Genomic DNA, 115,343 nt, shown 5'->3' on the forward strand with positions numbered 1-115,343 from the left:
CGGAGACGGATGGGCAACTGTCAGAATTAAATATCCGATTAGGAAGATGGCACCGATAATCCACTCTTTCAAGAGGAAGTTTGGCCAGAAAGCTTCTGTTTTACCCGGATATTCCGAGTAATCTTTAGGGACATTCGGCATCTTGCCTTCTGCTTTGATGCGCGAGTCACCGACAAATTTCATACCTTTTCCGCGTTGCATTTTGTCCCCTCCTTATTCTAATTTCAGACAATCCACATCATTTCGGATGTGGATCTTATAGCGGACCGGAGATTCCTTGTCTTCTGATCATGATAAAGTGTGCCGCAAGCAACCCAAGCAAAGCAGCAGGTAGGAAAAATACATGAATTGCAAAGAATCGTGTCAATGTTTGAGCTCCAAGGATCGTAGAGTCACCAGCTAGAAGGATTTTGATCTGCTCACCGATGAATGGCACCGATGCCGCAATTTCAATACCTACTTTAGTAGCGAACAACGCTTTCATATCCCAAGGCAATAAGTAACCTGTGAATCCTAGACCTAACATCGTGACGAAGATTAATACTCCGACGATCCAGTTCAATTCACGAGGCTTTTTATAAGAACCTGTAAAGAAAACACGCAATGTATGCAGGAACATCATAACGATAACAAGCGATGCTCCCCAGTGGTGCATCCCACGCACAATCTCACCGAATGCAACTTCATTTTGAAGATAGTAAACGGATTTCCATGCATTTTCAATATCCGGGGTGTAATACATTGTAAGGAACATACCTGAAAGAATCTGGATGACCGTTACGAAAAACGTTAAACCTCCGAAACAATAAATGAATGCAGAAAAATGATGTGCAGGGTTTACGTGCTCAGGTACTTCGTGGTCAGCGATATCACGCCAAATCGGGGTGATATCCAACCGTTCGTCAACCCAGTCATAAATTTTATTCAGCACTTCGGTCGTACCCCCTTACATTTTAAACTAATGTGTTTGGAACCGTCTTTCCTAGATGGACATAGCCATCCACGACTTCGACCACATACTCATCAAGCGGTCCAAGTGGTGGAGATCCCGGTATGTTTTTACCATTTTTCTCATAACGTCCATTATGGCAAGGGCAGAAGAATTCATTCTTATACTTCGCGTCGCCTTCCCAGTTCACCGTGCATCCAAGGTGCTTACAGACAGGAGAAAGTGCGATGACTGTATCGCCTTCTTTATAGACCCAAGCAGTGTTCGATACATCGGATTTGTACCATCCGTCTTTACGATCTTTAATAGTAAAGTCAACACGGACAGGCGTTTCAGTCAACTCGTCCACTTTTTGTGGTGTCGGAACGAACTCCCCTTCACCTTTTGGTTGCAATACTGGATCGACCGCAAAGCGAACCATCGGCATCAACGTAGCTGAAACCATGAATCCACCGACACCCATCAATGTGTAGCTCAGGAATTGGCGTCTAGACACTTTGCTGCTCATCAGTTTCCCTCCTCTTACTCCAAAATCAGTCCAACGGACATACTTTTGCTAATTGTAATACTAGGACATATCTATGATATATCAATATTAATGTAAATTCAATCAAGTGTTCAGCTGTATGTATAGATTGTGAACAATTCATGAATTTTACACATGTCCCAATCATATCCACTCAACCTTTTAAGTAGTAGAGTGCGAGATTCGGCCTTCTATGTAGCGCTTATTGCTTCGACCATTGCTCCGTGAATATAGGCAGCGCTTGTCGAAGCTGATCCTCGAGAATGGATTGACGCAACGATGCATCCATGTTTTCCAATGGGATGGATGGCATCCAAATGACTTGTCCAGGCAACGCCATCGATGTCCAAGCATGATCGGTCGTCAAGAAGAAGATGTGCTTGAAAGTCGTGTCAGAAAACGCCCGCAATGTCGTTTGCGCCATTTGCTGTTGGTCGGTTGTCGAAGTGTAGGCAAATGGCGGCGCAAACATCATCCTCCCCTTGAATTGTGTTTCAATGAGAGAAGCAAGATGCATGACGAATTCTGTCGAAGAAGCGCTTGTCTTCATATTATCCATCTTCGTTTCAACTTTTACAAGCGGAACCACCAATGTATCAATATATTCTTTCTGTTGCAAATATGTATCCATATCCTTGCCTGTCCAATTCATCTAAAACCAGCCCCCTAAAAATAATCATACAAATGACTCCATCAAGAAGACGGAGTCATTAGTCTTTTGTAATCTTCATATCGTTCAACATTGCCGACAGGATGAGAAAACGCTCCCGATCATTGGCATCGAGCGCCTCATCGACCCTTCTCATAAGCAATTCCAAGGACATAGAGGCAGTGCTTTCCTCAAGAAGCTGCTCAGCAATCTTCCGATCCCGTGCACTCACTTGCAGTTCTGCAGGCAGGAACGGATTTTCCTCCCGTACGCTCGCATATTGCGGGCATGCATGGCTGTTCGGGAAATTCAATTGGATATACATTTTTTCCTCAGGATGTAGGCGTAAATCATGAAATGATTTTTCCGCATCCGCAGTCATTAGGTTACCTTTGTAAAAACGGAAAGGGATGCTCTCCGAATTTATTGTTGAAATAACCATCGCCCGCGGACAATAATGTGCTTCATCCGTAAAGTGGACGTTTTGAAGAAGTTGCTCATGGCTTAGAAGATAATTCAGAATCCACACACATTCCCGGCGCTTCAATTTATAGCGCTTTAAAAACCACCGTACGAAGTCTTTTTTGGCAGCGACAGGAATCATGGCTGTCATATCACACCTCCTCGTCATTCAACGTTTCAAGAAAACCGGTCCATTCCTCTTGTTGTGAAACCGAAACCAATGTCTTAACTACTTCGATAGCTTCATCCCGTTTTCCTTCATCCAGAAGGAATCTTGCGTACTTATCCAGAAATAATGGATCATCTTTCATTCCAGCATATGCCTTACTGTAAGATACGTATGCATGTGCAAATTGTTCCTCTCTTTCCAGAGCATAAGCTTTAAATGCAGACAACAGCGGAATATCCATTTGCGCATCATTTAATTCTGTAAGCAATCTAATTAGTTCTTCGTCGTCTTCTCTTTCATTGTAAAGAGAGGCGAGTGTAACTATGGCATCTATATATTCTGGATCCAACGCAATCGCATGCTCTAAATGTTCTTCTGCTTCAAGGGGCAATCCGAGTTTCAATGCCGATTTGCCTGCCGACAGCCGAAGTTCCTTGTCAAATTCATCTCGCTTGATACCTTGCTCGAATAATTCATATGCCTTCTCGTCATCCCCCAATTGGGAATGCGCTTGACCAGCGAGCATATAAGCAGAGAAATAATCAGGATCCATCCCAATCAAATCTTCGAGCAATTGGATGGACCTGTCCGGCTGATTGCTCTGGTAATAGGCATACGCCGCCCCGAATAGAGTGTCGGGAAGCTGCTCGTCTTTGAGAATCTCCTCATAATATGGCAATGCTTCCTCATAGGCTGCACCAGCGCTATACGTTTCAGCGAGTCGGAGCGGAATCACCGTTCCTGCGATTTCATGATGGCCTTCTTTATAAAGATCTGCGTATAGCTTAGCAGCTTCGAGATATCTTCCTGCATCGAGCAGCAGTTCAGCATATGCAAATCGGATGACAGGTTCATGCGGTGATCGCGAAAGAGCCTCATTCACCTTTCCAAGCGCTGCCTCCGCCATTCCGATCATCTGATAATGATCAGCAAGTGCTAACAGTGCCTGGGTATATTCCTCCTGATCGGGCGTCACTTCCGAAAGCAATAGTAATGCATCATCCTCATCACCGAGCTCCATCAATGTATTTGCCCGGTCAATTTTTAATTGGGGCTCATCAGGCATATAGGAGATCAATATTTCATAAATATAGTCCGCTTGACCGACATATCCGTAATCAACCAATAAACCTGCAGCTTCATATAGCAGGTCGAGGTCCCCGGACTTTTCCGCACGGTCAATCAGTTCATTAACTAGCTCGATATCCCCATCGAGTACCGCTTTTTCAAAATCATGTAACTGCATCATATTTTCACCTGATCCTTCATGTTGTATACATTAGGAAAATTATTCTTCACTACGTACTTTTACGAGTTGTGACAGATGATCAAAGAAGTTCGGATAGGAAATGGCGATGCAAGACGGGTCTTCAATATGGATTGGACCAGCTGACACTAATGCGGCAATGGCAGCCATCATACCTATTCTGTGATCGCCGTAAGATTTCAGTTCTCCGCCTGACAAGGCTGTCGGTCCTTCTATGATCATCCCGTCCTCCGTCGCTTCCACTTTAGCACCGAGCTTCGTCAGCTCATCCGTGACCGCGGCAATGCGGTCCGTTTCCTTGACGCGCAGTTCCGCAGCGTCCTTGATAATTGTCGTACCCGTCGCCTGGGTTGCGAGCAGGGCAATGATCGGCAGTTCATCGATAAGTGTCGGAATGATATCTCCACTTATCTCAATCCCTTCCAACCTGGCATGCGCCACTTTGACTACTCCATAATGTTCGCCTTTTTCACTGTTATGTTCAAGTACTTCCACTTCGGCTCCCATTTGACGTAATACTTCAATAATTCCCGTTCTCGTCGGATTCAGACCGACATCTTTAAATTCCACTTCACTGTCTTCGATCATAGCCGCTGCCGCCATGAAAAATGCAGCGGATGAAATATCGCCGGGTACTATTACGTTCGTACCCGTCAACACTTGTCCTCCTTGGATGCTTACAATATTTCCATCCTGAACCAGCTCAGCTCCGAACTGTTTAAGCATCCTCTCCGTATGATCCCTTGAAACGGCGGTTTCTCTGACGACTGTCTCTCCTTTTGCATTCAACCCTGCAAAAAGAATCGCAGATTTCACTTGAGCACTTGCCACAGGCATTTGATAGTCAATTCCATCAAGCGTCGAGCCAACGATTGTAAGTGGAAGGAAATCACCTTCCCCTTCGCCTGAAATTGAGGCACCCATTGATTGCAAAGGTGTTGTCACTCTTTTCATCGGCCGCTTAGATAATGAGGCATCACCAGTCAATGTGGAAGTGACCGTCGAGCCAGACAATATTCCGAGCATCAGTCTCGCCGTTGTGCCGGAATTACCCGCATACAACTCTTCAGCAGGGGCTGTCCAGTTATTTATTCCAGGACTATTAATCAAGACATCTGTTCCATTCCGTTCGATGGAAACGCCTAATCGCTTGAAAATCTCGATTGTCCGTAAGCAATCCTCTCCATCGAGGAATCCTTTTATCTTCGTACGGCCTTCCGCTATCGACCCTAACATGATAGCACGATGGGAAATGGATTTGTCCCCTGGCACTTTTAATGAACCTTTTACTATCGGCTTGTCGAATTTCACTGTTTTCGTTTCAACCATGAAGAGTCCCCCCTATTTAGAGAATATGCATGCTATAATCCGTTTTCTTTGCAAGAAGTGTCCTAGCAGCCTTCCGATCGTCCGCCGTCTGAAAACTGACGACAAGGATTCCGTATACATCTGTGCGTGTTTCCACAATTCGTATATTCGTTATGCTGATTTGTTCATCGGCAAGTATTTTCGTAATTTCGGATATGACACCTGGATGATCCGGAATATCGATATGTAAATCGAAAGTCATATACAAAGCCCCTTGCACCGCACCTTTGAAAGTAGAAGGCAAACGGTCTCGGAATTCCTTTGCTTCGGAAAAGAAATCGTATATCCGATCGGGATCATTTTCAAGGATCATTGACCGGATCGACTTCATTTCTTTCAGCCAACCATCCAATTGTCCAAGTAATTCATCCCGGTTTTGAATCGTAATATCCCGCCACATCGTCGGATCCGCCGAAGCTATGCGAGTCAAGTCACGGAATCCGCCCGCAGCCAGATCTTTCACGAAAGGCTGCCCTTTTTCCTGATCAGCCAGTCTTCCGACGAGTGAAGAGGCGATAATATGAGGGAAGTGGCTGACGATTGCTGTCATTCGATCATGCTCGGCCGCATCCAAAATGACGATTTTCCCTTTTGAAGGTGTTAATAGATTGGACAGCCTATCGATTTGTTCAGCACTCGCACTTTGGGAAGGCGTCAACACGTAATAAGCATTTTCAAACAGATGCCCTTTCGCTGCTGCGATTCCGCTTTTATGGGAACCTGCCATCGGATGTCCGCCGATGAATGTCAATCCTCTATCTTGAAGTCTTTCAGCGGCTTGCATGATCGGATTTTTTGTACTCCCCGTGTCCGATAGGATGACATTTTCCTTGAACGTCCATTCCAGAGCTTCTTCCATCAATGCAATTGTCGTATTTACAGGAGTCGCAAAAATGATGTAATCAGCTTTTTCGCATGCCGCTTTTGCAGAAGGAGCAATCGTGTCAACAATACCGCGGCGGTAAGCTTCGTCCGCAGTTGCATAAGAACGGTCAAACCCCGTTACATGTATATTGCGTCCCCCACGCTTCAATGCAAGAGCTAAGGAGCCACCTATGAGACCCAAACCAATAATCGCTACATTTTCATTCATTGTTATCGACCTTTTTCTTGTAATAAAAGAGTAAACGCCTGAAGCACCCCTGTATTCTGCTCTTCCGTCCCCATTGTAATCCTTACATACCCAGGCGTTCCGAGCGCATTGCCGCTTCTGACGATATAACCGTGCTTCAAGAGGAATTCGGCAGCTTCATCAGCATCTCCTGGCACTTCAATCAGAACAAAGTTCGTTTCGGAATCAAACATATGGATTCCTTTCTCAGCAGCAAAAGCCTCATAACGTTTTCTTTGTTTTTCATTTAACTTCCGGCAATGTTCGATAAATGCATCATCTTCCAAAGCCTTGCTTGCAACCGCTATAGCAAGTGTATTGTTATTGAATGGGTTTCGCACTTTATTCAACTCCGTAATAATAACCGATGAGCCAACCGCAAAACCTATTCTGAAGGATGCAAGGCCATACGCTTTCGAGAATGTACGCATTACGAGAATGTTTGGAAAGCGATTCAATAACGTTATTGAATCCACATTTTGAGGGTCCGTCACGTATTCAAAATAGGCCTCATCCAAAACGACGAGGATATTTTCTGGTACCTGTTCTAAAAAGTGTTCCAGTTCATTACTTGGGATAAGAGTGCCGGTCGGGTTATTCGGATTGCACACCCAAATGACTGCGGTTTGTCCATTTATCGCACCGATGTAATCATTTAAGTCGAGGCGTCCATCCTTTAGAGGTATTTCCGTTACATCGGCCCCTTCAATTCTTGCATTGTGGGCGTATTGCGGAAACGATGGAGTTAGCATGATTGTATGGACTTGTTCGTCAAGCAATGCACGAGATATGATCGAGATGATTTCGTCTGATCCATTTCCGAAGAGGATCGATTCTTCATCGACACCGTGCTTTTCAGCCAGTTTCGCGCGAAGGTTTGTCGCATGTCCATCCGGGTAAATTTCAAACGGCATTGTAGTGCTGCCTAAAAACTCGGTTACGGTAGAAGCGCAGCCATATGGATTTTCATTTGAAGCCAATTTTACGACTTCATCCAAGCGATACGCCTTTTTCACATCTTCGGTCGATCTGCCAGGTTTATAAGGATTCATAGTACTTAGAGCTTTTTTCCATCGCATATGTATTCCTCCGGTCCAATGTCTTTTAGTTTTGCAAATCAGGTCGTAGCTTTACTGCTTCATTTTGATAAATATGCTTTATATCCATTTGTTTCGTTTCAGAATTGACATGCATGAGAATACGTATGCATAGCGGCATTGACCCTGGAACGTCCATTTCATGTGTACACATGACCGGTACGTATTTCCATCCGTCCAGTGTCCTGACTGCTTTTGCAGGAAATGCCGATTCAATATCCCGCGTCGTTGAAACGATGACTGAAACGATGTCATCAGGAGCTATACCATTTTCTTCTGCCATTTCCATCACCAATGTTCGTGTAGCTTCTAGAACTATATCTGATTGATCTGAGACAACGGTAGTTGCCCCCCTTACCCCTCTTACTGTCATGACCGCTCCCCCATTCCAATTCTTTTCTGCAATTCAAGAAAAACCTCTTCACATTCTTCTGCTAAAACTTTTTTCACAAAGGGTTTGCCCAGCTTTTCCAACATGACGAAATTCATTTCGCCGAATGCAGCTTTTTTATCTTTTTCCATGTATACAAGGAAACTGCTAAATGAATGCTCCATTACCGGAGCAAACGAATAGCCATTGTTCATAGCGAATTGAATGAAACGATTGGTGAATGATGCCTCAACCTTTCCATGGCGCTCACTTAGGATGAAGCTATAAGCCATGCCAATCATGACGCATTCTCCATGACTCAGCCCACCGAAGCCGCAAACCGCTTCGACAGCGTGACCGAATGTATGGCCGAAGTTCAAGTACTTTCTTGTGGAATGTTCAAATTCATCTTCCGCAACAATATCCGCTTTCACTTGGATCCCTTTTAAAAGCTCTACAGATAACCAAGTCTCTGACGGATTGGAGAATGTTTCTTCTGTCAACAGCAATTCAGCCCATTCCTCATTTGAAATGAAAGCATGCTTTATTAACTCTGCCATGCCGGAGCGGATTTCACGAGGAGGCAATGTCGTTAACAGCTTCGTATTATAAAGAACCGCGGACGGCTGATGGAAAGAGCCGACCATGTTTTTCCCTTCTGGCAGATTGATGGCTGTCTTTCCGCCTACTGCGCTGTCATGGGCAAGAATGGTTGTTGGGCATTGAATGAATCTGATCCCCCTCATATAAGTAGCAGCGACAAATCCCGCCAAATCTCCGCATGCCCCCCCTCCGAACGCGATGAGGATGGAATCTCGGGTGAAATTCTCCCTTACAAGGTAGGATTGGCATTCAAAATAGACTTCCTGTGTTTTGCACTTCTCCCCGGGAGGAACGATTTTCACCTTTGGAGTAACACCAGCTTGTTGTAAAGCCTCTAACAAAACAGGCAAGTGCAGGTCTCCGGCTCGTTTATCAGCGATGACACCGACCTGATCGGCACTTTGCAACAAACCGTTATACTTGGATGTAAACAGATCATATACATTGTCACCGATATGCACATCATATTGCGCATCAGGCAATTGAACGGTCAGTTTCCCCATGTCAGAACCCCTTTACATATTGTCTGTATCTCTCAATTTCTTCCTTCAAACCGTCCATCGTATCCGATCGGAATTCCTCCATGATCGCCTTTGCCATTTCGGTTGCAATGACATGCTCAGCTACGACAGAAGCTGCCGGCACAGCACAAGGATCCGATCTCTCGATTGTCGCTACAAAAGGCTCTTTCGTGTCAATATCCACACTTTCAAGCGGTTTGTACAGAGTCGGGATCGGCTTCATGACCCCACGGATAACGATTGGCATGCCGGTAGTCATTCCGCCTTCAAGACCACCGAGCCGGTTTGACTTGCGATAGTAGCCCAACTCTTCCGACCATGCAATTTCATCATGGACTTCACTGCCAGGTTTTTGCGCCATTTTAAAGCCCAAACCGAACTCGACGCCTTTGAATGCATTAATGCTCATCATGCCTCCGGCGAGCTTCCCATCCATCTTCCGATCAAACTGGACGTAGCTTCCGATTCCCGGCGGGCAGCCTTCTATGATGACCTCTACGACTCCACCGAGCGTATCTCCGCGCCCTTTAATGTCGTCAATGGCGGCAACCATTTGGACAGACGCCTCTTTATCAGCACAATAGACTGGATCATTCTCGATGATTTCTCGTAGTTCATCCATAGACAATCCGGAATACGAATCCGGATCGGTTGTAATGCCTCCGATTTCCGTCACATGTGCAATCGTGTGGATGTCCAATTGACGAAGAAACTGCTTAGCTACAGCACCTACTGCTACACGCATCGTCGTTTCCCTTGCAGAAGATCTTTCCAGGACATTACGCAGATCTCGATGTCCATACTTCATGCCACCTACAAGATCCGCATGCCCGGGTCGTGGTCTTGTGATTTGTCTTTTGATATCTTCGGGATTCACATAATCCGCTAACGGTTCGACTCCCATAATGCTCGTCCAATGCTTCCAGTCATCATTGACGACTGTCAATGTCACAGGTGATCCGAGCGTCTTCCCATGCCTTACTCCGGACGTGATGAGCACCTGATCTTTTTCTATTTGCATCCGACGACCTCGTCCGTGGCCGCCTTGACGCCTTTTTAATTCATCGTTGATCATTTCTGCCGTCAACGGCATTTGAGCGGGCAACCCTTCAATAATGGCTGTCAATTGTGGTCCATGTGACTCGCCAGCTGTAAAAAACCTCATTCCATTTCCTCCTTTATCTCTCTAGTTAAGGATGGATTAAACATCCGTTTCATAGCACTTTATCAAACTAAAACAATTTTGACTATAGATATTAATAAAAAAATCCGGAAAGTCTCCGGATTGATGCTACAAATGGCAGATTGTTCATAGCTTCTTGTAAAAGAATGTCTCTACCGATTCAAAGCCGTATTTGGCTGGATTGAAAATCTGCTCGGTGCTCCCGACGAAAAGAATTCCGCCAGGTTTTAACGCTTTTGCAAAATCGGAGTAGATCTGATCCTTCGCCTCTTCCGTGAAGTAGATCATCACATTCCTGCACACGATGAGATCGAAACCTGAACCGTACGGATCGCCTAAAAGGTTTTGCTGCTTGAACTGAACAGTCTTTTTAATTTCGTCTTTCACTTGATAATGCTGTCCTTCATTGACAAAGTACTGTTCCAAAATACTTTTAGGAACTTCTTTCAACGACCGTTCTTGATAAAGGCCGACTTTCGCACGCTCCAAAACTCCTGCATCGAGATCGGTCGCTAAAATGGATATATCTCTTAAAGGCACGTGAGATGATAAAACCATGGCAAGCGAATAGGGCTCTTCCCCGGTGGAACAGGCAGCGCTCCATATTTTCAGTTTTTTGTTATCGGCAAGCAGCAACGGGAAAATTTTCTTATCAAGGACGTCCCACCGTTGTGCGTTCCGATAAAATTCCGAGACATTTATCGTCATCCGGTCAAGGAATTCATCCAGGAGCTGGTTATCGTTATGTATGGCGGAATAATAATCCAAAAAGTTGCGGTATCCCCTTTTTTCATAGAGGGATGTGAGCCTTCTTTTCATTTGGGCTTCTTTGTATAGTGATAAGTCGATTCCAGTCTTTTTCTTTATTTTTGAAATGAAATCGATGTAGTCAGACATGAAAAATCCCCCTGGCAATCTTTTTCACCTATTATACCGGAAAGAAAGCGTTAAATGTGACACTTTCCAAATGTGTCTTCAATTGGACAAAGATACTTTGGAATGAAGCATGCTTTATCCTATAGAACAGGATTTCCGCTACAGGCGGACGCTTTCCGCGGGCACGACTCAATCTCCTCGTCACTGCGTTCCTGCGGGGCTTTCAGCTCGTGCTGTTCCCGCAGGAGTCGCCACCTTTCGCTTCAATCCTTAGTAGTCGATTTGAAATAAAATTAATAATATAAAATGTACGAGAGAATTTAACGCCTTTATTGCTTATGATTTTCCGGGTATCTTATTGTGTTTTACTTTCTATATGAATAGCTGCAGTTGTTTGGAGTGTAAGCGCGAGACTCCCGCGGGAAAAGCGTCAGGTGAAGACCCCGCAACGAGCGAAGCAGAGTGAGAAGGCTGAGGCGACGCCCGCGGTAAGCGAGTGCTGGAACGGAAAACAACTTCCCAAGTTGCAGGCTATTTATTATATTTCACTTAACAAAAAAACAGCCTGCGTTTGACACCGCAAGGCTGTTTGTGAGTATTTATTAGTTGATCCAGCTAACCATTGATTTGTCATAGCTGACAAGCTCTTCTTCTTTGAAGAAAAGATTGATTTCACGAACTGCAGATTCAGGTGAATCTGAACCGTGAATGATGTTTTTGCCGACAGTTACAGCGAAATCGCCACGGATTGTTCCAGGAGCTGATTCCTTTGGATTCGTCGCACCCATCATCAAACGTGCAGTCGAAATAACGTTTTCACCTTCCCAAACCATAGCGAAAACTGGTCCAGAAGTGATGAATTCTACAAGCTCCCCAAAGAAAGGGCGCTCCTTATGTTCGCCGTAGTGCTGCTCAGCAAGCTCTTGGCTGATTTGCATCAATTTACCGCCGACCAACGTGAAACCTTTGCTTTCAAAACGGCTTACGATTTCACCGATTAGGTTACGTTGAACGCCATCAGGTTTAACCATTAAAAATGTTCTTTCCATTTATAAACAACTCCTTCATGTATGTATGGAATTTTATCCTTACTGATCTTACCATTCGGATCACAATCTTTCAACTGGTATCCTTGCTTAGAACTTTCTTTTTCCGAGGAAGTCCGCAATTTGCAGAAGTGCCTTCTTCGCATCATTATCCGGCAAAGATTCCACTTCCGCAATCGCTTTCCTCAAGTACATATCGCTAACCTGCTGCGATTTTTCGATAGCGCCTGATTGCCGGATATAGGCAAGCATACGTCCGCGTTCATCTTCCGTCAATGAACCATCAAAAGAACGGTTCAAAAATGGTCGGAATTCAGGGTCATCTTTTATGTATAACGTTGGCAATGTCAAATGTCCGTTCAACAGATCGCTTCCTGCAGGCTTTCCAAGCTTTTCATCCGTCGACGTAATGTCGAGGATATCATCGACGATTTGGAATGCCATCCCTGCAAAATAGCCGAACCTCTTCAACTTCCCGACAACTTCCGGGCTAGCATTGGAGACAAGCGCTCCCAATTCACAACTGGAAGAGAGCAATAATGCTGTTTTCCTCTTGATGCGACGTAAATAGTCTCGGAAAGACTGATCTGTTTTTTGTTGGTATTCGAATTGAATAATCTCGCCCTTACAAATCTCCAACATCGTTTCCGCAAGCAATTGGTGAACAGCCGGCATTTCAATTTCACCGATGGAGACGAGTGCACGCGAAAAAATATAGTCGCCGGTATACATCGCAATCCGGTTATTCCATCTTGCTTTCACCGTCTCAAACCCTCTGCGGACATCGGAATCATCAATGACGTCATCATGCACTAAGGACGCCATGTGAATCAATTCCAGCGATACTGCCACTTTCGCCACATTTTCCATCGAATATTCACCGAACTTGGATGAAAGGATGACAAATATAGGACGTATCCTTTTTCCGCCTGCCCGCAGGAGCAGGAGGGATGCTTGTCGAATGACCGGGGAAGAGGAGTCGACGGATCGTTCAAGTTCCTTTTCGATGAATGTTAGATCCTTTCGGAAATCTGCATAAAGCGACATTAACTTCAATTTCTCCAAGACGATTACCTTCCCCTACTTGCAATTATTTGAATGCGATGTGCCCTGCTGCAGCCCCACCGCTATACTTCTTAAAAGACACTTCCTGAAAACCGGCATCTACGAACATTTGGGCAAGCTGCTCCGCTCCAGGGAAGTCGTCCGCCGATTCTTGGAGCCAAGAATACTCTTCGTAGCTTTTGGCAAAAAGCTTTCCAAATAAAGGCATGATGTATTTAAAATAAAAACGGAATAATTGGCGGTATACCGGAATTTCGGATTGGGACGTCTCCAAGCATGCAGCCATCCCACCCGGCTTCAGCACACGGTTCATTTCTTTAAGAACTTGTCCATAATCCGGAACGTTACGTAGCCCGAATCCAATTGTCACGTAATCGAAACTATTGTCCGGGAAAGGCAATTCCATTGCATTTCCTTGTATCAGATCAACCATTTCGTATTTAGCGACTTTCGGTCTTCCGGATGCAAGCATACTCTCACTGAAGTCAAGCCCGGTCACATAGCCGTCGGGGCCGACAGCCTCGGCCAAGGAAATTGTCCAATCTGCCGTACCGCAGCAAACATCCAATGCCCGGGATCCTTTTTTGACATCCATCCGCTTCATAATATCATTACGCCAATTTTTATGTTGGTTAAAGCTGATGACGGAATTCATCTTATCATAATCAACAGCGATCTTCTCAAAGACGTGATGGACTTTCTCTTCTTTGGACGTCCCCATGAGTCTTTCCCTTCTTTCTCTAAATAGGTTTACCTAATAGCGGCGTCGCAAACCTATGGATTTCCTGCCTTAAAAAAGGAGTCAAAAACCCTGCTTCTGCAAGCTCTTTTTGCAACCTTGAAGATAATACAGAAATGGCATCTTCAATATCTGCCTTTTTGATTCTGTTCCCTGACCATACACGCTCGATGGCCGGGTCATTCTTCAACTTCTTGAAGAACCAAATGAGCCCCAATGCCGATTCGGCAATTTTCGTGTATCTTGAAAAACCATATCTTCTATAAAATTCGCCGATACATCCCGATTCAATGCTAGTCATCGAATTGATGAGCATCTCGGTCCCATCATATTCTTCCATTAACAGGTCCGTTTTCGTCTCGTTAATGTGCCCGATCATTTCCGACATGGATGTGATGAGCTTGAAATCCGGAAGCGAAGATAACAATCGATAGTGGATGCCGCTGAAATGATCCCCTGATAGGACCATTAGCTGTTGCTCCTTGGAAGTAGCATCTAAGATGTCCACTCTATCATGCATGTCGAAGGCCGCATGTACAGCGCCTACTGCAATCGCAGATATATTCAGCTCAGAGGTCCATTCCTCGTCATTCAATAACGGTAAAAGGAGGAAAAACGCCTTCGCTTCGTCAAGTGGCATCTGCCCAAGCTCCCTATCCAATATGGGCTCTTGTATGGATTGTTCGACTTCGCTTATATAATTTTGTATATATCGATTGATAGTTTGTCTGTCCATCTTCGGTTCTCCATTCCAAGACCATGTGTGAGTAGGGTCCAGTATGTCTATTCTTTCCCATCACTGTAGACAATACCATGCGCCGAATGAATTTCGGCTTTGCCTCGAATTTTCATGGCCGACGTATGCTCAGTGAATTGGGCAATCATCACTTCCCCACGATCTAACTTTTCGGTGTGATGAAACTTTGTATCATTGCCTCTTGTCAGTCCGATGACATTCACGCCGTCTTCTTGCGCTTTGATCATAATAAATTCAGGGTGTGACATTTTTTCATCTCCTGTCATCCATATACATCACATCATATCATAGAAATGAATTGATCCGCAAAGGCATCAGATCACTTCAGAAGAGACAGAATTTCTGCTCTTTTAACATCGTCATGCTCGTAAATTCCACGTGCGACTGTTGTTACTGTTTTGGCACCGGGTTTTTTAATCCCTCTCATCGTCATGCACATATGTTCCGCCTCGACAATGACATAGACGCCGATCGGATTGAGCATGTCCATCATGGCGTTAGCTACAGTTGACGTAATCCTTTCTTGCAATTGTGGCCGTTTGGCAGTCGTTTCGACAGCCCTAGCCAATTTACTCAGTCCGGCAACGACTCCATTGCGCGGTATGTATGCAATATGGGCATGTCCGTAGAACGGCACGAGATGGTGTTCACACATTGAGTGGAACGGAATGTCTTTCACTAGTACCACTTCATCGTGATTCTCATGGAATACCGTTTCAAAATATTGTTTTGGATCTTTATGTAGTCCTTCAAAAACTTCCGCGTACATTTTCGCTACCCGTTTCGGGGTGTCGAGCAATCCTTCCCGTTCGGTGTCCTCACCTATCGCTTCTAGGATCATCGAAACTGCTTTCTCTATCTTACCGAGATCCACTTCTGTCATACAGACTTCCTCCTCATTGCAATCTAATGCTATTCCTTCAAAGATAGTAGCATACTCGCACGGATACGTACAGCAAGCGGATTACAGTTTCAGCACACATACATAAAAGGAGCCCGTCCACATGTATGTCAAGAGACATTGTGGAAGGGCTCCTATGTAAACTTAAAGATTACTTAACAGCATCTTTAAGCGCTTTACCTGCTTTGAACGCAGGAACTTTGCTTGCTGCGATTTCGATTTCTTCTCCGGATTGTGGGTTACGCCCTTTACGAGCAGCACGCTCACGTACTTCGAAGTTACCGAATCCGATCAATTGTACTTTATCACCTTTTGCAAGTGTCGATTGGATTGTATCGAATACAGCTTCAACCGCTTTAGTAGCGTCTTTTTTCGTCAGACCTGCCGCTTCGGCAACTGAGTTGATCAATTCTGTTTTGTTCACACCATTCACCTCCTCTCAAAGGATTATTGCATAAGTGCTTTGAACACTGTAAGTAGAGTAACATACTCAAAACCGCGGTGCAACAATATTATCAGCGTTTCCCTTCAAATTTGGCTTATTTGACCAAAAACAGAAAAAGACCCGTAATATACGGATCTTCCTAGTGTGTATACCTATACAATAAACGTTATCATGCCCTTATTGCCGTCATTGACCATTTGCTCAATTGTTTCTCTAAGCCTTTTCCTAGCGTTTGGCGGGACGGAAGATGTTTTGAATCGGATGCTTTCCTTCATCACTTCGTGCAACGGTGTGCCAAAGAGCTGTGTCTGCCAAAGAGCATCTCTGTCATGCAAGTAGGCGTTCTTCAATTCCTTCAGTAAGTGGTGGCTATGGAATTCGGAGCCGATCAATGGCGAGAATTCTGCGTCCATATCTATACGGATGATATGAAGGGATGGGGCTGCCGCTTTCATGCGGACGCCATAGAAGTTATTCTCCTTGATCAGTTCCGGTGGCGACGGCTGAAAATCGTCGATTGTAGGCAAAGCAACTCCGTAACCGCTCTTTTTAGCGGTTTCGATTGCTTCTGAGTACATATCATATGATTTTTTCGCTTTGACAGCGTCTTTAACAAAAAGAAGCCAATCTTTCTTTGTTTTCATCTCTTGCTGCATGATACTCTCGCAAACTTCACGAAATGCCTGCTCATCCATTTCAATATTTACAGTAGCTTTTCCTTTCCCCGCATCCACTTCGACGACTTCCGCGTGCCTGACGTACTTTTCATCCTTCAAACGTTCTGCCAGCTCTTGTACTTTCCGGATTTTTGATGCAACGAGGAATCCTTCATTGATGACATTGTCGATTGCTGCGTTCAATTCATGGTCGGATCCCAGCACATCCATCCAGTCCGGCTTTTGCACTTCAATGTCCGTGATTGGAAACTCGTATAAAGCTTCCTTCAGAATCAGTTGGATTTCCTGGGCGTTTAATTGGTCTGCACTAATGGCGATGACCGGAACCCCATGCCGTTCATGCAGTTGGTCCTTCAAGGCAACTGTCTTATCATGGGCCGGCATTTTGGAATTTAAGACAATGACAAACGGCTTGCCGATTTCCTTTAGTTTGCCTACGATTTCCTCTTCGGCCACCTCCGCAGCCGCTCTTGGAATATTGTTCACTGTCCCGTCCGTCGTCACTAGTATACCTATTGTGGAGTGGTCTCGTATTACTTTGTCCGTGCCGATGCGTGCTGCTTCTTCGAATGGGATTGGTTCGTTATGCCATGGAGTATGGACGTATTTTGGACCGTCCTCATCCTCATATCCTTTTACCCCATCAATCACATAACCGACACAGTCCGCAAGCCTAACTTGGAAGGATAGTTCCCCCTCCCCGATCGATACTTGGGTGCCTTGTGCTGGAACGAATTTCGGTTCAGACGTCATAATGACCGGACCTGGCGAGCTTTGAGGCAATTCATCTTGTGCCCTTGCCCTATCGCCTGCATCCGTCATATTCGGTATGACGACCTCCTCCATCACCCTTTTAACGAAAGTCGATTTTCCGACACGAACAGGGCCGACCACACCTATATAAATATCCCCGTCCGTTCTCCTAGCCAGATTTTCATATAATTCCTCTTTCATACTTAGCCCTCCTTTTTTCGCGCATATTAGTTTATGTAAACGAAAAACGTTTCATGCTAAAAATGCATGAAACGTTTTGATTTCCCTATGATGTTTGTTACTTCTTGTTCATAAAGACAGGTTCGTTTTTTTCATTCACCGTATAAGGCAAGGAATAGGCAGGCAAGATCGGGTTGGATTCGGACAGAAGGTGACGGATGTCTTCCCCTTCTTTCACATTCGGTTTTTCCTCTTGCAAGATTCTGTTTAAGTCTATGGAATAGTCCACATAAAAATGACCGTCCCCTCCAACGACAATCGGCAGCAATGCGTCTGAATATGGACTTTCAACTTTCAAAGGCTCTTTGAACCCCATCGCTTCGAAATCGATCTCATACACATTTTCTCCGACTGGCTCTTTGAACGGAAGTTTCCCATTAATATGCCTTCTAAGGTTCAAATCACGAATACGTTCCGCGGTTCTTAAATCAACAAGTTTCACTGTCGGTTTTTCCTCGACATCCATAAGTACATATTGGTAAATACCACCGTTCTCATAGGCGTTAGACGGGATTTTCTCCGTATAAGCCGGCACTATCTTGGAAAATTCAATCGGATACTTTATGTACAAATCCGTTTCTTCTTCTCTTGTCTTGATAGGAAGAAGGCCTCCGGTATTTTCCTTATACGCATTGACCGCTTTTTGAATTGCTTCAATCTGGTCTTCGTAAGGGTTTTCCCGCACAGCTTTATCATCAGCCGGATACATGCATCCCGACAGAAGAAGCAAAACGGCAGCGATCGATAAAAACAATATGGATCTTTTTCTAATCATATTCATCTCGCTCCCCCCGTTGGCCCGCTGAATACAAGGTAAACCATCGCGAAAAATGAAAATATCAACAAGGAATACGCGATAAGGGCAAATAAGAATTTTATTAATCTATTCGATAGTTTATGTCTGCTCAAATAGATGAGTCCCATGGAAATTGCCATGAAACCCATTGCGTAAAACGACAGCCACATTTTATCCAAAGAGGACAAATGAATCATCCTTTCGTATCTCAGAACAACTTATTTGAAATAAATATCTTCAATTTCTTGTTTTTTCATCCTGTTCATAAGCTGATCGACAGCTTCCTTCGGCGGGACATTATCAAAGAGGACTGAATACAACGCCTCAGTTAACGGCATTGACACATCATGGCGTTTGGAAAGTTGATAGGTGGCCTTTGTCGTACGGACGCCTTCAATGACCATCCCCATACCGGAGATGACATCCTCCAACGACTTCCCTTGGCCCAACATATTGCCTGCCTTCCAATTCCTTGAGTGGACGCTCGTACAAGTTACGATCAGATCTCCTAGACCCGTCAAGCCCGAAAATGTAAGAGGATTCGCCCCCATTTTCACCCCAAGTCTCGTGATTTCCGCTAAACCTCGAGTAATAAGCGCCGCCTTGGCATTATCTCCATAGCCGATGCCGTCGGTGATTCCTGCAGCAAGGGCGATGACATTTTTTAATGCAGCTCCTATTTCAACCCCAATGAGATCATCATTCGTATAAACACGGAAATATTGGTTCATGAATAGATCCTGTACATGCTCCGCCGCCTCCGGATCAAATGAAGCAGCAGTGATTGTCGTCGGATGACGAAGGACGACCTCCTCGGCATGGCTCGGACCTGAAAGTGCAACAATCGCCTTTCGTTTGTCCAGTGATACTTCCTCCTCAATCACTTCGGAAATCCGCTTCAATGTATCCGGTTCGATCCCTTTAGACACATGAACGATCAGCTTGGAATTGCCCGCAATCTTATCGATGTCTGCGGACAGGTTCCGAATAGCTTTCGTCGGAACCGCAATGACGATAATATCGGCATGTTGTACAGCGGCTTCCAAATCGGATGTTGCGTTTAAATTCGCAGGCAATGTAATGCCCGGCAAATACGAAGCATTTGTATGTTGTTCATTTATTTCGGCAGCTTGTTCCGCCCTTCTCGTCCATAGCAGGCAATCATGGCCATTTTCTGCAAGGACGAATGCGATTGCAGTCCCCCAGCTTCCTGCACCGAGCACTGACACTCTTTCCATTACATTCACCTCATTATCAATTATGCATTTCTGCATATTACGCTTCGCTATCAGAAAACCATTTGCTAAATAAGTTAATTAACTTCTTGCGCGCGTAATAAGTCGGATTGGCGTTCCTTCGAACCCGAACGATTCCCTTAGACGATTTTGCAAGAATCGTTCATATGAAAAGTGCATCAATTCCGGTTCGTTGACAAAAACAACGAAGACCGGGGGCTTGACCGCTACTTGGGTTGCATAATAGATGCGCAGTCTTCGTCCTTTGTCAGAAGGAGCAGGATTGCGCGCGACCGCATCTTCGATGACTTCATTTAGAATGCTTGACTGGATTCGCATTGCATGGTTCTCACTGATCATTTTTATTTGGTCGAACAACGTTGTGACACGTTGCTTCGTTTTTGCTGAAACATAGGCAATCGGCGCGTAATCAAGGAACAGGAAGTTCTTTCGGATATCTTCATTGAATTTGTTCATTGTTTTGTCATCTTTCTCGACAGCATCCCATTTGTTTACAACAAACATGACACCTTTCCCAGCTTCCTCTGCATATCCAGCAATCCGTTTATCCTGTTCGCGGATCCCTTCCTCACCGTTGAGGACAATCAGCACGACATCCGATCGGTCGATTGCTTTCAGCGCACGTAGAACACTGTATTTCTCCATGTTTTCGTACACTTTGCCTTTTTTACGCATGCCGGCTGTATCGATAATTTTATACTTTTGACCTTCAAACTCATAGGTAGTATCGATGGCATCCGTTGTTGTTCCGGCTACGTCACTAACAATGACCCGATCTTCTCCGAGCAAGGCGTTCACGAGCGAAGATTTCCCTACGTTCGGTCTTCCGATCAATGAAAAACGGATGACGTCATCCTCTTCGACTTCTTCACCGGCTTCCGGGAAACTTGCAGCAACAGCATCCAGCAAATCACCGAGTCCAATTCCATGAGAACCCGAGATTGGGTATGGGTCGCCAAAACCGAGTGAATAGAAATCATAGATCATATCGCGCATATCCGGATTATCGATTTTATTCACTGCTAACACTACAGGCTTCTTCGTTTTGTATAGAATCTTGGCAACATGCTCATCCGCATCTGTCACGCCTTCTCGCCCGTTTGTCAAAAAGATGATGACATCTGCTTCTTCGATGGCTATTTCGGCCTGTGCCCTGATCTGCTCAAGGAACGGCTCGTCTCCAATATCGATGCCGCCTGTATCAATCAAATTAAAATCATGCGCGAGCCAGTCTGCCGAACTATATATCCGGTCTCTCGTTACGCCAGCAACGTCCTCTACTATCGAAATTCGTTCTCCAACGATTCGGTTGAAGATGGTCGACTTTCCTACATTCGGCCTTCCAACGATCGCTACGGTTGGTTTACTCATTATAAAACACCCTTCCAATATATCTCTTGTGTATTATACAGAACAAAAGCGCAGGGCGCCAGCCTAGTCCCGACAAGCGCTGAAAGACCTGCCGGAAAGGCGCACTTTGCCTTTTCGACAGGTCTGAAGCGACTCGAGGGACTGGCGCCCGGAGTCTAGACGTACAAAAAAGATGATGATGCCTATGTAAGCACCATCACCCATACAGTTGCAATTCATTCGTCTGTTCGATAATTTGACAAAAATTACTCAGTGAACTTTTTCAGTTGATCTCCGATGACATCGCTCAAGGAGAAGCCCGTTTCTTCTTTCATTTCATAATCACCGTATGATTCGGTTTCTTCCTTCTCAAGAAGGTCTTTGATGCTGAGAGATAGTCTTTTTTCCTCCGCATTTACGTCGACAACTTTCACATCGACTTTTTGACCTTCCTCCAACACTTCATGAGGCGTTCCAATGTGCTGGTGGGAAATCCGTGAAATGTGGACTAGCCCTTCTACACCCGGGAATACTTCAACGAATGCACCATAGGATACAAGGCGCTTTACAGTGCCTTCGAAGACAGATCCTTTCGGCGCTCTTTCTTCTATGTTTTCCCACGGTCCTGGCAATGTCTCTTTGATTGATAATGAAATACGTTCCGAATCGCGGTCTACTGAAAGGACTTTCACTTTCACTTTCTCTCCTTCTTTCAACACGTCGGACACTTTTTCAACATGCTCATGGGAAAGCTGTGAAATATGCACTAGCCCATCCACGCCGCCAATATCGATGAAAGCTCCGAAAGAAGCAATGCGTTGGACAGTTCCTTCGAGCACTTGCCCTTCTTTCAATTCTTCAAGGACCTCATCTTTTTTGTGTGCTTTTTCCTCTTGAAGGACGGCACGATGAGAAAGGATAAGACGATTTTTCTCCTTGTCCATTTCAACGATTTTAAATTCCATCGTACGCCCTTTATAGTCTTCGAATGATTCAACGAAATGATCTTCAACAAGTGACGCCGGGATGAAGCCGCGAACGCCGAGATCGACAACGAGTCCGCCTTTCACGACATCCTTTACTTCCGTTTCGATCGTTTCCTTGTTATTAAATTTCTCTTCTAGGGAATCCCATGCATTTTCCGCATCGACTTTCCTTTTGGAAAGGACATAATTTTCATCTTCCACTTTTGTGATGATCAACTCTAGTTCATCTCCGACTTGTACTGCATCGGATGCTTTTTCAATGTGGAGACTTGATAGTTCACTGATGGGGATGACACCATCAAACGGCGCTCCAGTAATTTCGACCAATACGGATTTGTCTTCGATCTTTGTCACTTTACCAGTGACACGGTCGCCTTCCTTATATCCGTTCATTTCATCCAAATTCATTTCTTCAGTCATATGTAGTCCTCCTCCATAATGAATCCTATCTCTATATTATTCGAATCGATGCATAAAAACAAAAAATTACCCTTATTAATTTATTTATGCTCTTCCAAAAGGATACGAATTTCATTCATGATCACTTCTGTCACTTCTTCAGCAGACGCCTTGCTTTCCCGGTAGGGAGCCATCTTGATCGGTTTGCCGTAGACCACCCTCAACGTGCGAAACGGCTTATACGGCCCGATGATAGCGCACGGCATCACATCCGCATCCCCTTTTAACGCAAAGAAGCCCGCTCCCGCAAGCCCTTTTCCGAGTTCACCGGTCTTGCTTCTTGTCCCTTCCGGAAACATGCCGACTACTTCGCCGCCTCTTAATAGTTTCAAAGCCTTCCTGAAAGCTTCACGATCGCTCATACCTCGTTTAACAGGAAAGGCGTTCACTTTTGGGAGAATGGTTTTCAGGATCGGAACATTGAATAGTTCCTCCTTCGCCATGAAGTGAACGGTTCGTGGGCAAGTCATTCCAACTACAGGTGGATCGAGATTATCAATGTGGTTCGTGCATAGAAGCACTCCACCTTCAGAAGGGAAATTTGCCGCGCCAATCACTTTAACTCGATAAAGCGGATAGAATATCGTACTGACGAGAAATTTGCCGAAAGGATATAAATTCATCTTTCCATCCTCATTTCCGCGAGTTCAATCACTTTGTCGACCACTTCGTCGATGGATTTGGAAGTCGTATCGAGGAGTATAGCATCCTCCGCTTGCTTCAGAGGGGATACTTCCCTTTCACTATCTGCGCGGTCGCGCTTTTCAATTTCCTCTTTCAATTGACTGAGTGATGAATGGATTCCGCGCTTTTCATTTTCCTGATAACGCCTTTCAGCCCTCTCATCAACGGAAGCGGTCATGAATATTTTCAAATCGGCATTCGGAAGAACTTCCGTGCCGATGTCACGCCCATCCATGACGACGCCTGAGTCGTTCGCAAGCTTCCTCTGCTTATCCACCATCATTTCCCGGACGGTTGAATGTGCGGCCACTTTGGAGACGGCTGCAGTCACTTCCTGGGATCTGATTTCGTCTGAACAATCGACTCCATCTATCCATACCGCTTGGCCTCCATTTTCGGGGATCAATAGAATTTCCGTCTCCTCCAGCAACTTCGCCAAATCGTGATCGCTATCCATATTTATGCCCGACTGAATCGCTTTATGCGTCAAAGCGCGATACATAGCTCCTGTATCGATATAGGTGTAACCTAATTTCTGTGCAATCCTTTTTGCAATCGTGCTTTTGCCTGCAGCTGCTGGCCCGTCAATTGCAATAATAATTCCTTTTAACATATCATCTACCCCCGAATTCAATTCGAAAACATTGTATCACAATCTAGCTTCAGGTGGCAGGTGCTCGGGTCATAAGTCAAAGTTGCTGTGTGGCAAAGAACGCCACTTCGCATCTTCGTCTTATGCCTGTCACACCTGAACGCCACCTTCCGCTTTTTAATAAAAAAGGGAAAAGTCCTGAACAAACAGGTCTTTCCCCTAAGTAATACCTTACTTTGCATTCCTTGCCTGCAATTGTCTTTCAAAGCAGAAACGAATGATGTTCTGTCTATCCGTCATATCCATATTGGCAAATTGCATAGAAGCGATCCGTCGGTCATCTTTTTCCCAAATCCGTACCGCTTTTGCTTTCGTCCGGATGTACTTGATATCATCATTAACAAAGGGAAGTGCAATTGTCAGCTCAACATTTTCCGACCCTTCGAACGAATCTTCCTGTCCGATGTTGACCGCTATTCCACCTGCACTAATATCTTCTGCGACGTATTGATGAAAGAGACCGCCGGAATTTACAGCGACATCGATGGCAGTCTCCACCCTGACAAACTCGCGCCGTTGAATTTTGATCAATTGATCGTCGCCGGGATAAGTCAATTTCAACATTGGAATCCCATTATTCATTCTGCCTATCACTTCTGATCGGAATGCATAGGACACTTTATTCTCAACGAAAGAAATTAGCAACTGCGTCCCATCCATGAAGAAGGCAGTTTTTCCCAATTCAATATGTGTCGGATAATCAATCATTACAAAGCCGTCCCCGTAGTCGACAACTTTACTTTTATACTTATCGCCGGTTTCGGTGAAGTCTTTATCGATCGTTATTGTCGTTCCAATTGAAAGACGCATTGCAATACACCTACCTTTACTATATATGTCCATTATGTCATGGGTAGGCATAAATTCCAATATCGAATTTCATTACGTTTGGACTACATCCCGAATCAGTCGAGTTTTTCCGTTTTGATCACTTCAGATGTTTCAGTATCTACGATCACATTGTATGTTCCGATATGTCCATTCTCATCGCGCGTTACCTTCAAGTAGTGCGCAAGCCTTTGTTCCAACCTATCGTTTTCCACATAAGCAAGTTCATTTTCTACTACTTGGACATCTTTATGGAAGAATTCCTTCCAATCCATTTTTTTGATCGATTGTCTATGGAGTTTTTCTTTGCGAATGTATTCCGCAGCGTTCAATCCGATGATATCCCCTGTATCCTTGGCGAGCTTCAAGTGGATGACGTCTGAGAATACTTTTGCACCGTAAAACGGCTCTTCCCTTACAAATACAAAATGCCAAGAAGTGTTATTCTCTCTCGACTCTTCATAAACGACGTCTTTATAACCGGCAGCCTTCAAGAATTCTTCTGCATTCCTTTTAATATCTTCAAAAGGAAGGGCTGTCTTCCCAAATGGCCGTTCAGATAGATAGGAAAGCACATGTCCTCCTTTTTCGGTAATGTCAATGTACCCAATGGACTCCCCATCAGAGAATCGTATGTGATAAAACGGGTAAGGGGATCCTGGCTTGCTCGTTTCAACACCGATCACGTCATTGGAAACTTGCGGAAACAATGTCTTGAAACGGTCTACCGCTTCCGCCTGTGTCACTTTTGCATCATCGATGTTTTTCAGTTCTTTCTTTTTCATCGCGTCAGACTCACTTGCAGTGAGCGGGAAATCCGCTTCTGTGTATTGCTTTACGGAGGTGCCCATATTGGACCAAGCGATATTGGGATTTGAGGCATCCAATCGATGCGTCCATTCGTCCAACGAATATCGCCTATCGAAAATACCTGCCGTTGCCACCATCCATTCATCTTGCATGGCGCCGAGATTTTTCGATGCTTGTGTCATCACTTTGTGATACTCGTCAGGATTTGATAACCGATCTGCCTCTTTTGCGTAATTGCCTATTCTCCCAAGATAATTTATCCAAGAAGTTGAAACGCTTGTATCGAGAGGCAATGACGCGACGGAACTCTTTATATCCGAGGATAGTCTCCAAATATCTTCCCTCGCCTTTTTCGATTCCTCGGAATTATTGAACAGAAGCGTTTGTTTCACGGCAGAATTAAGTTCATCAAGTTTTTCCGAAGCTTCGGCCATTTGATTTGCATATTGGTTGCTCAATGCTATGGCCAGTTTTTCATTTTCTGTCGTTTTCGTATAAGCGAAAACAGAAACGACGACAAGTGCATAGGCAAGTATGAATATCATTTTTTTCATAGTCAACGTAAACAGCCCTTCCTTATAGAGCTATTTTCAATCCACCTTTCACATAGCCATCAATGGCAAAAGATATGCAAGCCGATTTTCTTGATTTGTGGTCTTGACCAAATCCATTTACTCGTTGCGGTGATCGGATTGAAATAATAAATGGCGTTTTCTGAAGGGTCCCAGCCATTCAACGCATCAAGTACCGCTTCTTTCGCCCGTTCATTCGGCTCAAGCCAAATTTGTCCGTCGGCTACCGCGGTGAAAGCTAACGGTTGGAAGATAACACCACTGACCGTATCAGGGAAATCGGGGTGTTCCACCCGGTTTAATATTACGGCTGCAACCGCCACCTGGCCTTCATACGGCTCCCCCCTCGCTTCCCCATAGACGGCATTGGCCATAAGCTTCAAATCTTGCTCGGAGTATTTGGAAGGTAAATGCGTGTTCTCCTTTGTGCCTCCCCCTTTCTTTACTTGTGCTGAAAGTGGAGTACTTCCATAGTGGGTGAACTGATTCCCTCTCCTCAAATTATCCATGACAAATTTTTCATCGTAAGAGGAAGCTGCAGTCAGTTTCTTTTTCGTTTTCGACCCGGCGATGCCATCTATCGGCAGACCATACTTCTCTTGAAATGAACGTAACGCCCAGTAGGTTCCATAGCCGAATTTCCCGTCAATTTTGCCGTTATAGAACCCGATGTATTGAAGTCTCGCCTGTAGTTCGATTACATCGTCCCCTGTTGCCCCTCTAGCAAGATCGCGGCCACTGAAAGCATCAATTGTTACTGGGGAAGTTGCATATGCCGATCCAAGCAATAATGCAATTACCACTATTCTTATTAAAAATTTCTTCAATTTCATACCCTCCTTTCTTTCAGTTTGTCCAAACAAAATCTTTTTAATATCCTAAAGACATAAAAAAAGATCCGGCTAGTCGCCAGATCAATGCTTACATTTTTGAATACTAGTATTCTTGTCGTTTGTTAATTCAATTCGTGCCCTTTTTGGGCTTTGCTCCTAAATTGTTGCATAGCAAAAGTATGGGCATGTTTGACACGTGTCAATCCGAACCACCATAAATAGAGCATGAAAGGGATAATTAAATATAATGACAGGTCACTCACACCTAAAATTCCATTGTAGATGAGATGGAGGATAAATGGCGCGAAGAATGCGAAGAAAAGCATGCCTTTACGATTGGATACAGTAGTAAACTTCGCCCTTCCTAAATAATAACCCATGACGACACCGAAAAGCGCGTGGCTAGATACGGGCAAGAGAGCCCTCAGGAAAGCTGTGTCCAACCCGAAAATAAGAAGATAAAGTAAATTTTCCACAGTTGCAAAGCCGAGTGATACGCTTGCACCATAGAGAATACCGTCATAAGCATCTTCGAATTCGACATGCTTAAATATTGCAATTAACAAGATGAGCCATTTGAAAAACTCTTCAATCCAACTTGTAAAAATCGCATTGCGGAAAAAATCATTTGGGATAATGTTTTCCTCTTCAAAGACGTGTTGTACGAACATAATCGGAAAGGTCATCATCGCTCCATAAATAAATGTATGAAATAGTGTGCGTGATGGCTCTTTTGCAATCTGTTTTCTCAAATAGAAATAGCTGAACAGCGCCAAGCCTGGCGCAATCGCTACTGTAAGCAATATGATCAAACCCGCGCCGCCCCCTCACTCACTGCCATTATTTCCGAACTTTAGAAGTCATTTGAATATGCTTGGCAATCAATTCCCCATGCCAACGTCCATTCTCTATGAATATTTCATTTGAATTATTCCCTGCTGCGATGACACCCGCTATATACAGCCCTTCTATATTGGATTCCATCGTCGTTTCATCGAAGAATGGCCGGCCGCTCTCGTCATCGATAGTAATACCCATACTAGTCAGAAATTCATGGTCTGGGTGATAACCAATCATAGCGAACACAGTATCATTATTAATTGTCTGTCTCACTCCGTCTTTTTCAAAGGTAACGGAATGAGACGTAATTTCGACGACATGTGAGTTGAAATGCATGTCAATTTCTCCATTCCGGACCATACTGTCAAAGCCAGGAAGAATCCACGGCTTTACGCTCGGAGAGTAATCAGCACCCCTATAAATGACAGTTACAGTTGCGCCGGCACGTGCCAATTCAATGGCAGCATCTACCGCTGAGTTTTTACCTCCAATAACGACAACTTTCCGACCGAAATAAGGATGAGCTTCCTTGAAGTAGTGGAGCACATTCGGCAATGAAGAGCCGGGTACGTTCAATGAATTCGGATTATCGTAATACCCAGTCGCGGCGACGACATATTTCGCTTTGTAGCTTGCAAGGTCGCTTTGCACTGTAAAACCCCCATCCACTTTCTCCACTTTTTCGACCGTTTCAAAGCTGTTTATGGAAAGCTCCTTGAGCTCAGCGACTTTTCGGTAATAGACGAGCGCATCATTCCTTTTCGGCTTTTCCTTCGCCGTAATAAAGGGAATATCCCCGATGGACAGCTTAATGCTTGAACTGAAGAAAGTTTGGTGTGTCGGATAGCGGTATATTGAGTTGACGATATTCCCTTTCTCAATAATCAACACATCCAACCCTATATTCTTCAATTCAATGGCGGCGGACAGACCACACGGGCCCCCACCAATCACAATTGCATCTTTGTAAATCAATTTCATCATTCTCCTTACAATGTACGCAACTATCTTTGTCGTTCAATACTTTATCGTAATGACATGGCTTTCTGGAGCTGCTCCAAATCGAAGCGGGACAACCGAAGTTCCATATCCATTGCTGATCAATCTCGCTTTTCCGTCGACCTCGGTGAACCGTCCTAACGGATGCAATGAAAACTTTCCGAATCTGATCTGCCCCCCATGCATATGTCCGGCAACCATCAATTCCGGCGTGCAAATCATTTCCACTTTCCGGAATAACGATGGAGTATGGGTTGCAACGATCAAATAAGAGTATTTTCCCGCATTTTTTAAGGCGGTCGGGACATCGACATTTCCACTGGAAGGATCGTCAGTGCCGCAAATCCCCCACATCGGGTGGTTTTCAATAGTTGCATCCGTATTATCTAAAATGATACCGCGATGTTTTGCAATAATATTCCGGATAGCAACTTCACCGACTTCCCTGTCGTTATTACCCCATATGAAAAATAAGGGAGCGAGCTTCGATAGACGCTTTACATTCCTGTCTATACGTGAAAGCGGAACACCGCCTTCAGCAAGATCACCGCCAATAATAACGACGTCAATCGGTCCGAAAGATTGTACCTTTCGTAACAAATGTTCATCTATCCTTCTCCGATGAATATCTGAAATAAAAAAAATGGACAACTCATTGCTATCTTTACACTCTTTTTGAACAGAAAAGGAATGATGGACAACATTTTTCCTATTTGCATAAAAGAACATATATGCAAATAGGCTTCCAAACATCCCTGAAATGAATGCTAAACCAGTAAAAACAATTTTCATATTACAACTCCCATAAAGTGAAACTTCAACCAGCGAAACATTATGACCTCACTGATTATGTGTAGAATCTATTACTTTTTTGATTGCTTGCTCGTTATTTGAAGTGGATATGTGACGGTCAGTGAATGCGGGATGAGAAAAAGGCAAAGAACGACTTTGCCTTTTCTACCAATTTCTTAGATTCATTCAGGGAATGATTAACTTTTGTCCTGTCATTATATCATTGGATGAAAGACCGTTTGCTTTTTTAATCTTTTCGATTCCCGCGTCTGACCCGTAATAATTAACGGAAATTCGGTAAAGCGTTTCATTGGCCGCAACAATATGCGTTCTAGCTTTCGTGTTTTGTTCAGTCTTGTTTTCGGCTTTTGGTTTTTCTTCCACTTTCGGAGTTTCAGTCTGCTTCGGCGCTTCCGTTACTTTCGGCGTTTCCTTTTTTTCAACGGCAGGAGGGGTGACATTCACTGGTGGTTTTTTAGATTCGTCTTTCGACTTATCGGCAGTTCCCTTATCAGCATCCCCATTCGCCTTCTCTTCATCCTCTTTTTCTTTATCCGAATCGATGACGATTGAGTCAGGATTATTAATTTTACCAGGTGAAGTATTCGTTCCATACTCTACAGGAGTTTCTAAATTATCGACCTTTGCGGATCCGCTATCTGATCCAAAGTAGAAATTATAAATGACATAGACAAAAATCAAGATCGGAATGAATGTAAAAATGCCTAGGATTACATTGATCGTCGTATAGCTGGATGTTTTCTTCTGTTTGCGACGTCTGCCATGGCGTTCTGCACGCGAAGGCAAAATCGCATCCTCATTGCTATCAAGCATGATCTCTCTGCGATGCTCTTCAAATTCAACTTTGTAATCATTATTTTTCATCGACATATTCTCCTATTCAGTGGTGCTCTTCTTTATATTATGACGAATATTGTCGTAAAAGTAAACGGACATCAGACCTGTTATCCAAGTAGAATGGTAATTCTATCATCCCAACTGACTCTTTCTTTAGTACTCTCCTTCATTACTTTTTCCTTAAGCCACTTAATTGGCCCAAGACCACAATTCGAGCAACATTCGTTCGGTTTGTTCCTACACGTTTCGCCAAAATATTTCAACGCACTTTGGCGGATGCACGCCCCGCTTGTGACAAGATGGATCATTTGTTGGAGCTGTTCCCGCTTTTCGTTCGATAACCCCTGTAGTTGTAGTAAGAGTTCATCCAGCGAATAACGTTCTATATTATAATCAATTACCCGTTTGCCTGTCTCTGTCAAACTAGCAAGCTCCCCTGCTCTTTCGGGAGAATGACCATCTGAGATCATCTTATAGTAATGACGGATCTCGTCTTCACCGGGCATATCCGATTGGATGATAAAATTCGTCGTCTGCTCATCAGTCGGCATATAGAGCAGCGTGGCGGCAGCCGGACCTCCGTCTCTACCCGCCCTCCCGACTTCTTGTATATACGCGGCAACTGTCGGGGGCATATGGTCATGGATGACTTGCCGGATGTCATCTTTATGAACACCCATTCCGAAGGCATTTGTTGCACATATCCATTCAAGATCGCCATTCAGGAACTGTTCCTGGATGATGGAACGATCATCCTGCTCCTTACCTGCATGGTATGATTGAACAGCGATGCCATCCAATTGAAGCTCCATAGCCAATTCGTCAGCTCGTTTTCTCGAAGATGCATAAATGATCCCTGGACCGGTCGTTTGTGTGACCCTTTCTTTAATCCATGCCGTTTTTTCAAAAGCGGAATTCACATCTATGATCGAATAGGAAATATTCGGACGATCCAATGAATGGCGTTGCACAATCGGCCTTTCCATTCGAAGATAATGCTGAATATCGTTCAACACTTTTTCATTCGCTGTGGCCGTCAATGCGAGTACGGGAGGACGTCCCATCTCATTCAAGAACTCACCGATCCGTAAATAGTCCGGGCGGAAATCAAATCCCCATTGTGAAATACAATGTGCTTCATCCACTACAACTAATGAAATCTGCAACCTGTCCAGTTGACGGCTAAATGAGTCTTGGGAGAGCATTTCTGGGGAAACGAAAATGAATTTATATTTTGGAAGCTGCCCTATGCTCCTTTGTCGCTCGGTATACGGCAAAAAAGAATTTAATGCGATTACCCGCTTTTCGCCGTTCTGTCTCATTCGCATCGCCTGGTCTTCCATCAACGAGACGAGGGGTGAAATGATGATGACGGAGCCTTGCATAATCGTTCCAGGCAGCTGATAGCAAAGGGATTTCCCCATCCCGGTTGGCAAGATGGCAATTGTATCTTGTCCGTTCAAAACGTGACGAACTACTTCCTCCTGTCCGGGCCTAAAGTTTTCATATCCGAATTGGTCTTGCAAAATCTTTTTCAAGTCCATTAGTTATTCACTTCCTTACAAGCAGTCATGATGAGTCGAAGCTCGAAATAGGAAAGTGCATCAAATTCATTTTTCAATAATTTTAGCCTCTTCGTTCCCATTTCTTCCGATTTCGAAATGACCGCCTGGATCTGTTCCTCTGACACGAAATGAGTGACCGGGAAGCGGTTATCATTCATCGCCATCTCAATGACATGGTCTTCAATCGTGCTCATCTTCAATTTACGTATCGCTGCTATGTTCTCCAATGAGTGGCCTTGGTCAAAAAGTCTTTTCGTATGCATCGCCGAATCAGTCAAATAGGAATGGACCTTTATGTCGTAAGCAATTTTATTCAGAAAATGAAAATCATCATTTCCTTCTATTACAGGTAATAGCCTATGTAAGCTTTCAATGAATAATAGACGAAGGGCTTCAGTGGATGCGCTCAAATCCGTAGCTAACTGATCCCATGTCTTTGCCGTTTCTGTCCTTCCGGTCAACCGGCATGCAAAAATGGTTTTCTGAATATCGCTCATTCCACTTTGCAATAGTGCCAATTTCAACTCGTCGCCTATCTGTTTTGCAAATACAGGGTTCGTGATCGGTTGCCCTTCTAGAAGTCGTCTCACGAAAAGTTGAATTTCCCGCTCCCTTTGGATTGGGGTGAACGAAGATTCGCCTGCGCGCATATAGGAGAGTGTTTGGACGAGCAACGATAGTCTTTTGAAAAATATTACTTCACGCCCTCTATAATCCCAACCTTTAAAATGGAATTCAGGCAACCCCTCCATTTTGTCTTTCCCTTCATCTGTCAGTCGCACAAACTTATCATCCTGGACTATCAGCCCTGTGCTCATCAGCTTATCGGCAGCTTCAACGTAAGTCCCTTCTTCCAGTTTCGGTAAGATTCCGAAAAATGGTTTGACATTGAAGTATTCTACGTCTTGTAATGTCTGTCCAGATTTTTTTCCGCGCAATAGATGAAGACCAGCATTCAAGGTCCGCTGTCCGTCCATTTTACCAATAAGAAATAGTAGAATTGATGACAAATTCATGGCTAGCCCCCCTTAAAATAAATGTTTTATTGTTGAAAACAAATGAAAACAGCTTTAGAATGAGAAGGGAACTAAATAGATAGTGCGGAGAGAAGAGGAGAGAACGTCAATGTCTACTAAAAAATACACCATCGTTGACCAAGACACATGTATTGCATGCGGAGCTTGCGGCGCTGCTGCACCTGACATCTACGATTATGACGATGAGGGGATTGCCTACGTTATCCTTGATGATAACACGGGCGTTACAGAAGTTCCAGAAGAACTATTGGAAGACATGGAAGACGCTTTTGACGGTTGCCCGACAGATTCAATCAAAGTCGCAGACGCACCGTTCGATGGCGATCCGTTAAAATATGAGGACTAAAGCGTAAGGCGCCTGCCTAGAGGCGACAGGCATAAGGCAAAGATACGGAGTGGCGGTCTTTGCCACACAGTAGCTTTGACTTATGACCCCGAGCCTCTGGCGCCTGGAGCTGGAAGATTGAGTCACAACAACCAAGAGGCTGCCCGGAATAAATCAATCCGGACAGCCTCTTGGTTTTTTTATAAAAATTTCCGGCAGAGCTGGTGCTCGCAAAAGCCGTTCTACGTGACGGCAAGGGCAAAGATGTGCTCCCAACGCTTCGCTTTTGGTCGCAAAAGCCGTTCTACGTGACGGCTTTCGCTCGAGTTGAAACGGTTAAGATGAAATTCCTAAAATATATTCCCGAGTAAGCTGCAACATCTTCTCTTGCATGTCTTCATCATTTTTTTGTCTGTCAATTAGATAGCCGACGTGATAAACGTATCCATTGTAAAAAGCGTAAAATTCATTTGCAGCAGTACCAACGGATATTATCTTGTTATCTGCTTCATTATAATCGTAATATCTATACAGCAATGCACTATTTGTTGTGAGGACTTGCTGGAAGATTGGCAAGTTATCCGTCAGGCGTTCCTTCTTAAACTTATTCCCTACAGAATCTACTTCGTGTGAAATGTCATGACCTTCCAGCGGATTTCGATCATTTTCTGTTACTGAAATGATAAAAAAGTTATCTGTGTTGCCATACTCGTTTTTACCAAGATAATTGACTTGGACTTGGCTAATCTCTTTTCCTTCTTTGCTATTAGAAGTGACAAAATAGACTTTCTCTTCATTAACCTCAAAGGGCAACCTATTTAGATCGACAGGATGTATGACTTTTTTCATTTCATCTGGCAACGAAGACGACGGCACTTCTTCCATTGAAATTGGTTTGTAGAATTTAATGTTTTTCCTATCCTTCAGCCCATCATAAGCATGAAAATATTCGCTATACGTTGGGTTATCGCCTTTTACTTTTTTTAGATTCGTTTGATTAATTGTACACCCGACCAGGAGAGAAATTATAACTATAATCGGGGATAATTTAATAAATATCTTTTTCGTTAGCATGACTGCCTCCCTCTCCTAAAAAAATTCGAAATTCATAGCAGCCCAGCCCTGTACCGGCCCAACGTTGTCCTGTACTGACCTTACTTTTGTTTGTATTCATTTCAATCCCCCTTCTTCTTAGTCCTCAAGCCATTTCAGTTTTACATCATCCTCTAAACAGCCGAGTTGATCGAAATGATTTGCTATAATGCAGAAATACATATTGTCATCTGTGCTTACATCAACTTTACGTAGCGCAACATTAACAATATTCGCTACATCCTCTCTTAGTGCAAAAATGGTGTTGAAGGCTATAAAACGCGTAATGCAAATCCTTTCTCATTTTCTATTAGCTCGTCATACACGTAATAGCCTTCAAGCTTACCTTCTGTTTGTGCATCATGAAAAACTAACTGCACAATTGACTTGACTGTAAACCCGCCACTCATATCTAATAGAAGCATGAATTCAGTTCCTTGTTGCTCAGCATTCACAATTTTACCATCATGAAATGACTGCGAAAAAACGGTATGCGCGGACGGATTAAAACGTTCAACAATTGTTTTACGCTTTTCATAAATCGTATAACTTTTAATTGTGAACTGCTCAATGGTCACATTGCACCATTCTTCAAATTCATCCATTAAAGTGTCATGTCGAAATAAAGTTCGTTCAATAGTTTCCGCCTGAAACTTTTGCGGTAAGACATCTATATATGAATTAAATGTTTATTAATAAGTCTGCAGTGGTGATAGGTTTTACTGTATCCATCTGCCGTATCTGCAATGAACATATCATTCATTCCTTATTCTCTTCTAGAATCGAGAACAATGCTTATTCGACAATTGCGCCCGATTCTGGAGTATTCATTAGCAGCCTGTAATTTCTTTTTAAAAGCCCCATAAGAATAACATCATGCCAAGATCCATTCCGATAAAGTTGCTCTGTTAATCTTCCATCTTCACTAAATCCTAGTTTTTGATATAACTTTATTGCTCGTTCATTATAAGAAAAAACCCTTAAATACACCTTATGTAAATTTAACTCATCAAAGGCAAAATCCAATAAAAGCTGAAAGGCTTCCCGTCCAAAACCTTTATTCCAATAATCTTTCTCTCCGATGTCAATTATACATTCGGCGTTACGGTTTCCATAATCAATGTTAATGAGTGATGTAACACCAATTGGCTTATCAGTACTAATTTCCTCAATCATATAGCCCTTTGAATTATGGGATCCGGTTATAATTTTGACGAAGTTTTCTGTATCGGCATATGTAAAAACATCTAATGATAGACTGGTAAATTGCATGACCTCTATATCATTTCTCCACTTATGGTAAGAAGAAACGTCTTCAATTGCCATTTTTCTTAATCGAACTCTCTCCCCACTAAAAAGCATTGAAACACCCCCCCTTATTTTTCTAACAATTAATGATACGTTTCATTTCGAAAAAAGTTACAAAGTATTATTTAAGCAATCTGTCAATAATACATAAATAGATAAATCAAGCGCAGCGTTGCGAGCAGAAATCCACGGATTTACATAAAAAAAGCGAGTATGAGAACAATAAACAGTTCCCATACTCGCACAATCTATATCTATTACATTGTCAATTGACGGCTTTGTTGGTCAATCCATTTGCTCATGCTCTTATACAGCAATAAAGAAATGACCATTAGCATGATACCTTTTATCAGATTGAAAGGAAGAATCCCTAAAACAATCACGTTGAATAAAGCTTCGCCTGTGTAAGCTGGCATATTCATAAAGTATACATACATCGGCAAGAACACGAGATAGTTCAATAAGCTCATTCCGACAGCCATAGATACCGTACCGGCAATCAGACCGGCTGTCAGGCCTTTCGTGTTCTGTACTTTCTTAAAGATCAAATAGATTGGCATGATGAAAAGGACGCCTGTTGCAAAATTTGCAATCTCTCCTACCGGTACGCCTGTAGGACTTCCTGATAAGAACCAATGCAACACATTTTTAAGCAGTTCTACAGCGATTCCTGCGACTGGCCCCATCGTCATGATCGCTAACACAGCCGGAATTTCACTGAAGTCGATTTTCAGGAATGCCGGCAAAGCTGGCAACGGGAAATTCAACTGCATCAATACCGTTGAAATGCTTCCCAGTATCGCGATGAGAATCATCCTACGCAATTTCTTGTTGTTCATGTTAACCCTCTCTCCTTTTGCGATTCACTTCAAAAGAGGAAAGGTCTGACCGTTTTTTGTTGTCCAATAAAAAATCCCTAAAGCAAATAAGCTTTAGGGAGAGTTTAAAAGGCATCATCAAATAAGGGTCTGCAATAAAGGAAGATTTCCTTTACATTTACCCATACTTAAATAAGCACCCTTTTTTGTGGACATCACAAAAAGACGGCTGCACCTTCACCTTCTCCCATCCAGACTGTACTGTCGGCTCCGGAATCACACCGGAATCAGCCGTTAAGCTCGCGGGCTAGGAAGTAAACTTCCATTACCGCCGGTCGGGAATTGCACCCTGCCCCGAAGATGAATCAATATTATATTACAACTCTATTGTAACGAGAAAAAAGCATTTTGTAAACTCTCCTGTTTACAAAATGCTTTCTTGTGTGATTATTGAGTGAACAATGTAGGATTGCTTCCGATCGGCATCGGCAAAGCAGTTGAAAGATCATACTTGTCAAAGCTCTCTTGAACTACGTTTTCTAAACGTACTTGTTTGCCGTAGCTTCTCGCGGTTAGCATGAACCCTTCTATCATCTGGTTGATTACATTATGCTCAAATGCATTGACATCCAATTGTTCTTTAAATGTAATTACAGCAATTTCATCTTCCAGCCGAACATCGTAGTCCACACTTTCTGGAATTAATGACTCTACAATATTTCCATTGACATTTTTCATCTCCATGAGCCCCGCATCTACTGTTTCTACAGCCGCTCCAGGTGCATAAGGAGCTAAATAAACCTTTCCTGAAGGCATCTTATATTTATAATAAGGGAACGTTTTTTTCCATCCCTCGGTGTCGGATTTCCCGATACTTTCAAATGAGGCCGGATTCCCCTCTTCATCGACGAGCTGCAGTTTTTCAAATTCGGAAAAAGTGTCACGCATTGAATTAAAATAAACTTCATTCGTTGCTGATGACAAATCATACGTATGCCCAGCAGGGATCTGATGGCGAAGAATGCCCTTTTCCTCGTATAGAGTCCCTTTATACGGGTGGTAATCATCGAAACCGAGCTCCTCTTCTGGAATTTCCCCTGCGTATTTATTATATAGCTCAATACTCGTCGGATTTCCTTCAGGAAAATCGGATTGGACCCTTGATTCAGGAATAAGGAAAGTGATAGGAATGACATTTGCCGATTCCACTAAGCCGACTTGTAGAGGGATGTAATCAACTACCTCATCAGCAAGCAGCACATGGCTGTCATCTGCCGCGAATATCATTGCAGCTGACTCCTTTGTGGCAGATGCATCAAATGTCTCTGCTTCCTCCGTCGATTCTGTCTTTGCTTCAAAAGCCCGATCTTCTTTAAGTGAGCGAGGAGCACCTGACTTTTCCATTGCTCCATCATGACTGTTGAGCATTGAGGGGACAATGAGGCCGAGTAGAAGCAGCGCGGCCGCCGCAACAATGACAGGCATCCATTTCCTCGGGTTCATCCGACGTCGTTTTTTCAGTCGTTGATCTCGTTTAAGTCGATCCAAAATTTGTTCCTTCGTACGATTGTCTTCAATTTTCGGCATGGAATGAAGAAGGTTCTCAAGCTTGTTGTCATCCCATTGATTGTTTGTCATTCATCTTCCCCCCTCTGCCGAAAGAGCATTCAATTTCTTTTGTAATGCTTTTATTGCCCTGTGTTGGGTCGTCTTTACCTTTCCTTCGGTCCAGCCGAGGGTATCGGCGGTTTCCGCTATGGATAGCTCCTGGAAGTATCGTAAAACGATAACCATCTTTTGGTCACCTGTGCACGTATCCAAAACCCGCAGCAATTGTCTCATCTCTTCATTCAACGATGCAATTTGTTCAGGAGTGCTGCCTGTCGAGGGCAATTCGCTCTGCTCCCAGTCGATTTTATCGAAATGATGTTTTTGACGTACATTCTTCTTTCTGAAATGGTCGATGGCGACATTTTTCGCTATGGAAAAAAGCCAAGTCTTTTCAGAGCTCTTCCCTTCAAAACCAGCATAGGCTTTCAATACCCTGACATACACTTCATGCATAAAATCCTCGGAAGAATATCGATCTCCTGTCAAATAGATAAGAAAATTGAAGACATCCTGATGATATTGCTCGTATAGCTTGTGGAAAACGGAGTCATCCACGAAATCCCCCCGTTCATTACATTAGTCGTAATTCAAGATGAAAAGTTTCATCTTGCCGTGCTTTTCGTCCATTACTTTTCAGAGCGATTCGATGTTCTCATCTTCCGGACCGATCGGCAAGACGCATTTGAAGATCGTGCCCGATGTGTCACCAAGTTCCGCGGTAATTCTACCACCATGTGAGTCGATAATGTTCTTAGCGATTGCAAGGCCCAATCCGGTTCCGCCTTTCCCTCGCGTCCGAGCTTTGTCCGCTTTATAGAATCGTTCGAAAATGAAAGGCAGATCTTCTTTCGGTATGCCGCTTCCTGTATCGGCAACGGAAATTTCAACCATATCCCCTTTTCTTTCGACACCGACTGTCACTTTTCCTCCATCCGGTGTATGCCGGATTGCATTATCAATCAAGTTTGTGAATACTTGCTCCAAACGATCATCATCAGCAAAAACGACAATCCCTTGTTCTTTATCGTCGACATTCATTGAGAGCATAACGTTTGAATCACGGGCGATTTGCATGAATTTATTTTGCACTCTATCCAAAAAAGGAATAAGAGGGAAATTTAGTCTGTATAACCGCATATGGCCAGATTCCATTCGAGCGAGGTCGAGCAGATCAGTTACGAGACGGCTCATCCGTTTCGACTCATCGTGAATGATCTGGACCATTTCATTGCGTTCCTCTTCACTCGTCACCACATCGTCGATAATCGCTTCACTATACCCTTGCAATAAGGAAATTGGCGTTCTCAGCTCATGGGATACATTTGCTATAAAATCAGATCTCAACTTATCCAGCTTATGCTGATCTGTCATATCACGCAACACGGCCACCGCTCCGCGAATGCTGTTTTCACTGTATAACGGACTAATTGAGATACCGTAAAACTGACCGCCGATGTCGAGCTCGTCCTCAACTTCCTCTGCAAATGTAATGGCGTGTTCAAGCATATGGAATATTTCCTTCGGCAACACTTTCTCATCCGCTCCGTTTGCAAAGTACCACTTCTGCAATAGCCGTTCAGCTTGAGGGTTCCTCACAAGAATGGAATAATCCCGATTGAATGTAATGACCGCATCCGTCATCGATGTAAGGATGCTTGATAATTGTTCTTTTTCCTGCTTGATCAGTTCCATTTGGTATTTCAACTGCCTGCCCATTTGGTTGAAAGCAGTTGCCAATTGACCTATTTCGTCATTTTGCATGACCGGTAGACGCGTTTCAAAATTCCCCTTCGATAATTCAAAAGCAGCTTGCTTCATCCCTCGTAATGGCGAGGTGATTTTCGTGGAAAGGAAGAAAGCGAATATGGTCGTTAAAATGAAAGCGATGAAAGCGGATAAGAAAACGATATGCGTCGTCCTCTTTGTCGTACGGTGGACGGCATCCAGGCTTTGGTACATGACGATGGAATGGATGGTTCCATTCACCTCACCATATGGATACATGAGAACAAGGTATTGTTCCATAACGTTTTCATCCGTAAGGGATGGGAGAATCATCTCCTTCACGACTTTTTCATTAATTTGTATATTTGAAAAAAACTTCGACTCCGAGAGGATTTTCTGCTCTATCTTTTCCTGATTCAATCCTCTATGAAATGAATAATAGACCCTTTTTTCGGAATCAATGATCATCGCATTCGTTTCATTATCCAATATATCTTGGATGATGAGTCGCATGGCGGCATCGTTTTCATGATCAAGAACTATTTTACCGATCGTTGTCGCTTCCCTGCGAAGAGAATCTTCTGCCTGATTCGTATGAAAATTATCAAGGAACTCTAATAGAAGGACGGTAACCATAAAAAGGACAAAGGAAACGAGAAGCAATATGGTTGCCCATAGCTTCCCGACGATTGAATGCCATATTCTATTCATTCGGAACCTCGAATTTATAACCGACGCCCCAAACTGTCACGATCATTTTCGCTGCGCTTTCAGATACACGGCTCAGCTTTTCCCGCAGCCTTTTCACATGTGTATCGACGGTCCGCAAATCTCCGAAAAATTCGTAGTGCCACACTTCCTTCAATAATTGCTCACGGTCGAACACTTTATCCGGCGACTTTGCGAGGAAATAGAGCAACTCGTATTCCTTCGGCGTCAAGTTCACTTCTTTCCCTTCGGCCGTCACCCGGTGCGCATCATGATCGATCGTCAATTGCGGGAATACGACAAGATCCTTTGAACTGTTCGTTGCCGAGGCATCAGGGAAAGTGACAGATCTCCTCAAAATCGCCTTCACACGAAGTACAACTTCACGTGGACTGAACGGCTTGACGATATAATCATCAGCCCCTGTTTCAAATCCGACCACACGATCCGATTCCTCGCCTTTCGCCGTCAGCAAGATGACAGGTGTCATCTTCTTTTCATCACGAAGCTCCTGCAATACTTCAAGGCCGTCTTTTTCCGGCATCATTAAGTCAAGTAAAATACAGTCATAATGGTTTGCGAGCGCCTTTTCGATCGCTTCTGCTCCATCTACTGCCTCATCTATTTCGAAGCCTTCACGGGATAAATACATATTAAGAAGACGGCGGATCCGATCCTCGTCGTCCACCACTAATAACCTAACAGTCTCTTCCATCATCAACGTCCCCTTTCAACTACACTTCTGTCATTATTGTACAAGTAGTCCATAAAAAAAGAAACTGCACAGCTCCTCAGCGGCTCTGTGCAGTCAAATCGGTTTACGCGTATGAATGCAAACCGGCGATGATCAGGTTTACAGCAATCAGATTGAACATAATGATGACAAACCCGATAACCGCAAGCCATGCAGATTTTTTCCCTTCCCATCCTCTTGAAAGACGGAGATGGAGGAAAGCCGCATAAAACAGCCATGTAATAAGTGCCCAAACCTCTTTCGGGTCCCAACCCCAAAACCTTGACCAAGCTTCATGCGCCCAGATCATTGCAAAGATCAATGCTCCAAGTGTAAACACTGGGAAGCCGATCAGAACAGAACGATAGCCGATTTCATCCATCAGCTGCGAGTTCGCTTTCTTCGCAAATGGCTGTAGCAGGGAGGCGATCGGTCTGCGGAAAATCAGTCGTAAAATAAGGTATAATACAGTCCCTGTCGCGACCGACCAAACGAATGTCGTCAAAGTCTTCGCGTTGACGATAGCCGGCATTTCCGCCCATGGAGTCATTGCCTCAGGAGTTTGTGATTCATATTCGTTCATCCCGAATAGTGGCGGGTAATTGTACTCAATTTTGGCAGGTGCCTCATTTTTATCGATATACGTAAAATGGGCTTCATATCCTGTCAGCTTGAATGTCGTCGATGAAATGACGAACCCGAGGACAAGAATGACTGTGAACATGACAGCCTCCAGCCAAAAACGTTGTTTTGAAGGTTTTGTCATATCGACGTGTTTCACTAAGTATATGAGACCTGCAACCGCACTGATTGCCAGGATAGCTTCACCGAGTGCCGCAGTTATTACATGCACTGTTAACCAATAACTTTGGAGCGCTGGAATGAGCGGTGTGATTTCCCGGGGGAACATGCTCGCATATCCGATAATGACAATCGCAATAGGCAACGCGAACAGCCCTAAAGATGGCGTCCGATACAAGAAGAACAATAGTATGAACGCTCCTACGAGCATCATGCCGAACGCAGTCGTAAATTCGAACATATTACTGACAGGAGCGTGGCCTGAAGCAATCCACCTCGTAAAGAAATAACCGAGATGGGTGATGAAGCCGATAATTGTAATCGTAATGCCGATCTTGCCCCATCTATGATTTCTATAGGATGCTTCCGATTTAGCGCCTTTCACTGCTCCGCCGAAGAAAAGGGTGGCGACCAAATAGGCAATGAAAGAAACTAATAGCAGATTCGCGCTTAACGATGCTAATCCCATAATTATTTTTCTCCTTCCTCTTCCTCAGTTGACGACTCATTGTCCAGCCTATCCTCATAGCCTGGCAAGTGTGCATAATCCTTCACGGCATCCAATTCCTTTTTCAAGGAGAACCAGTTTTTGTTCGTATGGGCGGCAACTAACAACTCATCGCCTTCCCCTTTCTGGATCCAAATCCGTCTATGATTCCAATAAGAACCTTGGATGACACCGATCATAAAGATTAGTCCGCCAAATAGAAGAATGTACAATGTTTTATCCTTCCGTATCGTCAACCCGGAAATATCCCTTGTCTCCGCACTGACAAACTTCACTTGGTAGGCGTTCTCTTGCGTCTCAAGTGTTTGTCTGATTGCGACAAAGCTTTTTTCACCTTCTGGTTTCTCGGGTGTAATCATATTGAAGATAAATGCCGGATTGTTTGGAATCGGCGACTTTGAAACCGGTTCACCGTTCTCAACGCCATCGTAATCCGCATAATAACCGATCAAATCAACACGTGCACCGTCAGTCAGTTCATATACTCCTTCAGGATCGTCGAGATTGATTGTGAACTGCCCGAAGGACTTCCCGGTTTTCTTTTCAATTAGCTGCATTGTCATCGATTTCAGCTCGTCCAGGCGGTAATCCATCTGGAATATGCTATATCCATCGAACTTCAATGGCTTATTGACGATGATCGGATAGTCTTCGATATGCTCAAGATCAGTCGAGCCTGGCAGACTGTCCTCTTTCTTTTTATATAATGAAACGTCTGTCTGATACGATTTTACAATGGTGCCGACACGGTCAAGCGCCTTTCCAAAAACTTCAGCCTCTTCTTTCGAATACGTTTCAATGCTGAAATCCTTGCTCTCCAAGTAATAGTCCGGAGCACCAGGAATCGAACGCAATTCCCCTTCCCGTATCCACATCGTCTGATCGACATAAAAGCCTGGGATACCGCGCAACAGGACGCCAAACAGGAAAATGATCAACCCGGTATGGTTGACATAAGGACCCCAACGTGAAAAACGGTTTTTTTCGGCTAAAATCGCGCCGTCTTCTGTTTTAACGTTGTACTTCATGTCTTTAAGCTTCTCTTCAGCTTTCGCTAGTGACATATCGGCATTTTCAGAATGACCCGCACCGTAAACACGTTGACGCTTCATGAATGAAGTATGACGCTTTGTCCGCTGCTTCTTCAATGATTTGTAGAGGGGGATCACTCTGTCGACACTCGCGATGATTATGGACGTGCCAAGCATGCCGATCAGTATTTTAAACCACCAACTATTATACATATCATAGAAGCCTAATTTGTAATAAAGCGTTCCTATAACTCCATACAGACGTTCATAATATGCCAATATTTCCGCTGGTGAATTTTGATTCACCGGCAAATAAAACTTCTGAGGAAAAAGAGTTCCGATCGCCGATGTAACAAGTACAGCGACAATGATGCTCACTCCAATTTTCACACTGGAGAAGAAATTCCAAATCTTGTCGATAATGGACCGTTTATACGTCTGGGATCTGCGGGCAGATCCTTCATAACGCATATCGACTACTTCACTTTTTTTTGCTTCCTCGGTCATCGGACGCCCGCACTTTTCACAAAGCACTGTTCCAAACGGGTTATCATGACCGCATTGGCATTTTATTTTACTCATGTGTACGAACTCCTTATCAAGGTTGGATGCTTTCCATGTACGAAATGATTTCATCCTCAGTCATTTCTGTCGTGATAACCTTCGTGATCCGTCCATCTTTATCGATTAGAAATGTCGTTGGAAGTGGAACAATATTGTAGAGTTCCTTAACATCCTTCTTTTTATCGATAACGATCGGGAACGTCAGACCATATTGATCGCGGAACGTATCCACTTTCAGGTCAGACTCGGCAATATTCACTGACAATACATGAACTCCCTTTTCCTTGAAGGCATTGTATTGATTTTCAATGTAAGGCATCTCCCGCTTGCACGGAGGGCACCATGTTCCCCAAAAGTTCAGAAATACGCCTTCTCCTCTATAATCGGATAAACGATGCTTATTCCCTTCAAGATCGACGAGTTCAAAATCCGGAGCCTTGTCGCCTTCCGCCAGGACTTTGACTTTGTCTCTCGAAAAAATTGAAAATAGAATAGCCGATGCAAGTATAACTAGAACTACGCCTCGGAAAATGAGGCGTGTCCGCTTTTTATTCGCCTTGGACAATTAATAGCCCCCTAACGTAATAAGATTCCGACTCTAATTATAACAAAACAAATATCGTAATAAGGATGAAGTCGTGATAGGTTTGTGAACATTTCCTTTTCCGCAGGATTTAACCGATTTTGCCTGTTTCTGCAAGTACTCTTAATTGCTTCACTTCATGTGTCGTCAGTTCACGCGCTTCTCCGGCGTTTAAACCGTGTGTCGTCAACATGGCAAACGACTCACGTCTCAATTTTTGGACAGGACAGCCAATGGCATCGAACATTCTTCGTACTTGTCGATTCCGTCCTTCGTGGATTGTAATTTCAACAATCGCAGAGTTTGTCTTTTTATCAAATGACTGCATTTTCACTCTAGCAGGAGCCGTCATGCCATCTTCCAGTTCTATCCCGCGCTCCAGTCTTTTCAATGCATCCCGTTGAGGTATCCCTTTCACCTTCGCGACATACTTTTTCTCGATGCCGAACTTCGGATGTGTCATCAGATACGAAAAATCTCCATCGTTCGTCATAATGATAATCCCAGAAGTGTCATAATCAAGCCGGCCGACCGGGAAGATCCTTTCTTCCACCATCGGTAGGAGATCTAGAACTGTTTTTCTCCCTTTTTCATCACTGACGGTTGATATGTAACCTCTAGGTTTGTATAGCAAATAATAGACGAATTGCTCTTTGACAAGCTCCACGCCTTCGACTTCCACACGGTCTGCGCGTGTTACCTTCGTCCCCAATTCAGTCACTACTTTGCCATTCACTTTCACTTTTCCCTCAACGATGAGCGTTTCCGCTTTCCTACGAGATGCTACGCCCGCTTGAGCCAATACTTTTTGTAATCTTTCCAACTCGTCACCTTCCTTCTACCTCAAAAAATTATGTCATATTTCCTGCAAAATGAAAAGAAGACCGACCTGTACGCAGTCAGTCTTCCCTAATAATTTCTTGTTTGATTCACTTTTAGTTCACTTGCGAATATCAATTTCAGCTGTGATAAGCAATTCATTATCTAGCGATACGGTCCAAGTCCCCTTCACTTTCCTATCCTTATTGCGGGGAATGTAGACGACATGGGATACCCTCTCCACCTCATCTTTATTCAATAGAAGCACAATCGGCCTTTTTAATTCCCCATTGACCCCGGGGAGAATTTTGTATTTGCCTTTCTTCGCGACTGTGACATTCTCGTATTTGTGGAATGTATCATTGGCCATTTGCTGATGGAAGTTCCAGTCGTCTCCATTATTCAACGTGACAATGATCAATTTCTTGCCATCCTTTTCGAAGTAAGTTGCAAGAGTCCTTCCTGCCGCTTTCGTAAATCCCGTCTTTCCAGCTTTGACATGATCGTTTGTATGAATCAGTCGATGTTTATTGCGCCAGCTTCTCACCTCGTCCCCTTTTCGATAAACGAAGTTTTCTGCAGATGCGATTTTTGAAAATTTATCATTTTTCATCGCAAAATAAAGCATTAAAGCTGTCTCATATGCAGTTGAAAGATGCCGATCATCATGAAGTCCTGACGGGTTCATGAACGTTGTCCGTTCCAAGCCATATAATTCTGCTTTCTTATTCATCAAGTCGACAAATCCTTCAACCGATCCACCAGCATGCTCCGCGAGCGCATATGCGGCGTCATTGCCAGACCGCAGCATGAGGCCGTACAACAATGCATCGGAATCCATTTTCGTACCTTGTTCCAAATAAATGGACGAGCCTTCAGCAGATGCCGCCTCAGATGAGATGACGATTTCACTTTCAGCAGTCCCGCTTTCAATGAATGTCAATGCTGTCCAGATTTTTGTCAGACTGGCAATCGGCAGTTGGAGATTTTCATTGGCCCCGTCGAGTAGGCGCCCTGTCTCCGCGTCAATAACTGCCCATGCACTTCCAGATGCGGCTTCTTTCGGGACTGCTGTCAATAATACCGATAGGAACAGAACAACGGCTATCGCCTGCCTCAATCATTGTTTCCTCCTTCATCCGTTATTTCAAAGGCCTCTTGGAATTTTGTCATGAATAGATCTGTATCTCCGAACTGGTCTTCATCTTCACCTTCAGCTAATGGAGGCAGCATATCAATCGATTCCAATCCGAATCTATCCAAAAACAAATCAGTCGTCCCATAGAGTATTGGCCGGCCGCTGCCTTCCATACGCCCTTTTTCCATAACGAAACCTTTCGCAACAAGTGTCTGGATTGGCCCGTCCGACTTCACGCCACGCAAGTCATCAATTTCGACACGTGTGACGGGTTGCTTGTACGCGATGATCGCCAATACTTCCATCGAGGCTTGAGTAATGGAATTCCGCGCCGGATTTTCGAGCATGCGAAGGATGTCATCTGCAAACTCGGCTTTCGTTACTAGCCGGTAATGGCCCCCGTAAAGCCTAAGCGTAATCCCCGAGTCCGGCCTATCTTCATAATTCACACGCAACCCCTCAGCGATAGCTGCCGCTGCATCTGTCTCCACTTGAAGGAGCGAGGCGATTTGACTCAACGTCAAACCGTCATCACCTGCTATGAATAAAAAGCTCTCCAACATACCGGTGAGTCGTTCATCAATTGTTTCCATAATTCTCCTCCCCTCCTACCATGACTGTCATTTTTCCGAAGTTATTATCTTGTTTTACGACAATGTCAAGCCGTTTCATCAATTCTAATAGTGATAAAAATGTCACAACTAAATCTTCGACATCATCTCTTTCAAATAAACTTTCAAAATCACAACTTCCGCCCCGCCTTTCAAGGGAAGTCATGATGTCATCCATCTTTTCACTAACCGAAAGCTCCGACTTTGCAATTTTGGCGGTTAACGGAGCACGCAGCTTCCTTCGTTCGAGCATTTTTTGGAATGCACCGATCAGGTCGAAAACGTTCATTTTTTCTTCCGGCACCGATACTGCCACTTCCCCAAATTCTGATAAGTCGCCTGGCAGCTTCGTAAAATGTACCGCTCGGTCGTCGGCCGACTCTTTCAATGAATTTGCCGCTTCCTTGTATTTTTTGTATTCTATCAAACGGGCAACCAATTCATCCCGTGGATCTTCCTCGATGTGGTAATCGTTTTCTTCATCCAATACTTCGCCTTCATGAACCGGCAAGAGCATTTTGCTTTTGATTTCTATTAAGGTGGCTGCCAGTACCAAATACTCGCTAAGTTCATCCAGCTCTAAAACCCGCATCGTATGTAGATGCTCTATGTACTGATTTGTCAGTTCAGCCATCGGAATATCATAGATATCGATTTCAAGTCGGTTGATTAAATGTAATAATAGATCAAGAGGTCCTTCAAACGCCTCTAACTTTACTTTATAAGTCATATAACTCCTCCATTACGATACAAAATATCCAACTATTGATTTCCGCTACAGGCGGACGCTTTCCGCGGGCGAGGCTGAGCCAATCGAACAGCGAAGGGTTCGATTTGCCGTATTTCTGCGCTCTTTGCAGAAATTAAGGCAGCCTACACGGTGCTCGTAACGCTTCGCTTTTACTAGCAAAAGCCGTTCTTCGTTACGGCTTTCGCTGGAGTCGCCGCCTTTCGCTCCAATCAACAATAATAGTCTTTTTACAGTTTGTGTAAGTAATTTATTTTATGTAAATTTAGAAAGGAATGATTCAAGTGCATCCATATCATCATCCGCTATTCTTAAATTTTATTGTTTATTTCAATAGGAATCAAGACTACTTCGAGTGCCATGAAGTGCTTGAAGAGTATTGGAAATCCATTCCAAACTATACGAAGGATCATCCGCTTACTGCTTTTATCCTCTTATCGACAGGACTTTACCATTGGAGGAGGGGCAATGTGCACGGAGCGCACCGCACAGTCGTAAAGGCTGCGAACAGGATGCAGGACTTTTCTACGTTCGATGCTCGCTACACGGAGGCCTTGGATTATCGGCAGCTTGTACAGGATACGGAAAGAGTCATCAGCAATATGGAAAAAGGAGAAGCCTTTTCTCCGTTCACGATTCTGTTGACATCTGCATCTCTTCAACGCTCTGTCGATGAGATCGCATCCTCCATGGATCTTCTTCCTGCTGATAGCGATGCTGTCATTCATAAACATATGCTTCGGGATCGCTCCGATATTCTCGCGGAACGCGAAAAGAAAAAGCGCAGACCACAATGATCTGCGCCTTTTCTCATTCGGATTGTTGTTGTTCTTCCTTTTGTAGGCATTTTTCCAAGAACGACTCTGTATACTCATTACTCTTACATTCCAAGCCGGGAAAAAGTTCTCCGAGCTTCACGATTATCTTGCTACCGATCCCCTCTCCACGGAATGAAGGATTCACAGAAAGGTGCATTACGGTGTACGAATCTACATCCAATATAATTCCGACGAGGCCGATGAAATCTTCCCCTTGCTTCAGAAGATATAACTGCCAGTCTTCGTCATTTTCATACTGATGAATCGTTTCCTGCAATTTTTTTACAGACTTTTCTCCGGGCATATAAGAAAGCAAGCCCATGGCGATTTTCTCATACGCCTTCTTGTAACGTAAAAGCATCATAGAAATCCCTTCTTTTCAAAAAATCCTCAGGCTACGGCGATATAGTCTTTATTCCGCTTGAAAAAAGGGGGACTGCCGCCGAATTATGTTAATCGTACATGATTGCCAAGGCTTTTTCAATGATAGAGAAAGTTCATTTATTCGGACCGGCGAAAGGGGCAATAAAGTACCAGTACACTGCCCCCCAAACGATTGCTGCAATGACTATGAATAAGAAAAGGGTCATATTGCGTCTTTTCATGATGAAATTTCCTGTTGCGTCCTCTGCAACGGGATATCTAGCCTGATGACATCTTCATACGTTTCTCTGCGTACTACCAATTGATGATTTCCGTTTTCGCAAAATACGATTGCCGGCTTGGGAAGACGGTTATAATTGCTTGCCATGGAATATGTGTAAGCTCCTGTACAGAAAACGGCAATGATATCCCCTTCCTCAGGTTCCGCGATGTACGCATCTTCAATCAATTTGTCTCCGGATTCACAACATTTACCCGCTATTGTCACTTTATCCGAATGAGGATCCAACATTCTGTTTGCCGTCGCCGCTGTATATTTCGCCTCATACAATGCAGGACGGATATTGTCAGACATCCCGCCATCAACAGCTACATAAGTCCTTGTACCCGGCACTTCCTTACTACTTCCTACAGTGTAAATAGTGGTGCCGGCATCTCCGACTAGTGATCTGCCCGGTTCAATCCAAATCTCCGGTAATGGATAATTATGTTTGCGCGTCATCGAGAGCACAACATCCTCCATCTCTTCAACATAAGCAGAAGGATGGAGCGGTTTATCCTCTTCTGTGTACCTGATGCCAAAACCGCCTCCCAAGTTGAGCACTGTACAAACGAATTTGAACTTCTGTCGCCATTCAATCATCTTTTCCATTAGTGCTTCCGCGGCAAAACGGAATGCGTCCGTTTCAAAGATTTGGGAACCAATATGGCAATGCATTCCGAGCATGTTAATGTAAGGGTGGTTATATAGCTTGAGAAATGCATCATCAGCCTGGCCATTTTTTAAATCGAAACCGAATTTCGAATCCTCTTGACCGGTCGTGATATAGTCGTGGGTTGAAGCATGTACCCCTGGAGTTACACGCAACAGAACATTCATCTTCTCTTTGCGCGATTCCGAAATTTCCTTAAGCATTTCGATCTCCAAGAAATTATCAACTACGATACAACCAATTTTTTCATCGAAAGCGAATTGCAATTCCGTATAACTTTTATTATTTCCATGAAAATGAATCTTTTCCCGCGGGAAATCCGCAGCCGCCGCTGTATATAGCTCCCCCCCGGATACAACATCCAATGAGAGACCCATCTGCTTTGCAATTTCATAGATGGCTATGGAAGAGAAAGCTTTGCTTGCATATGCAACTTGGGCTTTGATGCCCGCTTTTGCAAAAGTTTCTTTGAACGCTGCAGCACGTTCTCTGAATAGCGAGATGTCATAGACAAGCAATGGCGTGCCATACATATGTGCAAGGTCTACTGTATCTACTCCGCCTATCGTCAAGTGGCCTAGATTGTTCACCGATTGAGTTCCATATAGATGCATATTCATTCCTCCAAGTCATGTTGTTAAAACTTTATCATAACTGGAAGCCAGGAATCAATCCTCTATGAAAGCCTATTCCGCTCCGGCGCTTTCGTAATGTAAGGCCTCGGTGCATCCATAGTCATTGGATATCGTATCAATACACGCTTCATTGCATCAGGAAAAAACGGAACCGCTGGCCATAAGTATGGTGTTCCCATTGGTTTGAGGGATGCCAAATAATAAAACAGAAAAGCGATGCCCAAGAAGAACCCTGGAGCCCCAAGAATTCCCGTCAAAATAAGTATGAAGATCCTGAACACTTTCGTCGTGATGCTCAATTCGAAAGACGGTATCGCAAAAGTGAAAATCGCGCTAACCGCAACGTACAGTATGACTTCTCCAGTAAAAAGACCGACATCGATCGCCACTTGGCCGATCACAATCGCTGCAACGAGTCCCATGGCAGTCGTCATCGGAGAAGGGGTGTGTATAGCGGCCATCCGTAAGACTTCTATGCCGATATCTGCAATTAATAATTGCACGAGAAGAGGGACGGACCCCGGATCATTCGGACCGATATAACTAAGTGAAATCGGTAAATATTGCTGATAGGTCGCAAGTAAATACCAAAACGGGAGCAATAATAGACTGAGCGACGCACCAATCAGGCGGACCCATCTCACAAATGTTCCGATGAACGGTGCTTGACGATACTCCTCAGCATGCTGCAAATGATGAAATATGGTTGTAGGCACCAAAATGACTGAAGGGGATGTATCGACAATAATTGCGATATGGCCCTCAAGGAGATGCGCAGCGCAAATATCCGGCCGTTCTGTGAAACGGACGAATGGCATCGGGTGAAATCGTTGCTTAAACAGGAATTCTTCCAATGATTTATCTGTCATTGTCAATCCATCATGTTTAATTTCATCCAGCCTTTTCCGGATGTAGGAGAGGTGCTCTTCACTTGCAGCCCCTTTCATGAAGGTGATGGCGACATCCGTCTTGCCGTTCACTGTCGTTTGGTGCATTTCAAAACGAAGATTTTCCGTTTTTAGGCGCCTTCTGACAAGAGCCGTATTTGTAATAATGTTCTCAGTAAAGCCATCTCTAGATCCACGGATAACTTTTTCGGTGTCCGGCTCTTCAGGCGATCTTCCCGGATAGCTACGGATATCCCCGATGAATACAAAACCATCGGGGAGTACGAAGCCGACCTGTCCACTTAATACATTGTTGAGCAGTTTCTCTTTCTCATCGACATCCGATAAGGCATAATAAGGGAAGTACGTAAGAAACCACGCTGGATCATCCCTGTTTTCCTCTTCGGGTTTTAGGCCTTCTTGCATTTCCGTTAGCAACGTCGTCAAAATGTTTCCATCGACAAGTCCGTTAATGTAAAGCAATAATGCAGGCATCCCCCATAAATGGACCGTTTTCGCCGTAGCATCGAATGTTTCATTATCACCGAATTTACTGTGGAACCATTCTTCTCCGTCTTTCAAAGATGTAAATAACTTAGCCATGTATTATTCCGTCCTCACTTTACCTTCACTTTCCTCTGGTTGTGCACTCATCCATGTCTTCAATTGGGCCAATATTTTCTTCTCCAAACGGGAAACCTGAACTTGAGAAATGCCGATACGTTCTGCGATGTCACTTTGTGTATAGTCCAAATAATACCTCATATAAATGATGGTCTGATCACGTTTATTCAGCTTGGAAACAACGTCCCGGAGAGGGATATGATCGAAAAACCTCTCCGAACGGTCATCCCTCAGCTGATCCATTAACGTCAAACTATCCCCCTCATTTTCGTACAATTGTTCATGAAGGGATGCAGGATCACGTAATGCATCCGAAGCGAGAATGACTTCGTCGATCGAGACCTCCAGCACTTCGGCAATCTCCGAAACGGATGGCGACCTCCCATGGTTTTTAATGTAGTCATCAGTCGCGTGGCGGATTTTGAAACTAAGTTCTCGAATTGACCGGCTCACTTTCACCATCCCGTCATCGCGGAGGAAGCGTTGAATTTCCCCTACAATCATCGGTACGGCATATGTGGAGAACTTCACATCATATGACAAATCGAATTTATCAATTGATTTCATGAGGCCGATGCAACCGATCTGGAATAGATCCTCTAAGTCGGCGCCACGGGATGCAAATCGTTGAACGATGGACCAGACAAGCCTTGTATTCCCTTCCACCATCATCCTTCTTGCATCCTTATCCCCATCCTGGGATTGCTGGATGAGCAGTCTCATCTTTTCCTGTGACAATAGGGCATCTTGCCGTTCAACAGAAGTATCCATCGGTCACCTCATTCTGCTTGCTTCCGTGACCGGAGAAAACGTTTTCTCGAATCGCACTACCGTTCCATTTCCGATGGATGATTCCACTGAGAGATTGTCCGAAAAGCTTTCCATGATCGTAAATCCCATTCCTGACCTTTCAGCGAGCGGCTTTGTAGTGAACATTGGCTCCATTGCCTGTTGCACGTCAAAAATTCCTCCGCCCTTGTCTTCCACTGTCATCGTCACCTTGTTTTCATCAATGACAGCATGGATCGTCACCATGCTTTCCCCGTCACAATCATAGCCATGTATAATGGCATTGGTGACCGCTTCCGATACGATCGTCTTGAATTCCGAGATCTCTTCAAGGGTCGGATCCAATGGCGTTATAAAGCATGTCATCGCCATCCTCGCAAGCGCTTCGTTTTCTTCAATTGCAACGAATGATAATGTCATTTCATTTCTCATATAAGACCCCTCCGATTTCGCCAATTACACTGTCGACCGAGCCGTGTCTGATGTTGGACCCTAAGCCGGAAAAATTGAAGATCTTCTCCATTGTCGGGGATGGGTTCAAGATGAGCGTTTCACCATTAAATGGTGCCAAATCACGCATCCTGCCAAGTATGAGCCCGATGCCTGCGCTATCCATAAATCCGAGGCGGCTCAAATCCCAGACGATTCCTTTCACTTTTCCAGTGAAGATGGAAGAAGAGATCGTGGAACGGATCCTGTTCGCTTCAAGATTGTCCAACTCCCCTGCCAATGTTACGACCACAATACCATCAATTTGATTAATATCAGCCATGCTGAATCCCTCCTTCATGCGGAACATTCAACACAGGACAAGGAAAACCCTTTCACCTGACATAACTAGTCATTAAATTTGCAAAGTTCCTATCTTTCGACAAAGCATTCTACCTAAAAAAGTCTATCCATTTTTAGGACAGTTTACACATGTTAGGAATAAATAGAGCATTTTAATAAAGGTGATTTCCGCTCCGAGCGGACGCTTTCCGGGGGCTCCCTGCAACTTCCTGCTCGCAGCGCTGCGCTTGTGCTCGCAAACGCCGTTCTTCGTAACGGCGTTCGCTATCCCCCAGGAGTCGCCGCCTTTCGCTACAATCAACAGTGTTTCTTATTATTAGAGATAAATTTAAGCAAATAAAAAACCATTTCAAGTCCCCTTTTTCAAGGACTCAAAATGGTTTTTTGTTTGCTGTCAGCCTGTAATCATTTCATGGATCAAGGCTGGTTTTTCTTGTTCTTTATCTGAGATATGGATATGTTTTTGGATTAGGTCGATGGATTTTGCAACGTCTTCGCGGTTTGCATGGATGATTGCAACAGGTTCGCCGGCGGTTACTGTATCGCCGATTTTTTTCTTCAAGACGATGCCGACAGCTAAGTCGATTTCGTCGTCTTTTGTTGCTCTTCCTGCTCCTAATAGCATCGCTGCGACACCGATTTCATCCGCTTCCATTTTGGAAATGGTGCCTGTAGTCAAGGCTGGCACTTCGATTTGGAACTTCGCGGATGGAAGTAAAGTTGGATCGTGTACAATCCGAGCATCTCCGCCTTGCGCTTCTATCAATTGCGCAAACAGATTTAATGCTGAACCGTCTTTGATGACGGCTTCGAGCATTGTACGTGCTTCTTCAACCGTTTCCGCCTTTTCGCCGGCAACAATCATTTTGCTTCCGAGGACGAGGCAAAGCTCAGTCAAATCCTCAGGCCCTTCGCCTTTGAGCGTATCGATAGCCTCTTTCACTTCCAACGCATTTCCGATTGCATAGCCTAGCGGCTGGCTCATGTCCGAAATGACTGCCATCGTGTTTCTTCCGACTTGGCGGCCGATCGCAACCATGGAATGTGCAAGAGCTTCGGCATCTTCCAATGTCTTCATGAAAGCACCATCGCCTGTTTTCACGTCCAATACGATTGCGTCTGCACCAGCAGCTATTTTCTTGCTCATGATGGAGCTTGCAATGAGTGGGATGCTGCTAACCGTAGCAGTCACATCACGTAAAGAATACAGATTTTTATCAGCAGGCGTCAAATTGCCGCTTTGGCCTATGACGGCGACTTTCAAATCATTCACTTGTTTGACGAACTGCTCTTCAGTAAGCTCAATATGGAATCCTTCGATTGCTTCAAGCTTATCGAGCGTGCCGCCTGTATGGCCGAGGCCTCGGCCGCTCATTTTCGCAACCGGGACTCCGCAAGCCGCAACTAATGGCGCGAGTATCAACGTTGTCGTATCGCCAACGCCGCCAGTGGAATGCTTGTCGACCTTTAGTCCTTCGATTGCCGACAGGTCGATCTGGTCTCCTGATTCAACCATTGCCATCGTCAAATGGCCTTGTTCCTCAGCCGTCATACCTTCAAAGTAAATCGCCATCAAGAGAGCGCTCGCCTGATAGTCCGGTATGGACCCATCCGTATAGCCGTTTATGAAAAATGTTATTTCCTCTTTAGTAAGGGTTTCCCCGTCTCTTTTTTTCTCAATGATATCAACCATCCTGAACACAAACATCACACCTTTTCAATTAATGAACGTAAAAAGCTTTCCCCAAACTCCGGCAACTTCACGTTGAAGTTATCAGCGATTGTCGCTCCGACATCCGAAAATGTTTCACGTAATGGCAATTCGCCGCCGCCTTTGAAAGCCGGTGAGTAAATGAGTAATGGCACATATTCCCTTGTATGGTCAGTTCCGCTATGCACAGGATCATTTCCGTGATCCGCTGTAATGATGAGCAGATCATCCTGTTTCAATGACTCAATGATTTCTGGTAGGCGTGCATCAAATTCCTGCAACGCGTTTCCATAACCGATCGGATCTCTCCTGTGCCCAAATAACGCATCGAAATCAACAAGATTCGTGAAGCTAAGACCGGTGAAATCCGATTGCATCACATCGATCAATTTGTCGACGCCATCCATATTGCTCACCGTCCGAACAGCTTCCGTCACACCTTCTCCATTGAAGATATCGGATATTTTACCAACTGCGATGACCGCTTTCCCAGTGTCCTGCAGTTCGTTCATAACCGTTCTGTCAAAAGGCTTCAATGCATAATCATGCCGGTTTGTCGTACGGGTGAAGTTCCCAGGTTCTCCGACAAACGGTCTCGCAATGACGCGGCCGACAAGGAATTCTGGCTCCAATGTAAGTTCGCGGGCAATTTCACAAATGCGATATTGCTCTTCAATCGGAATGATCCCCTCATGCGCTGCAATTTGGAGAACAGGATCCGCGGACGTATAGACGATGATTGCGCCTGTTTCCATATGTTCCTGGCCAAGCTCGTCAATGATACCGGTTCCGCTCGCCGGCTTATTGCCGATCACTTTTCTACCCGTTCTTTTCTCCAATTCATCAATTAACTCTTTAGGGAATCCATTCGGGTATACTTTGAATGGCTTATCGATATTCAAGCCCATCAACTCCCAATGGCCCGTCATCGTATCTTTGCCTACGGAAGCTTCCTGCATCAATCCGTATACTCCAGCCGGATCAGCTTCAACGTCGACACCTTTAATTTCCTTAATGTTCGATAAGCCAAGACGCCCCATATTTGGCATCTTCAATCCGCCCATTTGTTCTGCTATATGGCCGAGTGTATCTGCTCCTTGATCTCCGAATAAATGAGCATCAGGTGATTCGCCGATTCCGACCGAGTCAAGTACGATCAAATGTATGCGATTGAATTTCGTTTCTTTCATATCAATACCTCCAATATTCATACTTTCCAAAATGTCCTCCATGTTTTCACGCACGGGGATGGAATTTCACATATACATCTTTCAATCTCGCTTTGCTCACATGCGTATAAATCTGTGTTGTAGAAATATCTGCATGACCGAGCATTTCCTGGACAGCACGAATATCCGCCCCATTCTCAATGAGATGGGTCGCAAAAGAATGACGTAAAATATGCGGCGTCAGTTCTTTTTGTATTCCAGCTTCTAATGCATATCCTTTAATTATTTTCCAACAACCTTGCCGAGTCAAGCGGCTCCCCCTCATATTGACAAAAAGCGCGTCTGTTCCGTTCGTTTTTGCAATGAAAATTGGACGTGCTTCCCGTATGTATGCTGTGCATGCTTTCATTGCACCGCCGCCTAGAGGCACAATCCTTTCCTTGCCCCCTTTTCCGAAAACACGGACAAACCCCATGGAAATATGGATATCGTCAATATTCAAACCAATCAGCTCACTGACACGCATTCCGGTGCCATAAAGCAGCTCCAGCAATGCAATATCCCTTTTCCCTTGTGGCTTGCTGCTTTCCGGCATAGAAATCAATTTGTCCACTTCCTTCACGGAAAGGACTGACGGCAGTTTTTGTTCGAGTTTCGGCATTTCCAAATGGACGGTCGGATCTTGCGTTGTTACTTTTTCCCGTAAAAGGAACTGATGAAATGACCGTATTGAAGAAATATGCCTCGCAACCGTCCTTGAAGATTTCCCAAGCTCTTTCAAGCTATGCAAATATTGCAGGATTGCGGAACGATCGATGTCATCAATCGACCCGATCCCCGCCTTTTCCAATTGTGTTATATAATCAGAAAGATCTCTTCTGTAGGAAGTGACCGTGTTTTGTGACAGCTGCCTTTCAACCTTTAGAAAATGGATGTAATCTTCCAAAGCAAATTTACTATCCTTCATGTATTTCACCCCTCAATGACAAAAAGGGACAGCATCATGCCATCCCCATTTCACTTTTTACTGTCATTTCCCGCGGATTTACAGCTTTCGCAAATCCCATGGAAGGTCAACCAATGGTCTTTAACATTGAATCCATATCGACTTTCGACAATTTTCTCAACATCCCCCAAAAGGTCTTCCTGTATTTCAGCGACTTTTCCACATTCAATGCAAATAAGATGATGGTGAAAACGCGATGCCCCTTCTTGGCGTAAATCATATCGGGAAACACCGTCACCAAAATTAATCTTGTCGACGATTTTCAGCTCCGTCAGCAGTTCCAATGTCCGATAGACAGTAGCAAGGCCGATTTCCGGCGCTTTCTCTTTGACAAGTAAAAAAACATCTTCAGCACTTAAATGATCTTCTTCATTCTCAAGAAGGACCAAGACCGTAGCTTCACGCTGAGGCGTCAACTTATAGCTGGCCCCGTGCAATTGCTTTTTGATCCGTTCAATCCGGCTCTCCATATGACGCCCCCCTCAACACTGATACCATTATATCAAAGAGGCGTTCTTTGTTACAACAGAAAGGGAAAAGTAGACTTTGAATCCAATCACCGAATGAGAAAATGAAATATAGTAATCTCTACTAAAAAAATAAATAAAGATACACCCGCCAGTACGGGAACCGCTTGCAGATTCCGCGCTTTCCTCGATACCCTGTTGAAATAAGGCGGGCTTAACACAGTACAATAAATGAGGAATATGAGGCAGGAAATGAACTGGAAGGGGAACCACCAAATTGCATACTCCCATATTTTCATTCCTGAATATAAGAGAAAAGAAGATGACAATCCGAATAAAACACATTTAACTGCACCGAAAAACAATATCGCATGCCTTGTTTTGTTGTTAACGGCTAGAAAGAATGTCACAACAAAAAACAACAGCATCGTTATAAAGGGCCTCAGTATAGATCCATCGGATAATGAAATGATTCTCGGATCGAAAAAGCCGATCCATTTTTCGGATGCAGCAATCGGAATTTCCCTGAATAACAATGCCCCGCCGATATATCCGACGGCTAGTATGATAAACAGATGGATAAAAGATAAGGAACGGACCACAGGCTTCACCTCCGCATCGTTTCTATAACGTATGCTTGTCCGTTCCGAAATAGCTCAATCTTGCAGAAGTTTTTTAGCGTGGAGAATCGCGAAAGCCGTTTTTGCGTCGTAAATCCGCTGATCCAACACCATTTCTTCCGCTTCTTCAATTGTGCATTCCATAATTTCAAGGAATTCGTCTTCGTCGCCTGCGGCAGGCTTGTCTATTTTATATAGTCCTTGAGCTACGAAAATATGAATGACTTCGTTTGCAAATCCGGGTGATGTCGCAAATGACTGCAAGTAGTCAAATTTATGAGCCCCGTATCCCGTTTCTTCCTCCAATTCTCGAAGCGCTGTCACCTCAATATCTTCGCCGGACTCGATCTTGCCTGCAGGAATTTCAATGATGGAACGATTCAATGCCTTTCTATATTGCTCAACAAGAATCAATTTCCCGTCATCTGTAATTGGTATGATTGCGACAGCGCCGGGATGATCAATGAGCTCCCTCTTCGCACGCTTGCCGTCGGGTAGTTCGACCTCATCGACACGGAGGGAGATGATTTTCCCTTCAAACAACAATTCCGATGCAACAGTCTTTTCCTCAAAACGATTCATTTTAACACGCTCCTTTTCTTTCAATAAGCAACAAACTTTCCCTATTAACTTCTACATTGTACAGTTTATTGTAAGTAGATGAAAACAATTATGGAGGTGCTCCAATGAAAAAGAGGGAGATTGGAAATAGTGGCATTTATGTATCTGAACTAGGACTTGGATGCATGTCATTCCCAGACGACTTGGAAGAAGCGAAAAGCATAGTTGACGCGGCAATCCATGCCGGCATCAATTTCTTCGACACAGCGGACTTATATGCTGCCGGCAAAAATGAATCTCTCGTTGGCGAAGCTTTGAAAGGCAGACGTGACGAAATCATTCTTGCGACGAAGGTCGGCAACCGGGTGATTCCAGGAGAAGATGGCTGGGTATGGGATGCTTCCAAAACATATATAATGGAAGCCGTAAAGGACAGTCTGAGACGTCTTGGAACTGACTACATCGATCTTTATCAATTGCATGGTGGAACGATGGAAGATGACGTGACGGAAACGATTGAAGCGTTCGAGGCTTTAAAAAAGGAAGGGGTCATCCGGCAGTACGGCATTTCGTCAATACGACCGAATGTCATTGAACGTTTCTTAACGAACAGTTCCGCCGTCTCTGTGATGATGCAATACAGTCTATTAGACCGTCGTCCCGAGGAATGGTTCCCGATGATCCGTGAAGCAGGAGCTTCTGTCATCACTCGGGGGACATTGGCAAAAGGATTATTGACAAATGAAGGAACATCGAGGGTCGAGAAAATGGACGGTTTCGGAGCGCATGATGCAGAAAGTCTTAAGCAGACTGTCAAGCAGGTTCATGAAGCTACCGCGGAAGTGCATGCGCTTGCCCTATCATTCAACTTAAAGGAAGACGCAGTCGCTTCAGCTTTAATCGGCGCCAGCTCGAAAAATCAACTACTTGATTCGATTGTCTCGTATGAACAGGTGATGGACCAATCAGAACTCGATTCCATATCGAAATTATCGAAAATGCATCAGTATATTGATCATCGTCCATAACGATGTAATATTTCTGTAATAAAATTGTAATGATTAGTAATCTCTCTGAAGGGTATCTAAAAAGTAGGCAACAATTATAGATTACACCTTTGGAGGAGATTTAAATGAAAATCACAGACAAAAAATGGTTGAAACTTGGAGCAGCAACGTTCCTTTCCGTCGGTCTACTTGCAGCATGTGGAGATGGCGACGACGATACGGACGTAGATGTGAATAATCCACCAGCTGACGTAGATGACGGTGTCAACGATGGTACAGATACAAATGTCGATCTTGATGTAGATGACGGTACAGATACTGATGCTGACTTGGATACTGACACAGATACAGACGATAGTAAATAAGCGAATGAAAAACGAGACTCTGCAATGGAGTCTCGTTTTTTTCTATTTGTTGTATTATACTTCTTGCTCAGTCAAATGTACCTGCGTTGCTTTCTTACGCTTTTTCGAAGGCAGCATATTGAATATGATATTTAATGAAATTGCCGTCAAGCTGCCAGCTACGATGCCGTTGCCCGTTAACATTTGGAAACTTGCAGGAAGGCTTGCGAAGATATCAGGGACGACGGATACTCCTAGGCCAAGTCCTACTGAACAAGCGATGATCATCGCATTTTCTTGTGATTCTCCTACAACCTTGCTTAACATTTTAATCCCTTGTGAAATAACCATGCCGAACATCGCAACCATTGCGCCGCCCAATACTGAAGTCGGGATCACTGTTGCCATCGCAGCAATTTTCGGCATGAAGCCTAATGAGACGAGCATGATAGCCGTAATAAGAATGACTCTACGCGATTTAACGCCAGACATTTGTACCAAACCGACGTTTTGAGAAAATGTCGTGTATGGGAATGCATTGAAAATCCCGCCGATTAATGAAGCCAATCCTTCGGAACGATAGCCTTTCGCCAAATCTTTTTCATTGATGTCCTTCTCACAAATATCGCTTAACGCAAAGTACACGCCTGTAGACTCCACTAATGAAACCATCGCGACCAACGTCATCGTTAAAATTGGAATAAGATGAAACGTCGGTGTTGCTAGGTAGAACGGCGTTACTACATGGAATGCAGAAGCTTCGTTCACTGCACTGAAATCAACGATACCAAACATCATCGCTGCTACTGTACCAGCAGCCATTCCGAGTAGTATTGAAATCGATCTAACGAAACCAGTTGTAAAACGGTATAAAAGAATAATGCATAGCAATGTTCCAAATGAGAGAATGATGTTAGTAGATGAACCGAAATCAGGTACTCCAAAACCTCCGCCCATATTATTCAAAGCTACAGGTATTAACGTAATTCCGATGATTGTAACTACTGATCCTGTTACGACTGGCGGGAAGAATTTGATTAACTTCCCGAAAAACGTACTAATAAGAACGATAATTAGTCCAGAAGCGATGACCGCCCCATAAATTGCAGAAATTCCGTAATTGCCGCCGATGGAAATCATCGGGCCGACCGCTGTAAACGTACATCCTAGTACAACCGGTAATCCAATTCCGAAAAACCGGTTATTCATAATTTGTAATACTGTCGCGATTCCGCACATTAAAATATCGATTGATACGAGGTATGTTAACTGGGTAGAAGACAAACCGATTGCCGACCCTACAATTAGCGGTACGAGAATCGCCCCGGCGTACATAGCGAGTAAATGTTGGATTCCTAATACAGCTGATTTCATAATGATGACCCTTCTTCCTTAAATTCGACTTTTCCATGTGCAAGTGATTCAAGGATCGCCAATGATTCTACACGGATCCCTTTTTCCCGAATCATCGCGCCCCCTGGCTGGAAGCCTTTTTCGATGACGATGCCGACCCCGACGAGCTCCGCTTCCGCCTGCTCTACGATATCAAGAAGTCCGAGCACTGCTTGTCCATTTGCAAGAAAATCATCTATGACTAAAACCTTATCCCCTTTTTTCAAGAAATCCTTTGAAACGGAAATTTCATTCGTTTCATTTTTCGTGAAGGAATGAACGTCAGCCGTAAATAAGTGATCGCTCATCGTCAATGATTTGCGTTTTCGAGCGAAAATCGCAGGTACCCCCAATACCAGACCCGCCATCATGGCTGGAGCGATTCCGGATGATTCAATGGAAAGGATTTTTGTTACACCTTCCTCTTTGAATCTATCCGCAAATTCCTCTCCGATCGCCTTCATAAGTGGAGGATCGATTTGATGATTCAAAAACGAATCCACTTTCAACACTTGATTGGAAAGTACTTTCCCATCCTGCATGATTTTTTCTTGAAGCTGCCTCAACCTGATGTTCCTCCTTTTTAATTCACGATCAGAAGGAATTAAAAAAACCCCAAATGACCGTGCATCCATTCATGTTATGAGTGGAGCAAGGTCATTCGGGGTTTGAATTAACCGAATGAATAAAAAAGCCACATGCATGAACGCATGAACCTTTTCTACTTTGCTTCTCATAGTCGGTCCATTTACGGTGGACCGGTAGAAACTTGCAGGCCATATCCCTGCGATTATATGAGTGGATGTTTTATTTAAGGTTTCATTATATCATGCATATGACAGTATTCAATAAATGATCGTTAGTAAAATATGTTGATTTTATGAATGTAAAACTTGGAAAAAACGACAAGGAGCACTTTGAGCATGAACATTACTTTATTATAACTATTATCTCACAAATGTTAATTATGTTTCACTTAGATTAATTCCCCTGTGAACCAGTTTATCATTCTATATGCAAGGCAATAGATGGACTGTAGGCCACTACAAATATATCAACGAATAGGAGAGATATTTATTATGGCTAAAAACAACAACAATAACAACAATCGCGGGAAAATGTCTTTGGAAGAAGCTGGCCGTAAAGGCGGAGAAGCTACTGCGAGAAATCATGACAGAGACTTCTACGAAGAAATCGGACGCAAAGGCGGAGAAGCCACTGCGAAAAACCATGACAGAGATTTCTATGAAGAAATTGGACGCAAAGGCGGAGAAGCTACTGCGAAAAATCATGACAGGGATTTCTACGAGGAAATCGGTAGAAAAGGCGGAGAAGCCCGCGCTCAACAAAACGATAACAACCATAGTAACCGTTAATTTGAACGATATGATTGAAACAGCTGGAAGCAGTTTTCATTGACTGCCTCCAGCTGTTTTTATTATTAATAAATATCCACTTCCAATACGATCGGGCAATGGTCGCTTCCCATTATATCAGCATGAATATCTGCTGTTTTCAAATACGGCAGCAGACAATCCGATATGAGGAAATAATCGATCCGCCAACCGATATTCCTTGCTCTGACGTCTCGCATATAGGACCACCACGTGTACGCCCCTTCAACATCCGGATTCAAATGACGGAATGTATCAATGTATCCTTCATTTAATAAGGCCGTAAATTCTCCTCTTTCCTCTATCGTGAATCCAGAATTCCCTACGTTAGATTTGTAGTTACGTATATCGATATCTTGATGGGCCACATTTAGATCCCCGCAGAAGATTACAGATTTTGTTCTTTTTAATTGACTCAGGTAATCCCTCATCCTCTTCTCCCAATCCAACCGGACAGGAAGGCGAGCTAGATCTCTTTGCGCATTTGGCGCATATACATTCACCAAATAAAATCGAGGAAATTCCAATGTTAAAATCCGGCCTTCATCTTCTGATTCCGAATCTCCTACTCCATATGTAACGGCTATCGGCTCTTCTTTCGTGAAGACGGCTGTACCCGAATAGCCTTTCTTCAACGCGTAATTCCAATATTGGTAGTATCCCTTAAGCTCAAGCTCGATTTGCCCGCCCTGCAGTTTTGTTTCCTGGATGCAGAAAATATCGGCATCCTGCTCTATGAAATAGTCCAAAAACCCTTTCCGGACACATGCTCTTAACCCATTGACATTCCACGAGATCAATTTCATGATAAAAACTCCTTCTTTACACAATACCTATCATTGTACTAGAAAATGGAGTGTCGTAAAGCAGGGAGTTCTCGTTCTTCCATGAAAAGCTCTCGTTAACTCGCTTAGAGTTCTCGTTTAACCTAGAATAGTTCTCGTTAAGTCGCTTGAAGTTCTCCTTCATTTACCAAGAGTTCTCGTTAAAGTGTCTAAAGTTCTCATTCTTTTACGAAGAGTTCTCGTTAACGCGGCACAGGAAAAAAGGAGCTGTCCAGACACTTCCTGGACAGCTCCTCACAATTTTCTATTCTTATGCGTTAAATGCAACCGCGATTTTCGCGCCAACGACCGCATTATTTTTCACTAAAGCGATATTAGCATCGAGGCTGCGTCCTTCTGTTAGGTCTTTCACTTTGCCAAGCATGAATGGCGTAACGTCTTTTCCGGCGATATGAAGCTCTTCCGCTTCTTTAAGCGCCTCTTCGATAATTCCGTCGATGAATGACTTGTCCATTGCGTCCGCTTCCGGAATTGGGTTAGCGATAACTGCGCCGCCTTTCAAGCCAAGGTCCCATTTCACGCGTAGCATGTCAGCTATCGTCTGAGGCTCATCCGCGCGGATATTAAGTCCGAAATCACTTTCACGTGTAAAGAATGCAGGAAGGACATCCGTGCCGTAACCGACAACAGGTACACCGTTTGTTTCTAGATACTCAAGTGTCAAACCAAGGTCAAGAATCGATTTCGCACCTGCACAAATGACAGCTACATCCGTTTGTGCCAGCTCTTCCAAGTCAGCTGAAATATCCATTGTCGTCTCAGCACCACGGTGGACTCCACCGATTCCTCCAGTAACGAAGATTTTAATATCTGCGAGTGCAGCACAGATCATCGTAGCGGCAACTGTTGTTGCACCAAGTTGTTTTGTTGCGATTAAATACGCAAGATCACGTCTTGACGCTTTTGCAACTCCTTGGCTATTGCCGAACATTTCAAGCTCATCGTCTGAAAGGCCGATTTTAATCATGCCATCAATGATTGCGATTGTTGCAGGAACTGCACCGTTATCGCGGATGATTTGCTCTACTTCTCTCGCAGTTTGCACGTTTTGCGGATATGGCATACCGTGTGAGATGATTGTGGATTCCAACGCGACTACAGGCTTCCCTGCTGCCATTGCTTCTTGCACTTCTTGTGAATACGATAAATATTGTTTCATTGTAATTCCTCCAATTCTTTTTTAAGAAGATCTCTTGTCAATTCCGGTCTAACTGTATAGGAGCATTCCAACGTCTTTGCCGCATTCACTAATCCCATGCGGACATTTTCTTCAAATGGCTCTCCAATTAAATGGCCATGAAGCAATCCCGATACAAATGCATCCCCTGCTCCAGTCACATCTTCGACATGCACGTTGTCAACGGCAGGAAAATGGATTGCTTCCCCGCCAGCAGTCGCTGCCATGATTCCTCTCGAGCCGGCAGTGACGACAACATTTTCCGCACCGAACGCAAGCAAGTCATGGACTGCTTTCTTCCAGTCCGCTTCAGTGTGAATAGAGAGTCCTGTATACGTCTCCGCTTCATCCTGATTACAGATGAACCATGTGACGCCTTTCAAATCACTCGGCATCCTGTTCATTTTCGGAGAAGAGACAGGAATGATGACGAGCGGATTCCCCTTTTGGCTCGCTAGGTTCTTAATATAATCGACTGACTCCTTCGGACAGTTTAAATCGATTATGATCATAGCTGCATTTGAAATGATCCTTGATTTCTCCTCCAAGTAGGCAGGCGTCAAGAAATCGTAAATTTCCATATTCGCCATGGCGATAACAAGTTCACCTTCGGGATCCAACACAGCTGAATACGAACCAGTCGATTTCCCGATCAGTTGGCCAACATCTGAGACATCCATATGAGATGAGGATTCCCTTACGATGACGTCCCAATCGCTATCATTTCCTGCAACAGTAAGTAGTCGGACGTGATGATCAAGCCGACCTAAATTTTCGGCTATATTTCGGGCAACGCCTCCGACGGAAACGGTCATGGAAGCTGGATTTGAAGTTCCAAGCTGCGTCTGTTCATTCAGATGGAATTTCCGGTCAATGTTCGCTCCACCGATACATATAATTTCTTTTTCCTCAGGAAGAATATATGCTCGGCCCGTAATTTTCCCCTGTCTAATTAAACCGGATATAATATTTGCTAAGGAAGGTCTCGAAATTTGGAGCGTATCCGCCATTTCCTGCTGAGATAAATAAGGGTTGGCTCGAATTAAGTCAAGAACAGCCCTTTCCTTTTCATTCAATTCCATCACCCTTTAAACATTTGTTTTAATTGTAAACTTTTGTTTTATCGTTTGCAAGAAATAATTTCGTTCGTTTCAAACAATCCTTCTTAAGCCTTACTTTGCATTTCCAATCGCTTTTTCGACCTCATACATAGACAGTTCAATATCGACTTCGCGTCCGAGCGCCATATTCGCCAATTGTTTACCGAGGAAGGGGCCAACCGTTAATCCAGATGCACCTAGACCGGTTGCAAATAGCAGCTCAGGATGTCCCGGCACCTCCCCGATGACCGGCAGGAAACCGGGTGTGAACGGACGAATGCCGACACGCACCTCTTCAAATGTAGCTTCCTCCAACCCCGGCGCCACTTTCAATGCTTTGTCCAACACCTCATGGATTCCTCCGGCAGTCGGCTGGATCAAGTTGACCGCCTCATCCTCATGAGTCGCTCCGACGATGACCTTCCCTTCCTCTGAAGGCAAAATATATTGATTCGTAGGCGGCATGATGACAGGCCATCCTGACGTGTCTTGCCTATCCAAACGTAAATGGACGATTTGCGCCTTTTGCCCGCTCACCTCTATATTCAGTCCCAATGGCTCCAACAATTCTGCTGCCCACGCCCCGGCAGTAATAATTACTTTTGAAGCTTTCATCACTTCTCCGTCTACCGTGATGCCAGAAACTTCATCATTATCTATAACGAGCGTCGCAGACCCACGCTTAACGATTGCCCCATGCTTTTCGGAAGCATTGATCAGCGCATCTCGTAACGCTCTTCCATCGACGCGAGCAGCGCCTTCAACGTGGACAGATGAAAAACCTTCGGACAATGGCGGGAAAAGATCAGAAGTTAACTGTTCATTTAGCAGTTTCACGCGACCGATTTCAGGAGCTTCTATCCTTCTCTTTAAAGCACGCGCTTCCATCTTTTCAAGCTTGTCCAATTCACGTTGTAAACTAATCGCACCGACTTTCCGATAACCTGTTTCGGTCTCGCCGTCTTCCTCTAACTGACGGATCAACTCCGGATAATAGGATGCTCCCCCTTTTGCCAAAGCATACCACGCTTTATTTCTACGCTGAGATAGCCATGGACAAATGATTCCAGCTGCAGCATCAGTCGCCTGCCCTTTGTCCTTCCGGTCGACGACAATCACTTCTGCACCTAGCTTCGCCACATGATAAGCTGCAGAAGCACCGAGTATTCCTGCCCCAATAATAATGATCCGATCCATAGTAAACACCTTTTCTTCTTTTTACGTATATTGTACAAGCGGAAAATCATACATACAAACATAGATATGTTGCAAGCGTTTTCAAAATCGTAATAATAATACAACAATTAGCTCTTACATTTTTTCTAAAAAAGCAGTATAATTGCTTTATTCAAAATTACATGGTCGTTTGACTATACAATAAGGAGATTTGATCGGAATGACTAGATTACCCATCCAGATTAAACTGAGCGATTCAAAAAAAGAGAAACCGAATCCCGAGAATCTCATGTTTGGCAGATGCTTCACGGATCACATGTTTGTAGCGGATTATGATGAAGGCAAGGGGTGGCATAGCCATCGCATCGTTCCATATGCACCGGTCACATTGGATCCTGCATCGATTGTTCTGCATTATGGGCAAACAGTTTTCGAAGGGATGAAAGCGTATCGTTCATCGCTTGATGGTACAGTGCGTCTGTTCCGTCCTGAGGAAAACATGAAACGTTTGAACCTATCGCTCGACCGGCTTTGCATGCCACAAATTGACGAAGAAATGGCATTGCACGCTTTGACCCAGCTCATCCAAATTGAAAAAGACTGGATTCCAACTTTGGAAGGCACCTCTTTGTACATAAGACCTTTTGTCATTGCAAATGAAGCATTCCTAGGTGTTGCTCCAGCGAAGAAGTATCAATTTTTCATCATCCTATCTCCAGTAGGTTCCTATTACAAAGAAGGTATCCATCCAGTCAAAATTCTTGTCGAAAACGAATTTGTCAGAGCTGTAAAAGGCGGTACGGGTGGTGCTAAGACAGCTGGAAATTATGCGGCAGGTCTGAAAGCCCAGGAGGTCGCCGATCAACGCGGCTATTCGCAAGTACTCTGGTTGGACGGAGTTGAACGGAAATATGTCGAAGAAGTGGGAAGCATGAATATTTTCTTCAAAATTGATGGAGAAGTCATTACACCGGCCATCAGCGGAAGTATTTTGGAAGGAATTACAAGAAAATCGATTCTTCAATTGCTGCGTCATTGGGAAATCCCTGTCTCTGAACGGAAAATTTCAATGGAAGAAATAAGGTCGGCCTATGATGAAGGAAAACTTGAAGAAGTTTTTGGAACCGGTACGGCAGCTGTTATTTCACCAGTTGGTGAATTAAATTGGGACGGCTATAAAATGGTTGTCAATAATTGTGAAACCGGGCCATTGGCAACACAATTATTCGACACACTTAGCAATATCCAAAACGGAAAACAAGAAGATCCTTTCAATTGGGTCGTTGAAATGAAGAGTGAACTAGCAAAATTGGCTTAATTGGAAAAGACATACCGTCGATCGGTATGTCTTTTTTTACGCTATATTTTGATAACGATTCAATAATGAATCCAATTCTTGGCTGCATGCTACTACTGCCGGATGAGTAAATCCGCGGTCTTTCGCTATTTTGACCATCTTTGATCTTTTCATGTGGATTTTAAAAGATAAAAGTTGTTTGCCAATCAATCGCATCGCATTTCCTCCATCAATTTTTTTACCCTTGCCTATCATAATGTAGACAGTCTGAAAATTATGTCGAATTGTGTGTGTAATTCACGAAATAAAATACTTGTCATAAATTCGTCACAAATGAAAGGAAGAGGTATGCATATATACCCCTTCCCCTCATCCAATAAACATAAAACCCCATGTAAAAATTGGATTATCAACTATTTCGCTTCTGGGAACATACGGTTGATACTAGTCGTGAATTCATTATAAAATCCTTCGGCTGGTTCACCAGCACGAATTTGATTTCCATATTCGGTAAAGCGTTTGACGACATCCGGATTGAACGATACATATACGTTGTTAAATTCGGAATGTACACGTCGGACTTCGTCTGCTATTTTCTTTTTCAATGCTTCGTCTTCCTTAGTGCCCTTCTTCAATTGGACACCAACGTAGGCATTTCTATCCGTTACAAGAACGTTTGCGCTTTCGACTTCATTCATTGCTGCAATCTTATCCGCTGCATCATCCGCGACTTCCACTTTGGATTGGCCATTGTTAGTAGCGTTGTTATGGTCGTTGACCAAATTATTGTTTCCATTGTTTCCATGAGCAGATTCTCCAACGCCAGTATTTTCCGTTACTCCGTTGTGGTCATTCGTAGCATTTCCATTCGTGTTGTTTGTCCCCTTATTGTTTGCACACCCAACTAAAGCAAGCACGAGCAGCAACGAAAGCGGAAAAATCGCTAATTTTTTCATCATTCTTTCACTCCTTGTCATTTGATCAACCATAGAATGCGTAACATTTCTTCTTCTATTCAGGGTTTTTCATTTTATTTGCATAGAAAAAACCGAATGGTAAATTCCATCCGGTTCATACTTTCAATATTTCGTTCCGCTTTCGCCATATTCTTCGAGCAATTCGGCAAAGCTTTTGTTCTTCTCCCGTTCTATACGTTCACGCCGTAGCTTTTCTTGGCGCTCAGCTTCTTCAGCTTCAATCTTTGCCGTCATATCCTTTTTGGCTGCTTTCAATTTTAATAAGATATCATTATCAAGCGCCTCGGAAAGTGTAGCTTTTTGACTTTCCTGCTTTACAGGAGTTGCTGTCCTCGATTTTTTCCTTGCCATTCGAACCACCTTCTTTCATTTTACGGAAGCTGAACGATCGTAGCGACACCTTGTCCGCCACCGATGCATAATGTAGCAAGACCCGTTTTAGCATCGCGACGTTTCATCTCATGCAATAGTGTGACAAGGATTCTGGCACCACTTGCTCCGATTGGATGGCCCAACGCAATTGCGCCGCCGTTTACGTTCAATTTAGCTTTATCAAACTGAAGCTCACGGTCGACAGCGAGCGATTGTGCCGCGAACGCTTCGTTCGCTTCAATCAGGTCGATATCCGCAAGTTCCATTCCTGATTTCTCAAGTACGTTTTTCACTGCTTGGACAGGTCCGATGCCCATGAAAGCCGGATCGACACCTGCATTTGCATTTGCAGTCAAAATAGCTAGAGGTGAAATTCCGAGTTCATCTGCTTTTGATCGTGACATGATGACAAATGCTGCTGCTCCGTCATTAATGCCAGAAGCATTCCCCGCAGTTACACTTCCATCCTTTTTGAATGCAGGACGCAATTTCCCCAATTTGTCGGTTGTTGTTCCTGCTTTTACATACTCATCCGTATCAAATACGATTGGATCGCCTTTTCGTTGCGGAATTTCCACTGGGACGATTTCATCTTTGAATTTCCCATTTTCGATTGCTGCTGCAGCCTTTTCTTGGGATGCTGCCGAAAAAGCATCCTGCTCTTCCCTTGTGATCGAATAGCGGTCACAGAGGTTCTCTGCTGTAATCCCCATATGATAATTATTGAAAGCACACCAAAGTCCGTCCGAAATCATGCTGTCGACGAGTTTCTGATCACCCATCTTAAAGCCTTCCCTTGCGTTGTTCAATAAAAATGGCGCCTGGCTCATATTTTCCATGCCGCCTGCAACGACGATGTCCGCATCCCCCGCAAGGATTGCTTGTCTCGCTAAGTGGACCGCTTTTAAACCGGATCCGCATACTTTATTGATTGTCATGGAAGGAACCGTTTCAGGCAGTCCGCCCTTGATTGCCGCTTGCCGGGCCGGATTTTGACCAACCCCCGCCTGTAAAACATTCCCCATGATCACTTCGTCCACATCTTCAGCCTTCACTCCTGAACGTGAAATTGCTTCCTTAATGACGATTCCACCGAGTTCCGCTGCCGATACATCTTTTAATGACCCTAAAAATGATCCAATTGCCGTACGTACAGCACTAACAATCACTACTTCGTTTGACATATCAATTCCCCCTATTCCTGTTTTCATAATTAAATAGAATTAGACATTCCGCATTGCCCTTCAGCGCACCCCTTCAGTACAATAGATACAGGAGGGATGATATGTTCATTTTACCAAAGAACGTCACAATTATCGAGGTAGGACCAAGGGATGGCCTTCAGAACGAAAAAAATCATGTCGAAGAAAAAGTGAAACTGAACTTTATCCATTCATTGCAAGCTGCAGGCATTAAGGAAATGGAACTTACTTCCTTCGTCTCGCCGAAATGGGTGCCGCAGATGGCAGATGCAAAAAACATCGTAGAAAAGACAGAGAAAATTGGACGCCAATTCGTCTTAGCGCCGAATGAAAAAGGGGCTGAGCTTGCTATCGAAGCAGGCGCGGAGAGCATCGCCGTTTTTGTCGGTGTCAGCAATACGTTCAATCAGAAAAATATCAACCGTACGACTACTGAAAGTTTGGATGCACTTGAACCCGTCATTTCAAAATTGAAACGTGATGGCATTTTCGTGAGGGCGTGCATTTCAACTGCGTTTTATTGTCCGTATGAGGGTAAGATAGAGAAAGAAGAAGTTAGTAATCTATGCAGCCGATTCGTTTCCATGGGTGTGGATGAGTTGAGTGTTGCGGATACAATCGGGATGGCAAACCCCGTTGAAAGCTATGAGCTGTTCAAATTATTAAAAGAGCGGTTCCCTGAAGTGTTGCTGACCGCCCATTTCCACGATACACGAAAAATGGCAATCGCCAACATTTTTGCTGCATTGCAGGCAGGCATCGACCGTTTCGATACTTCCGCAGGCGGCCTAGGAGGATGTCCTTTTGCCCCTAGCGCAACGGGGAATGTAGCGACAGAAGATGTCGTTCATATGCTTGATTCGCTAGGGATTGAAACGGGAATCGACGTTGAAAAAATTTGTGATGCCGTTGGAATGATAGCTCCTCATGTTTCGCATCCTATTGAAACAGGAATGTACAAATTGTACAAAAATCGCAGCTGCTGAAGGAGTTGAAGTTGATTGAAACGGCGCTTCCTTTATATTACAGGCATAATTGGAAGCATTTATACTGCCATTCTTACAGTTCTCGGCTTTTATGCTGCAAATCGGTTAATGTTCATGAAGTTGAAAGACCACGATTTGATTGTAAAGCGTGAAATTATTGCCAAACGGTTTGATGAGCATTGGTATGCAACTGTGCGCAAAGAGGATTTTTGGGTCGATTCTCCGAATGGCTATCCATTGCGTGCGGTTTTTTTACAACCGCTCGAAACGACAAGAACGATGATTATTTGCCATGGCGTGACGGAGAATAAAATCAACTCCATCAAATACGCGAGATTATTCGAACGTCTAGGATTTAATTCCGTCATTTATGACCATCGGCGGCACGGCGATTCGGGTGGAAAGACGACGAGTTTCGGTTTTTATGAAAAGATTGACTTGAATGCTTTGGTATCTGCTGTACGCGACCGGATCGGCAGCCGTGCATTGCTAGGAATTCATGGTGAATCGATGGGAGCGGCGACAACAATCCTGTATGCTGGAGAGTTTGAAGACGAAGCCGATTTTTATATCTTGGATTGTCCTTTCTCCGATTTCACTGAGCAGATTCTTCACATTTTACGTACGAATACGCCTCTTCGCTCATCGATGACATTGCGTGTAGCCAATTTGTTCCTGAAAATCAGGGACGGTTATACAACTGGACTCATATCACCGAGGGAAGCCATAGGGACCGTCAAAAAACCGATGCTATTCATCCATAGCATGGAAGATGATTTCATTTTGCCGGAAATGACGAAGGAACTGTATGAATTGAAGGAAGACAAGAAGATGATGAAACTGTTCGATAAAGGTGCCCATGCAAAGTCATTCAATGAAAACCCGGAGGAGTATGAGCAGGAAGTATTGCACTTCCTACATACTTTCGGTTTTACGACTTCTTGAAAAGATAAAAAGACCTTCTACATCTGGATTACAGAAAAGAAGGTCTTTTTGCATTTTCTTTTTTGATATCCTTCTAAATTAGGGTCCCTACTAATGTTGATTTGCGCTGCAGACGGACGCTTTCCGCGGGCGGTCGGTGAGCCAATCGGACAACGAAGAGTCCGATTTGCCGTATTTCTGCGTTCTTTGCAGAAATTAAGGCAGCCTCTAACTACTTCCTGCTCGTAACGCTGCGCTTTTACTCGCAAAAGCCGTGCTTCGTAACGGCTTTCGCCGGAGTCGCCGCCTTCCGCTCCAATCAACGAGAAGCAGGCATACCTGGTCTTTAGTAATGGCTAAAACCAGTCTAAAAAACCAGTAATCAAAATATTGATTGCTAATTGAAACGTTACGTCAGATATTCTTCTCTCCACCTAAATTATACTATTATTATGGATACTCTTTATTATTCCACACTATAATGTTATACAAATCCAAAAAACATAAGAGGTGTATCAGAATGAATGACAAAAAAGATGTCTTAGATCATGGTCCTTTTTTTCATGGCACTAAAGCAGAACTGAAAATTGGAGATTTATTAGAACCACAACACTTATCAAATTACCAAGATAAAAAATCCAACTATATCTATTTCACCGCGACATTAGATGCTGCTAAATGGGGTGCCGAATTAGCAACGTCTAAATTAAAGGAAAGAATTTATATTGTGGAACCACTAGGTGACTTTGAAAATGATCCGAACTTGACTGATAAAAGATTTCCAGGAAACCCGACACGTTCTTATAGGTCTACATCGCCTTTGAAAATTGTAGCTGAATTAGGATCATGGGAAAGACATTCCAATGATGAAATAGATCATATGCTTTCATCTTTAAAAAAGTTACGTGAACAAGGAAAAGCGATAATATACGATTAATCCTTCTGCAGTTTTATAATTTATTATTCAAACCTGTATAGTAGGAATTAAAATGAATGGTATCACATGATTATTTTCAGTCAACTGAATTTTCTTTTAGGTCGGGTGTTTCTTCTAATAGAATGCGAAAAACCAGTCATCTTTTGATGGATGACTGGTTTTTCGTTAGACAACAGGTTAAGGTAATAAATTGTTTTCGCGTTATATTTTCATTTTTTACTGGAGCGTTGTTCAGTTTTGCAGAAATAATGCCTTCTTTCACCACAACAGTAAGTAGGCACACCTACAAAACACTCAACTTCTCATCTTTCAAATCACTAATGAACATGCATCCCGGTGCGTGTGTAATCATGATGGAAGGTTTACTTTCCATGGCGACTGCTTGCGGTGTTACGCCGCATGCCCAGAACACCGGGATCTCACCTTCCTTGATGGTTACCGCATCCCCAAAATCGGGTTTGGATATATCTTCGATTCCAATCTGGCTTGGATCCCCGATATGGATCGGAGCGCCGTGTACCGCCGGGAACCGGCTCGTGATCTGAATCGCACGGATGGCATCTTCATGCGACATCGGACGCATGCTGACAACGGTCGGGCCATCGAAGATTCCGGCTTTATCACACTGGATATTCGTTTTATACATCGGGACATTGCAGTTTTCCTCGATATGCCGGACCGGAATCCCGCTTTCGAGAAGCGGCGTTTCGAATGTGAAGCTGCAGCCCAACAGGAAACCGACCATATCGTCCTCCCAGTAGTCCGTAATATCCGTCACTTCTTCCGTATAGACGCCGTCCTTGTAAATCCGGTATTTCGGGATGTCTTTACGAATGTCGGCACCTTCCGAAATTTTACCCGGGATGAATGAACCCGGTTCTGTCACGTCCAGTAAAGGGCATGGTTTCGGATTGCGTTGACAGAACAGCAGGAAATCAAAGGCATGTTCCTTCTTCAAAATAACGAGATTCGCCTGCGTATACCCTTTCGCCATGCCGGCTGTCGGTCCGGTAATTTCCTGTTGACGAATCAGTTCCCTTAATTCGACCGGAGACATTTTCTCAAAGTTTCGCATTAGCTCTCCTCCTTACTTAAACAGCAATGGTAGTTGTTCAATAAGTGTCATGATTCCAAGTACACCCATAACGATGACGACAAATCCACCTGTGATTGTCAACCAGAGCGGATGTTTATATTCCCCAACAATATTTTTCTTGTACGCGGCAACTAATAGCGTTCCGAGTGCAAGCGGTAAAATGAGTGCATTGAGCGCACCGACGAGCAATAGGATATTCACCGGACGACCGACAAGTGCAAACGTGATTGTCGATACGAGGATGAATAGGATGATGACCCAGTTATGATACTTTTCGATAGCCGGGTGGAATGAGCGGATGAATGAGACGGACGTATAAGCCGCACCGACTACAGACGTGATGGCTGCCGCCCACATGATGACTCCGAACATTTTGTAACCTAGATTTCCGGCTGCCAGCTTGAATACCGAGGCCGGCGGATTTGCAGGATCAATGGCAAGACCTTGGGATACAACCCCAAGCACAGCCAAAAATAATGCAACGCGCATAATACCTGTAACTGCGATACCCGTAACCGAACTTTTGGTTACTTGCGGAAGCGATTCAATACCTTTCACGCCTGCATCCAAAAGTCGATGACCACCTGCGAATGTAATATAGCCTCCAACCGTACCGCCGACAAGCGTTACGATGGCAAAAATGCTGATTTGCTCCGGCTTGAACGTATTGACGATTGCTTCCCCGACAGGCGGCGAAGTTGTGAATGCGACGTAAAGCATCAGGAGAATCATGATTCCCCCTGCGATTTGAGCGACTTTATCCATCGCTTTTCCCGCTTCCTTCACAAGGAAGATGAAGATGGCGAATGCCGCACTGATTATCGCTCCCATTACCGGATCAAGTCCGAGCATCGCATTCAACCCGAGACCTGCTCCTGCAACGTTACCGATATTGAAGGCCAGTCCCCCCATGACGATGAGGATCGCTAACAGGACACCAAGTCCTGGCAATACTTTATTGGCGATTTCTTGACCACGCAAACCTGAAACCGCGATGATCCGCCAGACGTTCATTTGTGCGAACACATCGAGCAGCAATGAAATTAAGATGACGAACGCAAAGCTCGCCGCCAATTGCTGTGTAAACACCGTCGTCTGTGTTAAAAACCCGGGACCGATTGATGATGTCGCCATGAGGAACGCCGCCCCAAGTAGAACGCTCCTCGTCACTTTCTTTTCTGTATGTGTATCCCCCAGCTTTTTCCCGTCCATTCAGTTTCCCCCTAGTTCCCGATTGCAGCAACGGTAATGTTGTTCCGTTCCAATGTCTTTTTGATGTATTTTGCAAAATCAAGCGCATGTTCCCCGTCCCCGTGAATGCAAATCGTATCCGCTTTTAACGGGACCTCCGTATGTTGTTGGGAGATGACTTTGCCTTCCGTCACCATTTTCACTACTTGCGTCACCGATTGCTCCTGATCGGTGATCATCGCGTCCGCTTGTGAACGTGAAGTCAACGATCCGTCCGCTTGGTAAGTCCTGTCCGCAAACACTTCATGCGCAGTGCGTAAGCCGATCTTTTCGCCGGCCTTCGCCAATTCGCTGCCGGCAAGTGCGAACAATACCAAATCAGGCGAAATATCATAGACCGCTTGCGCGATCGCTTCAGCCAACTCCGCATCCTTCGACGCCATATTATACAAAGCGCCGTGTGGTTTCACATGCTGCATCGTTTCATCGAACGTCGCCAAAAATCCTTGCAATGCGCCGATTTGATAAACGACCATATCGTAACCTTCTTGCGGAGTAATTTTCATTTCCCTGCGGCCGAATCCGTTCAAATCCGGCAATCCCGGATGCGCGCCGATTTTCACGCCATTCTCAATTGCCAGCTTGACGGTTTCCCTCATGACTGTCGGGTCGCCCGCATGAAACCCGCATGCCACGTTCGCTGACGTCACATATTTCAAGATCTCCTGCTGTTCGCCGAGCTCATACCGCCCGAAGCTCTCCCCTAAATCACAATTCAAATCGACACGAAACATGTTATCCCCTCCGTAGAAATTAAATAAAGCGCTTACATTTCATATAAGTTCCGATATGCGGAACTGAAGTTTTGAATTACAAATTCATTCTAGCATACAATAATTATTCTGAATACAAGTTATTCTAAATTACTACCAAATAATTAATAATTCGACTCTTCTCTCCTTTTATCTTGTCTTTTGGAATTCCATAACTATAATAATTGATAGTATCCATTTTTAAGAACTTAGGTCCCGTATTTCGAAACTAAAGGAGCTGACACCATGAGCAATTTCACTATAAAACCGATTATCAAGCCGTTGGGGGATTCGGCGGTCATCGTTCAGCTAGGAGAAGGAATGAGCCCTGCCATACACGAAAAAGTGCGAAATTTGTCCGCTCTGTTGAATAATCTGCCGTTCGAAGGATTCGTCGAGTCCGTACCCGCCTACAATAATTTGACAGTCTACTATAATCCTGTCATCGTTCATCAATCCCGAGCGCCTCTTCAGACAAGGTTGTCCCCTTTCCAAAAAGTGAGTGCTTTCATGAACGAGCTCGTTTTAGAAATTCAAGAAAGCATCCCTTTCGAAGCAAGACTTGTTTCAATTCCTGTGTTATACGGAGGGGAATTCGGTCCCGATTTGGAGGATGTGGCAAACTATCATGGCATCTCCACCGAGGAGGTCATCCGGATTCATTCAGAAAGCGAATGTCTTGTCTATATGATCGGCTTCGCCCCCGGGTTCCCGTTCATGGGCGGGATGGATGAACGGATTGCGACACCGCGAAAAGAAACGCCACGGTTGGCCATTGCACCCGGATCGGTCGGGATCGCCGGGAAACAGACGGGCGTCTATCCGATGGAAACGCCAGGGGGCTGGCAAATCATCGGGCGCACACCGCTTGATTTATTCCTTCCCGGAATGTCGCCTCCGACACTGCTGCAAGCCGGTGATAAAATCCGGTTCGTGCCGATTTCCCCGGAAGAATACGCCGATTATAAGGAGTTGAAAAAATGAGCGTAACAGTACTTCATCCCGGTCTTTTGACGTCGATTCAAGACTTGGGCAGATACGGCTCGCAAAAATTCGGGGTCATCGTGAGTGGTGCGATGGACAGCTATTCGCTCAGACTGGCGAACTTGCTTGTCGGAAATGAAGAAGACGAAGGTGCCCTGGAAATTACATTGTTCGGGACAACCCTTCGATTCGAAGAAGATCATCTAATTGCGATAACTGGTGGGGATTTCCTTGCTACAATCGACGGAGAGCCCGCACCGACTTGGCGTCCGATATTTGTCCGTCAAGGCTCCGTATTGCAATTCAAATCCGCGGTGAATGGATGCCGGGCGTATGTCGCATTCGCCGGCGGTTTCGCCGTTCCGGAAATAATGGGAAGTAAAAGCACATATCTCCGTGCGGCATTAGGCGGTTTTCAAGGGAGGGCCATTCAAAAGGGTGATCGATTGAAATGCGGTGAATTGAGTGAGCTTAACCGACTTTTCATTCAACGTCTGGAAAAACGGGAGGCCAATTTCACGTGGTCACTGAACTACAATGCGCTTATCAATCTCCAACAAGCCCAAACGCTTCGAATAATTAGGGGAACGGAATTCGATCGGTTCGACAAAAACAGCCAACGGACACTGTTCAATGAACCGTACACCCTCACAACGCAAGCTGATCGGATGGGCTACCGGTTTGAAGGTCCTCCGCTTTCATTGGCCGAGCAGTTCGAGCTGTTGTCCGAAGGTGTCACATACGGCACCATCCAAGTCCCATCCAGTGGGCAGCCGATCATTTTAATGGCGGACCGCCAAACGACAGGCGGCTACCCGAAAATCGGTCAAGTCATTACCGCCGACCTGCCATGTTTGGCACAATTGCAGCCAACCGCAAAGATCCGCTTCAAGGAAGTTTCCTTGGAAGAAGCAGAAAATGAGTTACTCAAAAATGAACGGATCATCGAGAAAATCAAAATTGGTATTCGTTATAATGGGTATGCGGGTTGAATGTATGTAGTAGAATTTCTATATTAAAAGAAAAAAGACTGTAGTCAAACACTAACGGGTTCGGTTGATGGGGAGAAAAGTGCAACTAACCTGATTCAACAGTGAAATAGCTATATATAAAACAAATAAAAACGCTCAAATTGAGCGTTTTTTTGGCGAAATATTTTACTATCCTTATTGAACTAATGCACCTGTTACTTTAAGTGTAATTATTCACAATCTTATTGTGGTTCTCACTTTACAAATTTCAGGGATACGGCTCCTTTATTACAAAAACAAAAAAGGCTGAAGCTCAATGAATCTTCAGCTCTTCAACCAGTTCTTAAATTGGCTCGATATTATTTATCTGTTTTATTTATGAGAATGATTAGGAATAGCTAATCCAGATTGGAAATAATTTTACTCGATTGTAAGAACAACCTTCCCCTTTGTCCGTCCACTTTCAACGTGTCGATGAGCCTCTACAATTTCATTTAAGTGAAAGCACTTTTCAATTACAGGTCTTACTTTTTCTTTTTCCATAAGGACTCGTAACAGGTCTAAATCACTGTCATTTGGTTTTGCAAGATGAATCTTAGCCTTCTTACTACCTATGATAGAGCTTATCATCAATTGAATTGGATGATACTTGGGGTAGAGTGGGTGTTCTGTTATATAAATACCGTTATCGGTTAGAGAACGCAAACAACTGAAAAAGGTCCTCTTTCCGACAGCATCCAGGATCACATCATATTTTTTTCCGTTGTGAGCAAAATCTTCTTGGGTATAATCAATTACATGATAAGCCCCTAGATTTTTAACCCACTCTATATTCGAGGTACTACAAACTGCGGTTACTTCAGCTCCTAAATACACAGCAAGCTGAACAGCAAAGTGCCCAACTCCACCCGATGCACCATAGATTAAAACCTTATCGCCTGCTTCTATCTGCCCTACATCTCGCAATGCTTGTAGGGCAGTCTGTGCAGCACATGGTACTGCAGCTGCCTCTTCAAAAGTTGAGTTATTTGGCATAATGGATATAACATTTTGTCTTGCGCAGACATATTCAGCATGGGAGCCGACACAACTTCCGAAAACATGATCACCAATTTTAAACTTTTGCACATTTCTTCCAACGGCTTCAACTGTACCCGAAACGTCTATCCCCAAAATTTGCGCTTTAGGCTTTGTAAGACCATTCTCTAATCTGGTAGGAAAATAACCTTTTCGAAATAGATTGTCGTATTGATTTACTGAGGCGGAGGCCACTTTAATTAATACCCTATCTTCATCTTTGATCAACGGCTTCTCAACATCCCTAATCTCCATTACTTCAGGGGAACCATAGGATTTAAAAATTGCTGCTTTCATCTGTTTAACCTCCTATTATTTATCAAGTCATTAGATAGCCTTTACAATAAAATTGAACCCGCCTTATAAGGTGTTTACTTGATATCTTGTTGATAACTTCATCTAGAAATAGGAGGTAAGTGCAGATGAACACGAATTGTCAAGTTCCTATTTTTCTAAGGTGTCTCCGTAAAAAAACACTTCTTCTAGAGGTAAGTCAAAGGAGTGTGAAATGCGAAAAGCTAGCTCTAAAGATGGGGAATAGTTACCCTTCTCAAGAGCAACAATAGTTTGCCTTGTTACGCCTACCTTGTCAGCTAATTGCTGCTGTGTCATTTCATCATGTTTAAATCGTAATTTTCTAATGTGATTGCCGACAAGACTTTTACCCATACTAGACTCCTTTCCTATAATGATAAAGTCTCGTAACCGAGCCAGTCACATCGGACATAAATCCAAAAGTGATTAGAATAATGAACATCAGTTGTGACGGCTGAAAGATGAGGAGAGATCCCATTGCAAGAAGAAACCCTAGGATGAAAACAAAAAACGAATTTCTTGTTGCTCTCAAATTAATAATGTTATCCAGTTCATCCTCAAATGTTGGTTCCTTTTCGCCTGTCGTAATTCTATACACGATGTTAAAAACGATATTGATGATAATGTGGGCTATTATTGAAACTACAAGTAAGTTAAAGACAAAAGAGCCCCAAAAACGAAAGGTTTCAAGCGATTCCAGTCCATTCCCGGGGAATTGTGGATACATGTACAAGCAAAAAGAGCCGAAAATAGCTACTGCACTAACCAAAGACACGATGCTTTTTTTCTCTTGATAAGTCATAGTCTCCCTCCCTCCATGTAAGATAATATATGCATGATGTAATACATTATATACACCATGTCTAGTTTATGTTACATCACTTTTCGCACCGCTTTACTGTTTGAATCTGAACTTCTTATTAAACTAACCTGCCCGTTAGTTCAATAAGAAATGAGCCTTAAGCATCTAAAACGATCTTCAAGTAAAGCAACCGTTAGCCATAATATTTATCGCAGTATCAATGGTGGAATCCCAGCTTCTGTTGTGAAATAAGCATAAAGTGCAAATGCCAAAATTAGAATCGAAATAGCTATAACAATCCTTGATAAAACGGGTTTGAATTGTTGTTTTAACGATTTAATACCAATGAATAAACTTAATAAACTTATGCTAAAACAAACAATTGCAGCAAATATATTATTCATTCTTGGCAAAATAGCTCCGAAGAATAAGATAAAGAATAATATTTGTAGAGCAATACCAACCCGCAATGTATTTTGCATCTAAACCATCCCCTCTACACCTCGATTCAAGTTATGCTTGTTGCATTAACCTGCTCCGTTAGTTCTATATGAATGAGTCCCAGCAGTTCAACGATTTTCAAGTGAAGCACTCGTTAGTAAAGACATCGTTATCTTTGCACCTCAATATTATCAGCATACGCTTGACTAGGGTCAGAGTCCGCTAAAGCACCTATAAGTTCAAGAGCCATTCAATCTTCTGAACATAGACATCTAGGGACAGTTCAACAATCTATTTAGCAGCCATATAGCCTGAGGAAGATCTATTTAATCAATATTCCAGTACATCCAACCCGTATCATCTACTGTTTATTTTCGTTCTTTTCATGTCATGTAGAAGCTGTAATGCCTTTTCGCTCTTGTCGTTTTTTAGTAAAGAATCGATCTCTTGATAAGCCCCCATTATCCAATCCCCCATTTAGCACTAGATACTTGCATCAGTATCTAGTTTTAGTACCATTTCTTATTCGTCTATCAGCTCTTCGATTCGTTCTTTGGAAATTGAAAAAGGAGTTGCAAAAAAAACCATAAAACCACCTATCATGTATATGAAGATACTAATTCCCAAGTTAGGATGTGCCGGTGTGAAGCGGAGTGCCGCCATAATGACAATCCCTACGATAATCATGACGGCGAGGGCTTTCGGCCACTTGACGAGTTGCTTCGTTTTACCGGGATTCACAAAAACTGAAGCGATCCGCTCTTTCCATAAATGGCTCAATAGGAATAAAAACACTGTAACGACCAGGAAAGGCCAAAAAGCTACCGAACCATATACCGCCCTAACAAAAGGGATCATTGCAAAAATAGATAGTCCGGTAAGTATCCAATACAACTGGAGGGAATTGTACCGCCTCGGTTCGCTCTTACTATAACGCCTCCACAATAGGAGGAGACGGAACATAATGAAAGCCTCCAATGTCAGATTGATGGGCAGCCAAAAAAAGAACTGTCCTTCCGGTACAGAGCTGGCCACTAACACAAACAAAAGATGCAGAAAAAATGTAAAGACAATAAGATTATCCGCTTTCACTGGTCTGTTAATTTCCTCTTTTAACGTCATCGGGTCTCCTCCTCTTTAAGACAAATGCCATAACTTCATTCCATACTACCAAATACGCTTGCAACCACTCCATCCTGCTTAAAAAGTTAAATAAGAATGCCACTAGAGAAGCTCAACGATCTTTACGTAAAAGCACCCGTTACTTCAAGGAGTCTTATCGAACTTCAATTACAAAAGCATAACTCGAACTTCCCTTTTTCCAACGTGCATGGACATCGTAAATGTAAACACCTTTTTCTTTTGGTACTATCAAAACATTATTACGTAACGAAACACCTTCTACTTCGATGTCATTAAACCATCTATTTACTCCCAATGTATTTGCGTTAGGTTCTTTTTCAAATTCTATTTTCACATCAGATTCTGGCGATACAATTACAGGTTTTATTTCATGATGTTCAATTAGCATTGGCGGAGAAATCGTACCTGCACAACTAGACTGAAATAAACCATCCCAACAATAAGAACCTCGTGCCACTTCAAGTTTCTTTCCATCAACAGTTATAGTCGGTTCAGGTGGGTTATTATTAAATAACCCGATAACGAAGTAAATTCCAACACCTAAAACACTAAAACTATTAAAGTGATTACGGCCTTTTTCATAATTAACTCCTTATTGTTTTTGAATCATCTTTTCTTTAACTCTACTGCATCGTTAGTTCAATAAGAAAAAAGGCTTTACTCCTTCTTGAAGTAAAGCACCCGTTGAAGAAGAATAACTTATATTACTTCTTATTATTGGGATAAATTAAGTTTTTTTCAACAAATATCCTACAATTATTTTTTAAAAAACCACCCAGAGCTACTTTAATACTTTTTCTATCGTCATTACTTTTTAGTTCACCATTTAATACAGCTCTTATAGCAAGTCCAAGATTTTCATCCTGTAATTGTCCGTTTACATATAGCTTTTCTCCTGTAAACCAGTTGTTCACCACTTGAATATGGTAACCATCGTGGATAACTTCAAATGTTTTTTTCATCTTAATATTGACCTCCTTAACGTATCTTCAAGTAAAAATAATAAATTTCCTTGTTAAACTATCCTGCTGCATTAGTTGAAGGCAACAAGAAAGAGACGTCTAAGCAGCTCCGATCTTCAGTAAAGCACCCGTTCGTAAAAAACTCACTTTAAAAAGGACTTATCAAAATACTCCATTACTAGTATTACTAGCCCCAAAATCGCAAACAACAATCCTACAACAAATGGGAAACCTAGGAATAAACTTTGAACAGCATCATTCCCAAAAATCGCATACCACAACTTTGAACCAGACCAACTAGTCATGCTGGGAATATGCATCGTTGCCACCAATATTATAGTTAGTGTGGTAAATACCCCCCCCATCATTATAAAACCGCCAATTACAGTCCTTTTCATTCTTTCGCCCCCAATTTATATCTCCAAGGGTTTTAGATTTCCCTTGTTCAACTAGACTGCTGTGTTAGCTCAATACGAAAAAAGGGTTTACTCCTTCTTGAAGTAAAGCATCCAGTAGTTGAATAGAATAAACCTATGCTGCTGTTCTTTAGCTTTTAACCTTTCTCTTTCTTCCTCGGACATTCTACCCCCCATTTTTTTACGTTGGAGATTAGTTCAAGAAGAATAAAGAGCTGTGCAAGCAGCTTAACAAGCTTCAAGTAAAGCACCCGTTAGTTGAAGAACATTGTTGCTAAGAAACACTAATATCCAAAAATTTCGCCTTCTTTTAAGTTCAAAATATGATTGTTAATCGAGACTTTATTATTGCTTTTCCATTCAACATTCACGTTTTCAATTCTTTTTTCATTATAAATTCTCTTCTTAAACCAAAGTGGTCCATTCAATTCTCCTCTTACCCCAAATGTTCCCGCTGCCCCTGCATCCCAACGATAGAAATCTATGGTATAGCTATTGTCTGGAGAACTCACCGTCTTCATATGTTCATTTGCTCCAAATGATGAAAATAAGAGTGTTAACGATAGTGCTAAAAAAAGTGCGATAGATAACAACAACGACAAGGTTATCGTTAACCAACTTCTTGTTTTTGTCCGCCAGTTTCTCTTATCTTTAAGACCTTTAATTCCTAAAATGAAGGCTAATACACTAATTATAAAGAGAATGTAATTTGGCGGTGAAATTAACCAGGCGTTGTTCATATTAGAATATAGAGAATATAAAGCTAGCCCTAAACAAAAAGTTATTAAATAAATAGACCACAAGTTATATCGTTTTTCCAGAGAACTCATACTATCCCACCCCTCTAGTACATAACGTTCATTGATTTAGAAAAGTTGCACAACATTGTTATTAAACTAACCAGCGGCGTTAGTTGAAGAACATCATTTGCAATCTTCAATCTATTTTTGCATATATTTCTCATCTTCCTTCTTAAAAATATTCTTCTTTCCAATATCCAATTAGCAAGTGTTTTAACCATAGAAAATGTTGATACAACAACAAGAACAGGGACACCAATTCATATGCGAATTGTGTCCCTGAACACTGTGTTTTTTATTGTTTTCGCCCTTTCAACCGAACCCCTTAGGCAAACACCATAATTTTTTGAGTTTATCTACACTCTGAAACATCCTCTATTCATTAAGATAGAGGATGTTATTTTTTCATTTACGATTATAGCCTAATTGCCGGGATATCTTCCCCGCCGCCTCGATTGCTTTAGCCGCCAAAACCGGGATGTTTTCATCTTGATAATTCGCTTCGATACCGGCGATGCTAATCCCGGCAACGACATCGCCTTTATGGTCAAATATAGGCGCGGCGATAGCGGAAGTGTAATTCTCCAATTCGGAATTGCTTAATGTATAACCGTTCATTCGAGCCATTCTTATCGTTTCATACAAAAGGTCCTTATCCGTAATCGTTCCATTTGCGAATGAATGCAGTTCGATCGTTTCCAAATAGGCATCGATTTCGTGATCCCGTAAAAAAGACAAGATGACCCGCGAACATGCACCTGCATATAAGGGGCTTCTTCTGCCGATTGCGGTGTAAAGTCGCACTTTCTGATGGATGTCGACTTTCTCGATATAGACCGCTTCGTCGCCTTGACGGACGATCAGATTGATCGCTTCCTCCACATCTTTATGTAACTCCTGCATGATCGGATATGCAATTTGCCGTATGTCGATCCTTGATGAAACGAGATGACCAAACTTCAGAAATAAGAGTCCCAGCCGATATTTCGCATCCGCTCCTTTTTCCACTAAGCCCAATTCCTCCAAAGACATGAGCATCCGGTAGACAGACGTCTTCGGAATACCCGAAATTTCAATGATTTCCTGAAATGTCAATTCAGCATGATCTATGAATAAATTTAAAATATCCATTGAACGGACAACCGTTTTATTTTTATTGTTCATAGAATCTCCTTCACGCAAACAAGCTGTCCCTAACGGAGCTTGCACTTTTTTAATCCATAACGCATTGCCGCGGTAGTTCACAAAATAAATGCTAAAGCCGACTAATACAAGACCTGTCAAAAGTGTATACGTAACCGGCTCGCCTAAAAATACCGTCCCGATGAAAACGGCGATGATCGGAACTAGAAAAGTGAACGAACCGACCTTGCTCGCCTCTCCCGCATTGATAAGCTTATAGTAGATCACATAAGAAAGGGGGATTCCAAACGTCGAACCATAGCCGAGACCGAAAAGATAGGTGGAGTTCCAAACGATGGCGGACCAACTTTCAACGATTGTCCCAGCGCTAACCAAAATGGACCCGCCAATCATACATTGCAACGCGACCATCCAGAAAGCATCCACTTCCCGACTCACTTTCTTCACATAGACGACACCGAGCGCCCAGCTCAATGCCGTTAGCAATCCTAATACTACACCAATGAGCGAAATATGGACCGTCATCCCATCCAAACTGACGACTGCAATGCCAACAAAACCGAGGACCAGCCCCATAATTTTAACCGGCGACATATTTTCCCCAAGCCATAACCAAGCAAAAAGGCCAAGCAACACAGGCTGAAAATAAACAAGTACCGAAAACAAACCTCCGGGCAAATAAATGAGCCCTACCGTTTGCAAGCCGAAAAAGAGAATTGTATTGAAAAACGCGGAAATGCAGTACTTCGACCAATTATCACGCCAATTAATTTTCTCCCGCATCTTCAACAAGAATGCCGCCAATATAAGACCACCGAACAATGCCCGCATCCCTGCAAACAAAAGCGGCGGCGTGTAAGGCAATGCCAATTTATAAACCGGCCAGCTGCAACCCCACACGGTGATCAATAAGAGTAGTGCAAGAGTGGATTTTGTGAAGTATTTCCCCAACAAAAATTTTACTTTCAAACGCAAAGTGGGCAATGAATCTACTATCGATCGGCTTATTACCGGAGTTATCGGCTTCACCATCTTTCACGTTAATCGCAATCCGCTCCGGCGTCATTTTATAACGTCCCCCTGCAAAACCGAGCGATAACACTTCACTATGGATTTCGTAACTCCCGATCTGCTGATCATTCAGTTCTTCTACGATTCGCATCGTCGGGTTTACTGTAAAACTCAAAAATGATTCGAACCCTGTTAGGAGTAGTTTTTTCTTCTAGTTGACCTACTTTCTGAAACATTGGGATTATTTATAGTATACTATAATTTTTCGGGGTGGAGAAGGGTTGTTTAGTTTTGTGTGGGTGTTATCTAGTTTCGCGGGAGTATTGTCTGGTTTCAAGGAAACATTGTATCCTTTCATTCAAAATCAAAATAGACCGCACCCCTATTCCAAAGGTGCGGCCTCTCTCTTATTCACTAGGTTTTGTTATACTTTGCTGTTGATTTTAGGTAGCTTCGTTGATTGGAGCGGAAGGCGGCGACTCCTGCGGGAATAGCTTGAGCTGAAGACCCTGCAGGAAAAGCCGTCACGCAGAACGGCTTTTGCGAGCAAAAGCGTTAGCGTTGCGAGCACTACAAATCAACAGTGTTGAATAACAAAGCTAATTATTTTAATAATGCAATCTTTATATGTTCCAAATGATGATTTTCGTGCCAAGCTAATTTTGCAATCTTCGTAGCTACTGCTATTTCACCGTTTTTCTCGTGAGTAAAAACTCTATCAAACTGCTCTTTAGTTAAACTATTTCCCAAGGCGACAATGCGCTCATTAATACCTTCCAGCATTTTTATGGAGCTTTCCACTGGAAGCTGAGTATCCGGTTGAATCGCCCACTTTTCTTCATCAAACGCAGGCACTGTTGGATTTTCGTCCGTTAACGCAAGTTTCAATCGTTGATACATGTTTAACTGGGAATCCGCAATATGATGAACAAGTTGGCGAACTGTCCAGGCTCCTTCACGGTATGTTCTGCTCAATTCCTCATCATTCAATGAGTCAACAACTTCTCTTAATCGAGTCGTGTACGTCCTGATGTCCTTCAACCATTCTAGAACATTTTCTTGTGTTGCTTTTTCTGGAACTTCTAATTCCCCAATTGGATATCTTACGTCCATTTCCAATCCCCTTTTCCAAATATATTTGTTGTTAGAAACAATATGCTCAACAGATGCTTTGAATTAAATTCCTGAACCCGCTTCGTATATATATAGTTCATCACCGTCCAAAAACAGTAACTTGCTCTCCCGGTTGTTCACCAATTGCGGTTTGACAGGTGTACCATCCAGCTTGATCAGCTCGATGTCATGGACCACCTTAAATTCATCGCCTTTACGCTGCAGCTCAAAAAGTGACCGTCTTCCCCATCTATCCTCATATGCAACAATCTTATCTCCGTTAACCGCAAACGACTGGAAACCCATACCTTCAGGCGAATAATACCTTGTCCGCCTCTCTTGACGTACTCCAATCTTTGAATCAATACTGAAGAAAAACCAGATTCTCCCTTCAGTGTCACCATTAAGCGCTAAACACTCAAAAATAAAATATTCTCTGTCCTCTTCAAGAGAATCTATCTTTTGGCCAGACGCATTCCAGCCAACAAGCCCACTGCTACCAATCGGCTCTTTCCAGCCATAATTACCGTGAACCCCTTCATCAAAGTACCCTGTCCAAATCTTCTGATTCCCATCTACATACACATGCTTAATCCCGTCACCTAAGCAGAATGACCGGATCAATTGCCCATTATTATCATACACACGTGCGTTTTCCTCGATATTTTGCGGATCATGATAATATGACCGTGCACCGACAAGCAAAAAATGACCATCATCTATCGGCTGTATGTAATGATAATTCCACTTCTCATTCGGCAAATGCAACACTGTCTTCTGCCCATCCTTTAGATGCACGACATGATAACTGTAGCTTTCCTCCGTAACCGTTGCAGGAAAACTACCATTAATTAACGGCGGACGCTCTTCCGCCAGCAGTATGAACATATCGTTATGATGGCCAATTGCAATAGAAAGCGGACTCGCATATCTCAGCTCTTCATGCAAGTTCGCTATGGGGCTTGTGTGTATTTTGAGTGTTGATTTCATATTATATCTGCCTCCTTTCCTGGAGTGAAGTACCTGCATCTGGCTCGTCTCATCATTGCTTGTTCCGAAATTCAAGCCTGTTTGCAGATTTAGCTAATAACAGGTAAACTTCTATTTTCAGCCCATTGAAGTATAAATTGTTTCTGGCGCGGATTTAAGTTTGTAGGTAATTCTTCTTTCTTGAAAAATCGATGCTCTTTACTTTCAATTCCTTGCTGCCTCAGGTCGCCGCTATATGTAGTTGTCATGAAGATGATTTGGACACTGTACACTTGATCTTTATTTGGATATCGAACAAAACAGCTCTCACCAGAATACATACCGAATAACTTCAACTCACCTACGTCTAATCCTGTTTCCTCGTAGGTTTCTCTCTTAGCTGTTTGTTCAAATGACTCGCCTATCTCCATAACTCCACCGGGAATACACCAATTATCTTCATCGGTCCGATGTTGCAGTAATATACATCCTTCGTTTTCTATAATTACTCCGCAACCAACGGTGAATAAGGTTTCGTGACCGATGAGCTTTCTCATATCTTTAATATAATTCATATTATCCCCCTGAGATATTTCAACTTATTTCAATTAAATGGGCATTGCGGAATGTTCTTTAATGTAATCAGCTATTATTGCTTAACAAAAACGAAGCGATTGCTAGGTTCCCAAACATGGTGATCGTCACACACATATCCCCGCAGCCAAAGTACGTCATTAATCCGTCTGAGATAAAAACCCTTTGGAAAGTTATCATCCTCAGTCAGTATTTTTGTAGCTATTGTAATTGATCCGTATGGGGCTTGGTTTTGTTGTTGACTACTTAAAAATCCTTCAGGTTGATCTAGATATCGAAGCCTCATAAAAGGGCCAAGTTCCAACGGGCATAATTCCAAACCAAGTTGATTGGCTCTCCTGTACACCTCAGTTATCGTACCTCCCTCTAGTAATCCGAGATCCCGTACGGTAAGCTCAACCGTCTTCAATACGTACGTCTCAATAGAAGTTGTGAAATTATCGTCAGCGAATAGCTTTTTCCCAAGTTCATTCACCATGATATTTTGTCGCTGCATTTTATCGATAATCTGTGATTTGGTAAGACCGCCTACCTCAATTACTCTTGTAATGGTCTGGCAATTGGGATATATATTCTTATTTTTGATGTTCATTTATCGTCTCCCTTTAGTAAGAAACATTTTTCTAATGAAACGCTTGTATTTATGTGTAATAAACAAAATCAGCATTCGTGATTGGTTTTACGATATCCATGTAATGTTCTTCGCCTAACCAGTATCTCCTTTGATACTTATCAAGCCTTTCTTCATAATCTCCGATATACAAATCACGATTTAATACTCTCTTGTGCCTTAGTTCACGAGGGCAGTCTAAAAAAAAGACAATATCATAAAAGCTTTTCCATTCGTGTCTTTGTGAAAATATCCCTTCAATGAGAACAATACTGTCGGATGTTACTGTAGTTTGTTTGGTTACAGTTGAATCGGTCAATTTATCATAAAAAGCTAGAAAAATATTGTTGCAACCTCTTTGCAGCGGTTCAAATAAATTGGCCGTCAAGTTATCAACATCCCACTGTAAGTAATAATACTCATACCACTCTTCGTATCCTGTTTCGTATCGTTTTTTCCTTTCAACAATGTGATCATCTAGATGAAAAGTGACAGCTTGGCAGTTTTGATAAAGTAATTCTTGTTCGATTTCTTTTACGAATGTAGTTTTTCCAGAGCCACCTAAACCATCTATTCCAATTAATAATGGACAAGCTTTATTGGGACGTATTGAGAATTGAAAGATGATCTTTTCTACTATCTCTTTAATAGACATTTACGCTCCCCAATTTCATTCTATTTCGGTCTCGAGCAGATGCAATTCAGTCATCAAGCCCATATTAAATGTTTTATACAGTTGTAAAGCGTACAATCCCATTCTCTATTTGTATTATGCAAAAGCGTTAATGAGGTATTGTCTATATATGTTGATTCGAACATTGTAGGGAGTAATTGTTGTAAGGTCAAACCGATCAATGCCCCGTGACTTACTACTAATATTCGCTTGCCGGTATATGTATGAACTATTTCTTCCAGGAATTCTATTCCTCTTTTTCCTGCCGATTCAAAACTCTCCATCCCGAGGTCAATTTCTCGCCAATTGCTACCCCACTTTTCCTGTCGGGTCTCCTCTGTAGTACCTTCAATTTCGCCACAATCTATCTCCCTGATTCGTTTTTCATAATGTCTAATGGATAAGTTTATTTTACCCCCGATGATTTGTGCGGTTTCTATAGCTCTTGATAAGTCACTGGAAATCATCACATCCCATTGGCCTTCATCTAGAAGCCTATCGCCAATCTTTTTCGCCTGCTTTCTACCCAATTTGTTTAACGGAATGTCTGATATGCCTTGTGCTTTTCCAAGATCATTCCACTCCGTAACCCCATGTCTAATTAGCCCTATCGTAGTCAATCTACATATCTCCCTTTATGCTTAATCCCCTACTACCATTCCGCTCAGGATGTCTTTATTATTCTGACTTACACCTTTTGGTTAAAAAGCGCTTTTTACGTAGGTTAAATCGCTCTATATTCTCTCAAGTCTATAGTACCATGAATATCACCGCCACAATCTGACAATTCATTTAAATATAGTTATATGCTTTCATTATAAAATTCTTATAAGGACTGCTCGGTATTGCCGAAAAATCATCTAAGTCACCGTTTTCCTTACTTTAAAACCATTCGTAGTGGCGATACGTGCAATGGAGTATACTCAATGATATTGTGTCACTACAGGTTCCAATAAAACTACGCAAAAATAGAGCAACAGCCATATTCACTGTATGCTCTGTTTTATGGAAACGTGGATTGGGAAGTATATAGTAATAAGAGTGACTATCATTGTTTTTATCCGGCACTTAAAACGGAAAGGATGCTATAGATATCTTCTTGAGGTGCCGCATACCACGAATCTACTGTTGATTGCTCATTACTTATATGAATGTATTTATCATACAAAGTCATATAATACTTATCTCCAAAATAATAAAAAGTAAATTTCTCGACATATTCATCTACAATTGAAGGGGCTTTTATTTCTTTCTTTTCGATCGTAATAAAAGATGCTGCAATCCCTTTTATTCGAAAACTCTCCAATACAGGAAAAGGAAATTGCTTTTCCCCTACAATCATTCCACTGTGATACAACTTACTAAACAAATTTTCTTCAAGTTCTTCAATCAGGTTAGATAAATGAGCCTTTGCTAGCTGGGTAAAACCTTTTTCACTACGGTAGAATGTGTCCATTTCAGTATTCATAAAGAAGTCATTTTCTAAGGAATAAAAGGTGTATTTCTGATCGCCTGAAAAGATGTGAAAGGTAAAACCTATTGGAAATCCCGCTGGGTAAGGATTCTCTGTTTGGGTAATACCGATAAATCGACCTTGAAATGCCTCAATGATTGGCTTAGATTCTATAACCACTTTCTCTTCATTAGCCTCAAGAATCACGTTATCCCACTCCACTTTTAAAAACTCAGGTTGTACATACGAGATTTCCAGAGATGAAGCTCTATTATTGTTCGTTTCGAGTTGTTTACTTAGTTCTTTATTTCTCTTTTGTAGATCGTCTATTTCTGCTGTGAATGATTCTTTTTGGTTTAATAAGCTATCAATTTCATCTTTTTGAGAAGCGTGATTCTTATTTTGATTTAACATAATAACAAGGAAAGCAACTGAAGTGACAAACAAAACAGCAATTAGGATTTTCTGATACACTTTTATTACTATGCACTCCTTCCGAAATATACGTACCCGGTATCATTATATGTTTCGAGAAAGGATTCATCCTAGCTACAATCGTTTTTAAAAATAAAACTCCATATGTGATTTTTCTTGCTTATAATAATCTAGCCTGTCCTTCAGTGTACCAGTATGAAATTCGAATTTATGTCCATCGAGGTCAGTAAAATAAATTGACTTCTTATCTTTTTCATCTCTTGGGCGGGAAGTTAAGATGTTTACCCCCAATTTCTCCAATATGGTATGAACTCTTTCAAATACAGATTCTTCGATTGAAAATGCTATATGTGTATATGACTGACTTATTTCGTTACGAGGTATGTTTTTCTCCTGATTAAGTGCGATCCACATGCCATTTAAATCAAAATAAGCAGTGCTTCTTCCTTTAACCAATAATTTTGCATCAAATACATTTTTATAGAATTCTATAGATCTTTCCAAATCTGAAACGGAAAACAAAAAATGATTGAGTCCTTTTATAGTCAATAGCATCACCTCTTTCATGAACACTCTTAATTTAATACGCCTTAAAGACAATAAAACCCTTCCACCGGCTTATCAAACAGCATGAAAATGTCCTTGAAGTACGTTTCATCGACCAACTTGTCCAGCACTCCCTTGAAATACCCCGGCAAATTACGGACTTACCATAACGGTAATCATCAATGCTCGATACGCAAGATCCTCGAATACATGGCCCGATAACTTACTACTGTATCCATTAGAATTACTCACATGAAAGAGCAGCAGCCTAATTGTCTGTATGCTCTGTTTACAAATTAACCGTAAAGTTTATCTACTGCTTTTTAGAGGAAGACCTATAAGAGTGGACTTTCCTGCTACATGGCTAGCAGGACGGATAAGATCTATCGAGGAGGTTTTATGACATGGAAAGTGAACGGACAGTTGCAGAATTGGTACTCGATCAATTATCGTTATTCGGTGTAAAACGGATTTACGGAGTAGTTGGTGATGCGATTATCGGTCTCATTGACGCACTTGCAAAACAAGATCAAATTCAATTCATCGCAGTTAAACATGAATCTACCGCTGCTTTCATGGCTTCTGCAGAAGCGAAGCTGACAGGCCGGCTTGCAGTATGTACGGCAACGATGGGTCCTGGGGCAGCCAACTTGCTTAACGGGTTGGGAGACGCATATGCAGACAAAGCTCCTGTTCTCGCACTCACTTGCCAAGCACCGACGGATAAAATCGGAACAGAATTTCCGCAATATGTAGATCAACAAGAGCTGATGAAACCATTCGCATCGTTTTCCGCTACTCTTGCCAATCAGGATGCAACAGTCGAACTTCTCCATAGAGCAGTGCGCAAATCACTCGGTCAGCGTGTTGTCACTCATTTGTCCATCCCAAAGGACCTTTTCATGGAACACACTTCTGTAGTGCCGCGAGCTTTGCCAGAACAGATTGAGGGCTTTTCTAATTTCACAACGGACAGCTTGAGCCAGGCAACATCCATAATGAAAACAGCAAAGCGCCCGATGATTCTCGCAGGCTCCGGAGCAGCCGCTGCGTCAGAAGAGGTGGAGAAACTTGCTGAATTATGGGGGGCTGGCATCTTAACTAGTTTAGGCGGAAAAGGTTTGTTGGATGAATCTTCCCCTCACCTGCTGCAAGGCATTGGCGAAGGCGGCAATCCGCATGCCGCCGATGTCTTGAAAGATGCTGATGTTGTCCTTCTTGCAGGCACGGCATGGTGGCCGGAAGGGTATGTCCCATCTGACGCACAAATTATCCAGATAGACACCCATTTCGATAAAATTGAAAAAAGCATCCCCGTGAAGCTCGGCATTACCGGATCAACAGAAGAAGTTCTTCCGCTTTTAAGGGAGAGTCTGCAAGGATTTTCTCGAGCTGAAGACTGGGTTGACCGTTGCCGGGAAGCTAAACAGAAATGGGCTGAGCAAATGAGCAGGAAGGCAATACTGCGGGGTCTCCCGTGCATCCTTCCCGTATTATGCGTGCCCTTGACAGAACAGTCGATGCAGATTCGGTTCTTTGCGTAGATACAGGCGATGGTACAGTGTGGTTGAATCGCAATTTTAGGCAAAAACAGCAAAGAATAGTTTTCTCCGGATACTGGCGAACGATGGGGTTCGGTCTTCCTGCAGCAATGGCGGCAAAGCTTGAACAACCGGAAAAACAAGTGGTAGCGATTGTCGGGGATGGCGGCCTGCAAATGACGCTAGCCGATTTGACGACCGCGACTCGCTATGGACTCGACATTACCGTCATTGTATTAAATAACGGCTCACTTCAAATGGAAAGGGACAAAATCAAGGTCATGGACAAAAAAGAAGTGGGAGTTGATCTCACAAACCCTGATTTCATCAAAATCGCCGAAGCATGCGGATGGAACGGATTCCATGTCGCAACTGATCAGGAGCTTGAATCCGTTCTAGAATCCGCCCTAAAAACAAAAGCACCCACACTCGTGGACATCCAGACATCCCAAGCATTCTTCCCGGAAACCAACTAATGGTTGTCGCAATAACCTTTGTTTAATTAATGGACACATCGAATGTGCCATTGTTATACAAAGGTGTTTTTTTGAGTGGATAATACTGTTTCATACTCTATGTAAATGGCAGATAGTCAGGATTTAAAATTAATTGATCAATCATTTACGAGATGAATTTATCGACTCACATCACAATGACAATGTAATGATGCCGCAACGAAATGAATTCATTCCGTAACACAACGAAACGACTGCAATACAAGGAAACCGAGCTGCAACGAAATCAAATTGATTCGCATCACACTAAAATCATTCGCAACGAAACGATTCCTGATCGTATCACAACCACCCCTGCTCAAGGACAATAAAACCCTTCCACCGGCTTATCAAACAGCATAAAAATGTCCTTGAAGTACGTTTCATCGACCAACTTGTCCAGCACTCCCTTGTAATACCCCGGCAAATTATGGACTTTCTTCTTCTTTGTTGCCATAACAGTAATCATTAATGCACGATACGCAAGATCCTCGAATACATGGCGATCGTCTTTATAGATTTCGTACTTCAACATGCGTCCTGATATGGCTCTATGTATTCCGTAGAATTCACGGGCTAGTTTTGTGTCTCTAATTGTCGAGGATAGCAAGTCTTTCATTCGACTGAATAGACTTGTGGATAACTTTGACGGTTCCATAGGAGACGTGTAGTTAAGATCTTTAGATTTTAAAATAGATTTAGAAAGAAGAGCTTCGTTTGCTGGAAGTTGCTTGTTTTCCACGTCCTCATGCGGTTTATCGTCATCGTTCCGGTCGTTCATTTTCCCCTGGTCTTCAAAAGGTAAAATGATATAAATGTTGGCGCGAGCCCGCTCATGACCGGTCGGATGTAATAGACTTTCTCGATGATGCCTAAATTGACGAGTTTGCGGATTGCACGTCTTACCGTGACATTGGACTTCGCGATTGCGTCTTCGATCGTTCCGTGTTTCAAATGAGCTGCACCATATTTTACAGAGTAACGACGGATGATGTCGAGTACTTGTCGATCGGATTTTGTCATTTCATCCCAATGACGTCTTACATGCTGTTCAGCTGCTGCGTCCATTTCAGCAATTGTTTCGAAACGCGAGTATTCGCTCAAGTAGTGTGTCATTTACAATTCCCCCTTTTGCCCTCTATATAGATGGGTGGGGTCAAAAGGGATACTGCAAATAAAACAATTTTAAAAACAGTATAAAATACCTATAAAATCAACGATGCCTCTTTCTTTTCTCCAACATAAAAAACCACTTTCCTGATTTGATCAGTAAAAAGTGGTTTTGTCGATTACATCGAGGTTTAGATAGCTTGTACAAAAATTAAATGAAACTAATCTTTATAGAACGAAAATAAGCTAACTTATTTTTTCTTACCTGCATTGTCACTTACTTTGTTCATTTGTGCCATCATTTGATTAATCTTCTTTTGTGAAGGTTTTTGTCCCATTTGCATCATCATCATACGTAACATTTGTTCATTGATTGGCGGGTTTTCCTTCAAATATTTCATCATATATTGACGTGCAATGAAAAATCCGAGGGCCACACCAGCGATTAACGCGACGACGGCAATGAGGATTACCCAAATCGTGCTTACCATCCGCTATACCTCCTTCACTACCGTAATTCGAGAATACTCTACCATGATGGATTATACAACAAAGGGGCGGCGGATAGCAATGACTGGCAGTAAATAATTATATATAATGTCGAATTGAATACTAAAATAAGAACGACCGATTGTTCCCGAGTTGAGTTTCCTGTTTAATAGGCTTCAGCCACCCCCACTCGCCATGCTCGTCCATTACGGCAAAAAAACGATCATCCGCCCCGGATAACGCGACGAACAAGTCTAGGTCGAGCATCCGCGAGCCATCGCAATACGCTTGAAGAGAATACGGCGTCAGCGAAATATGGATCGACCCTTTCATCGGGTGGGACAATTTATATTCTCCATCATCACTTTCGACCGTCGTAAAACTCTTTCCCAAATTGCTAAGGATTGCTTGGTCAATCGCAGATTCTTCGATTTCATCGCATAAATACTTAACTTCCTGTAAAGGTTCTTCCTGAGCATGATCCTTTAGCAAATCATAGAGAAGACCTTCTCTGCCTAGTATAAATGATTGGTATCTTTTCTTCACTTTATAAATATCATAAGTTCTCATGACCGTCACCTCCTTTTTACATAGTCTATCGCAACAGAAGTAAAAAGTTTGTCAAAACACGGTAAAGAAAGGCACTAATGTTGTCGAAACCTTTCTAATAGTGAGTTAGTGATTTGTTGAAAAATGCCGCTTCGGAAATATAAGTCACATGACATTCCGAAGCGGCAAAAATTAGTTACGACCGAGGATCGTTTTCATTTCACGAACTACATTCTCTTCAGTGAAACCATACTCCGCAATGACCTTTTCCCCTGGAGCACTTGCTCCAAACGTGTCAATTGCCATGACTTCACCTTCGTCACCTACATATTTATGCCATCCTAGGGACGCTCCCATTTCGATGGATAGGCGTTTTTTCACTGCTTTCGGCAGTACGCTTTCTTTATATTGCTCATCCTGCTGCTCGAACAAATCCCATGAAGGCATGGATACGACAGCAACATCGATTCCTTCTTCACGTAGTTTTGATTGTGCTGCGACAGCCAAGTTCACTTCTGAACCTGTAGCAATCAAAATTCCGTCAGCCACATCTTTTTCGGCAGGCGAAATCGTATAAGCACCGCGTTTCACGCCATCCATTGCAAGTTCACCGGATTTCGGCAACACTTCTAGATTCTGACGGGATAAGACGAGTAATGTCGGTCTGTTCTTCGATGAGACCGCAATATTCCATGCAGCCGAAGTTTCATTGCCATCAGCCGGGCGGATGACTGTCAATCCTGGCATTGAACGGAATGATGATAAATGTTCAACCGGTTCATGTGTAGGACCATCTTCACCTACTGCGATGCTGTCATGTGTAAATACGTATGTGACAGGCATGCCCATGAGAGCGGACAATCTGATTGCCGGTCTAACGTAATCGCTAAATACGAAGAACGTTCCACCGAACACATGTACCCCACCGTGAAGCGCCATACCGTTCAAAGCAGTACCCATCGCAAATTCACGGACACCGAACCAAATGTTACGGCCTGTATAATCTCCCGGTAGGAAGTCTCCCGCACCTTTGATCGTCGTCTTGTTTGACCCTGCAAGGTCTGCGCTTCCACCAAAGAATGAAGGCAATACGTTTGCAATGGCATTGATCGCGTCTCCTGAAGCTGAGCGGGTTGCATGTGATGAACCAACTTCATACGTAGGAAGCGCTTCTTGAAGTCCTTCAGGCATTTCACCTTTGATGGCAGCCTTCAATTGATTTGCTAATTCAGCATGTTCGCTTTCATATTGTGCAAACAGCTCGTTCCACTGTTGTTCTTTCTTGACGCCCAATTCATCGGTTGCCTCTTTGAATGTCTCATAGACGCCTTCGGGAACACAGAAATCCTCTTCGTACGTCCACTTGTAGTATTCTTTCGTAAGCTTCATTTCGTCTTCGCCAAGAGGTGCACCGTGGACGTCTGCCTTACCGGATTTATTTGGCGAGCCATACCCGATGACCGTCTTCACTTCAATCATTGTCGGGCCGCCTGAATTGCCTTTCGCCTCTTCAATTGCTTTTGAAACCAGTTCGATATTATTGCCATCTTCCACACGGATATAGTTCCAGCCATATGATTCGAAACGCTTACGGATGTTTTCCGTAAATGACATATCCAAATCTCCATCCAAGGAAATGTCGTTACTATCGTAGAGGACAATTAATTTATCCAATTGCAGATGTCCTGCAAGGGAAATCGCCTCTGCTGCTACACCTTCCATGAGGTCACCGTCGCCGCAGAGCGCGTACGTGTAATGGTCTACAATGTCGAAACCTGGACGGTTATAAGTAGCCGCCAAATGCTTTTCAGCCATCGCCATTCCTACTGCCATTCCAATTCCTTGTCCGAGTGGTCCCGTTGTCGCTTCAACACCGACAGTATGGCCGTATTCAGGATGTCCTGGCGTTTTCGATCCCCATTGTCTGAAGTTTTTCAATTCCTCCATCGGTAAACCGTAGCCGCTTAAGTGAAGCAGGCTGTATAACAGCATGGAACCGTGACCTGCCGATAGGACAAAGCGGTCGCGGTTGAACCATTCAGGATTCGAAGGATTATGATGCATATGTTTCGTCCATAGGGTGTAAGCCATCGGAGCAGCTCCCATTGGCAATCCCGGGTGGCCGGAATTTGCCTTTTCGATTGCATCGATGGATAACGTCCTAATCGTGTTTATTGCTAATTGGTCAATCTTTTCGGTCATTCAGAACATCCTTTCCCATGCTTTATCTTATAGTTGCAATTGTTATTACCTCTATAGTGTAGTCAATATATAGATGAAATACAATCCATCCTATGTTCGGATGTTCAGTTCAGGAACTTCTTATTCCGTGCATCTTTCACTTTGTCAGGTGTGACGTCGTTGCCTTGAGGATCGATCACTTTGACGTTTTCGATTGTGTCACGCATGGATGAGCGGAATGTTTCCAAGTATTCTTTGCGCAGTTGAGTTTGTTCTTTTGCTTCTTCGATTGATAGGCCGATTGTTTTCGACTTTTTCGATAGTTCGTTGATTCGTTTAATTTTATCTTGTGATAACATGGTATTCCTCCAGTTGTGTTGTCCAACATTCAATTGTTAACAGGATTTCCACTTCAGGTGGACGCTTTCCAATCGAACAGCGAAGGGTTCGATTTGCCTTAATTTCTGCGCATTTTGCAGAAATTAAGGCAGCCTTCTTCACTCTGCTCGTAACGCTGCGCTTTTACTCGCAAAAGCCGTTCTTCGTTACGGCTTTCGCTGGAGTCGCCACCTTTCGTTTCAATCCTAAGTGATCCTTAATAACAAACCAATAAACAATAGAAGTGGAACTTATTAAAACTATACTTTGAAGGTATACAAAAAGAGCAGGAAGTGCAACCAATCAGCCTTCCTGCTCTAGTTCATATTCTTTATATCTTCTGTGGACCGTTGCTTTGCTTACGTTATGGCCAAGTCCTCTCAGTACACTTGCGATTTCTTCGAAAGTAAGTCCCTTTTGACGCAGTGATACAATTTCACTGATTGGAACTTCGATACGTTCGCGTCCTTCTACATTTCCTTTGTTTTTCAAATTCCGTTCTGGTCTGTACCCGTCGCGGACTGCACGTTTCATGCCTCTCCGGATTTTGGCGTTGTGCAATTTACGTTGATACTCTTCGACAATCGCCAATATTTCCAGCAGCATCGTGTCCATTTCATTCAATTGTAATGCGCCATTATCATGGTTTGTAATGACGACGGTGTTTGTCTTGGCGAGCAAATGCAGGATGGCGACCCTCGCGTTCCCCCTGCCCAGTCTTGTTTCGTCTTGTATGAGTACAGCGTCAATCTTTTCGTCGCGGATGAAGTCCAATAAGTCAAGCAATCCTTCGCGATCCATATCGTAGCCGCTATGTTTTTCCTTGAATATATGTACGATCTTCAGTCCCAGCTCATCTGCAAGTTTCTTCAGTTCCTCTTCTTGCCTAGATAATGAAGCTTCCTGTGAATCCTTTTCTGTGCTGACACGGCAATAAAGGACGCATGTCTTCAATTTACCTGTCATCATTCTTCTCCCGCCAATTCGGTCATCATCGAGTCGGGGAAGACTGGGTCAACTTTCGGCAATATTAATCTTTCTCCTGATTTTATTGTAGTAGACTGCATGTCATTTAGTTCCATTACTCTCGCAATCCATTTCTTTGGATGATCATTGTTGGAATAGTCTTGCGCCAATCCCCAAAGAGTATCCCCTTCTGCTATTGTCACTTCGACAAATGAATTTGAAGCTGATTTAGCTTCTCTCATGACACCTACGATTGTAAAAGCTGTGCAAAGGAAAACAATTAATAGAATAAATCCGTATTTTTGAATGAAAGTCATAAAAAACCCCTCCAAGAATGTTTGTTCGGAATGCATGTTCCCATTATAGGACACGTTTTTTTAGAAGTCAACAAAACTTTCGAACCTTTGTTTGCCAATTGTCCGAACACCTGTTATACTCTCCTTAAGAAACGATTGCGGCTGCGGACATGCGTTCGCACAATTGTTAATCATTGATTCTATTATTTGGAGGGTGGAATTATGAAGAAAATCTCAAAGAGACAGCAGGATATCCTATCGTTTATCAAAGATGAAGTGAAGCTGAAAGGATATCCGCCTTCCGTGCGTGAAATCGGCGAAGCTGTCGGACTAGCTTCAAGCTCAACCGTGCATGGGCATTTGGCTAGATTGGAAAGCAAAGGATATATCCGTAGGGACCCGACAAAACCGAGAGCGATCGAGGTATTGGATCCTGAAGGTCTGACAGCGCTGAAATCTGGCGTAGTCCACGTTCCGCTTGTCGGAAAGGTGACCGCGGGGTTGCCGATTACCGCAATTGAAAACATCGAGGAATACTTCCCTTTGCCGGATACGTACGGTACGTCCGACGATAAGCTGTTCATGCTTGAAATTGTCGGAGATAGTATGATAGAAGCTGGAATTCTAAATGGGGATTATGTCGTCGTCAAGCAGCAACATACTGCACACAATGGTGAAATTGTTGTCGCCATGACGGAAGAGGATGAAGCGACGGTTAAACGCTTCTTCAAAGAAAAGGATTACTTCCGCTTGCAACCGGAAAATGAATCAATGGAGCCGATCATCGTCAATTCAGTTTCCATTCTTGGGAAAGTTGTCGGCGTTTACCGCCAAATTCATTAAACAAAAGCAGAGGGTGGCGGTTAACCGTGACAGGCATAAGGAGGATCTGCGAAACGGCGGTTTTTGCCGTGTAGCGGAGCCGACTTATGACCCGAACGGTTGCCACCCGGAGTCTAGACGGTATATGAAAAAAGAGGATGACCGAGTCGATTCGCTTCGACTGGATCATCCTCTTTTCATGTCAATTACTCATCATCTCATTTTTCAGCAGCTTATCCATGGACGACATGACAGCAGCCTTAACGTGTTCATATGTCAATCCACCTTGTACGTAGGCAGTGTAAGGCGGACGGATCGGGCCGTCTGCGGTAAGCTCGATACTTGAGCCTTGAATAAATGTTCCGGCAGCCATGATGACATCATCAGTATAGCCAGGCATATACGACGGTTCTGGTGCATAATGCGCATTTACCGGCGAGTTCTCCTGAATTGTCCTACAGAAAGCGATCATCTGCTCAGCATTTTCAAAGTTTACGGACTGTATCAAATCAGTCCTTTCAGTTGAATAATGTGGAGTAGTATCGAGTCCGAAGCTTTCTAGGAATCCTGCTGTAAAGAGAGCACCTTTGACAGATTGACTGACGACGTGCGGCGCAATGAAGAAACCTTGGTACATTTCCAACAACGTATCAAGAGATGCGCCCGCTTCCGCACCGATTCCAGGTGATGTCATACGGTAAGCACATTTTTGCACAAGGTCTGCACGTCCCGCAATATACCCACCTGTTCTAGCAAGACCCCCACCTGGATTTTTTATGAGTGAGCCAGCCATCAAATCGGCACCTACTTCAATCGGCTCTTTCGTCTCCACGAATTCACCGTAGCAATTATCGACAAATACGATAAGGTCCGGGTTAATCGATTTAACAAAGCAGACCATTTCCCCGATTTCTTCAATAAGAAAAGAAGGACGGTCCGAATACCCTTTTGAACGTTGAATGCCGATCATTTTCGTCTTACTATGGATATTCTTCTTCACTTCATCAAAATCGACTTCGCCGTCTTCCTTCAGGTCGACGTGTTTGTATGTGATTCCCCAATCAGTAAGCGATCCGGTATCTTCACCGTTACCGGACACGATCGAATCTAGTGTATCGTATGGTTTACCCGTTATATAAAGGAGTTCATCCCCTGGCCGGAGTACGCCGAACAAGCTCGTTGAGATCGCATGTGTCCCCGAGATGATCTGGTTACGAACGAGACAGGCTTCTGCGCCGAATGTGTCTGCATATACTTGTTCGAGCACATCCCTGCCGCTATCATCATATCCGTAACCCGTAGAGCCGGTCAGATGAAAATCGCTCACCATGTTTTTTCGGAATGCCGCCAGCACTTTCCGTTGATTGTAAAAGGCCGTCTTTTCAATTTTTCTAAAGTAAGGGGCCAGTTTTTGTTCAGTTTCTTCCGCTTTCATTTCGATATCGGAAGTAAATTCATGTATCATCATTCCAATTTCCTCATTCCTACAAATAGTCACTAGTATATCTTATCAGTCTAATGGAATTGGTCAATCGAAAACGATCGGTATTGGCAGAGCCTCTATTTTGATATACTATATGAAGTGTTTGGAGTAAGGAGGAACATCATGGCTTGGGAAGTTTTCAGTTTTATCGGTACGGCGGCTTTCGCCATTTCCGGAGCGTTAGTTGCACAAGAAGAGAAATATGATATTTTTGGAGTATATATATTAGGGATGGTGACGGCGTTCGGCGGAGGTGCTTTACGAAATGTTCTCCTTGGATTGCCTTCATCCGTTTTATGGAGCCAAGATTTCCTTTTCATCGTTGCTTCGGTATTAATAACATTCATTTTCTTTTTTTCCAAAGCGATCATCAGCCATTGGAATCGTTGGGGCACGTACTTTGACGCCATAGGACTCGCGGCGTTTGCCATTCAAGGAGCGATGCTTGCAGTGAATATGAATATGTCGCTTTACGCAGTGATGGTTGCCGCTGTATTGACAGGTGCAGGCGGTGGAGTGATCCGAGATCTACTCGCTGGCAGACGCCCCCTCATTTTCAAAAAGGATATTTATGCAATTTGGGCGGCAGGTGCAGGTTTCTTTGTAGGAGTCGGTCTCTACGACTATGATTGGGCGCTATACGCACTGCTCGTTATCGTCGCAGCTCTGCGAATCTTATCCTATCATTATCACTGGGAGTTGCCTCGCAGTGATTGATAATATACCCAATAGAAAAAGGAGCAGGGCGAGCCTGTTCCTTTTTCTATTGGGACATATTTTTTATTCCTCATCCTTTAACACTACAGGTTTTGCAGGCACATACGTCGAAATTGCATGCTTGTAGATCAATTGCTGCTTGCCGTCCGATTCCAAGAGAACAGTGTAATTATCATATGATTTGATAAGACCTTTCAACTGAAAACCATTCAATAGGAATACAGTGACGAACGTGTTATTTTTCCGTAATGAGTTCAAAAATGTTTCTTGCATGTTACCTTGTGACATACACCCCAGCCTCCAATTGCTTCTATATTTCTCTTGCCTTTTTACTTATTCGATTCCGCCTCTTCAAAACCCTTTAAAATCGATAAAATTCCATCTACAATATTTCCTTTGTCTACAATTACATCAAACCAAGAGATTTTCACTTTGTTTCGAAAATACGTCAATTGGCGCTTGGCATAATGACGAGTATTTTTCTTGATTAACTCTACTGCTTCGTCCAATGAGATGGCGCCTTCAAAATATTGATAAAGCTCCTTATATCCTATCGCCTGGACCGACTGGACATTTCGGACGCCCTTTTCCCACAATCCTCTCGCCTCTTCCAGCAGTCCTTCCTCCATCATCTGATCGACCCTTACATCGATTCGCTCGTAAAGAACTTCCCTGTCGAGTTTGAGACCGACGATTAAATGATCATATAACGGCGCATCACCTGCTCCTTGTTCATGCTCATTTTTCGTTTTGCCAGTCACTTCGATGATTTCAAGTGCCCGTATCAAACGACGATGGTTATTCGGATGAATTTTTTCTGCACTTTCAGGATCCAGTTTTTGTAGTCGATTGTACAGACGCTCCGCGCCGCCTTCCGACTCAAGTTCTTTTTCCAATTCAGCTCTGACTTTTTCATCCCCCGCCTCTTCTGTGAATCTGAAATCGAAAAGAACCGACTGGATATACAAACCCGTGCCGCCGACAATGATCGGCTGTTTGCCTCGGCTTTGGATCTCTTCAATACAGTTACGCACAGTCGACTGGTATTCCGCTACAGAAAACGACTCGTTCGGTTCCTTGATGTCGAAGAGGTGGTGGGGAATTCCTTCCTTTTCTTGTTCTGTTATTTTCGCTGTGCCAATATTTAATCCTTTATACACTTGCATTGCATCGCCATTGATAATTTCCCCATCAAGCCTTTTGGCTAGCTCGATGCTTAGTGCCGTTTTGCCTGATGCAGTCGGTCCGACGATTGCGATGACTTTATCTGATTGATTCATTCTTTTTTTATCCAATCCTTTACGAAATTAAATACTTGTTCCCGATTCACTTCATTCAACATTTCATGTCGACCGCCTTCGTATAACATGACCGTTACATCCTCGATGCCAGCATCGGTAAATTGCCTTGCAGCCTGCCAGACCCCTTTTCCTTTATTGCCAACAGGGTCATCTAATCCTGATAAGAGGAGGATCGGTAATCCGGTTTGGATTTGTCGGATGTTGTTTTGATCATTGATTTTTGCAAGTCCGTCGAACAGGTCGATGAAAAAACGGGTTGTCGGTACAAAGCCGCATAATGGGTCATTAATATATTTTTCTATCGTTCCTTTGTCTGTCGATAGCCAATCGACAGGTGTTTCCGGTTTGCTGACTGTTTTGTTGAACCCGCCAAACATCAATTTATTAATAAAATAATCTGGCTCATCGAATTTCGTTGCCTTGCCTTTCATATACGCTAATGCTTGTCCTGCGAGCCGGCTCACTCCTGGGTCGCCTGCTGTGCCCAAACAGATGAGCTTATCAAGTTCCCTTCCGAATCTTTGGGCGTACCTCCTTGCAACAAATGAACCCATGCTGTGACCGAAGAGGATCATTTTGGGCGCTTGAAATTTATTCCGGTAATAGTCGATTATCTCATGAGCGTCATCAACGATCCGATCAAAGCCCGCCGCGACTCCGAAATCTCCTAATTCCCCATTTAAATCGGTTGTGTGGCCATGGCCGCGATGATCATGACCGGATACGGCAAAGCCTTCGTCTGTGAGAAATGTTACAAACTCTTCATATCGGCCGATATGTTCTGCCACTCCATGCAGAATATGAATATGGGCGATAGGTGGTTTTTCTGGTTGCGCATAAACGGTATAGATGGAAAAATCGTCTGACATCGTCAGCACCTGTTCATTCACACACGCTCACCGACCTTTCCTTCAGCCTCTTTTATATGTTGCTCCAATTCTGCGAGATACCGTTCTTTCGTTTCGACGGAGTACGAAAGGATATCACCCATATAATCCGTTGCAGCCTCTTTATACAGTTTGGCATACGAAATGTTAAAGAAGAGGTCTCCTTTCCTTCTGATGAAGAAATCGGAGGGCGTCATCGCCATTTCATAATGGATTGAATAGAGGATTTCCGCTTTCCAAGTAGCCGGCAAGACTGTTTGCTCTGTTGATACGGCACTGGCATAGTTATAGACTAGATCGACATTCGTTCCGTACATGGAAGCAAGCGCACGTCCTTCTTCATTCGTAAGACCATACAATTCGGCTTCATTCGATTTGCTTTCAATGTAAATGGCGAACTGTTCTTCACTCTCAAAGTCTCCGCCAGACAATGGGAGATGCTCCGTTACACACGGTCCAAAAGACGTTGTCGGAATTCGCATGACGACATAGTCCACGACGGTTTCAGCCATTTTCCGATAGCCAGTCAATTTGCCGCCAGCAATCGTGATTAATCCCGTCCCCGCTTCCCAAATTTCATCTTTACGTGAAATTTCGGATGGATCCTTCCCTTTTTCATAAATTAGCGGCCGTATACCCGCCCAAGTCGATTCGACATCATTGCGGTCCACCTTCACTGAAGGGAACATGTAATGAAGCGCATCAAGAAGATAAGCGATGTCTTCCTCGTTTGCAACCGGGTTGGCTCGATCGCCATCAAAAAAGGTATCTGTCGTCCCGATATACGCTTTATTACCCCTCGGAATGGCAAAAATCATTCTGCCGTCAGGAGAATCAAAATAGATTGCTTGTTGCAAAGGAAAAACCACCTTGTCTATAACAATATGGGTTCCTTTTGTTAATCGCAGCCGTTTGTCATTAGACACTTCGTCCTTTTCCCGCAGTTCATCCACCCAAGGGCCGGTCGCGTTAACGACTACGGAGGCACTTATGTCTATCACTTCTCCAGTGAGCATATCCCGAGAAGTGACACCCGCCACTTTTCCGTCATCATAGTTAAATTGCTCGGCTTTCATGTAATTTAGGCAAAGCGCACCTTTTTGAGCAGCTTTTTTCAATACTTCAATCGTCAGGCGTGCATCGTCTGTACGGTATTCCACATAATGTCCGCCGCCAAGCAAGCCTTCTTCCCGCACTAACGGCTCCATTGCAAGCGTCTCTTCGGCTGACAGCATTTCACGGCGCTCCTCTTTTCTTACGCCCGCCAATTTATCATAGACAAATAATCCGGCAGAAGTTGTCAGCTTTCCGAATGAACCGCCTTTATGGAAGGGAAGAAGCATACGCTCGGGCTTCGTCACGTGCAGGGCATTCCGATAGACGATTTCCCTTTCCTTGCCGGTTTCCGAAACGATTTTCAATTCCATCTGTTTCAAATACCGCAAGCCTCCATGGATGAGCTTCGTCGATCGGCTGGAAGTACCCGCAGCAAAATCCTGCATGTCGATTAGTGCAACAGATAACCCCCTCGTCACCGCGTCAAGTGCGATGCCGGCACCGGTAATCCCTCCTCCGATGACGAGCAGGTCAAACTGATAGTCGCGCATGAAGTGTTTCACTTTCGGTCTTGTGATCGATGATAACATCCTTCGCTCTCCTCCAGTCAATGTTTAAAAGCCCGCGCAGCCTCAACTGCCTTTTTCCAGCCGCCATACAAGGAGTCCCGCTCTTCCACTGCCATCTTCGGGGAATATGTTCGCTCACCAGCCCATAATGCTTCCACTGACTCGCAAGATTCGTAAAACCCTGTTGCAAGACCTGCAAGATATGCCGCCCCAAGTGCCGTCGTCTCCAAATACGCCGACTGTTCGACCTCTATCTGCAGCAAGTCACTTTGGAATTGCATGAGGAATGTATTTGCGACAGCGCCTCCGTCCACACGCAATATATCGATATCGATACTTGCGTCCTTCTCCATCGTCAAAAGCACATCTTTCGTCTGATACGCGAGCGATTCGACTGTCGCCCGGATGAAATGCTCTTTTTCCGTTCCTCGAGTCAACCCGAATATCGCCCCTCTGGCGTCCGAATCCCAATACGGTGTACCGAGTCCGACGAATGCGGGTACGACATAAACACCTTCCGTAGATGCAATCCTTGTCGAGTACATTTCCGAATCAGCCGCTTTTTGGATCATACGCATTCCGTCCCTGAGCCATTGGATAGCGGAACCTGCGACGAACACACTGCCTTCAAGCGCATATGTAATCTTCCCGTCCAAACCCCACGCTATCGTTGTAAGCAGACCATTTTCAGAAGTCACAGGCTGCTCACCTGTATTCAGCAACATGAAACAACCTGTCCCGTACGTATTTTTAGCCATGCCTTCGTGAAAACAGGCTTGCCCGAACAAAGCGCATTGCTGATCGCCCGCCGCTCCGGCAATCGGAACGGAAGCCCCGAAAAAGACGGAAGGGTCTGTATGAGCATAGATTTCGGATGACATCCTCACCTCGGGGAGCATTCCCATCGGTATATCCAGCATATCGCAAAGCTCTTTATCCCACTGCAGATCATGTATATTGAAAAGCATAGTCCTAGATGCATTCGAGTAATCGGTAACATGAACCGCTCCATTTGACAGCTTCCATATGAGGAACGAATCGATTGTGCCGAAGAGCAGATCCCCTTTTTCCGCTCGTTCGCGTACACCTTCCACCTCATCGAGGATCCACTTCACTTTCGAGCCGGAAAAATAAGGATCGAGCTGCAAACCAGTCTTTTGACGGACACTCTCTTCCTTGCCTGCTTCCCGTAACTCGTTAATAATGTGCTGGGTCTGTCTCGACTGCCAAACAATTGCATTATAGACAGGTTGTCCAGTGTGCTTATCCCATACGACTGTCGTCTCCCGCTGGTTTGTAATGCCGATTCCGACGATATCTTCTGGCTGATGTCCGCTTTCCGTCAGAACTGAAGCGATTACGGATAAGACAGAACCCCATATTTCACTGGCATTGTGCTCCACCCAGCCCGGCTTGGGAAAGATTTGCCTGAATTCCCGTTGCGCGGTATGAACAATCTCGCCTTTCCGGTTGAACAGGATTGCCCTCGTGCTAGTCGTTCCTTGGTCGATTGTTAATATGAACTCCCCCATTGTCTAACCTCTCCCTTGTTCAACTATTGGATTCCCGCCACATTACATAATTCGACGTTCCATGCAATTACATTACCCTCTTAAACATCTTTTCAATTTCATAAGTTGAAAAATGGATAAGGACTGGCCGTCCATGTGGGCATGTATATGGATTCTCCGCAAGCGACAAATCGTTCAGCAGCTTTTCCATATCTGCAATCGATAGATAATGATTCGCTTTAATGGAACGCTTGCAGCTCATCATGATCGCTGTCTCTTCACGAAGCTTCCCAATATCTATTTTCCGCGTTGTCAGCACTTGTTCTATTAATTCTTCGATAAGAGTTGATGCTTCTCCTGCTGGAAACCATGCCGGATATTCTTTCACCGTATAGGAGGAAGGACCAAATTCCTCTAGAAAGACGCCGACCTCATTTAAAGCTTCCCGATTCTCCTCAATTTTCACCATATCGTCGCCTGAATAATGGAAGATAAGTGGCATTAGCAACATTTGCCTTTCGTCCTCTTCCACTCTACTCAATTTTCCCCTGAAGAATTCATATTTGATTCGCTCTTGGGCAGCATGCTGATCAATCATGTAAAATCCATCTTCATTTTGAGCGACGATGTACGTGCCATGGACTTGGCCGACCGGTACGAGTGACGGGAATCTCTTTTCCTTCGTTTCAGTTGTTTCAGGATCAGGTGTTTCCTGTACCTCCTGTATTTCCTGCGTTTCCTTTATTCTTTCAGGTTGAACCGCTTGTACACGTTCTTCCTCAACGGATTCGTAAACTGTTTGCAGCGGTTTCGTCTCGATTGTCTGAGTCTCAATTTTTGGTTCTTCCTGCTCAATTATTACTTTCTCTTGTTCATCTTCCCTTTCCTTCCAAACGTTTGCAGGGCGAAATTCATTCCAAATCGTCACTTGCTCGGAAGGCATTCTTTTCACTGGCTCCCGTTTCACGGCATCAGGAACGATAATTGACCGTTTCACCGATTCTCGAACAGATGATTTGATAAGGTCGAATAGATCGCCCTCTTTGCTGAGACGTATATGCTGCTTGGCAGGATGCACGTTGACATCCGTCAAAAACGGGTCTGTTTCAACGTTGATGACAGCAATCGGGTAGCGGCCTATCGGCAAATATGTGTGCAAGCCATCGAGCACGGCCTGGTTCGCAGCATAGCTCTTTACCCATCTTCCATTCACGATAAGGGTCATATAGTTCTTTGATGCTCTAGTCATTTCCGGCAATGTCACATATCCATTCACCTTGAAATCCGAATTCTCGCCACCGAATGGCACCATCTTCCGCGCGACCGCCATTCCGTAAATATCCGTAAGGACCTTCCGGCGATCCCCGCTGCCTGACGTACGCAAGAGAGTTTGGCTATGGTGAGACAGTTTGAAAGCGATATAAGGATGGCTAAGGGCAAGGCGGTTGACAAGATCGATCGTATGACCGAGCTCGGTCTGGATTGTCTTCATATATTTCAGCCTCGCAGGCGTGTTATAAAAAAGTTGTGAGACTGTCATGTCGGTCCCTTTTCTGAATGCAGCATTCGATTGTTTGAGAACGATACCGCCGTCGATCTGAACTTCGGTCCCTTCTGTTTCCCCATCCGACGTGAAGAGGCTGACCTTTGATACGGAAGCGATACTGGCTAGCGCCTCCCCCCTGAATCCAAGGGTCCTAATCCGGAACAGATCATGTTCATTCGATATTTTGCTCGTTGCATGGCGCTCAAACGCAAGGACAGCATCGTTGCGTGACATTCCTTTTCCATTATCGGTAACCCGAATGGAAGTGAGCCCGGCTTCTTCAAGCGCTATTTCAATCGATGTGCTGCCTGCGTCAATCGAGTTCTCGACTAATTCCTTAACAATCGAAGCTGGTCGCTCTACTACTTCCCCCGCAGCAATTTTATTGGATAATGAATCATCCATGACTGAAATGATATCCATCGAATCCCTCCTTAAGTCTGTTAGTCGTAAAAATGATGTTAATAGGCAGGCGGGACGTAAATGTTCAGTCTGCTTTATTACCCGAATCTAATTGTTTTTGCCAATCAAGAATCAAGTTCATCGCTTGCATCGGCGTCAAGTTCAATAAGTCTGCCTGTTTCATCTGCTCTAATACGGATTTGTCCAAATCTGACATTGAATCAGGTTCCTCCTGCAAATCGAAAAACGTCAATTGCTCGGATGCCGCAGTCGCAGCAGCTGCTTGTTCTCCGCTTTCAAAAACATCGAGCAGCTCTTTCGCGCGGACTACGATTGTATCTGGAAGACCGGCCAATTGAGCAACATGGATACCGTAGCTTTTATCCGCCGGCCCCGCCATCACTTTGTGGAGGAAGACGACTCGCCCTTCTTGCTCCATAGCTGCAACGTGGACATTCACGAGTTTATCCAATGCTAAGTCAAGCTTTGTAAGTTCATGGTAATGTGTCGAAAACAATGTGTTCGCTCCAATTTCATCATGGATGAATTCCATCATCGCCTGTGCAAGCGACATTCCGTCGTACGTCGATGTTCCTCTCCCGATTTCATCGAAGAGAAGCAAGCTGTTTTCGGTTGCATTTGCAATGGCATATTTAGATTCCATCATTTCCATCATGAACGTGCTTTGGCCGGATGCAAGATCATCCGCCGCTCCTATCCTCGTGAAAATCTGGTCTGTCACAGGTAGGATTGCAGATTCGCAAGGCACGTAACAGCCGATTTGAGCCATAATGACCGTCAAGGCGACCTGTCGCATGAATGTACTTTTACCTGACATATTCGGACCGGTGATGAGAAGCATGTTTGCATCTTCTGTCAATTTGCAGCTATTCGGCACGTATAATGAATGATCCATCATCTTCTCTACGACGGGGTGTCTCCCGTTTTTGATTTCCAATGCCCGGCCGTCATGGAATTCCGGTCTGACGAACCGCTGTTTTTCCGATACTTCCGCGAAAGATAGGAGCACGTCCAGTTCTGAGAGGACGCCAGCCAATTGTTGCACTCTACGAATATGGTTTTTCATTTCATCACGGACGTCGCAGAAAAGAGTGTATTCCAGTTCTTGACCTTCCGCCTCGGCGTTCAGAATCAAGTCTTCCTTCTCCTTCAACTCGGAAGTGATATAGCGCTCCGCATTGGCAAGCGTCTGCTTGCGCTCATAGCGGCTTAAATCCGCCAGATGGATATTGGATTTCGTAATTTCAATGAAATAGCCGAAAATGCGGTTATAACCGATTTTCAGATTTTTAATACCTGTACGCTCACGTTCCTCACGCTCGAGTCCAGCTAGCCATTCCTTGCCATTTCTAGAAGCATCCCTATACTGATCGAGCTTTTCGTGATAGCCGTCTTTAATGATACCGCCTTCTTTAACAGAAAGAGGCGGATTTTCTGCAATTGACGCCTCTAAAAGATCGAGTACTTCTGAACACGGATCAACCTGTTTTGCGAATCGTTGCAGTCGCTCGTGGCCGGACTGCTGGAGGGCATTTTTCAAATGAGGTACACGTCGCAGTGAGTTTCGCAGCTGAGCAAGATCCCTTCCACTTGCACTTCCCATAGAGATCCTTCCCGATAATCGTTCAAGGTCGTATACTTCCTTCAAAGATGCTTTCAGGTCATCACGAAGAAAGTAATCTTCAATTAAGTCGGACACGATGGTAAGTCTGTCCTCAATCGCAGCCCTGTCGGCAAGAGGCTGATGGATCCATATTCTTAATTTCCTTGCACCCATCGCCGTTGATGTCTCATCCAATAGCCAGAAAAGTGTTCCTTCCTTGCTTCCATTCCGGATTGATTGGACAAGCTCTAGATTTCGCATCGAGTTGGCATCAATCGATAGCTTGCTGGATTTCTGTATATATTCAAATGGACGTAAATGCTCCAAAGAGGACTTTTGAGTGCGTTTCAAATAAGAAACAAGAATTTCGCACGCCTCGCTTAATTCGTCGGGAATATGCGGTTGAGCGTTCATCGTGCATGGCTCAGCGTCTCCATTTTCCATCGAGAGGACGATATCCCTTTTTGCCATCCACTCATTCAAGGTGATGTGCAATCGTTCTCGTACAACTATTTCCTTCATTCCGAGCGCTTCAATTTCTGCGATCAACGTCCGTTCATCCCCTGAGACGATTTCCGCCTTTCCTTCTCCGGTCGCTAAGTCCACATAGGCTAGCGCATAATGTCTTTCATCTAACTGGTCAGCAGCCCCGATAAAATGATTGGCATTGGCATCTAAAGATTTGCCTTCAGTAATCGTTCCCGGAGTGACCACTTTCACGACTTCCCGTTTCACAATCCCTTTAGCAACCCTCGGGTCTTCCGTCTGTTCACAGATGGCCACTTTATGGCCTTTGCGAACCAAAGTCTCAATATAACCCTCAGCTGAATGGTAAGGCACTCCGCACATCGGAATTTTGTCCGTGCTTCCTCCATCTCTGCTCGTTAAAGTGATCTCAAGAATATTGGATGCTTCTATTGCGTCGTTGAAAAACAGTTCATAGAAATCTCCTAATCGGAAAAATAGGAACGCATCCTCATGTTCGGCTTTCACTTGTAAATATTGTTGAATCATCGGTGTGTATGTAGTCATTCCAGAACCTCGCTAATCTTGCGTTTTCTTATATTATAACAAAACATGATGCTCCACAGTACCAAAGCGGAAAAACTGGTTCATATCTCAACA

128 protein-coding genes, 1 pseudogene and 2 riboswitches (1 of these 131 only partly in view) are annotated in these 115,343 nt (G+C 43.7%); of the genes and pseudogenes, 16 read left to right on the plus strand and 113 right to left on the minus strand.

Annotated elements, in window-relative coordinates:
* The 37 genes from AB1K89_RS01440 to AB1K89_RS01620 all read right to left on the minus strand — a co-directional run.
* Positions 1-201, minus strand: partial view of a menaquinol-cytochrome c reductase cytochrome b/c subunit gene (locus AB1K89_RS01440; protein WP_413053039.1) — the 5' portion only. It extends 561 nt beyond the left edge of the window; only the first 201 of its 762 coding nucleotides appear in the window; it begins with the start codon at positions 199-201; its stop codon lies beyond the left edge, outside the window.
* Between the two features lie 55 nt (positions 202-256).
* Positions 257-931 (minus strand): menaquinol-cytochrome c reductase cytochrome b subunit, encoded by a 675-nt coding sequence (qcrB, locus tag AB1K89_RS01445; RefSeq protein ID WP_060208191.1) that lies wholly within the window; start codon positions 929-931, stop codon positions 257-259.
* 22 nt (positions 932-953) lie between these two features.
* Positions 954-1,460: a Rieske (2Fe-2S) protein gene (locus AB1K89_RS01450; RefSeq protein ID WP_305880116.1), complete on the minus strand. Its 507-nt coding sequence runs from the start codon at positions 1,458-1,460 to the stop codon at positions 954-956.
* A 217-nt stretch (positions 1,461-1,677) separates the two neighbouring features.
* Positions 1,678-2,127, minus strand: a complete 450-nt coding sequence (locus tag AB1K89_RS01455; RefSeq protein WP_413053040.1) for a DUF2487 family protein — start codon at positions 2,125-2,127, stop codon at positions 1,678-1,680.
* A 58-nt stretch (positions 2,128-2,185) separates the two neighbouring features.
* Positions 2,186-2,737, minus strand: coding sequence for a ReoY family proteolytic degradation factor (locus AB1K89_RS01460; protein WP_413053041.1), 552 nt, complete (start codon positions 2,735-2,737; stop codon positions 2,186-2,188).
* Between the two features lies 1 nt (position 2,738).
* Complete coding sequence (locus AB1K89_RS01465; protein ID WP_413053042.1) at positions 2,739-4,001, minus strand: tetratricopeptide repeat protein; 1,263 nt, start codon at positions 3,999-4,001, stop codon at positions 2,739-2,741.
* A 42-nt stretch (positions 4,002-4,043) separates the two neighbouring features.
* A complete protein-coding gene (gene aroA / locus AB1K89_RS01470) occupies positions 4,044-5,351 on the minus strand; it encodes a 3-phosphoshikimate 1-carboxyvinyltransferase (protein WP_413053043.1) in 1,308 nt (435 codons plus the stop codon).
* 16 nt (positions 5,352-5,367) lie between these two features.
* Entirely contained in the window at positions 5,368-6,483 is a 1,116-nt protein-coding gene (locus tag AB1K89_RS01475) for a prephenate dehydrogenase (RefSeq protein WP_413053044.1), read from the minus strand.
* A 2-nt stretch (positions 6,484-6,485) separates the two neighbouring features.
* Positions 6,486-7,580, minus strand: coding sequence for a histidinol-phosphate transaminase (gene hisC / locus AB1K89_RS01480; protein WP_413053045.1), 1,095 nt, complete (start codon positions 7,578-7,580; stop codon positions 6,486-6,488).
* Positions 7,581-7,605: 25 nt separating this feature from the next.
* Entirely contained in the window at positions 7,606-7,971 is a 366-nt protein-coding gene (gene aroH, locus AB1K89_RS01485; protein ID WP_413053046.1) for a chorismate mutase, read from the minus strand.
* Positions 7,968-9,074, minus strand: a complete 1,107-nt coding sequence (gene aroB, locus AB1K89_RS01490) for a 3-dehydroquinate synthase (RefSeq protein WP_413053047.1) — start codon at positions 9,072-9,074, stop codon at positions 7,968-7,970. Before aroB ends, aroH begins: the two co-directional genes overlap by 4 nt.
* A 1-nt stretch (position 9,075) precedes the next feature.
* Entirely contained in the window at positions 9,076-10,257 is a 1,182-nt protein-coding gene (aroC, locus tag AB1K89_RS01495) for a chorismate synthase (RefSeq protein ID WP_413053048.1), read from the minus strand.
* Positions 10,258-10,401: 144 nt separating this feature from the next.
* Entirely contained in the window at positions 10,402-11,172 is a 771-nt protein-coding gene (locus tag AB1K89_RS01500) for a CheR family methyltransferase (RefSeq protein WP_413053049.1), read from the minus strand.
* 581 nt (positions 11,173-11,753) lie between these two features.
* The gene (ndk, locus tag AB1K89_RS01505; RefSeq protein ID WP_413053050.1) at positions 11,754-12,200 is read right to left on the minus strand and encodes a nucleoside-diphosphate kinase; all 447 of its coding nucleotides are present in this window, start codon (positions 12,198-12,200) and stop codon (positions 11,754-11,756) included.
* 87 nt (positions 12,201-12,287) lie between these two features.
* A complete protein-coding gene (locus tag AB1K89_RS01510; protein WP_413053051.1) occupies positions 12,288-13,262 on the minus strand; it encodes a polyprenyl synthetase family protein in 975 nt (324 codons plus the stop codon).
* Positions 13,263-13,287: 25 nt separating this feature from the next.
* A complete protein-coding gene (locus AB1K89_RS01515) occupies positions 13,288-13,983 on the minus strand; it encodes a demethylmenaquinone methyltransferase (protein WP_413053052.1) in 696 nt (231 codons plus the stop codon).
* A gap of 19 nt (positions 13,984-14,002) precedes the next feature.
* Positions 14,003-14,737 (minus strand): heptaprenyl diphosphate synthase component 1, encoded by a 735-nt coding sequence (locus AB1K89_RS01520; protein ID WP_413053053.1) that lies wholly within the window; start codon positions 14,735-14,737, stop codon positions 14,003-14,005.
* 47 nt (positions 14,738-14,784) lie between these two features.
* The gene (gene mtrB / locus AB1K89_RS01525; protein WP_413053054.1) at positions 14,785-15,006 is read right to left on the minus strand and encodes a trp RNA-binding attenuation protein MtrB; all 222 of its coding nucleotides are present in this window, start codon (positions 15,004-15,006) and stop codon (positions 14,785-14,787) included.
* A gap of 71 nt (positions 15,007-15,077) precedes the next feature.
* Complete coding sequence (folE, locus tag AB1K89_RS01530) at positions 15,078-15,641, minus strand: GTP cyclohydrolase I FolE (protein WP_252503446.1); 564 nt, start codon at positions 15,639-15,641, stop codon at positions 15,078-15,080.
* Positions 15,642-15,810: 169 nt separating this feature from the next.
* Positions 15,811-16,083, minus strand: a complete 273-nt coding sequence (locus AB1K89_RS01535; protein WP_147059822.1) for an HU family DNA-binding protein — start codon at positions 16,081-16,083, stop codon at positions 15,811-15,813.
* Positions 16,084-16,256: 173 nt separating this feature from the next.
* Positions 16,257-17,735: a stage IV sporulation protein A gene (spoIVA, locus tag AB1K89_RS01540; protein WP_413053055.1), complete on the minus strand. Its 1,479-nt coding sequence runs from the start codon at positions 17,733-17,735 to the stop codon at positions 16,257-16,259.
* Between the two features lie 97 nt (positions 17,736-17,832).
* A complete protein-coding gene (locus tag AB1K89_RS01545) occupies positions 17,833-18,555 on the minus strand; it encodes a hypothetical protein (RefSeq protein ID WP_413053056.1) in 723 nt (240 codons plus the stop codon).
* Positions 18,552-18,758: a DUF2768 domain-containing protein gene (locus AB1K89_RS01550; protein WP_252503449.1), complete on the minus strand. Its 207-nt coding sequence runs from the start codon at positions 18,756-18,758 to the stop codon at positions 18,552-18,554. Before AB1K89_RS01550 ends, AB1K89_RS01545 begins: the two co-directional genes overlap by 4 nt.
* A 30-nt stretch (positions 18,759-18,788) precedes the next feature.
* Positions 18,789-19,808, minus strand: coding sequence for an NAD(P)H-dependent glycerol-3-phosphate dehydrogenase (locus AB1K89_RS01555; RefSeq protein WP_413053057.1), 1,020 nt, complete (start codon positions 19,806-19,808; stop codon positions 18,789-18,791).
* 78 nt (positions 19,809-19,886) lie between these two features.
* Positions 19,887-21,197, minus strand: a complete 1,311-nt coding sequence (gene der / locus AB1K89_RS01560) for a ribosome biogenesis GTPase Der (RefSeq protein ID WP_413053058.1) — start codon at positions 21,195-21,197, stop codon at positions 19,887-19,889.
* A 245-nt stretch (positions 21,198-21,442) separates the two neighbouring features.
* A complete protein-coding gene (rpsA, locus tag AB1K89_RS01565; RefSeq protein WP_413053059.1) occupies positions 21,443-22,582 on the minus strand; it encodes a 30S ribosomal protein S1 in 1,140 nt (379 codons plus the stop codon).
* A gap of 80 nt (positions 22,583-22,662) precedes the next feature.
* Positions 22,663-23,244 carry a lysophospholipid acyltransferase family protein gene (locus AB1K89_RS01570; RefSeq protein ID WP_413053060.1) on the minus strand — a complete coding sequence of 194 codons (582 nt, stop codon included), beginning with the start codon at positions 23,242-23,244 and terminating at the stop codon, positions 22,663-22,665.
* Positions 23,241-23,918 carry a (d)CMP kinase gene (gene cmk, locus AB1K89_RS01575; protein ID WP_413053061.1) on the minus strand — a complete coding sequence of 226 codons (678 nt, stop codon included), beginning with the start codon at positions 23,916-23,918 and terminating at the stop codon, positions 23,241-23,243. Before cmk ends, AB1K89_RS01570 begins: the two co-directional genes overlap by 4 nt.
* A 210-nt stretch (positions 23,919-24,128) precedes the next feature.
* Positions 24,129-24,767: a flagellar brake protein gene (locus AB1K89_RS01580; RefSeq protein ID WP_413053062.1), complete on the minus strand. Its 639-nt coding sequence runs from the start codon at positions 24,765-24,767 to the stop codon at positions 24,129-24,131.
* A gap of 95 nt (positions 24,768-24,862) precedes the next feature.
* On the minus strand, positions 24,863-26,149 hold the full coding sequence (locus tag AB1K89_RS01585) for a PepSY1/2 domain-containing protein (protein ID WP_413053431.1): 1,287 nt from the start codon (positions 26,147-26,149) through the stop codon (positions 24,863-24,865).
* 59 nt (positions 26,150-26,208) lie between these two features.
* Positions 26,209-27,000 carry a spore cortex-lytic enzyme gene (sleB, locus tag AB1K89_RS01590; protein WP_413053063.1) on the minus strand — a complete coding sequence of 264 codons (792 nt, stop codon included), beginning with the start codon at positions 26,998-27,000 and terminating at the stop codon, positions 26,209-26,211.
* A 122-nt stretch (positions 27,001-27,122) separates the two neighbouring features.
* Complete coding sequence (gene prsW / locus AB1K89_RS01595; protein ID WP_413053064.1) at positions 27,123-27,812, minus strand: glutamic-type intramembrane protease PrsW; 690 nt, start codon at positions 27,810-27,812, stop codon at positions 27,123-27,125.
* 28 nt (positions 27,813-27,840) lie between these two features.
* The gene (locus AB1K89_RS01600) at positions 27,841-28,815 is read right to left on the minus strand and encodes a YpdA family putative bacillithiol disulfide reductase (RefSeq protein ID WP_413053432.1); all 975 of its coding nucleotides are present in this window, start codon (positions 28,813-28,815) and stop codon (positions 27,841-27,843) included.
* A 42-nt stretch (positions 28,816-28,857) separates the two neighbouring features.
* On the minus strand, positions 28,858-29,631 hold the full coding sequence (locus tag AB1K89_RS01605) for a metallophosphoesterase (protein WP_413053065.1): 774 nt from the start codon (positions 29,629-29,631) through the stop codon (positions 28,858-28,860).
* A gap of 186 nt (positions 29,632-29,817) precedes the next feature.
* Positions 29,818-30,516, minus strand: a complete 699-nt coding sequence (locus tag AB1K89_RS01610) for a LysM peptidoglycan-binding domain-containing protein (protein ID WP_413053066.1) — start codon at positions 30,514-30,516, stop codon at positions 29,818-29,820.
* A gap of 80 nt (positions 30,517-30,596) precedes the next feature.
* Positions 30,597-32,033 (minus strand): RecQ family ATP-dependent DNA helicase, encoded by a 1,437-nt coding sequence (locus AB1K89_RS01615; protein WP_413053067.1) that lies wholly within the window; start codon positions 32,031-32,033, stop codon positions 30,597-30,599.
* A complete protein-coding gene (locus AB1K89_RS01620) occupies positions 32,033-33,070 on the minus strand; it encodes a YpbB family protein (protein ID WP_413053068.1) in 1,038 nt (345 codons plus the stop codon). The genes AB1K89_RS01615 and AB1K89_RS01620 overlap by 1 nt, the downstream gene beginning before the upstream one ends.
* A gap of 109 nt (positions 33,071-33,179) precedes the next feature.
* Between AB1K89_RS01620 and AB1K89_RS01625 the strand changes: the two genes are divergently transcribed.
* The gene (locus AB1K89_RS01625) at positions 33,180-33,437 is read left to right on the plus strand and encodes a ferredoxin (protein WP_252503463.1); all 258 of its coding nucleotides are present in this window, start codon (positions 33,180-33,182) and stop codon (positions 33,435-33,437) included.
* A 315-nt stretch (positions 33,438-33,752) separates the two neighbouring features.
* Here the strand turns inward: AB1K89_RS01625 and AB1K89_RS01630 are convergent, their stop codons facing one another.
* The 16 genes from AB1K89_RS01630 to AB1K89_RS01705 all read right to left on the minus strand — a co-directional run bounded on the left by AB1K89_RS01630 (position 33,753) and on the right by AB1K89_RS01705 (position 48,196).
* Positions 33,753-34,490, minus strand: coding sequence for a hypothetical protein (locus tag AB1K89_RS01630; RefSeq protein WP_413053069.1), 738 nt, complete (start codon positions 34,488-34,490; stop codon positions 33,753-33,755).
* A complete protein-coding gene (locus AB1K89_RS01635) occupies positions 34,465-34,590 on the minus strand; it encodes a hypothetical protein (protein WP_413053070.1) in 126 nt (41 codons plus the stop codon). The genes AB1K89_RS01630 and AB1K89_RS01635 overlap by 26 nt, the downstream gene beginning before the upstream one ends.
* A 190-nt stretch (positions 34,591-34,780) precedes the next feature.
* On the minus strand, positions 34,781-35,182 hold the full coding sequence (locus AB1K89_RS01640) for a DUF4085 family protein (protein WP_413053433.1): 402 nt from the start codon (positions 35,180-35,182) through the stop codon (positions 34,781-34,783).
* A 121-nt stretch (positions 35,183-35,303) separates the two neighbouring features.
* Positions 35,304-35,870 carry a GNAT family N-acetyltransferase gene (locus AB1K89_RS01645; protein WP_413053071.1) on the minus strand — a complete coding sequence of 189 codons (567 nt, stop codon included), beginning with the start codon at positions 35,868-35,870 and terminating at the stop codon, positions 35,304-35,306.
* A 203-nt stretch (positions 35,871-36,073) separates the two neighbouring features.
* Positions 36,074-36,655 (minus strand): ECF transporter S component, encoded by a 582-nt coding sequence (locus AB1K89_RS01650; RefSeq protein WP_413053072.1) that lies wholly within the window; start codon positions 36,653-36,655, stop codon positions 36,074-36,076.
* A gap of 214 nt (positions 36,656-36,869) precedes the next feature.
* Positions 36,870-37,000, minus strand: a riboswitch (FMN riboswitch).
* Between the two features lie 81 nt (positions 37,001-37,081).
* Positions 37,082-38,272 (minus strand): hypothetical protein, encoded by a 1,191-nt coding sequence (locus AB1K89_RS01655; protein ID WP_413053073.1) that lies wholly within the window; start codon positions 38,270-38,272, stop codon positions 37,082-37,084.
* On the minus strand, positions 38,273-38,800 hold the full coding sequence (locus tag AB1K89_RS01660) for an RNA polymerase sigma factor SigX (RefSeq protein WP_413053074.1): 528 nt from the start codon (positions 38,798-38,800) through the stop codon (positions 38,273-38,275).
* 78 nt (positions 38,801-38,878) lie between these two features.
* The gene (locus AB1K89_RS01665; protein WP_413053075.1) at positions 38,879-40,681 is read right to left on the minus strand and encodes an ATP-binding protein; all 1,803 of its coding nucleotides are present in this window, start codon (positions 40,679-40,681) and stop codon (positions 38,879-38,881) included.
* The gene (locus AB1K89_RS01670) at positions 40,674-41,393 is read right to left on the minus strand and encodes a response regulator transcription factor (protein WP_413053076.1); all 720 of its coding nucleotides are present in this window, start codon (positions 41,391-41,393) and stop codon (positions 40,674-40,676) included. Before AB1K89_RS01670 ends, AB1K89_RS01665 begins: the two co-directional genes overlap by 8 nt.
* 103 nt (positions 41,394-41,496) lie before the next feature.
* Complete coding sequence (ccsB, locus tag AB1K89_RS01675; protein ID WP_413053077.1) at positions 41,497-42,681, minus strand: c-type cytochrome biogenesis protein CcsB; 1,185 nt, start codon at positions 42,679-42,681, stop codon at positions 41,497-41,499.
* Positions 42,682-42,683: 2 nt separating this feature from the next.
* Positions 42,684-44,333 carry a cytochrome c biogenesis protein ResB gene (gene resB / locus AB1K89_RS01680; protein ID WP_413053078.1) on the minus strand — a complete coding sequence of 550 codons (1,650 nt, stop codon included), beginning with the start codon at positions 44,331-44,333 and terminating at the stop codon, positions 42,684-42,686.
* A 16-nt stretch (positions 44,334-44,349) separates the two neighbouring features.
* Positions 44,350-44,880, minus strand: coding sequence for a thiol-disulfide oxidoreductase ResA (resA, locus tag AB1K89_RS01685; RefSeq protein ID WP_413053079.1), 531 nt, complete (start codon positions 44,878-44,880; stop codon positions 44,350-44,352).
* Positions 44,881-44,989: 109 nt separating this feature from the next.
* Entirely contained in the window at positions 44,990-45,721 is a 732-nt protein-coding gene (locus AB1K89_RS01690; RefSeq protein ID WP_413053080.1) for a pseudouridine synthase, read from the minus strand.
* Positions 45,722-45,838: 117 nt separating this feature from the next.
* The gene (locus AB1K89_RS01695; RefSeq protein ID WP_413053081.1) at positions 45,839-46,837 is read right to left on the minus strand and encodes a D-alanyl-D-alanine carboxypeptidase family protein; all 999 of its coding nucleotides are present in this window, start codon (positions 46,835-46,837) and stop codon (positions 45,839-45,841) included.
* Positions 46,834-47,448: an SMC-Scp complex subunit ScpB gene (scpB, locus tag AB1K89_RS01700; protein WP_413053082.1), complete on the minus strand. Its 615-nt coding sequence runs from the start codon at positions 47,446-47,448 to the stop codon at positions 46,834-46,836. The genes AB1K89_RS01695 and scpB overlap by 4 nt, the downstream gene beginning before the upstream one ends.
* Positions 47,435-48,196 (minus strand): segregation/condensation protein A, encoded by a 762-nt coding sequence (locus AB1K89_RS01705; protein WP_413053083.1) that lies wholly within the window; start codon positions 48,194-48,196, stop codon positions 47,435-47,437. Before AB1K89_RS01705 ends, scpB begins: the two co-directional genes overlap by 14 nt.
* Positions 48,197-48,498: 302 nt before the next feature.
* Here AB1K89_RS01705 and AB1K89_RS01710 point away from each other — a divergent pair, with 302 nt between their 5' ends.
* On the plus strand, positions 48,499-49,011 hold the full coding sequence (locus AB1K89_RS01710; protein WP_413053084.1) for a DUF309 domain-containing protein: 513 nt from the start codon (positions 48,499-48,501) through the stop codon (positions 49,009-49,011).
* A gap of 13 nt (positions 49,012-49,024) precedes the next feature.
* On the opposite strand, the gene AB1K89_RS01715 is transcribed toward AB1K89_RS01710, so the two are convergent.
* The 10 genes from AB1K89_RS01715 to fur form a co-directional block, all read right to left on the minus strand.
* Positions 49,025-49,396, minus strand: a complete 372-nt coding sequence (locus tag AB1K89_RS01715; RefSeq protein WP_371922534.1) for a GNAT family N-acetyltransferase — start codon at positions 49,394-49,396, stop codon at positions 49,025-49,027.
* A gap of 237 nt (positions 49,397-49,633) precedes the next feature.
* Positions 49,634-50,962: a diaminopimelate decarboxylase gene (gene lysA / locus AB1K89_RS01720; RefSeq protein WP_413053085.1), complete on the minus strand. Its 1,329-nt coding sequence runs from the start codon at positions 50,960-50,962 to the stop codon at positions 49,634-49,636.
* A gap of 62 nt (positions 50,963-51,024) precedes the next feature.
* Positions 51,025-52,473 carry a spore germination protein gene (locus AB1K89_RS01725; RefSeq protein WP_413053086.1) on the minus strand — a complete coding sequence of 483 codons (1,449 nt, stop codon included), beginning with the start codon at positions 52,471-52,473 and terminating at the stop codon, positions 51,025-51,027.
* 3 nt (positions 52,474-52,476) lie between these two features.
* Complete coding sequence (locus tag AB1K89_RS01730) at positions 52,477-53,265, minus strand: SigF/SigG family RNA polymerase sporulation sigma factor (protein ID WP_413053087.1); 789 nt, start codon at positions 53,263-53,265, stop codon at positions 52,477-52,479.
* Between the two features lie 3 nt (positions 53,266-53,268).
* Positions 53,269-53,715, minus strand: a complete 447-nt coding sequence (gene spoIIAB, locus AB1K89_RS01735) for an anti-sigma F factor (RefSeq protein WP_413053088.1) — start codon at positions 53,713-53,715, stop codon at positions 53,269-53,271.
* Positions 53,705-54,055, minus strand: a complete 351-nt coding sequence (locus AB1K89_RS01740; protein ID WP_252503483.1) for an anti-sigma factor antagonist — start codon at positions 54,053-54,055, stop codon at positions 53,705-53,707. Before AB1K89_RS01740 ends, spoIIAB begins: the two co-directional genes overlap by 11 nt.
* A gap of 414 nt (positions 54,056-54,469) precedes the next feature.
* Positions 54,470-55,768: a pyrimidine-nucleoside phosphorylase gene (locus tag AB1K89_RS01745; RefSeq protein ID WP_413053434.1), complete on the minus strand. Its 1,299-nt coding sequence runs from the start codon at positions 55,766-55,768 to the stop codon at positions 54,470-54,472.
* A gap of 14 nt (positions 55,769-55,782) precedes the next feature.
* Positions 55,783-56,976 (minus strand): phosphopentomutase, encoded by a 1,194-nt coding sequence (deoB, locus tag AB1K89_RS01750; RefSeq protein WP_413053089.1) that lies wholly within the window; start codon positions 56,974-56,976, stop codon positions 55,783-55,785.
* 46 nt (positions 56,977-57,022) lie between these two features.
* Positions 57,023-57,922 (minus strand): site-specific tyrosine recombinase XerD, encoded by a 900-nt coding sequence (gene xerD, locus AB1K89_RS01755; protein ID WP_413053090.1) that lies wholly within the window; start codon positions 57,920-57,922, stop codon positions 57,023-57,025.
* A 50-nt stretch (positions 57,923-57,972) separates the two neighbouring features.
* Complete coding sequence (gene fur, locus AB1K89_RS01760) at positions 57,973-58,431, minus strand: ferric iron uptake transcriptional regulator (RefSeq protein ID WP_252503486.1); 459 nt, start codon at positions 58,429-58,431, stop codon at positions 57,973-57,975.
* Positions 58,432-58,680: 249 nt separating this feature from the next.
* On the opposite strand from fur, the gene AB1K89_RS01765 reads away from it, so the two are divergent.
* A complete protein-coding gene (locus tag AB1K89_RS01765) occupies positions 58,681-59,058 on the plus strand; it encodes a hypothetical protein (RefSeq protein ID WP_413053091.1) in 378 nt (125 codons plus the stop codon).
* 26 nt (positions 59,059-59,084) lie between these two features.
* Here AB1K89_RS01765 and AB1K89_RS01770 read toward each other — a convergent pair whose 3' ends face one another.
* Positions 59,085-59,630, minus strand: coding sequence for an NUDIX domain-containing protein (locus AB1K89_RS01770; protein ID WP_413053092.1), 546 nt, complete (start codon positions 59,628-59,630; stop codon positions 59,085-59,087).
* Positions 59,631-59,734: 104 nt separating this feature from the next.
* Here AB1K89_RS01770 and AB1K89_RS01775 point away from each other — a divergent pair, with 104 nt between their 5' ends.
* Positions 59,735-60,637 (plus strand): aldo/keto reductase, encoded by a 903-nt coding sequence (locus AB1K89_RS01775; RefSeq protein WP_413053093.1) that lies wholly within the window; start codon positions 59,735-59,737, stop codon positions 60,635-60,637.
* A 104-nt stretch (positions 60,638-60,741) separates the two neighbouring features.
* The gene (locus tag AB1K89_RS01780; RefSeq protein WP_413053094.1) at positions 60,742-60,981 is read left to right on the plus strand and encodes a hypothetical protein; all 240 of its coding nucleotides are present in this window, start codon (positions 60,742-60,744) and stop codon (positions 60,979-60,981) included.
* 54 nt (positions 60,982-61,035) lie between these two features.
* Here the strand turns inward: AB1K89_RS01780 and AB1K89_RS01785 are convergent, their stop codons facing one another.
* A complete protein-coding gene (locus AB1K89_RS01785) occupies positions 61,036-62,334 on the minus strand; it encodes a nucleobase:cation symporter-2 family protein (RefSeq protein ID WP_413053095.1) in 1,299 nt (432 codons plus the stop codon).
* Positions 62,331-62,918: a xanthine phosphoribosyltransferase gene (locus AB1K89_RS01790; RefSeq protein ID WP_413053096.1), complete on the minus strand. Its 588-nt coding sequence runs from the start codon at positions 62,916-62,918 to the stop codon at positions 62,331-62,333. Before AB1K89_RS01790 ends, AB1K89_RS01785 begins: the two co-directional genes overlap by 4 nt.
* 150 nt (positions 62,919-63,068) lie before the next feature.
* Positions 63,069-63,170: riboswitch (purine riboswitch) on the minus strand.
* 261 nt (positions 63,171-63,431) lie between these two features.
* Here AB1K89_RS01790 and AB1K89_RS01795 point away from each other — a divergent pair.
* Complete coding sequence (locus AB1K89_RS01795; protein ID WP_413053097.1) at positions 63,432-63,728, plus strand: KGG domain-containing protein; 297 nt, start codon at positions 63,432-63,434, stop codon at positions 63,726-63,728.
* Between the two features lie 65 nt (positions 63,729-63,793).
* Here AB1K89_RS01795 and AB1K89_RS01800 read toward each other — a convergent pair whose 3' ends face one another.
* The 4 genes from AB1K89_RS01800 to AB1K89_RS01815 form a co-directional block, all read right to left on the minus strand.
* On the minus strand, positions 63,794-64,552 hold the full coding sequence (locus AB1K89_RS01800) for an exodeoxyribonuclease III (protein ID WP_413053098.1): 759 nt from the start codon (positions 64,550-64,552) through the stop codon (positions 63,794-63,796).
* 289 nt (positions 64,553-64,841) lie between these two features.
* Positions 64,842-65,750 carry a pseudouridine-5'-phosphate glycosidase gene (locus tag AB1K89_RS01805; protein ID WP_413053099.1) on the minus strand — a complete coding sequence of 303 codons (909 nt, stop codon included), beginning with the start codon at positions 65,748-65,750 and terminating at the stop codon, positions 64,842-64,844.
* On the minus strand, positions 65,747-66,844 hold the full coding sequence (locus AB1K89_RS01810) for a carbohydrate kinase (RefSeq protein WP_413053100.1): 1,098 nt from the start codon (positions 66,842-66,844) through the stop codon (positions 65,747-65,749). The genes AB1K89_RS01805 and AB1K89_RS01810 overlap by 4 nt, the downstream gene beginning before the upstream one ends.
* Positions 66,845-66,940: 96 nt before the next feature.
* Positions 66,941-68,065 carry an NAD(P)/FAD-dependent oxidoreductase gene (locus AB1K89_RS01815; RefSeq protein WP_413053101.1) on the minus strand — a complete coding sequence of 375 codons (1,125 nt, stop codon included), beginning with the start codon at positions 68,063-68,065 and terminating at the stop codon, positions 66,941-66,943.
* 199 nt (positions 68,066-68,264) lie between these two features.
* On the opposite strand from AB1K89_RS01815, the gene AB1K89_RS01820 reads away from it, so the two are divergent.
* Positions 68,265-69,362 carry a branched-chain amino acid aminotransferase gene (locus AB1K89_RS01820; protein ID WP_413053102.1) on the plus strand — a complete coding sequence of 366 codons (1,098 nt, stop codon included), beginning with the start codon at positions 68,265-68,267 and terminating at the stop codon, positions 69,360-69,362.
* 36 nt (positions 69,363-69,398) lie between these two features.
* Here AB1K89_RS01820 and AB1K89_RS01825 read toward each other — a convergent pair whose 3' ends face one another.
* The 4 genes from AB1K89_RS01825 to AB1K89_RS01840 form a co-directional block, all read right to left on the minus strand.
* Complete coding sequence (locus AB1K89_RS01825) at positions 69,399-69,557, minus strand: aspartyl-phosphate phosphatase Spo0E family protein (protein ID WP_251694726.1); 159 nt, start codon at positions 69,555-69,557, stop codon at positions 69,399-69,401.
* Between the two features lie 197 nt (positions 69,558-69,754).
* A complete protein-coding gene (locus tag AB1K89_RS01830) occupies positions 69,755-70,300 on the minus strand; it encodes a YhcN/YlaJ family sporulation lipoprotein (RefSeq protein ID WP_413053103.1) in 546 nt (181 codons plus the stop codon).
* Between the two features lie 120 nt (positions 70,301-70,420).
* A complete protein-coding gene (locus AB1K89_RS01835) occupies positions 70,421-70,669 on the minus strand; it encodes a YqkE family protein (protein WP_413053104.1) in 249 nt (82 codons plus the stop codon).
* A gap of 20 nt (positions 70,670-70,689) precedes the next feature.
* Complete coding sequence (locus tag AB1K89_RS01840) at positions 70,690-71,874, minus strand: acetyl-CoA C-acetyltransferase (protein ID WP_413053105.1); 1,185 nt, start codon at positions 71,872-71,874, stop codon at positions 70,690-70,692.
* A gap of 101 nt (positions 71,875-71,975) precedes the next feature.
* Here AB1K89_RS01840 and AB1K89_RS01845 point away from each other — a divergent pair, with 101 nt between their 5' ends.
* The 3 genes from AB1K89_RS01845 to arr all read left to right on the plus strand — a co-directional run bounded on the left by AB1K89_RS01845 (position 71,976) and on the right by arr (position 74,739).
* Positions 71,976-72,878 (plus strand): hydroxymethylglutaryl-CoA lyase, encoded by a 903-nt coding sequence (locus AB1K89_RS01845; RefSeq protein WP_413053106.1) that lies wholly within the window; start codon positions 71,976-71,978, stop codon positions 72,876-72,878.
* Positions 72,879-72,893: 15 nt separating this feature from the next.
* Positions 72,894-73,823 (plus strand): alpha/beta hydrolase, encoded by a 930-nt coding sequence (locus AB1K89_RS01850; protein WP_413053107.1) that lies wholly within the window; start codon positions 72,894-72,896, stop codon positions 73,821-73,823.
* 499 nt (positions 73,824-74,322) lie between these two features.
* Complete coding sequence (gene arr, locus AB1K89_RS01855; RefSeq protein ID WP_413053108.1) at positions 74,323-74,739, plus strand: NAD(+)--rifampin ADP-ribosyltransferase; 417 nt, start codon at positions 74,323-74,325, stop codon at positions 74,737-74,739.
* A gap of 283 nt (positions 74,740-75,022) precedes the next feature.
* Here the strand turns inward: arr and AB1K89_RS01860 are convergent, their stop codons facing one another.
* The 3 genes from AB1K89_RS01860 to AB1K89_RS01870 are packed head-to-tail and all read right to left on the minus strand — an operon-like array spanning position 75,023 to position 77,820.
* Positions 75,023-75,814: a putative hydro-lyase gene (locus AB1K89_RS01860; RefSeq protein ID WP_413053109.1), complete on the minus strand. Its 792-nt coding sequence runs from the start codon at positions 75,812-75,814 to the stop codon at positions 75,023-75,025.
* Positions 75,815-75,826: 12 nt separating this feature from the next.
* Positions 75,827-77,047 (minus strand): NRAMP family divalent metal transporter, encoded by a 1,221-nt coding sequence (locus tag AB1K89_RS01865; RefSeq protein WP_413053110.1) that lies wholly within the window; start codon positions 77,045-77,047, stop codon positions 75,827-75,829.
* Between the two features lie 11 nt (positions 77,048-77,058).
* On the minus strand, positions 77,059-77,820 hold the full coding sequence (locus AB1K89_RS01870; protein ID WP_413053111.1) for a LamB/YcsF family protein: 762 nt from the start codon (positions 77,818-77,820) through the stop codon (positions 77,059-77,061).
* 264 nt (positions 77,821-78,084) lie between these two features.
* On the opposite strand from AB1K89_RS01870, the gene pxpB reads away from it, so the two are divergent.
* Positions 78,085-78,822, plus strand: a complete 738-nt coding sequence (gene pxpB / locus AB1K89_RS01875) for a 5-oxoprolinase subunit PxpB (protein WP_413053112.1) — start codon at positions 78,085-78,087, stop codon at positions 78,820-78,822.
* Entirely contained in the window at positions 78,819-79,814 is a 996-nt protein-coding gene (locus tag AB1K89_RS01880) for a 5-oxoprolinase subunit C family protein (protein WP_413053113.1), read from the plus strand. Before pxpB ends, AB1K89_RS01880 begins: the two co-directional genes overlap by 4 nt.
* 399 nt (positions 79,815-80,213) lie before the next feature.
* Here the strand turns inward: AB1K89_RS01880 and AB1K89_RS01885 are convergent, their stop codons facing one another.
* The 20 genes and pseudogenes from AB1K89_RS01885 to fosM form a co-directional block, all read right to left on the minus strand.
* Positions 80,214-81,167: an NAD(P)-dependent alcohol dehydrogenase gene (locus AB1K89_RS01885; RefSeq protein ID WP_413053114.1), complete on the minus strand. Its 954-nt coding sequence runs from the start codon at positions 81,165-81,167 to the stop codon at positions 80,214-80,216.
* Positions 81,168-81,314: 147 nt separating this feature from the next.
* Complete coding sequence (locus AB1K89_RS01890) at positions 81,315-81,539, minus strand: helix-turn-helix transcriptional regulator (protein WP_413053115.1); 225 nt, start codon at positions 81,537-81,539, stop codon at positions 81,315-81,317.
* A gap of 1 nt (position 81,540) precedes the next feature.
* Positions 81,541-81,987 (minus strand): hypothetical protein, encoded by a 447-nt coding sequence (locus tag AB1K89_RS01895; protein WP_413053116.1) that lies wholly within the window; start codon positions 81,985-81,987, stop codon positions 81,541-81,543.
* A 206-nt stretch (positions 81,988-82,193) separates the two neighbouring features.
* Positions 82,194-82,469 carry a hypothetical protein gene (locus AB1K89_RS01900; RefSeq protein WP_413053117.1) on the minus strand — a complete coding sequence of 92 codons (276 nt, stop codon included), beginning with the start codon at positions 82,467-82,469 and terminating at the stop codon, positions 82,194-82,196.
* 481 nt (positions 82,470-82,950) lie between these two features.
* Entirely contained in the window at positions 82,951-83,550 is a 600-nt protein-coding gene (locus tag AB1K89_RS01905; protein ID WP_413053118.1) for a hypothetical protein, read from the minus strand.
* A gap of 154 nt (positions 83,551-83,704) precedes the next feature.
* Positions 83,705-84,028, minus strand: a complete 324-nt coding sequence (locus tag AB1K89_RS01910) for a hypothetical protein (protein WP_413053119.1) — start codon at positions 84,026-84,028, stop codon at positions 83,705-83,707.
* 247 nt (positions 84,029-84,275) lie between these two features.
* Positions 84,276-84,533, minus strand: coding sequence for a hypothetical protein (locus AB1K89_RS01915; RefSeq protein ID WP_413053120.1), 258 nt, complete (start codon positions 84,531-84,533; stop codon positions 84,276-84,278).
* Positions 84,534-84,676: 143 nt separating this feature from the next.
* Positions 84,677-84,931: a hypothetical protein gene (locus tag AB1K89_RS01920; protein WP_413053121.1), complete on the minus strand. Its 255-nt coding sequence runs from the start codon at positions 84,929-84,931 to the stop codon at positions 84,677-84,679.
* 302 nt (positions 84,932-85,233) lie between these two features.
* Positions 85,234-85,779: a DUF5412 family protein gene (locus AB1K89_RS01925; RefSeq protein ID WP_413053122.1), complete on the minus strand. Its 546-nt coding sequence runs from the start codon at positions 85,777-85,779 to the stop codon at positions 85,234-85,236.
* A 375-nt stretch (positions 85,780-86,154) separates the two neighbouring features.
* Positions 86,155-86,913, minus strand: coding sequence for an IclR family transcriptional regulator (locus tag AB1K89_RS01930; protein WP_413053435.1), 759 nt, complete (start codon positions 86,911-86,913; stop codon positions 86,155-86,157).
* A 30-nt stretch (positions 86,914-86,943) separates the two neighbouring features.
* A pseudogene (locus tag AB1K89_RS01935) lies at positions 86,944-87,843 on the minus strand (DMT family transporter); the annotation flags it as partial.
* Positions 87,764-88,054: a pyroglutamyl-peptidase I family protein gene (locus tag AB1K89_RS01940; protein WP_413053436.1), complete on the minus strand. Its 291-nt coding sequence runs from the start codon at positions 88,052-88,054 to the stop codon at positions 87,764-87,766. The gene AB1K89_RS01940 and the pseudogene AB1K89_RS01935, both read right to left, overlap by 80 nt.
* 452 nt (positions 88,055-88,506) lie before the next feature.
* Positions 88,507-89,016: a YfiT family bacillithiol transferase gene (locus tag AB1K89_RS01945; protein ID WP_413053123.1), complete on the minus strand. Its 510-nt coding sequence runs from the start codon at positions 89,014-89,016 to the stop codon at positions 88,507-88,509.
* A 63-nt stretch (positions 89,017-89,079) separates the two neighbouring features.
* Positions 89,080-90,006, minus strand: a complete 927-nt coding sequence (locus AB1K89_RS01950) for a hypothetical protein (RefSeq protein ID WP_413053124.1) — start codon at positions 90,004-90,006, stop codon at positions 89,080-89,082.
* Positions 90,007-90,095: 89 nt separating this feature from the next.
* Positions 90,096-90,560, minus strand: coding sequence for an NUDIX hydrolase (locus tag AB1K89_RS01955; RefSeq protein WP_413053125.1), 465 nt, complete (start codon positions 90,558-90,560; stop codon positions 90,096-90,098).
* A gap of 74 nt (positions 90,561-90,634) precedes the next feature.
* A complete protein-coding gene (locus AB1K89_RS01960) occupies positions 90,635-91,171 on the minus strand; it encodes a helicase (protein ID WP_413053126.1) in 537 nt (178 codons plus the stop codon).
* Between the two features lie 49 nt (positions 91,172-91,220).
* A complete protein-coding gene (locus AB1K89_RS01965) occupies positions 91,221-91,844 on the minus strand; it encodes a kinase (RefSeq protein WP_413053127.1) in 624 nt (207 codons plus the stop codon).
* Between the two features lie 53 nt (positions 91,845-91,897).
* Positions 91,898-92,482, minus strand: coding sequence for a histidine phosphatase family protein (locus AB1K89_RS01970; RefSeq protein WP_413053128.1), 585 nt, complete (start codon positions 92,480-92,482; stop codon positions 91,898-91,900).
* A gap of 437 nt (positions 92,483-92,919) precedes the next feature.
* Positions 92,920-93,789 (minus strand): hypothetical protein, encoded by an 870-nt coding sequence (locus AB1K89_RS01975; protein ID WP_413053129.1) that lies wholly within the window; start codon positions 93,787-93,789, stop codon positions 92,920-92,922.
* Positions 93,790-93,876: 87 nt separating this feature from the next.
* Complete coding sequence (fosM, locus tag AB1K89_RS01980; protein WP_413053130.1) at positions 93,877-94,299, minus strand: FosM family fosfomycin resistance protein; 423 nt, start codon at positions 94,297-94,299, stop codon at positions 93,877-93,879.
* A gap of 401 nt (positions 94,300-94,700) precedes the next feature.
* Here fosM and AB1K89_RS01985 point away from each other — a divergent pair, with 401 nt between their 5' ends.
* Positions 94,701-95,840, plus strand: a complete 1,140-nt coding sequence (locus tag AB1K89_RS01985; protein WP_413053131.1) for a thiamine pyrophosphate-binding protein — start codon at positions 94,701-94,703, stop codon at positions 95,838-95,840.
* A 17-nt stretch (positions 95,841-95,857) separates the two neighbouring features.
* Positions 95,858-96,313 carry a thiamine pyrophosphate-dependent enzyme gene (locus tag AB1K89_RS01990; RefSeq protein WP_413053132.1) on the plus strand — a complete coding sequence of 152 codons (456 nt, stop codon included), beginning with the start codon at positions 95,858-95,860 and terminating at the stop codon, positions 96,311-96,313.
* A 337-nt stretch (positions 96,314-96,650) separates the two neighbouring features.
* Here AB1K89_RS01990 and AB1K89_RS01995 read toward each other — a convergent pair whose 3' ends face one another.
* The 8 genes from AB1K89_RS01995 to yneA form a co-directional block, all read right to left on the minus strand.
* Positions 96,651-97,112, minus strand: a complete 462-nt coding sequence (locus AB1K89_RS01995; protein WP_413053133.1) for a hypothetical protein — start codon at positions 97,110-97,112, stop codon at positions 96,651-96,653.
* Positions 97,109-97,447, minus strand: a complete 339-nt coding sequence (locus tag AB1K89_RS02000; protein WP_413053134.1) for a hypothetical protein — start codon at positions 97,445-97,447, stop codon at positions 97,109-97,111. Before AB1K89_RS02000 ends, AB1K89_RS01995 begins: the two co-directional genes overlap by 4 nt.
* Before the next feature lie 245 nt (positions 97,448-97,692).
* A complete protein-coding gene (locus AB1K89_RS02005) occupies positions 97,693-97,932 on the minus strand; it encodes a YneF family protein (RefSeq protein WP_251694738.1) in 240 nt (79 codons plus the stop codon).
* 121 nt (positions 97,933-98,053) lie between these two features.
* On the minus strand, positions 98,054-98,500 hold the full coding sequence (sirA, locus tag AB1K89_RS02010; RefSeq protein ID WP_252503525.1) for a sporulation inhibitor of replication protein SirA: 447 nt from the start codon (positions 98,498-98,500) through the stop codon (positions 98,054-98,056).
* 171 nt (positions 98,501-98,671) lie between these two features.
* Positions 98,672-100,681, minus strand: coding sequence for a transketolase (tkt, locus tag AB1K89_RS02015; RefSeq protein ID WP_413053135.1), 2,010 nt, complete (start codon positions 100,679-100,681; stop codon positions 98,672-98,674).
* A 104-nt stretch (positions 100,682-100,785) separates the two neighbouring features.
* Positions 100,786-101,019, minus strand: coding sequence for a DUF896 domain-containing protein (locus AB1K89_RS02020; protein ID WP_252503527.1), 234 nt, complete (start codon positions 101,017-101,019; stop codon positions 100,786-100,788).
* Positions 101,020-101,341: 322 nt separating this feature from the next.
* Positions 101,342-102,004 (minus strand): YneB family resolvase-like protein, encoded by a 663-nt coding sequence (locus AB1K89_RS02025; RefSeq protein ID WP_413053437.1) that lies wholly within the window; start codon positions 102,002-102,004, stop codon positions 101,342-101,344.
* Positions 102,004-102,321, minus strand: a complete 318-nt coding sequence (gene yneA, locus AB1K89_RS02030) for a cell division suppressor protein YneA (RefSeq protein ID WP_413053136.1) — start codon at positions 102,319-102,321, stop codon at positions 102,004-102,006. Before yneA ends, AB1K89_RS02025 begins: the two co-directional genes overlap by 1 nt.
* A gap of 201 nt (positions 102,322-102,522) precedes the next feature.
* Here yneA and lexA point away from each other — a divergent pair, with 201 nt between their 5' ends.
* Positions 102,523-103,143 (plus strand): transcriptional repressor LexA, encoded by a 621-nt coding sequence (gene lexA, locus AB1K89_RS02035; RefSeq protein WP_251698553.1) that lies wholly within the window; start codon positions 102,523-102,525, stop codon positions 103,141-103,143.
* 181 nt (positions 103,144-103,324) lie between these two features.
* Here the strand turns inward: lexA and AB1K89_RS02040 are convergent, their stop codons facing one another.
* Positions 103,325-104,590, minus strand: a complete 1,266-nt coding sequence (locus tag AB1K89_RS02040; protein WP_413053137.1) for a methionine gamma-lyase family protein — start codon at positions 104,588-104,590, stop codon at positions 103,325-103,327.
* A gap of 138 nt (positions 104,591-104,728) precedes the next feature.
* Between AB1K89_RS02040 and AB1K89_RS02045 the strand changes: the two genes are divergently transcribed.
* Positions 104,729-105,322, plus strand: a complete 594-nt coding sequence (locus AB1K89_RS02045) for a trimeric intracellular cation channel family protein (protein WP_413053138.1) — start codon at positions 104,729-104,731, stop codon at positions 105,320-105,322.
* A 63-nt stretch (positions 105,323-105,385) separates the two neighbouring features.
* Here AB1K89_RS02045 and hfq read toward each other — a convergent pair whose 3' ends face one another.
* From hfq to mutS, 7 genes are all read right to left on the minus strand, one after another.
* Positions 105,386-105,610, minus strand: a complete 225-nt coding sequence (gene hfq, locus AB1K89_RS02050; RefSeq protein ID WP_251694746.1) for an RNA chaperone Hfq — start codon at positions 105,608-105,610, stop codon at positions 105,386-105,388.
* Between the two features lie 41 nt (positions 105,611-105,651).
* Positions 105,652-106,602, minus strand: coding sequence for a tRNA (adenosine(37)-N6)-dimethylallyltransferase MiaA (miaA, locus tag AB1K89_RS02055; protein ID WP_413053139.1), 951 nt, complete (start codon positions 106,600-106,602; stop codon positions 105,652-105,654).
* The gene (locus AB1K89_RS02060) at positions 106,599-107,513 is read right to left on the minus strand and encodes an alpha/beta hydrolase (protein ID WP_413053140.1); all 915 of its coding nucleotides are present in this window, start codon (positions 107,511-107,513) and stop codon (positions 106,599-106,601) included. Before AB1K89_RS02060 ends, miaA begins: the two co-directional genes overlap by 4 nt.
* Positions 107,510-109,156 carry a glycerol-3-phosphate dehydrogenase/oxidase gene (locus AB1K89_RS02065; RefSeq protein WP_413053141.1) on the minus strand — a complete coding sequence of 549 codons (1,647 nt, stop codon included), beginning with the start codon at positions 109,154-109,156 and terminating at the stop codon, positions 107,510-107,512. Before AB1K89_RS02065 ends, AB1K89_RS02060 begins: the two co-directional genes overlap by 4 nt.
* Before the next feature lie 17 nt (positions 109,157-109,173).
* Complete coding sequence (gene glpK, locus AB1K89_RS02070; RefSeq protein WP_413053142.1) at positions 109,174-110,667, minus strand: glycerol kinase GlpK; 1,494 nt, start codon at positions 110,665-110,667, stop codon at positions 109,174-109,176.
* Between the two features lie 67 nt (positions 110,668-110,734).
* Complete coding sequence (mutL, locus tag AB1K89_RS02075) at positions 110,735-112,615, minus strand: DNA mismatch repair endonuclease MutL (RefSeq protein WP_413053143.1); 1,881 nt, start codon at positions 112,613-112,615, stop codon at positions 110,735-110,737.
* Positions 112,616-112,679: 64 nt separating this feature from the next.
* The gene (gene mutS, locus AB1K89_RS02080; protein WP_413053144.1) at positions 112,680-115,250 is read right to left on the minus strand and encodes a DNA mismatch repair protein MutS; all 2,571 of its coding nucleotides are present in this window, start codon (positions 115,248-115,250) and stop codon (positions 112,680-112,682) included.
* Positions 115,251-115,343 lie beyond the last annotated feature (93 nt).

Source organism: Sporosarcina pasadenensis (assembly GCF_047228845.1).
GTDB lineage: Bacteria > Bacillota > Bacilli > Bacillales_A > Planococcaceae > Sporosarcina.

Coding starts and splice junctions, on each gene's coding strand:
- AB1K89_RS01955 (WP_413053125.1), bottom strand. CDS start 90,560: ATGAATTATATTAAAGATATGAGAAAGCTCATCGGTCACGAAACCTTA.
- AB1K89_RS01665 (WP_413053075.1), bottom strand. CDS start 40,681: ATGAATAGAATATGGCATTCAATCGTCGGGAAGCTATGGGCAACCATA.
- ccsB (WP_413053077.1), bottom strand. CDS start 42,681: ATGGGATTAGCATCGTTAAGCGCGAATCTGCTATTAGTTTCTTTCATT.
- AB1K89_RS01825 (WP_251694726.1), bottom strand. CDS start 69,557: ATGCGATTGATTGGCAAACAACTTTTATCTTTTAAAATCCACATGAAA.
- AB1K89_RS01545 (WP_413053056.1), bottom strand. CDS start 18,555: ATGAATATGATTAGAAAAAGATCCATATTGTTTTTATCGATCGCTGCC.
- AB1K89_RS01860 (WP_413053109.1), bottom strand. CDS start 75,814: ATGCGAAACTTTGAGAAAATGTCTCCGGTCGAATTAAGGGAACTGATT.
- aroA (WP_413053043.1), bottom strand. CDS start 5,351: ATGGTTGAAACGAAAACAGTGAAATTCGACAAGCCGATAGTAAAAGGT.
- AB1K89_RS01795 (WP_413053097.1), top strand. CDS start 63,432: ATGGCTAAAAACAACAACAATAACAACAATCGCGGGAAAATGTCTTTG.
- arr (WP_413053108.1), top strand. CDS start 74,323: ATGAATGACAAAAAAGATGTCTTAGATCATGGTCCTTTTTTTCATGGC.
- AB1K89_RS02065 (WP_413053141.1), bottom strand. CDS start 109,156: ATGTTATCATCGATCACAAGACCGAAAGTGAAACACTTCATGCGCGAC.
- hfq (WP_251694746.1), bottom strand. CDS start 105,610: ATGTCACAAGGTAACATGCAAGAAACATTTTTGAACTCATTACGGAAA.
- AB1K89_RS01870 (WP_413053111.1), bottom strand. CDS start 77,820: ATGTTTCGTGTCGATTTGAATTGTGATTTAGGGGAGAGCTTCGGGCGG.
- AB1K89_RS01655 (WP_413053073.1), bottom strand. CDS start 38,272: ATGACAAACAATCAATGGGATGACAACAAGCTTGAGAACCTTCTTCAT.
- pxpB (WP_413053112.1), top strand. CDS start 78,085: ATGAGCAATTTCACTATAAAACCGATTATCAAGCCGTTGGGGGATTCG.
- AB1K89_RS01500 (WP_413053049.1), bottom strand. CDS start 11,172: ATGTCTGACTACATCGATTTCATTTCAAAAATAAAGAAAAAGACTGGA.
- AB1K89_RS01915 (WP_413053120.1), bottom strand. CDS start 84,533: ATGAAAAAAACATTTGAAGTTATCCACGATGGTTACCATATTCAAGTG.
- AB1K89_RS01615 (WP_413053067.1), bottom strand. CDS start 32,033: ATGGACTTGAAAAAGATTTTGCAAGACCAATTCGGATATGAAAACTTT.
- AB1K89_RS01785 (WP_413053095.1), bottom strand. CDS start 62,334: ATGAAATCAGCTGTATTAGGAATCCAACATTTACTCGCTATGTACGCC.
- AB1K89_RS01865 (WP_413053110.1), bottom strand. CDS start 77,047: ATGGACGGGAAAAAGCTGGGGGATACACATACAGAAAAGAAAGTGACG.
- AB1K89_RS01520 (WP_413053053.1), bottom strand. CDS start 14,737: ATGGACAGACAAACTATCAATCGATATATACAAAATTATATAAGCGAA.
- sleB (WP_413053063.1), bottom strand. CDS start 27,000: ATGAAATTGAAGAAATTTTTAATAAGAATAGTGGTAATTGCATTATTG.
- miaA (WP_413053139.1), bottom strand. CDS start 106,602: ATGAATCAATCAGATAAAGTCATCGCAATCGTCGGACCGACTGCATCA.
- AB1K89_RS02020 (WP_252503527.1), bottom strand. CDS start 101,019: ATGTTATCACAAGATAAAATTAAACGAATCAACGAACTATCGAAAAAG.
- rpsA (WP_413053059.1), bottom strand. CDS start 22,582: ATGACTGAAGAAATGAATTTGGATGAAATGAACGGATATAAGGAAGGC.
- AB1K89_RS01930 (WP_413053435.1), bottom strand. CDS start 86,913: ATGAACAATAAAAATAAAACGGTTGTCCGTTCAATGGATATTTTAAAT.
- xerD (WP_413053090.1), bottom strand. CDS start 57,922: ATGAAGGATAGTAAATTTGCTTTGGAAGATTACATCCATTTTCTAAAG.
- AB1K89_RS01895 (WP_413053116.1), bottom strand. CDS start 81,987: ATGACTTATCAAGAGAAAAAAAGCATCGTGTCTTTGGTTAGTGCAGTA.
- AB1K89_RS01645 (WP_413053071.1), bottom strand. CDS start 35,870: ATGCTTTTTAGTGGGGAGAGAGTTCGATTAAGAAAAATGGCAATTGAA.
- AB1K89_RS01455 (WP_413053040.1), bottom strand. CDS start 2,127: ATGAATTGGACAGGCAAGGATATGGATACATATTTGCAACAGAAAGAA.
- tkt (WP_413053135.1), bottom strand. CDS start 100,681: ATGACCGAAAAGATTGACCAATTAGCAATAAACACGATTAGGACGTTA.
- AB1K89_RS01705 (WP_413053083.1), bottom strand. CDS start 48,196: ATGACTTATAAAGTAAAGTTAGAGGCGTTTGAAGGACCTCTTGATCTA.
- AB1K89_RS01840 (WP_413053105.1), bottom strand. CDS start 71,874: ATGTCAAACGAAGTAGTGATTGTTAGTGCTGTACGTACGGCAATTGGA.
- mutL (WP_413053143.1), bottom strand. CDS start 112,615: ATGGATATCATTTCAGTCATGGATGATTCATTATCCAATAAAATTGCT.
- yneA (WP_413053136.1), bottom strand. CDS start 102,321: ATGACTTTCATTCAAAAATACGGATTTATTCTATTAATTGTTTTCCTT.
- AB1K89_RS01610 (WP_413053066.1), bottom strand. CDS start 30,516: ATGAAAAATAATGATTACAAAGTTGAATTTGAAGAGCATCGCAGAGAG.
- AB1K89_RS01960 (WP_413053126.1), bottom strand. CDS start 91,171: ATGAACATCAAAAATAAGAATATATATCCCAATTGCCAGACCATTACA.
- AB1K89_RS01765 (WP_413053091.1), top strand. CDS start 58,681: ATGAACTGGAAGGGGAACCACCAAATTGCATACTCCCATATTTTCATT.
- AB1K89_RS02025 (WP_413053437.1), bottom strand. CDS start 102,004: ATGACAGGTAAATTGAAGACATGCGTCCTTTATTGCCGTGTCAGCACA.
- aroH (WP_413053046.1), bottom strand. CDS start 7,971: ATGACAGTAAGAGGGGTAAGGGGGGCAACTACCGTTGTCTCAGATCAA.
- AB1K89_RS01945 (WP_413053123.1), bottom strand. CDS start 89,016: ATGGACGTAAGATATCCAATTGGGGAATTAGAAGTTCCAGAAAAAGCA.
- AB1K89_RS01770 (WP_413053092.1), bottom strand. CDS start 59,630: ATGAATCGTTTTGAGGAAAAGACTGTTGCATCGGAATTGTTGTTTGAA.
- AB1K89_RS01460 (WP_413053041.1), bottom strand. CDS start 2,737: ATGACAGCCATGATTCCTGTCGCTGCCAAAAAAGACTTCGTACGGTGG.
- hisC (WP_413053045.1), bottom strand. CDS start 7,580: ATGCGATGGAAAAAAGCTCTAAGTACTATGAATCCTTATAAACCTGGC.
- AB1K89_RS01745 (WP_413053434.1), bottom strand. CDS start 55,768: ATGGTTGATATCATTGAGAAAAAAAGAGACGGGGAAACCCTTACTAAA.
- AB1K89_RS01625 (WP_252503463.1), top strand. CDS start 33,180: ATGTCTACTAAAAAATACACCATCGTTGACCAAGACACATGTATTGCA.
- mtrB (WP_413053054.1), bottom strand. CDS start 15,006: ATGTCACACCCTGAATTTATTATGATCAAAGCGCAAGAAGACGGCGTG.
- aroC (WP_413053048.1), bottom strand. CDS start 10,257: ATGAGGTTTTTTACAGCTGGCGAGTCACATGGACCACAATTGACAGCC.
- AB1K89_RS01905 (WP_413053118.1), bottom strand. CDS start 83,550: ATGACGTTAAAAGAGGAAATTAACAGACCAGTGAAAGCGGATAATCTT.
- resB (WP_413053078.1), bottom strand. CDS start 44,333: ATGAGTAAAATAAAATGCCAATGCGGTCATGATAACCCGTTTGGAACA.
- lexA (WP_251698553.1), top strand. CDS start 102,523: ATGAAGAAAATCTCAAAGAGACAGCAGGATATCCTATCGTTTATCAAA.
- AB1K89_RS01635 (WP_413053070.1), bottom strand. CDS start 34,590: ATGAATACAAACAAAAGTAAGGTCAGTACAGGACAACGTTGGGCCGGT.
- ndk (WP_413053050.1), bottom strand. CDS start 12,200: ATGGAAAGAACATTTTTAATGGTTAAACCTGATGGCGTTCAACGTAAC.
- AB1K89_RS01890 (WP_413053115.1), bottom strand. CDS start 81,539: ATGGGTAAAAGTCTTGTCGGCAATCACATTAGAAAATTACGATTTAAA.
- AB1K89_RS01780 (WP_413053094.1), top strand. CDS start 60,742: ATGAAAATCACAGACAAAAAATGGTTGAAACTTGGAGCAGCAACGTTC.
- AB1K89_RS01475 (WP_413053044.1), bottom strand. CDS start 6,483: ATGAATGAAAATGTAGCGATTATTGGTTTGGGTCTCATAGGTGGCTCC.
- AB1K89_RS01950 (WP_413053124.1), bottom strand. CDS start 90,006: ATGAAATCAACACTCAAAATACACACAAGCCCCATAGCGAACTTGCAT.
- AB1K89_RS01995 (WP_413053133.1), bottom strand. CDS start 97,112: ATGAACGACCGGAACGATGACGATAAACCGCATGAGGACGTGGAAAAC.
- AB1K89_RS01900 (WP_413053117.1), bottom strand. CDS start 82,469: ATGCAAAATACATTGCGGGTTGGTATTGCTCTACAAATATTATTCTTT.
- AB1K89_RS01585 (WP_413053431.1), bottom strand. CDS start 26,149: ATGAAAAAAATGATATTCATACTTGCCTATGCACTTGTCGTCGTTTCT.
- spoIVA (WP_413053055.1), bottom strand. CDS start 17,735: ATGAAAGAGGAATTATATGAAAATCTGGCTAGGAGAACGGACGGGGAT.
- AB1K89_RS01845 (WP_413053106.1), top strand. CDS start 71,976: ATGTTCATTTTACCAAAGAACGTCACAATTATCGAGGTAGGACCAAGG.
- AB1K89_RS01570 (WP_413053060.1), bottom strand. CDS start 23,244: ATGAATTTATATCCTTTCGGCAAATTTCTCGTCAGTACGATATTCTAT.
- cmk (WP_413053061.1), bottom strand. CDS start 23,918: ATGTTAAAAGGAATTATTATTGCAATTGACGGGCCAGCAGCTGCAGGC.
- mutS (WP_413053144.1), bottom strand. CDS start 115,250: ATGACTACATACACACCGATGATTCAACAATATTTACAAGTGAAAGCC.
- AB1K89_RS01835 (WP_413053104.1), bottom strand. CDS start 70,669: ATGGCAAGGAAAAAATCGAGGACAGCAACTCCTGTAAAGCAGGAAAGT.
- AB1K89_RS01725 (WP_413053086.1), bottom strand. CDS start 52,473: ATGGCTAAGTTATTTACATCTTTGAAAGACGGAGAAGAATGGTTCCAC.
- scpB (WP_413053082.1), bottom strand. CDS start 47,448: ATGGAAACAATTGATGAACGACTCACCGGTATGTTGGAGAGCTTTTTA.
- AB1K89_RS01465 (WP_413053042.1), bottom strand. CDS start 4,001: ATGCAGTTACATGATTTTGAAAAAGCGGTACTCGATGGGGATATCGAG.
- lysA (WP_413053085.1), bottom strand. CDS start 50,962: ATGCATCTATATGGAACTCAATCGGTGAACAATCTAGGCCACTTGACG.
- sirA (WP_252503525.1), bottom strand. CDS start 98,500: ATGAGAACTTATGATATTTATAAAGTGAAGAAAAGATACCAATCATTT.
- AB1K89_RS01740 (WP_252503483.1), bottom strand. CDS start 54,055: ATGGCTGATATTAATCAAATTGATGGTATTGTGGTCGTAACATTGGCA.
- AB1K89_RS02005 (WP_251694738.1), bottom strand. CDS start 97,932: ATGGTAAGCACGATTTGGGTAATCCTCATTGCCGTCGTCGCGTTAATC.
- AB1K89_RS01885 (WP_413053114.1), bottom strand. CDS start 81,167: ATGAAAGCAGCAATTTTTAAATCCTATGGTTCCCCTGAAGTAATGGAG.
- glpK (WP_413053142.1), bottom strand. CDS start 110,667: ATGGGGGAGTTCATATTAACAATCGACCAAGGAACGACTAGCACGAGG.
- AB1K89_RS01580 (WP_413053062.1), bottom strand. CDS start 24,767: ATGCGTCTTTCAATTGGAACGACAATAACGATCGATAAAGACTTCACC.
- AB1K89_RS01920 (WP_413053121.1), bottom strand. CDS start 84,931: ATGAAAAGGACTGTAATTGGCGGTTTTATAATGATGGGGGGGGTATTT.
- spoIIAB (WP_413053088.1), bottom strand. CDS start 53,715: ATGAGAAATGAAATGACATTATCATTCGTTGCAATTGAAGAAAACGAA.
- AB1K89_RS01515 (WP_413053052.1), bottom strand. CDS start 13,983: ATGGGGACGTCCAAAGAAGAGAAAGTCCATCACGTCTTTGAGAAGATC.
- AB1K89_RS01965 (WP_413053127.1), bottom strand. CDS start 91,844: ATGTCTATTAAAGAGATAGTAGAAAAGATCATCTTTCAATTCTCAATA.
- AB1K89_RS01775 (WP_413053093.1), top strand. CDS start 59,735: ATGAAAAAGAGGGAGATTGGAAATAGTGGCATTTATGTATCTGAACTA.
- AB1K89_RS01820 (WP_413053102.1), top strand. CDS start 68,265: ATGACTAGATTACCCATCCAGATTAAACTGAGCGATTCAAAAAAAGAG.
- AB1K89_RS02000 (WP_413053134.1), bottom strand. CDS start 97,447: ATGACACACTACTTGAGCGAATACTCGCGTTTCGAAACAATTGCTGAA.
- AB1K89_RS01925 (WP_413053122.1), bottom strand. CDS start 85,779: ATGAGTTCTCTGGAAAAACGATATAACTTGTGGTCTATTTATTTAATA.
- AB1K89_RS02045 (WP_413053138.1), top strand. CDS start 104,729: ATGGCTTGGGAAGTTTTCAGTTTTATCGGTACGGCGGCTTTCGCCATT.
- AB1K89_RS01985 (WP_413053131.1), top strand. CDS start 94,701: ATGGAAAGTGAACGGACAGTTGCAGAATTGGTACTCGATCAATTATCG.
- AB1K89_RS01815 (WP_413053101.1), bottom strand. CDS start 68,065: ATGGATCGGATCATTATTATTGGGGCAGGAATACTCGGTGCTTCTGCA.
- AB1K89_RS01555 (WP_413053057.1), bottom strand. CDS start 19,808: ATGGAAAGAGTGTCAGTGCTCGGTGCAGGAAGCTGGGGGACTGCAATC.
- AB1K89_RS01800 (WP_413053098.1), bottom strand. CDS start 64,552: ATGAAATTGATCTCGTGGAATGTCAATGGGTTAAGAGCATGTGTCCGG.
- AB1K89_RS02040 (WP_413053137.1), bottom strand. CDS start 104,590: ATGATGATACATGAATTTACTTCCGATATCGAAATGAAAGCGGAAGAA.
- deoB (WP_413053089.1), bottom strand. CDS start 56,976: ATGAAAGAAACGAAATTCAATCGCATACATTTGATCGTACTTGACTCG.
- AB1K89_RS01805 (WP_413053099.1), bottom strand. CDS start 65,750: ATGAAACAATATTTATCGTATTCACAAGAAGTGCAAGAAGCAATGGCA.
- folE (WP_252503446.1), bottom strand. CDS start 15,641: ATGACAGAAGTGGATCTCGGTAAGATAGAGAAAGCAGTTTCGATGATC.
- AB1K89_RS01715 (WP_371922534.1), bottom strand. CDS start 49,396: ATGATGCTTTTACGTTACAAGAAGGCGTATGAGAAAATCGCCATGGGC.
- AB1K89_RS01630 (WP_413053069.1), bottom strand. CDS start 34,490: ATGCTAACGAAAAAGATATTTATTAAATTATCCCCGATTATAGTTATA.
- AB1K89_RS01830 (WP_413053103.1), bottom strand. CDS start 70,300: ATGATGAAAAAATTAGCGATTTTTCCGCTTTCGTTGCTGCTCGTGCTT.
- AB1K89_RS01940 (WP_413053436.1), bottom strand. CDS start 88,054: ATGCGAATCGTAGAAGAACTGAATGATCAGCAGATCGGGAGTTACGAA.
- AB1K89_RS01670 (WP_413053076.1), bottom strand. CDS start 41,393: ATGGAAGAGACTGTTAGGTTATTAGTGGTGGACGACGAGGATCGGATC.
- AB1K89_RS01620 (WP_413053068.1), bottom strand. CDS start 33,070: ATGAATTTGTCATCAATTCTACTATTTCTTATTGGTAAAATGGACGGA.
- AB1K89_RS01605 (WP_413053065.1), bottom strand. CDS start 29,631: ATGAAAATTGTTTTTACTGGTTTAGCATTCATTTCAGGGATGTTTGGA.
- AB1K89_RS01880 (WP_413053113.1), top strand. CDS start 78,819: ATGAGCGTAACAGTACTTCATCCCGGTCTTTTGACGTCGATTCAAGAC.
- fur (WP_252503486.1), bottom strand. CDS start 58,431: ATGGAGAGCCGGATTGAACGGATCAAAAAGCAATTGCACGGGGCCAGC.
- aroB (WP_413053047.1), bottom strand. CDS start 9,074: ATGGGGAAACTGACCGTTCAATTGCCTGATGCGCAATATGATGTGCAT.
- AB1K89_RS01730 (WP_413053087.1), bottom strand. CDS start 53,265: ATGGATACTTCTGTTGAACGGCAAGATGCCCTATTGTCACAGGAAAAG.
- der (WP_413053058.1), bottom strand. CDS start 21,197: ATGAGTAAACCAACCGTAGCGATCGTTGGAAGGCCGAATGTAGGAAAG.
- AB1K89_RS01650 (WP_413053072.1), bottom strand. CDS start 36,655: ATGAACAACAAGAAATTGCGTAGGATGATTCTCATCGCGATACTGGGA.